The organism is Kocuria sp. CPCC 205261 (assembly GCF_040981025.1).
Classification (GTDB): domain Bacteria; phylum Actinomycetota; class Actinomycetes; order Actinomycetales; family Micrococcaceae; genus Kocuria; species Kocuria marina.
Genome location: NZ_JAVKPU010000011.1, coordinates 1 through 87,578, shown reverse-complemented (window position 1 = coordinate 87,578; position 87,578 = coordinate 1). Strand labels below are relative to the sequence as shown.

At 68.8% G+C, this 87,578-nt stretch carries 70 protein-coding genes, 3 tRNA genes, 5 pseudogenes and 1 riboswitch; of the genes and pseudogenes, 36 read left to right on the top strand and 42 right to left on the bottom strand.

All coding sequences use genetic code 11. The features are described from left to right. Positions 1 to 57 precede the first annotated feature (57 nt). Positions 58 to 864: pseudogene (locus tag RF646_RS11210) on the top strand (serine hydrolase). A 260-nt stretch (positions 865 to 1,124) separates the two neighbouring features. Then, positions 1,125 to 3,122, top strand: a complete 1,998-nt coding sequence (locus tag RF646_RS11205) for a M13 family metallopeptidase (RefSeq protein ID WP_368835996.1) — start codon at positions 1,125 to 1,127, stop codon at positions 3,120 to 3,122. Between the two features lie 60 nt (positions 3,123 to 3,182). Here RF646_RS11205 and RF646_RS11200 read toward each other — a convergent pair whose 3' ends face one another. Next, complete coding sequence (locus RF646_RS11200) at positions 3,183 to 3,626, bottom strand: DUF4190 domain-containing protein (RefSeq protein WP_085106815.1); 444 nt, start codon at positions 3,624 to 3,626, stop codon at positions 3,183 to 3,185. Positions 3,627 to 3,811: 185 nt separating this feature from the next. Here RF646_RS11200 and RF646_RS11195 point away from each other — a divergent pair, with 185 nt between their 5' ends. The 3 genes from RF646_RS11195 (at position 3,812) to RF646_RS11185 (ending at position 6,211) form a co-directional block, all read left to right on the top strand. Continuing rightward, the gene (locus RF646_RS11195) at positions 3,812 to 4,204 is read left to right on the top strand and encodes a YidH family protein (protein ID WP_064846485.1); all 393 of its coding nucleotides are present in this window, start codon (positions 3,812 to 3,814) and stop codon (positions 4,202 to 4,204) included. Continuing rightward, positions 4,201 to 4,542 (top strand): DUF202 domain-containing protein, encoded by a 342-nt coding sequence (locus RF646_RS11190; RefSeq protein ID WP_085106814.1) that lies wholly within the window; start codon positions 4,201 to 4,203, stop codon positions 4,540 to 4,542. Before RF646_RS11195 ends, RF646_RS11190 begins: the two co-directional genes overlap by 4 nt. 280 nt (positions 4,543 to 4,822) lie before the next feature. Continuing rightward, positions 4,823 to 6,211, top strand: coding sequence for an amino acid permease (locus RF646_RS11185; RefSeq protein WP_240919125.1), 1,389 nt, complete (start codon positions 4,823 to 4,825; stop codon positions 6,209 to 6,211). Between the two features lie 85 nt (positions 6,212 to 6,296). Here RF646_RS11185 and RF646_RS11180 read toward each other — a convergent pair whose 3' ends face one another. Continuing rightward, on the bottom strand, positions 6,297 to 7,586 hold the full coding sequence (locus tag RF646_RS11180; RefSeq protein WP_368835995.1) for an adenylosuccinate synthase: 1,290 nt from the start codon (positions 7,584 to 7,586) through the stop codon (positions 6,297 to 6,299). A 283-nt stretch (positions 7,587 to 7,869) separates the two neighbouring features. Between RF646_RS11180 and RF646_RS11175 the strand changes: the two genes are divergently transcribed. Further along, a complete protein-coding gene (locus RF646_RS11175; protein ID WP_368835994.1) occupies positions 7,870 to 11,730 on the top strand; it encodes a S8 family serine peptidase in 3,861 nt (1,286 codons plus the stop codon). A gap of 117 nt (positions 11,731 to 11,847) precedes the next feature. Here the strand turns inward: RF646_RS11175 and RF646_RS11170 are convergent, their stop codons facing one another. Next, positions 11,848 to 13,026 (bottom strand): polysaccharide pyruvyl transferase family protein, encoded by a 1,179-nt coding sequence (locus RF646_RS11170; protein WP_270255437.1) that lies wholly within the window; start codon positions 13,024 to 13,026, stop codon positions 11,848 to 11,850. A gap of 208 nt (positions 13,027 to 13,234) precedes the next feature. Between RF646_RS11170 and RF646_RS11165 the strand changes: the two genes are divergently transcribed. Further along, positions 13,235 to 14,728 carry an amino acid permease gene (locus RF646_RS11165; protein WP_368835993.1) on the top strand — a complete coding sequence of 498 codons (1,494 nt, stop codon included), beginning with the start codon at positions 13,235 to 13,237 and terminating at the stop codon, positions 14,726 to 14,728. Positions 14,729 to 14,822: 94 nt separating this feature from the next. On the opposite strand, the gene ald is transcribed toward RF646_RS11165, so the two are convergent. The 9 genes from ald to RF646_RS11120 form a co-directional block, all read right to left on the bottom strand. Then, positions 14,823 to 15,911 (bottom strand): alanine dehydrogenase, encoded by a 1,089-nt coding sequence (gene ald / locus RF646_RS11160; RefSeq protein ID WP_085106809.1) that lies wholly within the window; start codon positions 15,909 to 15,911, stop codon positions 14,823 to 14,825. 188 nt (positions 15,912 to 16,099) lie between these two features. Further along, complete coding sequence (locus RF646_RS11155; protein ID WP_064846478.1) at positions 16,100 to 16,522, bottom strand: DUF3151 domain-containing protein; 423 nt, start codon at positions 16,520 to 16,522, stop codon at positions 16,100 to 16,102. A 111-nt stretch (positions 16,523 to 16,633) separates the two neighbouring features. Then, positions 16,634 to 18,268: an AbgT family transporter gene (locus RF646_RS11150; RefSeq protein WP_368835992.1), complete on the bottom strand. Its 1,635-nt coding sequence runs from the start codon at positions 18,266 to 18,268 to the stop codon at positions 16,634 to 16,636. A 59-nt stretch (positions 18,269 to 18,327) separates the two neighbouring features. Beyond that, a complete protein-coding gene (locus tag RF646_RS11145) occupies positions 18,328 to 19,722 on the bottom strand; it encodes an amidohydrolase (protein WP_144931991.1) in 1,395 nt (464 codons plus the stop codon). A 120-nt stretch (positions 19,723 to 19,842) separates the two neighbouring features. Further along, positions 19,843 to 20,865: a class II fructose-bisphosphate aldolase gene (gene fbaA / locus RF646_RS11140; protein WP_131332176.1), complete on the bottom strand. Its 1,023-nt coding sequence runs from the start codon at positions 20,863 to 20,865 to the stop codon at positions 19,843 to 19,845. Positions 20,866 to 21,113: 248 nt separating this feature from the next. Further along, complete coding sequence (locus RF646_RS11135) at positions 21,114 to 22,487, bottom strand: lipase family protein (protein WP_260849378.1); 1,374 nt, start codon at positions 22,485 to 22,487, stop codon at positions 21,114 to 21,116. Positions 22,488 to 22,572: 85 nt separating this feature from the next. Continuing rightward, positions 22,573 to 23,268 (bottom strand): RNA methyltransferase, encoded by a 696-nt coding sequence (locus RF646_RS11130; RefSeq protein ID WP_035960874.1) that lies wholly within the window; start codon positions 23,266 to 23,268, stop codon positions 22,573 to 22,575. Then, a complete protein-coding gene (pyrE, locus tag RF646_RS11125) occupies positions 23,261 to 23,842 on the bottom strand; it encodes an orotate phosphoribosyltransferase (RefSeq protein WP_085106803.1) in 582 nt (193 codons plus the stop codon). Before pyrE ends, RF646_RS11130 begins: the two co-directional genes overlap by 8 nt. 30 nt (positions 23,843 to 23,872) lie before the next feature. After that, the gene (locus tag RF646_RS11120; protein WP_035960877.1) at positions 23,873 to 24,496 is read right to left on the bottom strand and encodes a thymidine kinase; all 624 of its coding nucleotides are present in this window, start codon (positions 24,494 to 24,496) and stop codon (positions 23,873 to 23,875) included. 132 nt (positions 24,497 to 24,628) lie between these two features. On the opposite strand from RF646_RS11120, the gene RF646_RS11115 reads away from it, so the two are divergent. The 3 genes from RF646_RS11115 to RF646_RS11105 all read left to right on the top strand — a co-directional run bounded on the left by RF646_RS11115 (position 24,629) and on the right by RF646_RS11105 (position 27,173). Continuing rightward, complete coding sequence (locus RF646_RS11115) at positions 24,629 to 24,982, top strand: hypothetical protein (protein WP_239317171.1); 354 nt, start codon at positions 24,629 to 24,631, stop codon at positions 24,980 to 24,982. Positions 24,983 to 25,083: 101 nt separating this feature from the next. After that, on the top strand, positions 25,084 to 26,106 hold the full coding sequence (locus tag RF646_RS11110) for a DMT family transporter (protein ID WP_085106802.1): 1,023 nt from the start codon (positions 25,084 to 25,086) through the stop codon (positions 26,104 to 26,106). A gap of 146 nt (positions 26,107 to 26,252) precedes the next feature. Beyond that, the gene (locus RF646_RS11105) at positions 26,253 to 27,173 is read left to right on the top strand and encodes an NADP-dependent oxidoreductase (RefSeq protein WP_169714071.1); all 921 of its coding nucleotides are present in this window, start codon (positions 26,253 to 26,255) and stop codon (positions 27,171 to 27,173) included. A gap of 196 nt (positions 27,174 to 27,369) precedes the next feature. Here RF646_RS11105 and RF646_RS11100 read toward each other — a convergent pair whose 3' ends face one another. Then, the gene (locus RF646_RS11100) at positions 27,370 to 28,128 is read right to left on the bottom strand and encodes an SDR family NAD(P)-dependent oxidoreductase (RefSeq protein ID WP_368835991.1); all 759 of its coding nucleotides are present in this window, start codon (positions 28,126 to 28,128) and stop codon (positions 27,370 to 27,372) included. Positions 28,129 to 28,406: 278 nt separating this feature from the next. Here RF646_RS11100 and RF646_RS11095 point away from each other — a divergent pair, with 278 nt between their 5' ends. After that, on the top strand, positions 28,407 to 30,320 hold the full coding sequence (locus RF646_RS11095; RefSeq protein WP_368835990.1) for an AMP-binding protein: 1,914 nt from the start codon (positions 28,407 to 28,409) through the stop codon (positions 30,318 to 30,320). A 79-nt stretch (positions 30,321 to 30,399) separates the two neighbouring features. Here RF646_RS11095 and RF646_RS11090 read toward each other — a convergent pair whose 3' ends face one another. Beyond that, positions 30,400 to 30,546 (bottom strand): hypothetical protein, encoded by a 147-nt coding sequence (locus tag RF646_RS11090; RefSeq protein ID WP_368835989.1) that lies wholly within the window; start codon positions 30,544 to 30,546, stop codon positions 30,400 to 30,402. A gap of 226 nt (positions 30,547 to 30,772) precedes the next feature. Here RF646_RS11090 and RF646_RS11085 point away from each other — a divergent pair, with 226 nt between their 5' ends. Further along, positions 30,773 to 31,852, top strand: a complete 1,080-nt coding sequence (locus RF646_RS11085; protein WP_312918093.1) for a permease — start codon at positions 30,773 to 30,775, stop codon at positions 31,850 to 31,852. A 147-nt stretch (positions 31,853 to 31,999) separates the two neighbouring features. On the opposite strand, the gene RF646_RS11080 is transcribed toward RF646_RS11085, so the two are convergent. Both RF646_RS11080 and RF646_RS11075 read right to left on the bottom strand, forming a co-directional pair. Continuing rightward, on the bottom strand, positions 32,000 to 32,632 hold the full coding sequence (locus tag RF646_RS11080; RefSeq protein ID WP_035960884.1) for a hypothetical protein: 633 nt from the start codon (positions 32,630 to 32,632) through the stop codon (positions 32,000 to 32,002). Positions 32,633 to 32,641: 9 nt separating this feature from the next. Then, positions 32,642 to 32,935, bottom strand: coding sequence for a putative quinol monooxygenase (locus RF646_RS11075; RefSeq protein ID WP_064846468.1), 294 nt, complete (start codon positions 32,933 to 32,935; stop codon positions 32,642 to 32,644). Between the two features lie 160 nt (positions 32,936 to 33,095). Between RF646_RS11075 and RF646_RS11070 the strand changes: the two genes are divergently transcribed. The 3 genes from RF646_RS11070 to RF646_RS11060 are packed head-to-tail and all read left to right on the top strand — an operon-like array spanning position 33,096 to position 34,159. Further along, the gene (locus RF646_RS11070) at positions 33,096 to 33,629 is read left to right on the top strand and encodes a hypothetical protein (RefSeq protein ID WP_368835988.1); all 534 of its coding nucleotides are present in this window, start codon (positions 33,096 to 33,098) and stop codon (positions 33,627 to 33,629) included. Further along, complete coding sequence (locus RF646_RS11065; RefSeq protein WP_368835987.1) at positions 33,620 to 33,844, top strand: hypothetical protein; 225 nt, start codon at positions 33,620 to 33,622, stop codon at positions 33,842 to 33,844. Before RF646_RS11070 ends, RF646_RS11065 begins: the two co-directional genes overlap by 10 nt. Before the next feature lie 51 nt (positions 33,845 to 33,895). Then, the gene (locus tag RF646_RS11060; RefSeq protein ID WP_368835986.1) at positions 33,896 to 34,159 is read left to right on the top strand and encodes a hypothetical protein; all 264 of its coding nucleotides are present in this window, start codon (positions 33,896 to 33,898) and stop codon (positions 34,157 to 34,159) included. A gap of 11 nt (positions 34,160 to 34,170) precedes the next feature. On the opposite strand, the gene RF646_RS11055 is transcribed toward RF646_RS11060, so the two are convergent. From RF646_RS11055 to RF646_RS11040, 4 genes are all read right to left on the bottom strand, one after another. Next, a complete protein-coding gene (locus RF646_RS11055; RefSeq protein ID WP_368835985.1) occupies positions 34,171 to 35,907 on the bottom strand; it encodes an ABC transporter permease in 1,737 nt (578 codons plus the stop codon). Further along, positions 35,904 to 36,674: a molybdate ABC transporter substrate-binding protein gene (modA, locus tag RF646_RS11050; protein WP_368835984.1), complete on the bottom strand. Its 771-nt coding sequence runs from the start codon at positions 36,672 to 36,674 to the stop codon at positions 35,904 to 35,906. The genes RF646_RS11055 and modA overlap by 4 nt, the downstream gene beginning before the upstream one ends. Before the next feature lie 20 nt (positions 36,675 to 36,694). Then, positions 36,695 to 37,096: a molybdopterin-binding protein gene (locus RF646_RS11045; protein ID WP_064846464.1), complete on the bottom strand. Its 402-nt coding sequence runs from the start codon at positions 37,094 to 37,096 to the stop codon at positions 36,695 to 36,697. A gap of 124 nt (positions 37,097 to 37,220) precedes the next feature. Then, on the bottom strand, positions 37,221 to 38,003 hold the full coding sequence (locus RF646_RS11040) for an enoyl-CoA hydratase (protein ID WP_098053563.1): 783 nt from the start codon (positions 38,001 to 38,003) through the stop codon (positions 37,221 to 37,223). Between the two features lie 143 nt (positions 38,004 to 38,146). Between RF646_RS11040 and nadE the strand changes: the two genes are divergently transcribed. The 3 genes and pseudogenes from nadE to RF646_RS11025 all read left to right on the top strand — a co-directional run bounded on the left by nadE (position 38,147) and on the right by RF646_RS11025 (position 41,422). Further along, complete coding sequence (gene nadE, locus RF646_RS11035) at positions 38,147 to 38,974, top strand: ammonia-dependent NAD(+) synthetase (protein ID WP_368835983.1); 828 nt, start codon at positions 38,147 to 38,149, stop codon at positions 38,972 to 38,974. A 129-nt stretch (positions 38,975 to 39,103) separates the two neighbouring features. Further along, positions 39,104 to 39,235, top strand: a riboswitch (TPP riboswitch). A 45-nt stretch (positions 39,236 to 39,280) separates the two neighbouring features. After that, complete coding sequence (locus RF646_RS11030; protein ID WP_368835982.1) at positions 39,281 to 40,045, top strand: 3-oxoacyl-ACP reductase; 765 nt, start codon at positions 39,281 to 39,283, stop codon at positions 40,043 to 40,045. A gap of 70 nt (positions 40,046 to 40,115) precedes the next feature. Beyond that, positions 40,116 to 41,422 (top strand): annotated as a pseudogene (locus RF646_RS11025) (LLM class flavin-dependent oxidoreductase). 108 nt (positions 41,423 to 41,530) lie between these two features. Here RF646_RS11025 and RF646_RS11020 read toward each other — a convergent pair. Beyond that, on the bottom strand, positions 41,531 to 42,790 hold the full coding sequence (locus tag RF646_RS11020; RefSeq protein ID WP_368835981.1) for a phosphatidylserine/phosphatidylglycerophosphate/cardiolipin synthase family protein: 1,260 nt from the start codon (positions 42,788 to 42,790) through the stop codon (positions 41,531 to 41,533). Between the two features lie 415 nt (positions 42,791 to 43,205). On the opposite strand from RF646_RS11020, the gene RF646_RS11015 reads away from it, so the two are divergent. From RF646_RS11015 to RF646_RS11005, 3 genes are all read left to right on the top strand, one after another. Then, positions 43,206 to 44,012 (top strand): exodeoxyribonuclease III, encoded by an 807-nt coding sequence (locus RF646_RS11015; RefSeq protein ID WP_064846570.1) that lies wholly within the window; start codon positions 43,206 to 43,208, stop codon positions 44,010 to 44,012. Between the two features lie 3 nt (positions 44,013 to 44,015). Continuing rightward, positions 44,016 to 44,930, top strand: a complete 915-nt coding sequence (locus RF646_RS11010; RefSeq protein ID WP_064846459.1) for a hypothetical protein — start codon at positions 44,016 to 44,018, stop codon at positions 44,928 to 44,930. 337 nt (positions 44,931 to 45,267) lie between these two features. Next, the gene (locus tag RF646_RS11005) at positions 45,268 to 46,914 is read left to right on the top strand and encodes a glycoside hydrolase family 13 protein (RefSeq protein WP_240919150.1); all 1,647 of its coding nucleotides are present in this window, start codon (positions 45,268 to 45,270) and stop codon (positions 46,912 to 46,914) included. An 81-nt stretch (positions 46,915 to 46,995) separates the two neighbouring features. Here the strand turns inward: RF646_RS11005 and RF646_RS11000 are convergent, their stop codons facing one another. The 5 genes from RF646_RS11000 to RF646_RS10980 all read right to left on the bottom strand — a co-directional run bounded on the left by RF646_RS11000 (position 46,996) and on the right by RF646_RS10980 (position 49,361). After that, the gene (locus RF646_RS11000) at positions 46,996 to 47,451 is read right to left on the bottom strand and encodes a hypothetical protein (protein WP_368835980.1); all 456 of its coding nucleotides are present in this window, start codon (positions 47,449 to 47,451) and stop codon (positions 46,996 to 46,998) included. Between the two features lie 363 nt (positions 47,452 to 47,814). Beyond that, a tRNA-Phe gene (locus tag RF646_RS10995) sits at positions 47,815 to 47,887 on the bottom strand. 75 nt (positions 47,888 to 47,962) lie between these two features. Beyond that, positions 47,963 to 48,036 (bottom strand) — tRNA-Asp (locus RF646_RS10990). An 89-nt stretch (positions 48,037 to 48,125) separates the two neighbouring features. After that, positions 48,126 to 48,198, bottom strand: a tRNA-Glu gene (locus RF646_RS10985). 215 nt (positions 48,199 to 48,413) lie between these two features. Next, complete coding sequence (locus RF646_RS10980; protein ID WP_368835979.1) at positions 48,414 to 49,361, bottom strand: universal stress protein; 948 nt, start codon at positions 49,359 to 49,361, stop codon at positions 48,414 to 48,416. Between the two features lie 262 nt (positions 49,362 to 49,623). Between RF646_RS10980 and RF646_RS10975 the strand changes: the two genes are divergently transcribed. Next, positions 49,624 to 50,958: a D-arabinono-1,4-lactone oxidase gene (locus RF646_RS10975; RefSeq protein ID WP_368835978.1), complete on the top strand. Its 1,335-nt coding sequence runs from the start codon at positions 49,624 to 49,626 to the stop codon at positions 50,956 to 50,958. Positions 50,959 to 51,151: 193 nt separating this feature from the next. Here the strand turns inward: RF646_RS10975 and RF646_RS10970 are convergent, their stop codons facing one another. Next, on the bottom strand, positions 51,152 to 52,567 hold the full coding sequence (locus tag RF646_RS10970) for an FAD-dependent oxidoreductase (protein WP_131332145.1): 1,416 nt from the start codon (positions 52,565 to 52,567) through the stop codon (positions 51,152 to 51,154). Between the two features lie 200 nt (positions 52,568 to 52,767). On the opposite strand from RF646_RS10970, the gene RF646_RS10965 reads away from it, so the two are divergent. Continuing rightward, complete coding sequence (locus tag RF646_RS10965; protein ID WP_186317157.1) at positions 52,768 to 54,228, top strand: NCS2 family permease; 1,461 nt, start codon at positions 52,768 to 52,770, stop codon at positions 54,226 to 54,228. A gap of 71 nt (positions 54,229 to 54,299) precedes the next feature. On the opposite strand, the gene RF646_RS10960 is transcribed toward RF646_RS10965, so the two are convergent. Further along, positions 54,300 to 55,232, bottom strand: coding sequence for a spermidine synthase (locus RF646_RS10960; protein ID WP_131332143.1), 933 nt, complete (start codon positions 55,230 to 55,232; stop codon positions 54,300 to 54,302). A gap of 81 nt (positions 55,233 to 55,313) precedes the next feature. Further along, a complete protein-coding gene (locus RF646_RS10955; RefSeq protein WP_085106771.1) occupies positions 55,314 to 55,667 on the bottom strand; it encodes a thiamine-binding protein in 354 nt (117 codons plus the stop codon). 195 nt (positions 55,668 to 55,862) lie between these two features. Between RF646_RS10955 and pta the strand changes: the two genes are divergently transcribed. Next, a complete protein-coding gene (pta, locus tag RF646_RS10950; RefSeq protein WP_368835977.1) occupies positions 55,863 to 57,956 on the top strand; it encodes a phosphate acetyltransferase in 2,094 nt (697 codons plus the stop codon). A gap of 118 nt (positions 57,957 to 58,074) precedes the next feature. Beyond that, a complete protein-coding gene (locus tag RF646_RS10945) occupies positions 58,075 to 59,307 on the top strand; it encodes an acetate/propionate family kinase (RefSeq protein ID WP_368835976.1) in 1,233 nt (410 codons plus the stop codon). A gap of 127 nt (positions 59,308 to 59,434) precedes the next feature. Here RF646_RS10945 and RF646_RS10940 read toward each other — a convergent pair whose 3' ends face one another. After that, on the bottom strand, positions 59,435 to 59,938 hold the full coding sequence (locus RF646_RS10940) for a phosphoribosyltransferase (RefSeq protein ID WP_064846448.1): 504 nt from the start codon (positions 59,936 to 59,938) through the stop codon (positions 59,435 to 59,437). A gap of 98 nt (positions 59,939 to 60,036) precedes the next feature. Between RF646_RS10940 and RF646_RS10935 the strand changes: the two genes are divergently transcribed. Then, positions 60,037 to 61,599, top strand: a complete 1,563-nt coding sequence (locus tag RF646_RS10935) for a nucleobase:cation symporter-2 family protein (protein ID WP_064846447.1) — start codon at positions 60,037 to 60,039, stop codon at positions 61,597 to 61,599. 170 nt (positions 61,600 to 61,769) lie between these two features. Here the strand turns inward: RF646_RS10935 and RF646_RS10930 are convergent, their stop codons facing one another. Next, positions 61,770 to 63,572, bottom strand: coding sequence for a P-loop domain-containing protein (locus RF646_RS10930; protein WP_368835975.1), 1,803 nt, complete (start codon positions 63,570 to 63,572; stop codon positions 61,770 to 61,772). Positions 63,573 to 63,703: 131 nt separating this feature from the next. Then, positions 63,704 to 64,942: an MFS transporter gene (locus RF646_RS10925; RefSeq protein ID WP_368835974.1), complete on the bottom strand. Its 1,239-nt coding sequence runs from the start codon at positions 64,940 to 64,942 to the stop codon at positions 63,704 to 63,706. A gap of 75 nt (positions 64,943 to 65,017) precedes the next feature. On the opposite strand from RF646_RS10925, the gene RF646_RS10920 reads away from it, so the two are divergent. Beyond that, positions 65,018 to 66,070: a hypothetical protein gene (locus RF646_RS10920; RefSeq protein WP_368835973.1), complete on the top strand. Its 1,053-nt coding sequence runs from the start codon at positions 65,018 to 65,020 to the stop codon at positions 66,068 to 66,070. Between the two features lie 120 nt (positions 66,071 to 66,190). Here RF646_RS10920 and RF646_RS10915 read toward each other — a convergent pair whose 3' ends face one another. Continuing rightward, complete coding sequence (locus RF646_RS10915) at positions 66,191 to 66,415, bottom strand: hypothetical protein (protein WP_368835972.1); 225 nt, start codon at positions 66,413 to 66,415, stop codon at positions 66,191 to 66,193. Positions 66,416 to 66,809: 394 nt separating this feature from the next. Between RF646_RS10915 and RF646_RS10910 the strand changes: the two genes are divergently transcribed. Both RF646_RS10910 and RF646_RS10905 read left to right on the top strand, forming a co-directional pair. Further along, on the top strand, positions 66,810 to 69,473 hold the full coding sequence (locus RF646_RS10910; protein WP_368835971.1) for an excinuclease ABC subunit A: 2,664 nt from the start codon (positions 66,810 to 66,812) through the stop codon (positions 69,471 to 69,473). 244 nt (positions 69,474 to 69,717) lie between these two features. Beyond that, positions 69,718 to 71,040 carry a VWA domain-containing protein gene (locus RF646_RS10905; RefSeq protein ID WP_368835970.1) on the top strand — a complete coding sequence of 441 codons (1,323 nt, stop codon included), beginning with the start codon at positions 69,718 to 69,720 and terminating at the stop codon, positions 71,038 to 71,040. A gap of 226 nt (positions 71,041 to 71,266) precedes the next feature. Here the strand turns inward: RF646_RS10905 and RF646_RS10900 are convergent, their stop codons facing one another. The 3 genes from RF646_RS10900 to RF646_RS10890 all read right to left on the bottom strand — a co-directional run bounded on the left by RF646_RS10900 (position 71,267) and on the right by RF646_RS10890 (position 77,674). Next, the gene (locus RF646_RS10900) at positions 71,267 to 71,473 is read right to left on the bottom strand and encodes a hypothetical protein (protein WP_368835969.1); all 207 of its coding nucleotides are present in this window, start codon (positions 71,471 to 71,473) and stop codon (positions 71,267 to 71,269) included. 322 nt (positions 71,474 to 71,795) lie between these two features. After that, entirely contained in the window at positions 71,796 to 75,404 is a 3,609-nt protein-coding gene (locus tag RF646_RS10895) for a bifunctional proline dehydrogenase/L-glutamate gamma-semialdehyde dehydrogenase (protein ID WP_368835968.1), read from the bottom strand. 134 nt (positions 75,405 to 75,538) lie between these two features. Next, the gene (locus RF646_RS10890; protein WP_368835967.1) at positions 75,539 to 77,674 is read right to left on the bottom strand and encodes a glycoside hydrolase family 15 protein; all 2,136 of its coding nucleotides are present in this window, start codon (positions 77,672 to 77,674) and stop codon (positions 75,539 to 75,541) included. A 127-nt stretch (positions 77,675 to 77,801) separates the two neighbouring features. Between RF646_RS10890 and RF646_RS10885 the strand changes: the two genes are divergently transcribed. Beyond that, positions 77,802 to 78,344: a DUF805 domain-containing protein gene (locus RF646_RS10885; RefSeq protein WP_368835966.1), complete on the top strand. Its 543-nt coding sequence runs from the start codon at positions 77,802 to 77,804 to the stop codon at positions 78,342 to 78,344. Further along, the gene (locus RF646_RS10880; protein WP_064846439.1) at positions 78,341 to 78,712 is read left to right on the top strand and encodes a hypothetical protein; all 372 of its coding nucleotides are present in this window, start codon (positions 78,341 to 78,343) and stop codon (positions 78,710 to 78,712) included. The genes RF646_RS10885 and RF646_RS10880 overlap by 4 nt, the downstream gene beginning before the upstream one ends. Before the next feature lie 339 nt (positions 78,713 to 79,051). Here RF646_RS10880 and RF646_RS10875 read toward each other — a convergent pair. Continuing rightward, positions 79,052 to 79,231 (bottom strand): annotated as a pseudogene (locus RF646_RS10875) (WYL domain-containing protein); the annotation flags it as partial. 44 nt (positions 79,232 to 79,275) lie between these two features. Here RF646_RS10875 and RF646_RS10870 point away from each other — a divergent pair. The 3 genes and pseudogenes from RF646_RS10870 to RF646_RS10860 all read left to right on the top strand — a co-directional run bounded on the left by RF646_RS10870 (position 79,276) and on the right by RF646_RS10860 (position 81,087). Then, positions 79,276 to 80,514 (top strand): annotated as a pseudogene (locus tag RF646_RS10870) (IS3 family transposase). A gap of 19 nt (positions 80,515 to 80,533) precedes the next feature. Continuing rightward, positions 80,534 to 80,728, top strand: a pseudogene (locus tag RF646_RS10865) (integrase core domain-containing protein); the annotation flags it as partial. Positions 80,729 to 80,754: 26 nt separating this feature from the next. Then, complete coding sequence (locus RF646_RS10860; protein WP_368835965.1) at positions 80,755 to 81,087, top strand: hypothetical protein; 333 nt, start codon at positions 80,755 to 80,757, stop codon at positions 81,085 to 81,087. A 606-nt stretch (positions 81,088 to 81,693) separates the two neighbouring features. Here the strand turns inward: RF646_RS10860 and RF646_RS10855 are convergent. Next, on the bottom strand, positions 81,694 to 82,254 hold the full coding sequence (locus RF646_RS10855) for a GNAT family N-acetyltransferase (RefSeq protein ID WP_239319827.1): 561 nt from the start codon (positions 82,252 to 82,254) through the stop codon (positions 81,694 to 81,696). Positions 82,255 to 82,643: 389 nt separating this feature from the next. Here RF646_RS10855 and RF646_RS10850 point away from each other — a divergent pair, with 389 nt between their 5' ends. Then, entirely contained in the window at positions 82,644 to 82,889 is a 246-nt protein-coding gene (locus RF646_RS10850; RefSeq protein WP_368835964.1) for a transposase, read from the top strand. On the opposite strand, the gene RF646_RS10845 is transcribed toward RF646_RS10850, so the two are convergent. Further along, on the bottom strand, positions 82,811 to 83,347 hold the full coding sequence (locus tag RF646_RS10845; RefSeq protein WP_239319821.1) for a GNAT family N-acetyltransferase: 537 nt from the start codon (positions 83,345 to 83,347) through the stop codon (positions 82,811 to 82,813). The genes RF646_RS10850 and RF646_RS10845 overlap by 79 nt on opposite strands. 170 nt (positions 83,348 to 83,517) lie before the next feature. Then, positions 83,518 to 84,558: a tryptophan--tRNA ligase gene (gene trpS / locus RF646_RS10840; RefSeq protein ID WP_035961066.1), complete on the bottom strand. Its 1,041-nt coding sequence runs from the start codon at positions 84,556 to 84,558 to the stop codon at positions 83,518 to 83,520. 357 nt (positions 84,559 to 84,915) lie between these two features. Here trpS and RF646_RS10835 point away from each other — a divergent pair, with 357 nt between their 5' ends. Further along, the gene (locus tag RF646_RS10835; RefSeq protein ID WP_368835963.1) at positions 84,916 to 85,644 is read left to right on the top strand and encodes a phosphotransferase; all 729 of its coding nucleotides are present in this window, start codon (positions 84,916 to 84,918) and stop codon (positions 85,642 to 85,644) included. Positions 85,645 to 85,719: 75 nt separating this feature from the next. Here the strand turns inward: RF646_RS10835 and RF646_RS10830 are convergent, their stop codons facing one another. Both RF646_RS10830 and RF646_RS10825 read right to left on the bottom strand, forming a co-directional pair. Further along, positions 85,720 to 86,520 carry an alpha/beta fold hydrolase gene (locus RF646_RS10830; RefSeq protein ID WP_368835962.1) on the bottom strand — a complete coding sequence of 267 codons (801 nt, stop codon included), beginning with the start codon at positions 86,518 to 86,520 and terminating at the stop codon, positions 85,720 to 85,722. Positions 86,521 to 86,571: 51 nt separating this feature from the next. Further along, positions 86,572 to 87,459 carry an SDR family oxidoreductase gene (locus tag RF646_RS10825; RefSeq protein WP_368835961.1) on the bottom strand — a complete coding sequence of 296 codons (888 nt, stop codon included), beginning with the start codon at positions 87,457 to 87,459 and terminating at the stop codon, positions 86,572 to 86,574. Positions 87,460 to 87,578: the final 119 nt, after the last annotated feature.

Genomic DNA, 87,578 nt, shown 5'->3' with positions numbered 1-87,578 from the left:
TCGGGAGGCCTCGACCCCTATCCGGCGACCGACGCGCCGACCCCAACTACACCCTGGATCCTGAAGAGCCGTCAAACTGTCACCGGTCCGCTATCTCCCTTTAATTACCGGACTGGGGTCAGGTTTCCAACGGCTTCCCTGTACAAGCTCGTTGTCATGGCCGCCTTCTGTCAGGCTGCGGACGATGGCCTCATCGACCCGGCTGCACCGGTCGATCTGGTGCCTGAGACCCGCGTTCCCGGGCCCACGGGGTTGTCGATATGCCTGGACCCCGTATGCATGTCGTGGCGAGACCTGGTCGAATTGATGACGACCATCTCGGACAACACGGCTGGAAACGCGGTGCTATGCGCCGTGGGTCACGATCGTGTGGCACACACTCTGAGACGCCTCGGGTTGCTGCAAACCGATATCCGGCCCTACCTACTCGCAACCGATCTGCACACGGCCGAGGTTGGCCGTGACGCCGATAATCTGGATCCCTACCTTCTGCCCGATCCCCGGGAATACGACCCCCTGCTGGTATCGAGTACCACGGCCTCCGATCTCGTAGGTATCCTTTCGTTCATCTGGGAGGACCACGCAGCCACTCCCTCCCAGTGCTCGTTCATGCGGCATGTACTGGGATAACAAGCATGGGGACACCGTTTCGCTGAAGTCTTCACGTACCCGGGTGTCCAGAGCGCAGCCAAGACTGGGTCTTTGGCGGCGCTCAGCCATGAGGCTGGGGTCATTTCCCACCCCGACGAACCGCCTATCGCCGTCGCGGTCCTGACACAATCGGCCCGCAGGGAGCGGACCATTCCTCTGTCCAACACGGTGGTGGGGCAAATCGCTCGCCACTGCGTTCGTAGCTACCGCTAGGTCCTGTAGATACTCATGGACGGCGCCCATTTAGGTCATCATTGCGATACGGCGTACCGGGGGCTGCCAATCCGGCCGGTACATCTGAGTCCCCAAAAGGCCGGTGGTGGCGGGTTCGGATGGCATTTCCGGGCCTCAGATGTTCTGCGCATGACTGACCGTCCCGCCCCCGGGGTCACGACGCCGTACGGTTCCGCCCTGCGGGAACAGGCCGAGCCCCGGTGTGACCCGCCCCACCGCCGCTCAGTACCGTGGGGCTCATGACCACTTCCGTGTTTGACCTCGATGCCTTCGACCGCTCGGTCCGCCCGCAGGACGACCTCTTCCGCCACGTCAACGGTTCATGGCTGAAGGAGGCCCGGATCCCGGACGACAAGGCCAGCACCGGGGCGTTCATCGAACTGCGGGATCAGGCCGAGCAGGCGGTGCGCGAGATCATCACGGGCGCAAGCGCGGAGGGCGGCGCAGCGGCGTCGAACCCGGCGGAGCAGGGCGCCGAGACCAAGATCGCGCTGCTGTACGCGTCCTTCATGGACACGGACCGGATCGAGGAGCTGGCCACCGAGCCGCTGCGCGAGGACCTGGACGCCGTGGCCGTGATCGACTCCCCGCGTGCGCTGTCCAAGTGGTTCGGTACGGCCATGCGCCGGGGGATCGGGGCGGCGCTGGACATCGACCTGGACTCGGACCCCGGGGACCCGCAGCGCAACCTCGTGTTCGTGGGCCAGTCCGGGTTGGGGCTGCCGGACGAGGAGTACTACCGCGAGGAGCAGTACGCCGAGATCCGCGAGAAGTACGTGGCGCACGTGGCGAAGATGCTCGAACTGGCCGGATTCGAGGACGCCGCCGAACAGGCGCAGGCGGTCATGGAGCTGGAGACGCGCATCGCCGCGCAGCACTGGGACAAGGTCACGGTGCGGGACCTCACCAAGATGTACAACCCCATGGGGTTCGCGGAACTCACGGACCAGGTCTCCCGCCTGGACTGGGACGCCGTGCTCGAGGGCATGGGGCTCACCCCGGAGCACCTGAGCACCGTGATCAACGCCCAGCCCAGCTTCTTCACGGGCCTGGACGAACTACTCACCGACGACCTGCTGGACGCGTGGAAGTCCTGGGCCCGCTGGCACGTGGTCTCCGCCCGCGCCGCGTACCTGCCGCAGGCCTTCGTGGACCAGAACTTCTCGTTCTACGGGACCGTGCTCTCCGGGACGCCGCAGTTGCGCGAACGCTGGAAGCGCGGCGTCGGGCTGGTCAACGGCGCCCTGGGTGAGGCCGTGGGCGAACTGTACGTCGCCGAGAACTTCTCGCCATCCGCCAAGGCACGCATGGACGAGCTCGTGGCGAACCTCCTGGAGGCGTACCGCGACTCGATCGAGCGCCTGGACTGGATGACGGAAGACACCCGGGCCGAGGCGCTCAAGAAGCTCTCCGGATTCACCCCCAAGATCGGTTACCCGGAGAAGTGGAAGGACTACTCGGGCCTGCTGGTGCGCGGGGACGACCTGGTGGGCAACGTAGTGCGCACCGCCCAGTTCGCGGTGGACGAGCTCGCGCGCAAGGCCGGCAAGCCGGTGGAGAAGCACGAGTGGCTCATGACCCCGCAGACGGTCAACGCGTACTACCACCCGCTGCGCAACGAGATCGTGTTCCCCGCGGCCATCCTGCAGCCCCCCTTCTTCAACGAGGACGCGGACGACGCCGTGAATTACGGGGCCATCGGCTCGGTGATCGGTCACGAGATCGGTCACGGCTTCGACGACAAGGGTTCCACGTGCGACGGCGAGGGCAAGCTGCGCAACTGGTGGACGGACGAGGACCGCGCGGCGTTCGAGCAGCGCACGGCCCGTCTCGTGGGCCAGTACGCGGCGCTGTCCCCCGCGCAGTTCGCGGACGACGACGCCGCTCCGCACGTCAACGGCGAACTCACCCTGGGTGAGAACATCGGAGACCTGGGCGGCTTGTCCATTGCCTACAAGGCATGGAAGACCGCGCAGGAGAAGAAGGACCGTCCGGACAGCGAGAGCGTCGACGGGTACACCCCCGCGCAGCGGCTGTTCATCTCCTGGGCCTACGTGTGGCAGGAGAAGTCCCGGGACGAGGCGCTAAAAACACGCATCGCCACGGATCCGCATTCTCCCGCCGAGTTCCGTGCCGGCCAGACCCCGCGCAACGTGGACGCGTTCTACGAGGCGTTCGACGTCCAGGACTCGGACGGCATGTGGCTGCCGGAGGAGGAACGCGTGGCCATCTGGTAGCGCCCTCGAGCTACGTGGACAGGAGCCCCGCCGGTCGGACCGGCGGGGCTCCTGCGCGTCTCAGACGCTCGAGCGGGATTGCTGCATGAACTCGTTCATCGCGAATCCCCAGATCGCGAAGAAGAACACGAACCACAGCACCATCAGGATCAGCAGCACCACACCGACCCAGCCCAGGACTTTGCCCGCGGTCGCCCTGCCGCCGAGTTTCTCAGCCTTCGTGGCCTGCCACAGGGCGAACGGTGCGAGGATCGGCAGGACGGTGACTCCCAGGATGCCCAGCACGAGTGACGTCTCCGAGCTGGAGCTCGCCTGCTGTTGCCGCTGGGCGTCCTCCGGTCCGGCGGGGACGTAGTGCCACTGTCCTGCGGGCTGCGCGTAGGGGCGGTGGGTATCGGCCGACACGGACAGGGGCCGCGTGTCGCGGTGGTACTCGGTCCCCGAGTACCGGGTTCCTTCCTCGTGGGGCGAGGTGCCACTGCCCGGGTGGTTGCTCGTGCTCATGACCTGTTCTCCCTACGCCAGTGGTCTGCGAGTGCGACCATCTTCTCGTGCGCGGCACGAGCGGACAAGGGTGCGCCCCCCCCCCGCCCACGACGCCGCTTCCGGCCCCCGAGCGCATACCATCACCTCAGGATCCTGCTTCTGCACCGAGAGGCGCGTACGGAGAGCCCAGACGAAGGAGAACCGTGAGCCACCCCGAAGACCCGGCCGAGCGGCGTCGTGGATCGATCAGCCACCGTGTCCTGCGCGGCGGGACGGAACCGGACCCCCGCTTCACGCTGGCAAACGAACGCACGTTCCTCGCCTGGATCCGCACGTCCCTGGCCTTCTTGGCCGGGGGCATCGCCATCGAGGCGTTCACCGGGGACATCTTCGACATCGCGGTGCGCAAGTTCCTGGCCCTGGTCCTGCTGGTGCTGGGTATGTTCCTCAGTGCCGGAGCCGCACTGCGGTGGCTGCGCGTGGAACGTTCCATGCGGCACAAGGCTCCCCTGCCCCTGCCGCTGATCGTCCCGCTCGTGGCGGTAGGGGGCGCGATCGCCTCCGGGGTGCTCGTGGTCGTGGTGCTGACCCGATGAGTTCCATCACCCCGCCGGGCGTGCGCACGCACGAAGATCCGGGACTGCAACCCGAGCGCACCGTGCTGTCCTGGGGCCGGACCATGCTGGCACTGTGCACCGCCGCAGCGATCTACCTGAAGTGGCTCCCGGCCCACGGCGCGTTCGTGCTCTCGTTGTTCACCGTGGCGTTGTGCCTCTCCGGAGGGATCTATGCCACACAACGCATGCGTTATCGGCGAGAATCCGTGGGAATCGCCGGGGAGCGGATCACGCCGGACCTGGTGGCCGTGGTCGTGACCTCCGGGACGTGTCTGGTGCTGGGCGTCCTGGGAATCATCACGGTGATCGTCTTCTGAGAATTTGTGGCCACTTCGGTGGACCCTTGCGTGGGGATCCCCACGTGTGCTGCGATGCCGCGCATAATGTCCCTCAGCCGCCGCGATCCGCTGCGGCGCCGGACCATCACAACTACGGGAGAACCCTGTGTCTTCATCTTCGTCCGGTGGGGGAAACATCTCGACGGCGGCCACGCCGCCCGATCCACACGCATCCCACCGCCCCGATCCACGGCCCACCGGCCAGGACGTCGCGCCCGACGGCTCGCTGCGCCGCACCCTCAAGTCGCGTCACCTGACCATGATCGCGATGGGCGGTGCGATCGGCACCGGTCTGTTCGTGGCCTCCGGCAACTCCATCAACACCGCGGGTCCCGGCGGGGCGCTCGTCGCCTACGCTGCGATCGGGTTCATGGTGTTCCTGCTCATGCAGTCCCTGGGCGAGATGGCCACGCACCTGCCCGTGGCGGGCTCGTTCGAGGAGTACTCCACCCGCTACATCAGCCGCTCCTTCGGCTTCGCGATCGGGTGGAACTACTGGTACAACTGGGCGATCACCGTGGCCGCGGAACTCGTGGCGGCCGCGCTGGTGATGCGCTACTGGTTCCCGGACGTCCCCGCGTGGATCTGGTCCGCACTGTTCCTGGTGATCCTCTTCTCCCTCAACGCCCTCAGCGCTCGCGCGTACGGCGAGAGTGAGTTCTGGTTCTCCCTGGTCAAGGTGATCACCGTGGTGATCTTCCTGGTCCTGGGTGTCCTGATGATCCTGGGCATCCTGGGCGGCCCGTCCCCCGGGTTCCACAACTGGACCGCCGGCGAGGCGCCCTTCGTCAACGGCTTCACCGGCATCATGGCCATCTTCATGGTCGCGGGGTTCTCCTTCCAGGGCACCGAGCTCGTGGGGGTCGCGGCCGGCGAGGCCGACAACCCCCGCGAGACCGTTCCCAAGGCCATCCGCACGGTCTTCCTGCGCATCCTGCTCTTCTACATCGGCGCGATCGCCGTGATCGGTTTCCTGATCCCCTACACCGATCCCCACCTGCTCGCGAGCGATGTGGAGGACGTCTCCATCTCCCCGTTCACCCTGGTGTTCGAGCACGCCGGTGTCTTGGCCGCGGCGAGCGTGATGAACGCCGTGATCCTCACCGCCATCCTCTCCGCGGGCAACTCGGGCCTGTATGCCTCCACCCGTATGCTCTACGCGCTCGCGAAGAGCGGGAAGGCTCCCCGGTTCCTGGCCCGGGTCAACCGCCGCGGTGTCCCGATGCTCGCACTGCTGGCCACCACGCTGATCGGCATGTTCTGCTTCCTGACCACCCTGATCGGTGAAGGTCAGGCGTACGTGTGGCTCATCAACGCCTCCGGCCTGGCCGGTTTCATCGTGTGGATGGGGATCGCGTGGAGCCACTACCGGTTCCGCAGGGCCTACGTCCTGCAGGGCGGGGATCCCAAGAACCTCACCTACCGTGCCCGGTTCTTCCCCATCGGCCCCGTGGTCGCGCTCATCATGTGTGCCGTGGTGATCCTGGGTCAGGGCTACAGCCTGATCACGTCCGGGGAGGTCAACGCCCTGGGCCTGCTGTCCTCGTACCTGGGCCTGCCCGTGTTCCTGGCCCTGTGGCTCGGGCACAAGGTCGTGACCAAGGACAAGCCCGTGGACCTGCTCACCGCAGACGTCTCGCAGCACTGATCCGACCGTGCCCCACGGATGACATGACGACGCCGCTCCAAGGCTTGGAGCGGCGTCGTCGTGTCCGCGGGTGGGAATCGGGGCGTCAGTCCGCGATCAGGTCCCGCATCACGATGGTGTCGTCCCGGTCCGGGCCCACACCGATCGCGGAGATCCGGCACCCGGACATCTTCTCCAATGCCTCGACGTATGCGCGGGCGCTGGCGGGGAGGTCCCCCAGGGTGCGGGCCCCGGTGATGTCCTCGGTCCAGCCCGGGAAGTTCTCGTACACGGGCTGGGCGTGGTGGAAGTCGGACTGGGTCATGGGCATCTCGTCGAAGCGTTGACCGTCCACCTCGTAGGCCACGCACACCGGGATCTCACGCAGCCCGGTGAGCACGTCCAGCTTGGTGATAAACAAGTCCGTGAAGCCGTTGATCCGCGCGGCCTGGCGGGCCATGACGGCGTCGTACCAGCCGGTGCGGCGCGGCCGGCCCGTGTTGACGCCGAACTCGCCGCCGGTCTTGCGCAGCTGCTCGCCCATCTCGTCGAAGAGCTCGGTGGGGAACGGACCGGCGCCCACGCGCGTGGTGTACGCCTTCTGGATGCCGATCACCCGGGTGATGCGCGTGGGGCCCACACCCGAGCCCACGGACGCGCCGCCCGCGGTGGGGTTCGACGACGTCACGAACGGGTAGGTGCCGTGGTCCACGTCCAGGAACGTGGCCTGGCCGCCCTCCATGAGCACCACTTCGTCGCGGTCCAGGGCCTCGTTGAGCACTCGCGTGGAGTCCACGATCATGGGCGCGAGGCGCTCGGCGAAGCCCAGGAAGTACTCCGCGATCTCATCCACCTCGAACGCGCGGCGGTTGTAGAGCTTGACGAGCAGCTCGTTCTTCTGGCGTAGCGCGCCCTCGATCTTCTGCCGCAGGATGGACTCGTCCAGCACGTCCTGCACGCGGATGCCCAGGCGGCCCACCTTGTCCATGTACGTGGGACCGATCCCGCGGCCCGTGGTACCGATCGCGCGCTTGCCCAGGAACCGCTCGGTGACCTGGTCCAGCGTCTGGTGGTACGGGGCCACGAGGTGCGCGTTGGCGGAGATCCGCAGGTGGGACGTGTCCGCGCCGCGGGCCTCGAGGCCGTCGATCTCCTCGAACAGGGCCTGGGGGTTGATCACCACGCCGTTGCCGATCACAGAGGTGGCGTTGGGGCTGAGGATGCCCGCGGGAAGGAGCTTGAGCTCGAACTTCTCACCGCCCACCACCACGGTGTGCCCGGCGTTATTGCCGCCGTTGGGCTTGACCACGTAGTCCACCCGGCCACCCAGGAGATCCGTGGCCTTGCCCTTGCCCTCATCGCCCCACTGGGCTCCGACGATCACGATTGCTGGCATAGCTGGCTACTCCTGCCCGGGCTTGCACCCATTCGGCACGACAACGGTTGAGGAGTACGCGCGGGGCACGTACCAACCAATTCTAACGGTGACGCCCACCACCGCCGCTCTCGTCCGCCCACCCCGGTCACGGCGCGAATTCGGCGTCCGACACGCCACGGACATCGCGACTGGTGAGAGCACAGAATATTTTGATGAAACCTTTACTTTTCGGTAGGGCGCACGCAGGCTTGGGTCATTGCGATGCACCTCACGACATCCCCCGAATGTCAAAGGACGAGACATGAACCACGAGACAAGGGCTGGTCGTGGCAGAGCCGCCAAGGCCTGCCTCACGACCGCCCTGGGCCTGGCACTGGCCCTGGGCACGGCGCTGCCGGCGAGCGCCGTCGACATCACCCCGGCGCCCAAGACGGACGACCACAACACCCAGAACCCCGACCGGCTGATCGGCTCGGACCTCAAGGATGCCGAGGGCCAGGTGGCGGTCTTCGTGCAGCTGCAGGGACCGAGTGCCTTCGAGGCCACGCAACCCGAGGGCGTGCGCTCCGGGAGCCAGGACCCGGTCCAGGCCGCCGCGCGGGTGCGGGCCATCCGTCAGTCGGTGGAGAGCATGGGTTCCACCCTGGCCTCCGCCTCCGGGTCCGACCTGCTGTACACCACATCCAACGCCCTGCGCGGAGTCGCCCTCAAGGGAGATGCCGCGCAGTTGCGTGAGCTGAGCAAGCGCTCCGACGTGGTCAAGATCTCCAAGATCGTCCCCGCCTACCGCAACAACGCGGGTTCCGTGCTGGACACCAACACCCTCAACGCCTGGACCCAAACCGGCCAGACCGGTAAGGGCGTCAAGGTCGCCATCATCGACTCGGGCATCGACTACACCCACGCCGACTTCGGTGGTCCGGGCACCGTCGACGCCTACAAGAAGGCCAAGGCCTCGAACGACCTGCCGGGCAAGGACTCGGGTCTGTACGACTCCAAGAAGTTCCTCGGCGGGTACGACCTCGCGGGCGACGCCTACGACGCCCAGATTCCCACCAGCGTCCCGAAGCCGGACAACAACCCGCTGGACTGCGAGGCCGGCGGCCACGGAACGCATGTGGCGGGCACCACCGCGGGCTACGGCGTGGGCGCGGACGGCAAGACCTACAAGGGCGATTTCACCAAGCTGACGCAGGAGCAGATCGGCAAGATGCGGATCGGCCCGGGCACCGCGCCCGAGGCGCAACTGATCGGGCTGCGCGTCTTCGGCTGTGAGGGTTCCACCAACCTGGTCCTCGACGCCCTGGACCGTTCCCTGGACCCCAACATGGACGGGGACTTCTCGGACAAGGCGGACATCATCAACATGTCCCTCGGGTCCGACTTCGGCCCGGCCGACGACCCCCAGAACGACTTGATCGACGCGCTGTCCCGCCAGGGCATCCTCTCGGTCATCGCCGCGGGCAACGCCGGGGACGCCCACGAGATCTCCGGCTCCCCGGGCAGCGCGCGTTCCGCATTGACTGTGGCCAACTCCCAGGGCAGCACCGCCGCGCAGGACAAGGCCGAGGGCCTCTCGCCTGACAGCGCCAAGGGTGAACTGACCGGCTCCTACAGCGGGAGCTTCAACTACAGCGATGCCAAGCCCGAACAGCTCCAGGGCGACGTCGTGGTCGGCCCGCAGGACAACCGTTTCGGCTGCACTCCCTTCTCGCAGAACTTCGGCGGCAAGTGGGTCATGCTCGACTGGGAGGACAAGGCCGGCTTCCCGTGCGGCTCCAAGGTCCGCTTCGACAACGTCCAGGCCGCCGGCGGCAAGGGCGTGGTCCTGGAGTCCGACTACTCGGTGGATCCCACGAGCATCGCGGGCAACGCCGGCGTCCCGGGTCTGTTGATGAGCAAGGAATCCGTCGCCAAGATCAAGCCGGCCGCCCAGGCCGGCGGGGCCCGGGTCAAGCTAGCCCCGGAGTGGATCGGTGCCGCCAGGGCTCAGACCGGCCAGAAGGACCAGGTCAACGATTCGACCTCCCGCGGTCAGCACGGCAGCAACGGGGTCATCAAGCCCGACGTCGCCGCACCCGGCACCAACATCGGTTCCGCCGGTGTGGCCGCGGGCAACGGCGTGTCGGTCAAGACCGGCACCTCCATGGCCACCCCGCACGTGGCCGGGATCGCCGCCCTGGTGCAGCAGAAGCACCAGAACTACAACCCCCAGATGATCAAGGCCGCCATCATGAACTCGGCCGTGCACGACGTGCACGCCGCGAACGGGGCCACCTCCGCGGTGGACCGCGTGGGTTCGGGTCGTGTGGACGCACTGCGCGCCGTGAACCAGGATGTGCTGGTCTACGACAAGGCCAATCCGGCCCTGATCTCCTCGACCTTCGGGGTCACCGAGATCAAGAACGGCAAGGAGACCTTCTCCCGTGAGCTGGTCGTGGACAACACCAGCGGCGCGGCGCACACGTACCAGGTGCGCTTCGACGCTTCCACCGACGTCCCGGGCGTGAGCTTCTCCACGCCGGGCTCGGTCAGTGTGGCCAAGGGCGGCAAGGCCACCGTCAAGGTGACCGCCACCGTGGATCGCGCGCAGCTGGCCAAGACCCACGACCCCTCCGAGGCCGTGACCCAGCTGGGCTTCGCCCGTCAGTTCCTGGCCTCCGAATCCGGCCGCCTGGTCCTGACGGAGAACGGCCAGGACCTGCGCGTCCCCATGTCGATCGCCCCGAAGCCAGCGGCCGACATGCGGGTGGACAACGCCACGCTGGACCGGTGGGACAAGAACGGCACGAGCGCCGTCGCCCTCGCCGGCACCGGCCTGGACCAGGGCGGCTGGCAGTCGGCCCTGGGGGCCTTCGAGCTGGGTGCCAAGTCGGGCCGCCTGGATTCCACCAAGCTGGCCGGCGGCAACTCCCAGTTCGCCGATCTGCAGTACGTGGGCGCTTCCTCGAACCTCCCGCAGCTGAAGGCCGAGAAGAAGGACGTGGGTAAGGACGGCATGATCAACTTCGGTGTCTCCAGCTGGGGCAACGCGAGCACGATCAAGCCGGACGTCTCCACGGAGATCGCGATAGACACCACCGGCAACGGTCGCCCCGACTACATCGCGGCCCTGGGTCGGACGGATGGTCTGGACTACCCGGTGGTGAACCTGTACGGCTACGTCAACGGTGAGCTCACGGTGATCGACAGCCAGCCGCTGAACGGTTCCTGGGGTGACGTGGACACCAACACGTTCGACACCAACGCCATGGTGATGCCGGTCAGCGCCGCGAAGCTGGGTATCGATCCCACCAAGACCGACACCAAGCTGACCTACCAGGTGACCACTTTTTCCGGGAGCATCGACGGCCCCGTGGACCGCACGGGCGTGATCGAGTACAGCCCGGTCACCCCGAAGATCTCCTTCCGCGGGGAACAGGTCAACACGTCGCTGTTCACCGATCTGCCCGGTAAGAAGCTGACCGCGCACCGCGGTTCGGAGAGCGCCAAGGGCGAGGCCCTGTTCCTGCACCTGCACAACGCCGCCGGGGACCTCTCCGGTATCCGCGCGGGTCAGGACGGCGCCAAGGCCGAGGTCAAGACCTTCCAGTCCGCGGCGAAGGCCCCCGAGACCCAGAACCCGATGTTCAAGGACGTTCCCAAGAACCACGTGTTCTACTCGGAGATCTCCTGGCTGGCCAACAAGGGCATCACCCGCGGTTGGCCGGACGGGACCTTCCGTCCTACTCAGGCCGTGAACCGTGACCAGATGGCCGCGTTCCTCTACCGGATGGCCGGTTCGCCGCAGTACACGCCTCCCACCAAGTCCCCCTTCAAGGACGTGCCCACCAGCCACGTCTTCTACAAGGAGATCGCGTGGATGAGCGAACAGGGCATCACCAAGGGGTGGCCGGACGGGACCTTCCGCCCGTACCAGCAGATCAACCGCGACCAGATGGCCGCGTTCTTCTACCGGATGGCGGGATCCCCGGCGTACACCGCTCCTAAGGCCTCCCCCTTCAAGGACGTGCCCACCAACCACGTCTTCTACAAGGAGATCGCCTGGATGAACGGGCAGAACATCGCCCGTGGTTGGTCGGACGGGACCTTCCGCCCCTACGAGCCCGTGCGGCGCGATCAGATGGCGGCGTTCCTCTTCCGCTACGACCAGCAGAAGTAGTCGCTCCCAGCGGGGTTCACCACATCGGTTGATCCTCCGCAACGGCGAGGGCCCCGTGGCACCCACAGTGTGGGTGCCACGGGGCCCTCGCCATGTACCAGTTTTGCGCCGTCTGCCCTACCGGCCGTAGAGCTGCTTCGCCTCGTCCCGCTTGGCGTGCACCGCCTCGGCGAAGCCCGCGGGCGCCGTCAGTTCTTCCAGGGCCACGGGCTCCGGGGTCTGCCCGGCATGGATCAGCGACCAGTTGGAGCCGACGTCGATCACGGACTGGTGCTTGACGTCGTAGTACCCGGGTTTGCCGCTGAGCGCGACACCCCTGGCCCCGTGCAGCGCCGCGACCAGATGGTGGTGGAAACGGGTGGTCAGCCACACCTGGTGCGGCCCGAACGTGAAATCCCCGTCCCACGCGGCCTGGAACGGGATGAACCCGTCCGGGGCCACGACATCCCGCAGCCGGTCGAAGCCCTCATGGTCGTCCCCCGGGATGGCCTCGAGGTAGCGCACGGATCCCCGGGGTAGATCCCACCGCTGCAGCTGTGCTCGGGCGAAGTCCAGCATCCGCTCGAAGGATCCCTCCGCCAGGGTGTCCGACTGCACGCACACCACCACCTCGCTCGGCGCACCCCCGCCCTCGGCGCGGGCGGCCGACCCGTCCCCCTTGTGCCCGGCCAGGAGCCCGAGGGCCCGTGCGTGGCGGGCGTCCTCCGCGAGGAGGAAGGCGTCGTCGAACCCCATGGGCACCCCGGCGGCCTGTGCGCTGGGGCGGTCCCGCACGCTGAGGTGGTCCAGGTCCGTGAGCGGGTCCCCGGCGAAGGGCATCAGCCCCTGGCCCGTGGCCACGATTCGTGCCCCCGAGATCTCCCGGACCGCCCGCATCGCCTCGACGATGTGCAGGTTCGCGGCCCAGTCCCGGTGCAGCACCCCGCCGCCCAGCAGGTGCACGGTGCCCGCTTCCCGCAGGGCGAGCAATCCCGCGTCGTACTTCGGGGACCCCAGATCCTCGATCAGGCTGCGCATCGAGCGCCCCGAGCCGTGTTCCACGTCGTGCAGCGCACGGAAGACCGTGTTGACCACGTGCAGTCGTGGATGGATGCCGCGCAGCAGGGCGGTGACGGTCCCCGGTTCGCGGACGTCCAGCCATACGTCCGTGGTGGGCGCGACCTTGGCCATGTAGTTGACCCAGGTGGCCGCAATCAGCTCGTCCCCGAAATTCGGGTAGCCCGCCCACGAGATCAGGTAGATCGGGGGCTTGCGAGCGGGAGGGACCTGTCGGTGGTCCTTCAGAAGATTGCGCATGGATGCAGGGTACCCACAGGCGGAACCCAGGATTCGGGGGTTGCAGGGTGCCCCCATCGGCGGGGCCATCGTCGGCTCGACGAATCACCGCGCCGAAGACATCGGCCACAACAGCGCCCGGGCAACCGTCCATCCGGTCCCGCCTGCCGTGCGCAGGATGACGGACGGCCACCACCGGCGCCCGTGCGGACGGGTAATGTTTTCTCCCATGACTGCACCCCGCCCACCCCATGACGGTTCCACTGGCGCACGCGGTTCGGCCAGTGTGATCCACGGGGGATCCCGCGAGCACTCGCCGCACGCGCCGTCGCAACCGCCACAGGGAAGTTACTTCAAGCCGCGCCACCTGGTGATGATGGCGCTCGGTTCGGCCATCGGCACCGGCCTGTTCGTGGGGACGGGCGCGGCGATCCAAACCGCCGGGCCCGCCGTATTGATTTCCTACCTCGTGGCGTGTCTGCTGCTCGTGCTCGTGATGCGCGCGCTGGGCGAGATGGCCGCCGCGGATCCGTCCTCCGGCGCGTTCTCGACCTACGCGGGCAAGGCCATGGGCCCCACGATCGGTCGCGCCCTCGGGTGGTTGTGGTGGGCCCAGATAGTGGTGGTCGTGGCCGCGGAGGCCACCGCCGCCGCGCAGCTCGTGACCGAGATGTGGCCCTCGCTGCCCCAGTGGTTGTGGGCGTTGATTTTCATGGCCGTGTTCACGGTCATCAACCTGGTGCGCGTGGGGACGCTGGGTGAGACGGAGTTCTGGTTCGCGCTGCTCAAGGTCGCCGCGGTCGTGGCGTTCCTGGTCGTGGGTGTGCTGTTGCTGATCGGTGTGCTGCCCGCTCCGAGCCCGGGGCTGTCCAACCTCACGGAGCACGGCGGGTTCATGCCCAACGGCATCACGGGGGTTGCGGCCGCACTGCTGGTGGTCGTCTTCGCGTTCGGCGGCACCGAGCTCGTGACTATCGCCGCCGCCGAGACGGAGGACCCGCAGACCAACGTGGCCCGCGCGATCCGCACCATCCTGATCCGCATCCTGATCTTCTACGTGGGTTCCGTGACCGTCATGGTGCTGGTGCTGCCGTGGAACAATGAGGGCCTCTCCTCCAGCCCGTTCGTCGCGGTCCTCACGGAGGTGGGGATCCCCGGTGCGAACGTCCTGATGAACATCGTCATCATCCTGGCGCTGCTGTCCGCGCTCAACGCGAACGTGTATGGCAGTTCGCGCATGCTCTACTCCCTCGCGCGCCGGGGATCCGCACCGCGTGGGCTCGCGGCCACCTCCTCGCGCGGGGTTCCCCGCCTCGCCGTCACGATCTCGGTGCTCTTCGGCTTCATCGCCGTGGTGCTCAACTACCTGTGGCCCGAGACGGTGCTCAACGTCATGCTCAACGTGATCGGCTCCACGTGCCTGGTGGTCTGGGCCCTGGCGCTGATCTCCCAGATCATCCTGCGCAAGCGCGCCGACCGCGCCGGGGTGTCCTCGCCGCTGAAGATGTGGGCCTTCCCGTGGCTGTCCTACTTCGCCCTGGCCCTGTTGGCCGCGATCGTCATCCTGGGCCTCCTGGACACCGCCGTGCGGTTCCAGCTCATCGCCACGTTCATCCTGGTGTGCCTGATCGCGCTCGCGTGCAAGATCTTCACGAGTTCACGCGTCCGCCCCGAGGAAACCTCCTCCACCGGCGAGGCCGACGACGTCGTACCCCGGCTCTGACCCCGCTCCACGCCGGCAACGGCGTGACCGAGCGCAGATCCCGAGTCGCTCGGACGACGGCGCGCCCCGGCTCCAGGGCGCGCCGTCGGCGTCCTCAGCTCGCCGCGGGCAGATCGGGGAAGGCCGCCGCCACGCCCGGTGAGTGCAGTTGCCCGGCACGGGTCGAGAGCCCGGCGGCCAGAGCGGCGTCGTTCTCCAGGGCGGAGTCCACACCGCGCGCCAACGCCATGACGTACGGGGACGTCGCGTGCGTGAGCGACTGGGTGGCCGTGACGGGCACGGCACCGGGCAGGTTCGCCACGCAGTAATGACGAATACCGTCCACGGCATAGACCGGGTCGTCGTACGTGGTGGGCCGGGTGGTCTCGAAGCACCCGCCCTGGTCCACGGCCACGTCCACGAGCAGCGCATGGGGCTTCACGATCGACAGGTGCTCCCGGCGCACGAGCTTGGGGGCGGAGGCGCCCGGGACCAGGACGGAACCCACGACCACGTCCGCGCGCGGCAGTTCCTCATCCAGGCGGTGGGTGTCGCTCATCAGGACCCGGGCGTGGGGGAACAGCGCGTCCAGTTGTCGCAAGCGATCGCCGTTGGCCTCGAGGATCGTGACGTCCGCGCCGGCCCCCACCGCTGCGCGGGCCGCGTGTTCACCCACGGTGCCACCGCCGATCACCAGCACGGTGGCCGGAACAACGCCGGGCACCCGACCCAGGAGGATCCCGGGGCCGCCCGCGTGGTGCTGGAGGTGGTGTGCGGCGTTGGCGATCGCCAGACGGCCCGCGATCTCGGACATCGGGCGCAACAGGGGCAGCGTGCGTCCCACCCGAACGGTCTCATAGGCGATCCCCGTGGTGCCCCTGTCCAGCAGTGCTTCCGTCAGCGAACGGCTCGCGGCCAGGTGGAGGTACGTGAACAGCGTGAGGTCCGGGCGCAGGAAGTCGTACTCGGAGGCGATCGGCTCCTTGACCTTCACCAGCAGCTCGGCCTGCGCCCATGCGTCCTCCTGGGACGTGATCCGCGCTCCCGCCGCGCGGTAGGACTCGTCCGAGAAACCCGCGCCCTCCCCCGCGTGCTCCGCGACGAACACCTCGTGGCCTTCGGCAACCAGTGCGGTGACCATGGTGGGGGTGAGGCCCACGCGGGCCTCCTCCGGTTTGATCTCACGGGGTACGGAGATTCTCATGACGGCGCGCTCCTCTCATGGGGCACGCGTACCCGAGGAGGTGTGCTCGGGTCTGACGATGGGCCCCGGCTGTCCTTCCATTGTGCCCCGCGTCACCCGCACCCGCACAGGGGGCCGGGGCGAATATGACCAGGTCGCCCGGTCCGTTCAGGACCGGGCGACCGGTTCATCGTCGCAGCCGGACGGGGTCAGCGGCGAGCGATCTGCTCCGCCGCCTCCGGGTCCGAATCGTGGAGGAACTTCTCGATCCGGGCGGCCTCATCCATCTCGCCGATCTGCGCGGCGGCCTGGCCCAACGCTGCCAGCGCCCGCAGGAACCCGCGGTTGGGTTCGTGGGAGTACGGCACCGCGCCGTGCCCCTTCCATCCATGGCCGCGCAGCGAGTCCAACCCGCGGTGGTAGCCCACCCGGGCGTAGGCGTACCCCTCCAGAGTGCGGCCGTCCGCGAGCGCCTCCTCCGCGAGCATCGCCCACGGCAACTGCTCCTTGGGGAAGGCCGCCGCGAGGTCCTCGGCCACGTCACCCGCGTCGAGGCGGGCCGTCAGCTCGGGGTTCTCGTCCAGATAGGTGGGAGCCGGTTCGTCCAGCAGATTCTTGCCGAGCAGTGCCACGGTGGGTTCCTTTCCACGCCGAGTTCAAGGGTTCGTAGCCACTCTACGCAGCGCGCACGACGCCGCTCCACGCCGTTCGCGCACGACGTCACCGAGCGCCGTCGAAGCGGCTCAGTGCGTGATCATGATGCCCACTCCCGGGCCCAACGGCAGTCCGAGGAAGTAGAAGATCATGAGAATGAGAACCCACACCACCCAGAAGGGGACTACGAACGGAATCATCCTGGCCATCACCGTCCCCAGCCCGGCAGAGGGTTCGTACTTACGGAGCATGGCGAGCAGCACGACCATGTAGGGGTTGAGAGGGGTCATCACCTGCGTCGCCGAGTCACCCACGCGGAACGCCGCCTGGATGAAGGCGGGCTCGAATCCCAGAATGCCGAACATCGGCACGAAGACTGCGGCCATCAGAGTCCACATGGAGGATCCCGAAATGATGAACAGGTTCAGGATCGAACACAGAATGATGAACCCGATGATCACGGGGAAGCCGGTGACACCTGCGTTTTCCAGACCCGATGCGCCGGTGACCGCGATCCAGGAACCGATCCCGGACCAGTTGAACAGCGCGATGAACTGCCCCAGGATGAACGCCAGGACCAGGAAGGACGTCATGTCCTTGAGGGCTGCTCCCATCATCACCGGGACGTCCTTGAATCCCCGAACGGTTCCCGCAATCCGGCCGTAGACGTAACCGCTCACGGAGAAGAACACGAAGATGATGAAGACGATGGACGCCAGCAGCGGTGATTTGGGGAGGAAGTTCCCGTCTTCGTTGCGCCATGGTGAACTCGGCAAGAGTGTGAAGACGGTCAGTGCGACACCGATCAGCACGAACGTCACACATGCCCACAGAAGTGCCTTTTTCTCCCTGGGGGACAATTCGGCCTCGACCTGGGGTTCCCGGGATTCCGCAACGGTTTGCTCGTCCCCCACGACGCGCATGGCGCGGGTGTCGGTCATGAGCTGACCCGTCTCCGGGTTGACCTCGTCCTTGGACACCCCTGCTCGCATGACTCGCGGTTCCACCACCTTGTCGATGACGAACCCCGCCACGCAGGAGAGTACGACCGCCGCGACGATGTTGAAGTAGTAGTTGGACAGCGGGTTGGCCTCGGTGGCGTGATTCGCGAGCGCGGGCACGGTAGGGATCACGGCGTTGGTAATGCCCGCGAACAGGGCATCGAGCGACGTCGGGAAGATATTGGTGGAGTAACCAGCACCGGCCGACGCGAAGCCGCCGAGCAGACCTGCCACCGGGTGACGGCCGGCTGCTTTGAACGCGAGGGCGGCCAGGGGCGGAATCACCACGAACGCGGAATCGGCCATGATCGACCCCACCACGCCCACGAAACCCACGGTGTACGGCAGCAACCAGCGCGGGGCTCCACCGATCGTGAATCGGATGGCTGCGGCCAAGAACCCGGACTTCTCCGCGATCCCGATCGCCAGCAGAATGGTGGCCACGGTGACCAACGGCGGGAACCCGATGTAGTTCTCACCCAGGGTCGTGGTGAACCACGCGAGACCTTCCCCGGTGAACAGACCCTTGATCGCCAGGGGTTCATCCTTCCCCGGTACGTGTACGACCACGTTGCCCCAGGCCATGGCGGTGGACACGACCGCCGTGATGAGGAACAGGATGGTGAACAGGGCGAAGGGCTCGGGCAGCTTGTTGCCCACCCGCTCGATACCGGTGAGGAGTCTGTCTCCCACATTCGATCTCTTGGTCGCGGTGGCGGTCATGTGTACTCCATCGAGGTCAGTGGTCGAAAAATGTCGATGCGTGGCCCGCCGGCTCCGGTTCAGTCGAAATAGCTCTCCACGGCAATGCCGCCCCCGCCGGCGTGGAAGTCATCACGGACGTGTTGAGCCAGTGCATCATCGACCAGATAGTCGAGAGCCACCGCTGCCAGTCCGTAGGCGCCGTCGACACCCGCAGCTTCTGCCTGCGGGGTAGCTGCAGCAGCCGCGAAATCCCGGGTGTGCAGGCCCATGTCCTGGTCCGTGATGCTGATCAACGGGTGAATACCGGGAATCCGGTAGCTGACGTTGCCGAAGTCCGTGGACGCGGCCAGCACCTCGGACACCGTGCCCGCCGGGTAAGGATCGCGCCCGCGGCGTCGCTGAGCGAGGACCCACCGATCGGAGAGGGGCGAATTGCCCAGCACGGGAAGGGTGGCGGGGGACGAATCCCAATCGATCTCGACATCCACCCCGGCCATCAGCGCGGCACCCTGGAGAACCTCGGTCACCCGTTGGGACAAGGCCTTTAGGGTCGCAGGGCGCTGGGAACGGACGTACAGCTGCAGGGTGGCTGCCTCGGTGATGATGTTGGGGCGTTCTCCGCCCTCGGGTAGTACGGCATGGATCCGATCGGTGGGCGGGGTCTGCTGTCTCAGCAGGCCCAGCCCCTGGTAGGCGAGCACCGCGGCGTCGAGAGCGTTGCGTCCCATGAACGGGTGCGACGACGCGTGAGCTGCCGCACCGCGATAGTGCACCGTGCACTGACGGCGACCGAGCCACACCTGGTCCACGAGATCCGCGATGTAGGAGTGCACCATGACCGCGGCGTCGATACCCTCCAGTGCACCTGCTCTGGCCATGATCTCTTTGCCACCTTCACCCTCCTCTGCGGGCGTTCCCAGGTAAACCACGCGGCCGGAAAACGCGGAGGGTGTGCCCCGGATGAGCTCGACGAGTGCCACGAACGCACCCAGGCCGGTCACGGCGATCACATTGTGTCCGCAGCCGTGGCCGATACCGGGCAGGGCGTCGTACTCCGACATGATCGCGATGGTGCGGTGACACGCCGGGTCGAAGTCCTCGGAGGTCACCTCAGCGCGAATGGCGGTGTCCAGACCGAAAGCGGGGTTCTCCGCGGGAATGTCATGGTCCGCCAGATGATCGACGATCAGCTTGACCGCACGATGTTCCTGGAATGCCGTTTCGGGGTTCTCATGCAGTTCGTGCAGTACGTGACCGAGGGCCGTGGTCTGGCCCTCGATCGAGGATTCGAGACGCTCATGCAGCTCATCCGCTGCGCCGTCGTGGCCGGCCAAGTGATGTTTCAGCTCGTTCTTACGACGTTCCGTATCCTGCTCGAGCTGTTCGAGGTAGGCCCGGGAGGGCTCGGAATTGATCGTCAGGTGGTGGCGGTCGCGGTCTGGGCTTTCTTCCGGCGAGTGGCTCGTTCCCATACTTGGGGAGCGTAACAAGTGATTCGCATCACCCCGGTGAGCGACCCTGTAGTGTTGCGGCCCGAGACACGACGGTGCCCCGCACCACGGGGTACGGGGCACCGGAGGAGCACGGGGAACCTACTTGATGGAGGTACCCGCGGAACCGAGGTTCTGGCACGCCTCCACCACGCGGGCGGCCATGCCGGTCTCGGCCTCGGCGCCCCACACGCGGGGATCGTACTTCTTCTTGTTGCCGACCTCGCCGTCGACCTTGAGGACGCCGTCGTAATTGCTGAACATGAACCCGGCCACGGGGCGCGTGAACGCGTACTGGGTGTCGGTGTCCACGTTCATCTTGATCACGCCGTAGGACACCGCGTCCGCGATCTCCTGCGCGGTGGAACCGGAGCCGCCGTGGAACACGAGGTCGAACGGGCGGTCCTTGCCGATCTTGGCACCCACCTCGTCCTGGATCTGCTTGAGCAGTTCGGGGCGCAGGCGCACGTTGCCGGGCTTGTACACGCCGTGCACGTTGCCGAAGGTCAGCGCCGTGATGTAACGGCCCTTCTCTCCGGCGCCCAGGGCCTCGATGGTCTTCAGGCCGTCCTCGACGGTCGTGTAGAGCGTGTCGTTGATCTCGCCGACGACGCCGTCCTCCTCGCCGCCCACGGCCCCGATCTCCACCTCGAGGATGATCTTGGCCTTGTGGGTGCGCTCCAGCAGTTCCTGGGCGATCTTGAGGTTCTCGTCCAGATCGATCGCGGAACCGTCCCACATGTGCGACTGGAAGATGGGGTCCTCACCGCGGGCCACGGCCTTCTCCGACTCGGCCAGCAGCGGCAGCACGAAGCCCTCGAGCTTGTCCTGGGGGCAGTGGTCGGTGTGCAGCGCGATGTTGACGTCGTAGTTCTTGGCGACCTCGCGGGCGAACGCCGCCATGGCCAGCGAACCCGTGACCATGTCCTTCACGGAGGAGCCGGACCAGTACGCCGCACCACCGGTGGACGCCTGGATGATGCCGTCCGAACCCGCCTCGGCGAAACCGCGGATCGCGGCGTTGAGGGTCTGGGAGGAGGTCACGTTGATGGCCGGGTAGGCGAAGCCCTTCTCCTTGGCCCGGTCGATCATCTCGGAGTAAACGTCAGGGGTTGCGATGGGCATGAAACACTCCTTCTACTGGGTTCCCGATGCACGGCTGGACCGTGGCCTGAGGCCTGTTTCCAGTCTAGGCGACGGGTCTGCTCGTGACCCGGGACGGCACCGCAAAATTGTGGCCCGCCACGGGATGAACCGTGGCGGGCCGATCGTCTCAGAGCCGCGCCGTGGTCACGCCGCCGCGACCACGTGCGGACCCACGGGTGACCTCCTCGGTGGGTGCGCGGCGCCCGGGGGTCGTTGCCCCGTGGCGCTCACAGCCGCCAGCATGAGCTGGTCTGCGGGATGCCATTGAACCGTGCGTCCAGGTAGGCGAGCATCGAGGGAACGCCTTCCAGGGAGGCCCCCACATGGGTGGGCGTAGCGAGCGTCTGCATGGAGACGTTCACCCCGGAGGCGCACCATTTCTGGGCGAGCCGTCGGCCCGACTGGTAGGGCACGACATCGTCCGCCACGGTGTGGGCGATGCGCACCGGGACACGAGGGTGGCGGCCCGCGGCACCGATGGTCTGCTCGTCCAGGTACGCCTTCAGAGCGGGGTCCCCGAGCAGCTGGGAGAAGGAGCGCCCGTCAGCCGTGAGCTTCTCGGAGGGCACCAGGGCATCGGCGAGGACGGTGCCCACCAGGCAGCTGTCCTGGGCCTTGTCATAGCGTCTCTGCCCTTCCGCATTGAGTCTGTCCCGAACCGCCACCCCGGAGTCCTCGGCCGCCCCCATCACGTAGAAGGACAGGCCGGAGAAGAGAGAGGAGTCGATGTGCTGACCCGTGAGTGTGAGGTCCGCGGGCGGCGCACCCACCCAGGCACTCTTGAGCTGCACCTCCGGGGCGTACTCAGGGGCGCTCTCCGCGGCTGCAGCCGTGGCACCGCCGCCCTGCGAGTATCCCACGGCGGCCACGGGGGTCTTAGCGTCCACTCCCTCCATGCCGAGCTGCTGCGCACCGCGCACGGCATCGAGCACGGCGTGAGCCTGGTCCACACGGTTCATGTAGGTGTGGGCGCCGTCAGTGCCCAGACCGATGTAGTCCGGGGCCACCACGTTGTAGCCGGCATTGATCAGGCCGGCCAGGCTGAGACCTTCGGAGTTCGTGCCCATGGCCATTTGACGGGACGGTGCGCACGAGTCGCCCATACCCTGGGTACCCGAGGACAGCACCACGAGCGGCCGTGGGCCGGGCTTGCGCCACGCAGCCTTGGACTGCAGCACGGTGCCCGTGGTGGCCACGGCCTGGTTCTTGCTGTTGGTGGTCCTGTACATGATGCGCGTGGCGGACGCATTGGGCTTGATGAGCTTGACGGGGTCCAGGTAGAACGTGGACGGCTCCGAACGCACCACGCCCCCGTTGGCGGCAGGCAGCTGCGCCGGGGTGCTGTAGAAGTCCGTGTCCGTGGAGCTGCGGAGCTTCTTCAGCGCATCCTCGCGAGCAAGATCATCGCGGGTCAGACCCTGCTCCTGGAGCTTCTGGTCCTGCTCGCTGCGCGGCAGCTCGGAGAAACCGCCATCCGGTGCGGAGCCTGCTGCGCTCTGCGCATTCGCGGGCTGCAGTCCAGCAAGCAGCAGCCCAACGCCCAGGGCGAGGGCACCCGCAGAACGCCGCAAGGACGATGGCCGAGTGGTTGAGGCAGCCATGAGCATGCGAACCTTTCATCATGTGATTCAACTCACATGACCATACGGTAACTTCTGCCCCCTGGCTGTGGTCGGCCGGCCTTTTTCACGCTCCCGCGCCCTTCGTGACGTCGGACGAGGGCGCAGGACGCTGCTCGAACACGTGGCGGCGGATCCATGCATGCATGGTCACGGCGGCGGCCGCTCCGGCGTTGATGGAGCGGGTGGAGCCGAACTGCTCGATGGCCAGCACCGCGTCCGCCTCCGCGACGAGCTCCTCGGAGACCCCCGGGCCCTCCTGACCGAACACCAGGACGCAGCGTTCGGGCAGCTCGAACGTCTCGAGCAGCTGGGAACCGGGGACGTTGTCGATCGCGAGCACCGCGAGTCCCTCGCCGCGTGCCCAGGCCGTGAACTCCGCGACACTCGCGTGGTGGCGCACGTGCTGGTAGCGGTCCGTGACCATGGCTCCGCGGCGGTTCCAGCGGCGTCGTCCGATGATGTGCACCTCACGAGCCAGGAACGCGTTGGCGGTGCGCACCACGGAGCCAATGTTGAAGTCGTGCTCCCAGTTCTCCACCGCCACGTGGAAGGCGTGGCGCCTGGAGTCCAGGTCCGCGATGATCGCGTCCATGCGCCAGTAGCGGTACTGGTCCGCAACGTTGCGGCGGTCGCCCTCGCGCAGCAGCTCGGGGTCCCAGCGCTCGCCGGCGGGCCACTCGCCCTGCCAGGGGCCCACGCCGACGACGCGGGGCGCAGCGTCGTCGTCCTGCCGAGACCCGGACGCGTCCGGCTCAGTCAAGCCCGAGCTCGTCCTTGGAGTAGGCGTACAGGCACGGGACGCCCGCGGTCTCCTCGATGCGCTCCTTGGCGCCGGTGCGGCGGTCCACGATCACGGCAACGGCCACGACGTTCGCGCCCGCCTTCTGCAGCGCCTCCACCGCGGTTAGCGCGGAACCACCCGTGGTGGAGGTGTCCTCCACGACCACCACGTTGCGGCCCACCACGCTGGGGCCCTCCACCTGACGCCCCATGCCGTAGGACTTCTGAGCCTTGCGCACCACAAAGGTGTCGACGGCGCGGCCCTGGTCCCCGGCCGTGCGCATGATCGCGTTGCCCACCGGGTCCGCGCCCATGGTGAGCCCACCGGCGGCGTCGAACGCGATCCCGGCCTCGTCCAGCAGACCGAGCATGACCTGACCCACGTACCGGGAGGCCTCGTGGTGCAGGGTCACGCGGCGTAGGTCCACGTAGTAGTCCGCTTCGATGCCGCTGGCCAGCGTAACCTTGCCCCGCACCACGGCGAGGTCCTTGATCAGTTCGCGCAGGCGCTCACGGGCGGTGGCCAGGTCCACGGGAGAGAAGTCGGTGCTCATACGGGCAGTTTACGTGTCGGGGCTAACCCCTCAGCCCAGCCTGCCGCCGGATTCTCGCAGGTAGCACGCCGCGCACAGGGACTCGTAGGTGACGGCCACGCCGTCGATGGCCACCTGGTCCCCCTCGAACACGAAGTCGTCGCCCACCTTCCGCGTGTTGAACAGGGCCTTGCGTCCGCAGCGGCAGATGGTCTTGAGCTCCTCCAAGGTGTGGGCGAGCTCCATGAGCCGCTCGGAGCCGGGGAAGGAACGGGTACGGAAGTCGGTGCGGATGCCGTAGGCCATCACGGGCACGTCCAGCAGCACGGCGATCCGTAGCAGGTCGTCCACCTGCCCGGTCTCCAGGAACTGCGCCTCGTCCACCAGCAGGCACGCCACGGGCTGGGCGTCCACGTGCTCGAGCAGGGCCTCCGGGTCATCGCCGGTGGAGTGGCGCTTGAATAGGCCCATGGCGCTCTCGCCGGGCTGGATCAGGAAGTCCACCGTGCGGGTGACACCCAGCCGGGAGAGGATTTGGTCCTCGCCCTTGGTGTCCACGTGGGGTTTGGCGAGCAGCACGCGCTGCCCGCGCTCCTCGTAGTTGTAGGCGGCCTGGAGCAGCGCCGTGGATTTCCCGGAGTTCATCGCGCCGTAGCGGAAGTAGAGCTTGGCCACGGTCGGTCAGTCTATCGCCGCCCGCAGCCACGCCTTCGACGGGCGCGACCAGCGCTGCACGCGGCCGTCCTCGGGGGTCGCCTCGACCGCGTACTCGATCTCACCCGAGGCCGGGCCTGCGGCAGGTGGGCCGTGTACTCGCCGTTCAGTGCGGTCTCCCGCATGGGCGTGCGGGTGGTCTCCGCGTCGTCCGCCCGGCGGCTCAGCAGCGTCACCGCCTTCACCGGGGTGCCGCCGCAGCCTTCCGCGCGGACGCGCACCCGGGAGAACGCGCAGCTGGCCACCGTGCTCGCGGAGGAGCGCGTGCGGCTCGAGGGGCAGGCACGCGAGCTGCTGCGGCTCAGCGGGTGCACCACCGTTCCCGCGGAGCTGGTGATCTCCCTGGGGGAGGGCGTCATGTTCAAGCTGCACGTGGAGAACCGCACGGGGATCGCCCGGGAGACCGTGGCGGCCATGGCGGAGCTGCTGAGGTACCGGCGGGACTGAACCGCCCCGGACGCTGCCCGCCGCCCGGCGGGCGTGGCGCGGCGACACAATCCGCGCTCCGATTCGGCCGCGCGTCCCCGCGTGCGCTCCAATGGACGGTGATGTCCACCCTCAGCGTGTCCCTGATCCTCCTGGCCGCCGTGGTGCACGCGGTCTGGAACATCCTCGCCAAGGGCATCCGCGGCAACGGGACCCTGTTCGTGTGGTGGTACGGGCTCGTCTCCTCGGTGGTGCTGATCCCCGTGAGCCTGCTGGAACCCGGGGCGTGGCAGTCCTGGGGGTGGCCCCTCGTGGGCGCCGCCGTGGTCTCCGGGCTGCTGCACACCGTCTACGGCACCGCCCTGCAGACCGGCTACGACCGCGCACCTCTGGGCGTGGTCTACGCGGTGGCCCGCGGCACCGGGCCCATGATCACCATGATCGTGGCGGTCCTGTTCCTGGGTGAGCAGCTCTCCCTCACGGCCGCCGCCGGGGCGATCGCCGTGCTCGTGGGCGTGGCCGTGGTCGCCACGTTCGGTACGCCCACTTCCACCCGGGACGACGACGCCGCCCCGCCGAGTTCGTCCGACGCGTCGGATCCCGGCGCGGTCATCGCGCGCGACGCCGCCCCGCTGGACTCCTCCGCGTACGGAACGTCGACCCCGGAAGGGGCGGACGGGCACTCACCGGGGGGCGACGCCGCTGCCACACCCACCCGCGAGTCCGCCCTGACCGGCGTGCTGTGGGGTGCCGCGGTGGGCGCGTGCATCGCCGGGTACACCCTGTGGGACAACCACTCCATGGCCACCCTGGACCTGCCGCCCGTGCTGTACTTCGCGCTGACCTCGGTGGTCCTGGTGCTCACCCTGACGCCCAAGGCGTGGCGGCAGCGCCAGGACATGGTGCGCTCGTGGGCCGTGGACCGGAACCGGATCGTCGCGGTGGGCCTGCTGTCCCCGCTCGCGTACATCCTGGTGCTCTTCGCCATGCAGTCCACCCCGGTGGCGCTCGTGGCTCCCCTGCGGGAGTCGAGCATCGTGGTGGGCTCGCTGCTCGCGTGGTGGATCTACAAGGAGAACCGCCTGGTGCCGCGGCTCATCGGCTGCGCCGCCGTGCTCACGGGCATTGCGCTGATCTCCGCCTGAGGCTGCTCCCCCACTCGCCCGGGTACCCCCGGGGAGACTGGAAGACCAAGGCCACCGGGCGGCGTCGTCCGGCAGCGCGCACGAAAAACTTGCTGCGGCATGGAATAAGGTCCCCGCCCGGGGCTGTTGAGACAGACATGACCACAATGAAGGCGCAGACATATCAGCAGTACGGCGACACCTCCGTACTGGAGCTCACCGACCAGCCCATGCCCAAGGTGGGCCCCGGCGAGGTCCTGGTGAAGGTGAAGGCCGCGGGCATCAACCCGGTGGACTGGAAGGTTATGTCCGGCGGGCTGGATCCCATGATGACCGTCCAGTTCCCGGCGGTCCCCGGCTGGGACGTCGCGGGCGTCGTCGTGGGCAAGGGCTTCGACACCCCCAGCGTCTCCGAGGGCGATGAAGTGATCGCCTACGCCCGCAAGGACTGGATCCACGGCGGTACGTTTGCCCAGTACGTCTCCGTCCCCGTGCGCGCACTCGCCCCCAAGCCGAAGAGTCTTTCCTGGGAACAGGCCGGAGGACTGCCGCTCGCGGGACTCACCGCGTACCAGGTGCTCACCCGACTGGGTCTCGCGGAGGGCAAGACCGTGCTGATCCACGCGGCCTCCGGTGGTGTGGGGAGCATGGGCGTGCAGATCGCCAAGGCGTTCGGCGCGCGGGTGATCGGCACCGCATCGACCAAGAACCACGACTACGTGCGTGAGCTCGGCGCGGAGCCCGTGGAGTACGGGGACGGTCTCGTGGAGCGCGTCAAGGAGCTTGCCCCGAACGGTGTGGACATCGTCGTGGACTTCGTGGGCGGCGTGGTGGAGGACTCCGTCGCCGTGCTCGCGGACGGCGGCCAGCACGCCTCCATCGCGGACCCCGAGGTGGAGGAGCACGGCGGGAGCTACATGTGGGTCTCTCCGGACGCAGAGCAGCTCACCGAGCTCGGTCGCCTGGCCGACGACGGCAAGCTCACCGTCCGAGTGGACCGCACCTTCCCGCTCGCGCAGCTGCCGGACGCATTCACCGCCAGCCAGGAGGGCCACGCCGTGGGCAAGATCGTGCTCACGGTCGACTGATCTGCGGAACGCCCCGGGGGCGTCTCGACCTCAGCGGGGCGACTCCCGGGGCCTTTCGCGCAGGCCGGGGCCACGGAGCTCTGACCACATCACGACGATGCCTCGTCACGGGTGGACCGTGACGAGGCATCGTCATGTGCGGTGTCGTCGCCCGTGGCTGCGTGGCCGGGACGGGACAGGCGCGCGCCAGCGAGGATCAGCGCGGCGCCATGCGAAGGGCGCCGTCCATGCGGATGGTCTCCCCGTTGAGGTAGTCGTGCTCCACGATCATCCCCGCGAGCTGGGCGTACTCGTCCGGGCGGGCCAGGCGGCGCGGGAAGGGGACGGACTCCGCCAGGGCGCTGCGGAAATCCTCGCTCACCCGACCGAGCATGGGGGTGTCCACGATCCCGGGGGCGATCGTCATCACGCGCACCCCGCGGGAGGAGAGGTCACGCGCCGCGGCGATCGTCATCGAATGCACACCGCCCTTGGACGCGGCGTACGCGGCCTGGCCGATCTGTCCCTCGAAGGCAGCCACGGAGGCGGTGTTGATGATGACGCCGCGTTGACCGGCCTCGTCCACGGGGTCCTGCGCGGTCATGACCTCCGCGGCGAGCGCGAGGACCGTGAACGTGCCCACCAGGTTGATCCGCACCACGCGCTCGAACAACGCGATGTCGTGTACGCCGTTCTTGCCCACCACGCGCGCGGAGGTCCCGATGCCCGCGCAGTTGACCACGGTGCGCAGCGGCGCCACGTCCGCGGCGGTGGCCACGGCGGCCCGCACCTGCTCCTCGTCGGTGACGTCCGCGGACACGTACTGCACGCCATCGACCGGCGCGGCGGCGTGCACGACCTGCGGCAGATCCAGGCCGATCACGCGCGCCCCACGCGCCACGAGTTCCGCGGCCGTGGCCGCCCCCAGCCCGGAGGCCGCACCCGTGACGACCGCCGTCGAGTCCCTGATGTCCATGTCCGCTCCGTTCCCCGCCTCGTGGGCGGTCCAGCACGCTGTTGATGACGCCGTTCGTCGCTTTCTCCGCCCGATCGTACGGCTCCGGTGCGCGCAGGTCGACGGGCCCCATGAGCCGGTAAGCCCCGGTCAGCGCGCGACCAGCGACGACGCCCCGGTGTGGTGCAGTAAATTTGAGGAACCAGCCACCCCCGGTTCGAGGCGCGAGCACCACCGGCGCGCCGGGCCGCCCTCCCGTGGACGGGCCGGGGATCCGCACACGTCGCAGCGAGGATCCCATGAGCGAGACCACCGCCTCAGAACACTCCGTCACGCAGCGGTTGCGCGCCGCACGGGACCAGCTGCTGCGCCTACGCACCGACCTGGACGCCGCACACCGCGAGTTCGAGTGGCCCCGGTTCGAGTATTTCAACTTCGCCCTGGACTGGTTCGATGTCCTGGGCAACGGCGAGGAAGCGGACCGCGAGGCCCTCGTGATCGTGGAGGAGGACGGCACCGAGACCCGCCGCACGTACGCGCAGCTGTCCCGGCGCTCGTCGCAGCTGGCCACGTGGTTGCGCTCGCGGGGCGTGCGCCGCGGTGACCGGGTCATCCTCATGCTCGGCAACCAGGTGGAGTTGTGGGAGACCATGCTTGCGTGCACCAAGCTGGGCGCACCCATGATCCCCACGACCGTGATGCTCGGGCCCGCCGATCTGCAGGACCGCGTGGAGCGCGGCCGGGCGGCCTGGGTGGTCACGTCCCACACGAACGCCCTGAAGTTCGAGGACGTCCCCGGGGACTTCACGATCATCGAGGTTCCCGATCAGCCCGATCACCGTCCCCGTTCCGCGCCGTCGGTCTTCGCGTCCTCCGCTGGGCACGACGACGCCGCGTCATCGCCCGCTGCTGCCGGCGACGACGCGGCGGGAGCGCCGGAGGCCGGGACTGCGGCGTCGTCGGGCGAGGGTGAAGAACCGAGCCCGCGGAAGATCGGGGAGCACCCCGTGATCGACTACCGGGACTCCTTCGCGGGTCCCGAGGAGTTCGAGGTGACCGAGCCCTCGCCCGCGGATGACCCGCTGCTGTTGTACTTCACCTCCGGGACCACGTCCCTGCCGAAACTCGTGGAGCACACCAACGTCACGTACCCCGTGGGGCATTTGTCCACGATGTACTGGATCGGGCTGGAACCCGGGGACGTGCACCTGAACGTGGCGTCGCCGGGGTGGGGCAAGCACGCGTGGTCCAACTTCTACGCACCGTTCATCGCGGGTGCCACCGTGTTCCTCTACAACTACTCGCGCTTCGACGCCGTGGCACTCATGGACCAGATGGACCGCGAGGGCGTGACGTCCTTCTGCGCACCGCCCACCGTGTGGCGCATGCTCATCCAGTCGGACCTGACCCATCTGAAGAACCCGCCGCGCAAGACGGTGTCCGCGGGTGAACCACTGAATCCGGAGATCATCGCGCGGGTCAAGGCCGCGTGGGGCACCGAGATCCGTGACGGGTACGGTCAGACCGAGTCCTCACTGCAGATCGCCAACACCCCCGGGATGCCCGTGAAACCCGGGGCCATGGGCCGTGCGCTACCCGGGTACGAGACCGTGCTGATCGACACCACGACCGGTGAGGTGAGCGAGACCGAGGGCGAACTGTGCTTGCGTCTGGACCCGCGTCCCGTGAGCCTGACACCCGGCTACCACGGGGACGCCGCGAAGACCGATGAGGCGTTCCGGGACGGCGTCTACCACACCGGGGACGTGGTCTCGCGGGACGAGAACGGGGTCTTCACCTACGTGGGCCGCGCGGACGACGTCTTCAAAGCTTCCGACTACCGGCTCTCTCCCTTCGAGCTGGAATCCGTGGTGATCGAGCACCCCGCGGTCGTGGAGGTGGCAGTGGTGCCTTCGCCGGATCCCATCCGCCTGGCCGTTCCCAAGGCGTACGTGGTGCTCGCCGCGGGTCACGAGCCCACCGCCGAGACCGCGGAGAGCATCCTGCATCACTGCCGCGTGAACCTCGCGCCGTACAAGCGAATCCGGCGCCTCGAGTTCTTCGACCTGCCCAAGACCATCTCCGGCAAGATCCGCCGGGTGGAACTGCGCACCCGGGAAGCCCAGCTGCACCCGGGCGGCCCGGAGGGCGGGACCACCGGGGAGCACACCGAGTTCTCGGACTCTGACTTCCCCTCGCTGCGCGGGAAGTAGGGGTCCGGGCAGTTCACCCACCTCGCGCGGCACCCGACATACCGCGCGGCAGGATAGCGCCGCAGCGGCGTCGGCGTCCTTACGTGGCGATCCGCGCTATCGCAGCGAACGCCACCCTCCTGGACACGTGCAGGGTATCTCCGTCCAGCACACCGCAGGAATAGGCGTTGTTGTCCGCGACGTGGGCGGGCAGTGCGGCGGGCACGATTCCCTGACCACGGGTCACGGGAACTCCTGGAGGTGACGACTGTTGATCCACCAGCCAGCCTTCCAAAGCGCTGTGACGGGTGCAACAGAGGGGTCCAGCGCGTCACTCCCACGTCACGGCGTGATGTCGGGGTCGCGCGTTCCCGGGCCTGTGCTCCGGAACTCCGGCGCGGACGTAAGCTTGCCGGGCGTCGTCGTCCCCGGATGACGGCGCTCTGGAACCTCCTTGCTGCGAAAGGGCCGCCGTGAGCATCACCGTCACTCCCGTGGAGACCACCGACCGTTCACGCGCCCGCGTCCTGGGGTGGGTGGGACTGGGCATCACCCTGGCGATCCTCGTGGGCGGGCTGTTGTGGGCCAAGTGGCTCCCCTACGAGGCCAAGACCCAGACGCTCGCCGAAACCGGGGTGTGGAACGGTGCGGCGATCTTCGGCTCCGCGGGCGAACCGGGGTCCGCACCGTCGTTGCGGGGTGCGATCGACTTCACCGTGGTCTACCTGAAGGCCGTATGGAAGGCCGCTCTCGTTGCCCTGCTCGTGGCCGCGGCCCTCGAATCCCTGGTCCCCCGGCGCTGGTTGCTGCGGGTCCTCAGCCGCAAGACCTCGTGGGGTCAGGGGATCTCCGGGGCGCTGCTGGCACTGCCCAGCATGATGTGCACGTGCTGCACCGCGCCGGTGGCCATCGGACTGCGCCGCAGCGGTGCGCCCGCGGGGGCCACCATGGCGTACTGGCTCGCAAACCCCCTGCTCAACCCGGCGGTGCTGGTGTTCCTGGCGCTGACCATGTCCTGGCCCTTCGTGACCACGCGCGTAGCCGTGGGCATCCTGGTGGTGTTGATCGCCGCAGTGCTCGTGAGCCGCACGTTCTCGACCGTCACGGTGCAGACCCCCGAGGCCCTCCCCGCCGATCCGCAGCACTGGGGTGAGCTGGTCACCCGGTTCGGGCGAGCACTGGGCCGGTACCTGGTGGTGATCGTCCCGGAGTACGTGATCCTGGTGCTGCTGGTGGGGTTGTTCGCCGGATGGCTCTCGGACTTCGCGGGTCTCGCGGACCACGCCGGGCTCTTCTCGCTGCTCATCGTGGGCCTGATCGGGGCGGCCCTGGTGATCCCGACCGGCGGCGAGATCCCGGTGATCGTGGGGCTCACCGCGGCGGGCGCAAGCTACGGGGTGGCCGGGGTCCTGCTCATCACCCTGCCGGCCCTGAGCATCCCCTCGATCATCATGGTCGCCCGGCATTTCGGGACCAAACAGACGCTGCTGGTCACCGGGTGGGTCGTGATCGGCGGGTTGGTGGCCGCAGCGCTGCTCACCGCGCTGGTCTGAGCCGGCGGGTCAGGGCCGGTTGGCCCGGGCAACAAACCAGGTACTCGAGTCGCCCGCATAGCGGTCGACGCCGCGGCCGCCCGTACATGGGCCGACGGCACGATGACCCCTAGCACGGCGACGGCACCGGGCCGCGCGGCGTCGTCGTCAACCGGCGATCAGTGCGTAGATCCCGCCCAGGACGACGATCCCGAAACCGAAGCCCGCGAACAACTGGGCCCACGTATGGGCGCGCAGGACGCGGCGGCTCACGCACACCGCCACCGCGACGGGCAGGAACAGCAGACCCCACGGCCCCACCGCGACGGGCAGGATCACCGCAGTGCCGCCCATCATCATCCCGTGCACGGAGATTTTCCAGAACGGGCTCACGAGCGCGACCACCGCGCTCGCCGCGAGCGTGGCCATGAGCAGTCCGGTGATCTCCACGGGTCCGTGGAACGCGAGGTTGACCGCCAGGAACACGGCCACCAGCGCGAAGGTCCCCAGCATCACGGGTCGGCGGTGCTCCTTGACGCTCACGTGGTGGTCGGTGAGCACACCCCGGCGCGCCAGCACCGTGACCGTGGCGAGTGAGACCCCGCAGACCGCCAGCGCCGCCGCCACGCCCCACAGCAGTGCCCCGAGGCTCCTGTGCACGGTCCACGGCAGGACCACCAGCAGCGCGGCCAGCACGAGCGGCGCCTGGAAGACCTCGCTGAGGACAAGGGCCCACGCGGGCCCTCGTTCAGCCGGGGCAGGATCCGGGCGCGGCGGCGTTGTCCCCTCGTAGTTGGTCACGTGTGGCGGTCAGAAGTCGAGCGTCTCGTAGGTCTTGTGCGCACGCTCCGCCAGGGCGGGGATCGCCTGGCGTGTTCCCCACTGGTCGAAGTGCTCGGAGCTCACATGGGCCGTGAACGCATCCTCGTCCGTGTACACCTCGAAGATGCGGAACACGGCAGGCTCCTCCGGGCTCTGGTACGCCTGGTAGTAGAGGTTCCCGGGCTCCTGGCGAGCGGCCGGGGAGAGGTGGGAGAGCGCGTCACGCACGGTGTCCTCCTCTCCGGGCTTCGCAGTCCAGGTGGCGCTGCAGACGAAGGCCATGGGTTGTCCTCTCTCGATGTTGACGCCGGACGGTCACCGGCCCGACTCATGCTACCGACCCGAGCTGGCGCGGTTCTGCCGGGAGGCATGCGCTGCCGCGCACCGTGGCCCGGCAAGATGTCCCCACCACGCGCTGTCCGTCCACCCGAGAGCACCGGCCATGGCAGAACCACCCATCGTTCGCATGTTCAACGAGTACACCTTCAGCTGGCCGTTCTGGGGAGAGGACGGTCTCCCGGACCAGGAGGACTTCCCCCTCCTGCTGAAACTCACCAGGGACGTCCTGGTCTGGACTCGGAACTTCGACCACGAGAGGGGCTGGCCAACGGCAGAGCAGCGGGAGGCCAGCCGCCATGAGGGCGAACGACTCGCAGGGAGGGTGCAGGATTCGGTGGGCCCAGGGGTCACCATCGACCTGGACATGTGGGAGGCACATGTCCACAAACCACGCCTGCCTCGGTTGCTGCGGAGGCTCACCGGTCTCACGCCGGCCAGCTCGGGTGAGGCGCTCGTGCTGGGCCGCCGCTGCGCGAAGCTGCCGAACCCCAGCCGACACGTGGGCGTGATGCTCGACGCCGCTGCGCAGCACCCCGGACGCACCGGCCGCGAGGTGCCGCAGCTCTCCGCCACCATCACGGATGCGGGCAGGGCGCGGGTGGGCGAGATGCTGGACCTCGACGCCGTGTGTCCCTGACCCTGCCGCGCGTCGAGCTGCGCAAGCAGGTGGACACCCGCGCCGGGCGCGGTCTGCTGATCGCCATCGGCGTGCTGACCGCTCTGGCCCTGGGCTTGTTCATGTGGGTCGCACGCAACGACGGCGCACCCTTGTCGGCGGCCCCGGCCGTGACCACGACCCCCCCGAGTCTGCTGCTGCCCGTGCTCGGGATCATCACGGCATGCAATGAGTAGAGCCAGCGCACCACGCTCATCACCTTCACGCAGGAACCCCGCAGGCTGCGCGTGGTCCTCGCCAAACTGCTCTCGGCGGCGGCGCTGGGCACCATCGCGGTGGCTCTCGCCTGGGTTATGGCCCTCGTGGCCTTCCTGATCCTCGCCGCGCTGACCGGCCAGTCCCTGAATCCCGATCCGGACTGGGGACAGCTCGCGGGCGGGTGGCTCACCCAGCTGATCGCCGTGCTCCAGGGCGTGGCGTTCGGTCTCGCCCTGCTGTCCGTCCCGTTGGTGATCGGGATCTGGCGTGTGCTCACGCGCGAGGTGAAGTAGGCGCGCCGCGCTCAGTCGGCGGTCGTGCGCGGTGCCGGATCCCGGTTGCCGGCCCGCTCCAGCCGCACCACATGGTCCGCGAGCTCGGCCACGTCCTGCGGGTCGTGCGTCACGATCATTGCGGTGCGCCCGGCGAGCACCCGCTGGAGCACCTTCCTCATCCGAGGCCGCGCGGTCACGTCCAGGGCGCTCAGGGGCTCGTCCAGCAGGATCACGCGCGGCTCTGCGGCCAGCACCCGCGCGATCGCCACGCGCTGGGCCTGCCCGCCGGACAGCTCGTCCGGCATGCGCTGGGCGAACGCCCGCGCGTCCACCTCGCGCAGCCACGCCAGGGCACGACGCCGCGCCATCGCCTTCCCCGCGCCACTCGCCCGGGGGCCGAAGGCCACGTTGTCGAGCACGTTGAGATGGGGGAACAGCAACGGTTCCTGGGCCATCAGGGCCACACCCCTGCGATGCGCCGGGACCCACATGTCCTGGGCCGTCCCACCGGCGCGCAGCACGGATTCGTCCCCCACCCGGATCTCACCGTGGTCGGGGGCCAGCAGGCCCGCGATCACGTCGAACACGGTGGACTTCCCCGCGCCATTGGGCCCGATCAGGGCCGCGGTGGTTCCCGGCCCCACTGTGAAATCGGCGGCCACACGGCGGCGGTCGTGTTCAACACGGACCATCAGTCCGGGCGCCTCCCCCGCTACGCGGGGCGTGCTCACCCCTAGGCCCGACGCGCCCCCGGGTGCAACCGCGGATGCGGCTGCGGTCCTGACCACGGCGCCATTCCGCCCGGCCCCGGCGTCCGCCGTCCCAGACCCGGCCGCGGGTCGGTCACCGACCGCATGGGCAGTGCGGCTGTCCTTCGAGGACTGCGTCGAGCCGCCGGAGCGGGGCTGTGATCCCTCCGGATTGGGACCCCACTGCGGACCCGGCGCGAACCACCGGGTGAGGTTGGCGCGAAAGCCGGCGCCGCGGCGTCGTCGGGAGGGAGCACTGACCCCCACGACGAGCAGAGCAACGAGCACGAGCAGCAGGGAGAGGGCCACGGCGGCGTCGGGATCGGTCTCGCGCTGCAGGTAGATCTCGAGCGGGAGCGTGCGGGTCACGCCCTGCAGGCTGCCCGCGAACGTGAGGGTGGCGCCGAACTCGCCGAGGCAGCGCGCGAAGGACAGCGCGGTCCCGGAGAGCACCGCGGGCAGCACCAGGGGCAGCGTGACCCGGAACAGGGTGCGCGTGGGGGATGCACCAAGGCCCGCCGCGACCCGTTCGTAGCGAACGCCCGCGGTGCGCAGCGTGCCCTCCAGGGAGACCACCAGGAACGGCAGGGCCACGAACGTCTGGGCGAGCACGACGGCCGCGGTGGTGAACGCGATGTCCACGCCCGCCGAGGACAGGGGGCCGCCCAGGAAACCCATGCGTCCAAAGGTGTACAGCAGCGCGATACCGCCCACCACGGGTGGCAGCACGAGCGGCAGCAGCACCAGCGAGCGCAGGAGCGTGAGGCCGCGCACGGTGGAACGGGCCAGGACCAGGGCAAGCGGGCCCCCCAGCACCAGGCACAGCGCCGTGGACGCGACCGCGGTGCGAAGGCTCAACCACAGCGCGGCGAGCGAGGACTCGCTCGTGAGCAACTCCCCCAGGTGCACCCAGTCGATGCGCAGCACCATGCCGAGCAAGGGCAACAGGATGACCAGCGCCCCCGCCACCGCCGGGACCAGGACCCACCGGGGGGTCGTGACGAACCCGCGCGTCACGGTGCGCCGAAGCCCGCGTCCTCCAGGACCTTCCGGCCCTCGTCACCCTGGACGAGGTCCACGAACTGCCGGGCGAGCTCCGGCTCCGCGGAATCCTTGAGGGCGACCACGGGGTAGTTGTTGACCGCCTGATCCGTGCGCGGGATCTCGACGGTCGTGACCCTGTCCTTCGCGGACTTGGCATCCGTGACGTACACGATCCCCGCGTCCGCCTGCCCGGAGGTCACCTTGCCGAGCACGTCCGTGACCGCGTTCTCCTGGCTCACGGGGTGGAGCGCGACACCGTTGGCCTTCTCGATCTCCTGCGTGGCTGCACCGCACGGTACCTCCGGGGCACACGTGACCAGCTTGACGTCCCGGTCCACCACGTCCCGGAAGGAGGTGATGTCCGCGGGGTTGTCCTTGGGTACCGCGAGGGTGAGCACATTGGTCGCGAACACGCTCGGCTCCCCCGCGGCCAGGCCCGCGTCCGTGAGCTTCTTCATGTTCTTCTGATCGGCGGAGGCGAAGACGTCCGCGGGGGCGCCCTCGGTCAGCTGTTGCACGAGCCCGGACGAGCCTCCGTAGTTCATGCTGACCTTCACCCCCGGGTGCGCCGCCTCGAACGTGCGCGCGAGCTCGTCGAAGGAATGGGTCAGCGAGGCCGCCGCGGACACCCGCAGGGTCGTCTCCTGATCGGACGACGACGCCGCGTCCCCTCCCCCGTCCGACGCTCCCGCACATCCGGAGAGCGCCACCGCGCTCACCGCGCAAGCCAGGGCGCGCATGCGTGTCGCCGCGCGCCCCATCACTTGCGCCCCTCGGTCTCGACGATGACCGCGGTGGACTTCACCACGGCCGTGGCCACGGACCCCGGTTCCAGCCCCAGGTCACGCACCGCTTCCGTGCTCATGAGCGAGACGATCCGGTGCGGGCCGCACTGCAGCTCCACCTGGGACATCACGGGATCGGAGGTCACGGCGGTCACGAGTCCCACGAGGCGGTTGCGCGCCGAACTGTTCACCCCGGCGGGATCCTGAGGGCTCACGGCGTTGTCGCGCGCGTATGCCGCGAGTTCGGCGCCGTCCACCACGGCGTACCCCGCGGAATCCTTGTGCCCGGTGAGCGTGCCCTGCTCGATCCACCGCCGGACGGTGTCATCGCTGACGCCCACGAAGGTCGCGGCCTGGGAGATACGGAGGTGGGTCATGGGAGGAGTTTATCCGCATCTGCGGAACCACGGCCGTGTTTGAACCGCACTTGCGTAGTGTTGACCTGACACGCGACGACGCCGCGCGGACCGGGCCGCGCGGCGTCGTCGTCCCCTACAGGGCTCATTCGTGGGAGAACCGCGCCTTACGCTTCTCCGCGAACGCGGACATGCCCTCCTTCTGGTCCGCGGTGGAGAACAGCCCGTGGAAGACCCGCCGCTCGTGCTGGACGCCGGCCCACAACCCGGACTCGTACGCGGCATTGACGGTCTCGACCGCGTGCTGGGCCGCGGGCTTGGACATCTCCGCGATCTTTCCGGCGACCTCCAGGGCGGTGTCCATGAGCTCGTCCGCTGCGACCACGCGGGAGACCAGACCGGAACGCTCGGCTTCCTCGGCGCGCATCTGCCGTCCGGTGAGGATCATGTCCATGGCCTTGGCCTTGCCCACGGCGCGGGTGAGGCGCTGGGTGCCGCCCATCCCGGGGATCACACCCAGGGCGATCTCGGGCTGACCGAACACTGCAGTGTCCGCGGCGAGGATCAGATCGCACATCATCGCGAGCTCGCACCCACCGCCGAGCGCGTAACCGGCCACCGCGGCGATCTTGGGGGTGCGCAGCCGGGCGAAAGCGTCCCACCCCGCGAAGAAGTCCTCGTGGTACATATCGGACGCGGACTTGCCGGACATCTCCTTGATGTCAGCACCGGCCGCGAAGGCCTTCTCCGAACCTGCGAGGATCAGCGCGCCGATCCCCGAGTCACGGTCCAGCTCGGTCGCGGCGGCCACCACGTCCCGCATGGTCTGTTCGTTCAGCGCGTTCAGTGCCTTGGGACGGTTCAGGGTGATGACACCCACGCGTCCCTCGCGGCGGACTTCAATGGTCTCGTAGGAGTTCTCGTTCATGTGATCAGCATCTCATAGGTCCTCCGGGGGGCGGGTCCGAGCGTGGGGGCCCAGCGCCGGCCTCCGTCCTCCGTCCTCCGGGCCACGGGACGGGCCGGCGGTAGGCCCCTGTCCCCGCGGGAACCGGCCACTAGCATGGACGCATGCGTGAATTGCAAGCACAGATCATTGCCGAGCTCGGCGTCTCTCCGCAGATCGATCCGGAGCGGGAGGCCCAACGCCGCGTCGACTTCCTGAGCGACTACCTCAAGGCCACGCACACCGCGGGGTTCGTCCTGGGGATCAGCGGCGGCGTGGACTCCACCCTGGCCGGGCGCCTGGCCCAGCTCGCGGTCGAGAAACTGCGCGAGGACGAGATCAAGGCCGAGTTCGTGGCCATGCGACTGCCTCACGGGATCCAGCACGACGAGGCCGACGCCCAGGCGGCGCTCGAATTCATTCAACCGGACCGGGTCATCACGTACGACGTCGCGCCGGCCGTCCGCGGTTTCGAGTCCGCCTACGGTGCCGCGACCGGTGAGCAGCTCACCGATTTCACCCGTGGTAACACCAAGGCCCGCGTGCGTATGACGGCGCAGTACGCGGTGGGCGGGGACCACAACCTGCTGGTGATCGGCACGGATCACGCGGCGGAATCGGTCACCGGGTTCTTCACCAAGTTCGGCGACGGCGGCGCGGACGTCCTGCCCCTGGGCGGGCTGAACAAACGGCAGAACCGCCAGGTGCTCGCGTACCTGGGAGCCTCCGAGCAACTCGTGGGCAAGGTCCCCACCGCGGACCTCCTGGACGAGAACCCCGGGCGCACGGACGAGGACGAGCTGGGCCTGCGCTACGACGACATCGATGACTTCCTCGAGGGCAAGGACGTCCCCGAGGAGGTGGCCCGCAAGATCGAAAGCACGTTCCTGCGCACCCGCCACAAGCGCACGGTCCCGGTGACCCCGGCGGACGAGTGGTGGCGGGAGGGCTGATCCTCCCCGCCCGCGCGATACCCAAGGGGACGACCCTGGCCTGACTGCGCTGGACAACCGCATTGGCCATGCCCGCCGACGGCCTGCGCCGTGCGCGACCCCGGTCCGGACCCCTGTGCTTAGACTGGGCCCAGTGACACGGGGTGCCGCTGCACGTTCCCACGACCCACCGGGCCGGGGAGCCCTGGAGGCAATGGCTGAGATGACACCCGTCGAACCTGTCCAGTTAGTACTGGCGAAGGGATGTCACGGTGGCACCGCACGGGTGGCGCACCGCGTTCTTCGCCGTGAGCCACAGGAGTGAGCATGCGGATCGACACCACCATCGTCCTGATCACCGGAGGAGCCCGGGGTCTGGGTGAACACCTCAGCCGAGCCTTCGCCCGCGAAGGCGCCCGGGTGGTCGTGAACTACCACGCGAGCGAGGACCGCGCCCGCTCACTGGTGCGCGAACTCGGTGAGGACAAGGTCATTGCCGTTCGGGCGGACGTGACCGATGCCGGGCAGGTGCAGGAGATGGTGGCACTCGCCCAGGACCATTTCGGCGCGCCCATCACGGTGGCCGTGAACAACGCGCTGGTGGACTTCAGCTTCAACGGGGACGCCCGCCCCTCGCTCGAAAACCTCGCCGCCGAGGATCTTTCCCAGCAGTTCACCGGCGCGGTCGTGGGCGGACTCAACGTGATCCAGGCGGTCGTCCCGGGGATGCGCCGGTCCGGACACGGGCGCATCATCAACATCGGCACCAATCTCTTCCAGAACCCCGTGGTCCCCTACCACGACTACACCGCAGCCAAGGCCGCCCTGCTCTCCCTCACACGTACGGCGGCCAAGGACCTGGGGGCCCTGGGCATCACCGTGAACATGATCTCCGGTGGCCTGCTACGCACCACGGACGCGAGTGCCGCTACCCCGGCCGAAGTCTTCGACGCCATTGCCGCCGGTACGCCCCTGGGTCGGGTCACCACCCCGGAGGAGTTCGCGGACACCGCCCTCTTCTTCGCCTCCGACTGGTCCCGCGGCGTCACCGGGCAGAACCTCGTGGTCGACGGTGGACTGGTGATGGACTGACATGGCCGCCCCGCACGACACCGCGCGGACCCCGTCCGCCGCCCCTGCGGCGTCCACCCGTCCCGCCCAGGTGAACCAGCCGCCCGGGACACCCGCCCGGACGCTGCGCCTCAACGCCTTCCTCTACGGGGCCGGCCACCACCAGGCCGCGTGGCGCGCGCCGGGCTCCCCGGTGCACCGCCTCACGGACATCGCCTACTACGAGGAGCTCGCGCGGACTGCCGAACGCGGTCTGTTCGACGCGGTGTTCTTCGCGGACGGGCACAGCGTGGGTGACGTCTCCGGCGGGCCCCGCTGGAGCCTGGAACCCCTGACAGCGCTGTCCGCGATGGCGCGGGCCACCGAGCGCGTCGGCCTGGTTGCACGGTGTCCACCACGTTCTTCACCCCGTTCCACGCGGCCAGGATGCTCGCGTCCTTGGACCACATCTCGGGCGGGCGAGCGGGGTGGAACGTGGTGACCTCCATGTGGGATGCGGAAGCCCGCAACCACGGCTACCGGGCCATGCCGCCCAAGGACGAGCGCTACGAACGCGCCCGCGAGTTCGTGGAGGTGGCCCGCGCCCTGTGGGCCAGCTGGGACGAGGACGCCGTCACCGCGGACCCCGAGGGCCAGTGGGCGGACCCCTCCAAGCTGCACCGCCTGGACCACGAGGGCCGCCACTTCCTGGTGGACGGACCCCTCACGGTCCCGCGCTCCCCGCAGGGGGAACCGGTCCTCTTCCAAGCGGGTGCCTCCGGGCCCGGCAAGGCACTCGCGGCCGACTTTGCAGAGGGGATCTACGCCGTGGCCTACGATCTGCCCGCCGCGCAGGAGTACTACGCGGCGGTGAAGGCCGAAGTGGCCCGCGCCGGGCGTGATCCCGGTTCCGTGATCGTGATGCCCGGTCTGGTCACGTACGTGGGCCGCACGCACGAAGAGGCCCTCGAGAAGCAGGCCCGCGTGGACCGTTTGCTCCCTGTGGAGCAGTCGCTCGCACAGCTCTCCACGTTCGTGGAGCAGGACTGCGCGCAGTGGGACCTAGATGCGCCCGTGCCCACGCTGCCGCCCCTGGAGGAGTTCACCGGTCCGCAGGGCCGCTACAGCACCATCCTGCGGATCATCGAGGCCGAGCGCCCCACGGTCCGCCAGTTGCTCGGCCGCCTCGCCGCCGGCGGGGGTCACTGCACGATGGTGGGCACCCCGGAGTCCATCGCGGATCGCATGCAGGAATGGTTCGACAACGCCGGCGCGGACGGCTTCAACCTCATGCCGCCCGTCCAGCCGGACTCCCTGGACGACTTCGTGGACCTCGTGGTCCCCGAACTCCAGCGCCGCGGCCTGTTCCGCACCGCGTACACCGCCACCACGCTGAGGGGTCACCTCACGCGGGGTTGAGGCCCCGCTGCGCAACCCCGCCACAGGACGACGACGCCGCCCCGCACGGTGGGCGGGGCGGCATCGTCGGTGGCGTCAGCGGCGTCGTCGCCGATCGGAAAGGTCCGGTCAGAGGAACGGGCGCAGCGGTACCAGGATCGTCTCGGCGACCCGTGCCATGGGGTGGCGATCGCGCCATTGGGGCGAGGACAGCTCCTCACAGTGCTCGCTGTCGGCGAGGAAGACCTTCTCCATCTCGGCCGCGAAATCCGGGTCCACGATCTCCACGTTGGTCTCGTAGTTGAACGAGAGGGAGAGCCGGTCGATGTTGGCGGTGCCCACGGTGGACCACTCGCCGTCGATCGTGGCGGTCTTGGCGTGGATCATGCAGGCGGCGTACAGCAAGATGGTGACCCCACCCTCCAACAACTGGCCGTAGAACCCGCGGGACACCCAGTCCGCCAGGATGTGGTTGGAGTCCTTGGGGACCATGATCCGCACATCCACCCCGCGAACGGCCGCGTCCAGGAGGCAGTCCAGGATCTGCTGGTCGGGGATGAAGTAGGGCGTGTTCACCCAGATGTGGTGCTGCGCCCTGTTGATCGCGTTCATGTACATCTCGCGGATGGGGTACACGAGCTGGATGGGCAGGTTCGCGGAGACCCGCACCTCCGGGTCCCAATTCTTGGGCGCCACCCAGTCGATGGCGTGTTCCGGGTCCCGGTCCTCGTTCCACACGCTCGCGATGGAGCTGCGTAACCCCCATACCGCAGGCCCGATCTCCCGGATATGCGTGTCCCGCCACTGCCGGGAATAGAGAGAACCGAAGTTGTAGCCCCCCACGAAACCGATGTTGTCGTCCACCACCAGGATCTTGGAATGGCTGAAGCCCGAGAACCGCAGGGGCCCCTTCCAGAACGGGCGGCGCACCACCGGCATCCGGTACACATGAACCCGGTCCGAGAAGTCGTAAAAGGAGGACGGGATCACGAGGTTCGCGAACCCGTCGTAGATGATGAACACCTCCACGCCCCGATCCGCAGCCCGGTTGAACGCGTCCAGGAAGCGCTGACCCGTCTCGTCGTTCTTCCAGATGAACGTCTCCATGTGAATGGAGTGCTGGGCGTTGTCGATGGCATCGAGCATGTCCTCGTACACCGACTCACCCGACGTGTAGATGGTGATGTCCGAGTCCTGCACGTGCGCATTGAACGTCCCGGGGTGCGGGGCGTCACGCTGCTGACGCCCGTGACGCTTCCACCAGTCGAGCCCGGCGAGCGAGGCGATCACCACGGCCTGCGCCCCCAGCAGGGCACCAGCACCCGCACCGGCCGCTTTCAGGAGGATACGGCGTTCTCTGATCTCGGCTAGCGCCCGCCTTGCGTCCATGACCTCACACTACTGCGGCGTCACATGGCGCGTCCCGGATCATGACCGGACCAGCCCTGGGAATTCACACCGCCCGTCCCGCGGCCAGGGGCACTGAGGTGTTACGCGGCGGGAATCCGCCGAATGGCAATCCACCCCGTCCCATAAGCCCTCGTGGAAGGACGACCTCGTGGGCGACGCCGCCACACAGAACCCGGGCGCCGCCGCATCCGTGGCCCCGGACGTCACCACGAGCGAGGCCAGCCAGGCCGCGAACGAGGCGCAGGACCAGGCCGGCGAAGCCGTGGAGTCCACTGCCCCGCAGGCCTGCGACAACACCTTCGGAACCGATCCGCTCGGTCCCTCGTACGAGAACCCGGTCCGTCGTCCGCCCGCGGTTTCCCAGCGTGGGCCGCGGCTCGCTACGGTGGACCCCATGAGAATCGCCACGTGGAACGTGAACTCCATCCGCGCCCGCGCCGACCGCATCGAGGCGTGGCTCGACCGCTCGGACGTGGATGTCCTGGCCATCCAGGAGACCAAGGCCAAGGACGAGAACTTCCCATGGGAGCTGTTCGAGTTCGCGGGCTACGAAGTGGCGCATTTCGGCGTGAATCAGTGGAACGGCGTCGCCATCGCGTCCCGCGTGGGGCTCAAGGACGTGGAGCGCACGTTCCCCGGTCAGCCCACGTTCGGCAAACCCGGCCAGGAACCCGCCCAGGAGGCGCGCGCGATCGCCGCCACGTGCGACGGCGTGCGGATCTGGTCCCTCTACGTGCCCAACGGTCGCGGCCTGGAGGACCCCCACATGCCGTACAAGCTCGAGTGGCTGCGCGTCCTGGAGGGCCACGCCGAACAGTGGCTGCAGGAGGACCCGCAGGCCCAGATCGCACTTGTGGGTGACTGGAACGTGGCCCCGCGTGACGAGGACGTGTGGGACATCCAGCTCTTCCGCGACGGCGGGTACACCCATGTGAGCGAACCCGAGCGCGCGGCCTTCAACGCGTTCATCGAGGACGCCGGGTTCCAGGACGTGGTCCGCGAGCGCCACCCCGGGCCGGGCGTGTACACGTACTGGGACTACACGCAGCTGCGCTTCCCCAAGAAGGAAGGCATGCGCATCGACTTCCAGCTGTGCTCCCCCGCGCTCGCGGCCCGTGTACAGGACGCGTGGATCGATCGCGAGGAGCGCAAGGGCAAGGGCGCGTCCGACCACGCCCCGGTCGTCATCGAGATCGACTGAGCCATGCCCCTGATCAACGTGGGCAGCGCCTACCGCAGCATCACGGGCCCGCCCATGCGCTTCGCGCTGCGGATCTACGTGCCCCAGCAGGATCTCGACGCCGCCTACGCACCCGGCATCCCCCGCGCCCTGGACCCCTTTACCGCGGGCGTGCACGAACTTTCGGAGCAACTGGCCCGACTGTCCGACACCTCCCAGCCGTTGCTCCCGCCCGCACGCGAGCCGCTGTGGACCATGCCGTTCTCCACCGCACCCGCCGGTTCACGGCGCCTGCCCGGACCCACCGGCGACTTCCCGGTCTTCCACCCCACGCAACGGCTGCGTCGATCCCTTCGCCTGTTCACGGCCGCGGAGAACGACGACAGCGCCCAGTTGCTGCCGCTACTCGTTCCGGAGAAGCAGGTCAGCGACGCTGCGAAGGCCACGTCCCGCGAGACGTTCGACCCCGTGTACACCCGTGAGTCCGCGTACGTGGTCCCGCTCGCGTGGTTCGCGGCCTTCGCCCCAGAGGACCACGTGACCTCCTACCACTCCGGGCACGAGGTGCACCGACTCATCGCCCCCGCGGACACCGCCGCGCGCCGGGTGATCCAGGCCGCCCAGACCGTGGAGGACGCCGCTCAGCAAGCCTCGGGGGGCGCTGACGAGCACGACCTCCCGGACGAGGCGCGCCAGGCTGCGGCGTTCGCGCAGGACCTCACCCGCCTGGGGCGGTGGCTGGGCGCGTTCAGCGCTGCCTCCGTGGTGAGCCTGGACTACGGGTCCATCGCGGATCGGCTCCAACCGGACGAGAGCCCCCGGGACATGGCGGACGCCGTGGAACTGCTGCGCGAAGGGGATCTGGCGGCGGCCACCGCGGCGCTGCGCCGGATCTTCATGCGCTGGGCACCGCTGGCCCACTTGCAGCAGGCGAACTGAGGCGCGGAGGGGCGGCGGGCCGTCGTCCGACGCATCCGCGCCAACCCATCCCTGCGCTTTTACTCAGCTAAAGCAGCTCAGCGTCCGAAAATCTGCTTTAGCTGAGTAAAAGCGGGGGGACGTTCGGCGATGGTGGCGCGGTGGCTGCGAGGCCCCGTGGGAGATGGGTAGCCTGGATCCCGTGACTTCCGACCCCTCAACGCACTCCGACCACCGCACCACGGCTCCCTCCGCCCGGTCCGACCAGACCGCCTCGGTCTCCACTGCCAGCGCCAGCGACACCAGTGCCCGTACCGCGACCGGCACCGAATGGTGGCGCGACGCCGTCATCTACCAGGTGTATCCCCGCTCCTTCAAGGACTCCAACGGGGACGGCATGGGGGACCTGGGCGGGGTCACCCAGAAGCTGCCATACCTCAAGCACCTGGGCGTGGACGCGGTGTGGCTCTCCCCGTTCTACCTCTCCCCGCAGCACGACGCCGGGTACGACGTCGCGGACTACCGCACCGTGGATCCGCGCTTCGGTTCGCTCGAGGACTTCGACCGGATGCGGGAGGAAGCGCACCGGTTGGGCCTGAAGATCATCGTGGACCTGGTACCCAATCACACGTCCGAGGACCACGAGTGGTTCCGGGCCGCCCTGACCTCCGAGCCGGGCTCCCCGGAGCGGGACCGCTACATGTTCCGCGAGGGCAGGGGCGAGAACGGCGAGGAGCCGCCCAACAATTGGAAGTCCTTGTTCGGGGGCCGGGCGTGGACCCGGGTGCCGGACGGGCAGTGGTATCTGCACCTGTTCGATTCTTCCCAACCAGACCTCAACTGGGAGAACCCGGAGGTGTGGGAGGAGTTCCGGGCGATCCTGCGGTTCTGGCTGGACCGCGGGGCGGACGGTTTCCGGGTGGACGTGGCCCACGGCATGATCAAGGCCCCGGGCCTGCCGGACTGGGACGAGCAGGTCCACATGGTCGAGGGCACGGATGCCCAGGGCGCCCAGGACGAGCCCGACGGCCCCAGCAAGACCATGGACACCGGCCCCTACTTCGACCAGGACGGGGTGCACGAGATCTACCGGGACTGGCACACGGTGCTTCAGGAGTACCCCGGCGATCGCATGCTCGTGGTGGAGGCATGGGTGGGCCCCGCCGAGCGCCTGGCTCGCTATGTGCGCCCGGATGAGGCGCAGCAGGCCTTCAACTTCGACTTCCTGGTGGCCGGGTGGCATCGCGACCGCATGCGGGACACCATCGAGATCTCCCTGCGCGCCAATGCGGCCGTGGGCGCGCCGTCCACGTGGGTGCTCTCCAATCACGACACGGTCCGCCACGCCTCGCGCTACGGGTTGAGCTCCCGCACGGCCTACCCCAACGGGATCGGCGCGCAGGACGAGCAACCGCACGCCGGTCAGGGGCTGCGCCGGGCGCGCGCCGCCGCCCTCGTGGAGCTCTCCCTCCCGGGTTCCGCGTACATCTACCAGGGCGACGAGCTCGGTCTGCCGGAGCACACCGAGTTGCCGGATGCCGCGCGGCAGGACCCTACCTTCCATCGCACCGCGGGTTCGGAGCTGGGGCGCGACGGCGCTCGCGTCCCCCTGCCGTGGGCTCCCGTGGGTGACGGGCTGGGTTTCGGTCCGGATCCGTGGTTGCCGCAGCCCGAGTCCTTCGCTGGGATCACGGTGGACCACCAACTGGGTGACCCGCAGTCCACGCTCAACCTGTACCGCCGGGCTCTGGAACTCCGGCACGACCTGGAACTGGGCACGGCCGAGTTCGCGTGGCATCCCCTGAGCGAGGGTGACCAGGATGTCCTCGCCTACACCATGTCGTGCGGGACCGGCGAGACCGTGCTGGTGGCCGCGAACCTCGGGGAGAGCGAGATCGGTTTCGACGAGCTCTCCCGCGGTGAGCTGCTTCTGGCGAGTGGCCAGAACGCCGTGGTCAACGACCGGTTGAGCGTGGACAGCGCGGTCTGGCTGCGCCTGACGTGATCCCCGCGCCGAGGCTGACCCCCGTCTAAAGGGCGAAGCCCGGGGCGAAGGGCAAAACGGATCTCGGAACGGACCTCGGGATCAGTGGCGCGGTGTGCTCGCGCAATTAGCCCGCAACCACGACTCGGCCGGCTCCAACGCCCGGTGGATCCGCACGGCCTCCGAGGGCTGGAGGGTGGCGCCGGCGTCGTCGAGGATGTCCCGGACGTCCTCGAACGCCGGACGCACCTCGGCGGGGAGCTTCCCACGGAGCCGGCTGACGGACTCAAGGGCCTGTTCCAGGGTGTCCTCGTTCGCGTCCTCGTCCTCGCTGCGATCGGTGAGGGGCAGCAGCTCCAGCCCGCTGTAGACCTCGGCCACGTCGAAGCACGTCTGGGTGTCCGCGGGGCTCGCGGACGGCGCGCGGGACGCGGCGCTCGCGGACGGCGTGATGGGTGAGAGTTCGATCGTGGTGGTCTGGCCCTGCCGCGCGTCACACGCCGTGAGGAGCACGATGAGACCGGCCCCCGCCAGCAGTGCGCGCACTTGGTGATTCACAGCTGATCCTTCCGATCCGGCGTCGGGTCCCGCTGCGACGACGACGCCTCTTACGGCCGTCCGCGCCGTCGGAACCCGCTGCGCTCGCTGGCCCAGGGCTGCCGGACCGACGCAGCGGAACCGCGCAGTCCTTCCGCAGCGTCCGCGAACGGCCCTCTCCACGCTAGGGTCCCAACCTCGGCGCACCCTGGAGGTCGGGTGCACGCCACCACCACGCCACCAACCCGCAGCAGTGCTGGTCGAAGATACCGCCCGGCCCATGCCGAGCTACTTCGAGGGACCCGCCCGGCGAACGTCGGGCCGCTCCGAGAAGCGGGAAGACATGAAGAAACCCCCGCGTGTAGAAGCCACGCGGGGGTTCAGTGGCTCCGACCGGCGTCGATCCGGTGACCTTACGATTTTCAGTCGTACGCTCTACCAACTGAGCTACAGAGCCAGGCACGTTCCCGGAGGCAACATCCGGTGATATGCCGCAACGGCGCGAAAAGTTTCCTTTTCATCGCCGCCTGAGCGACCCTGACGGGACTTGAACCCGCGACCTCCGCCGTGACAGGGCGGCGCGCTAACCAACTGCGCTACAGGGCCTTGATTGTTTCCAACGAGTGAATATCCTACCAGGACGAACGACTCACTGTGCAAATCGCTCACCCCGCGGTACCTCGCACGGGAAAACGTACCCCCAACGGGATTCGAACCCGTGCCGCCGCCGTGAAAGGGCGGTGTCCTAGGCCGCTAGACGATGGGGGCCAGAACGCCGTCCGAGCATCACCAGCGGCAATATCGGACGATGGACCGTGAGTAGCTTAGAGGCAAACGGCTCGGTTGCACAAACCCGCGCGGTGTCCCGCCGGGCCCGCGCACGCCGCGGAACGGCGGGGATGGCACCCCGGGGGGCGGCACCCCGATGGGGCACATCGCGTTCGACACCAGGCGTCGGCACCGAGCAGCGGCGCCGCCTCGATTCAGATCGCGACGTCCGGTCTGTCCGAGAGTCGCGGGTCCCGGATGCACGGCACAATCATGGCCGGCCCGGCACTGTTGTGCAGCACCCCCTGGGACGTGGAGCCCAACAGCATGCCCGCGAATCCGCCGCGACCGCGGGTCCCCGTGACCACCAGTTGGTTCTGGGCCGAACGTTCCACAAGGACGTGGATGGGGGATCCGTCCACGAGCTCGCCGGTGATGTCCAGGTTCGGGAAGTGCCCGCGCAGCCACCGCACGCCGGCGTCGATCGCGGCCTGGATCTCCCCGCGCAGGTTGTCGAAGTCCACGGGCGAGGGCAGCCACGCGGAGGATCCGGAGTCCGACGGCGCGGCGCACACCACGGTCAGCGGCACCCCGAGCTGTTCGGCCTCCTCCGCGGCCCACAGCATCGCGGAACTCGCCTGTTGGGAACCATCCGAGCCCACGGTCACACCGTCCACGAACGCCTGACGGCGGCTCACGTTCTCGTGCAGTTGGTACTCCCTGCCCCACTGAAGGGGGATGATGCCCACGGGGCAGTGCGCGTGGGCGGGCACCGCGGTGGACACCGAACCCAGCAGGCGGCCGATCAACCCGCCCCGACCGCGGGAACCCAGGACCAGCAACTGGGCGTCCTCGCTCAGTTCGAGCAACACACCGGAGGGGTCCCCGGCCTGGACGGTGGACCGGACGTCCACGTCCAACTCGGCCACGCGGCGTCGTGCCTCGCCCACGAGGTCCTCCACGGCGCGGTTCATGGCGGCGTCGTCGAACGCGGCGTAGCCGACGTCGAAGGTGGAGCCCCCGATCATCGGCACCGAGTAGGCGGTCACGACGTGCAGCGGCGCCCCGCGGCGGTGGGCCTCCCGGGCGGCCCAGTGCAGGGCGGCCAAGCTCTGCTCGGAGCCGTCCACGCCCACCACGATCTCGGCAGTACGTGTGTCCATGATGATCCTCCTGCGCCCTCGGTTCCTGGCCCCAGCCTAGTCACGCGGGGAGCGGATCGGGCGGGGTCGGTGACATGATGGTGTGGTTCGGAACCGACGCCCCGCTCGCGCGCCACGGCACGCACGGGGACGGGGGGACACTTGACGGATCGATCCCGGGGGCCGCACGGCCTGCGGCACCGGCCCGTCCAGCACAGGGGTCCACGAGACCCCGGAACGGAGACGAACCGTGAGCACACGCGGATCAGCACACCCGCCCGCCATGACGGCGCAGGTGAAGAGCGCCGCATGGCATTCCTGGGGTGGCAATCTCCGGAGCAGACCCGGCGCCACCGTGCGCCCCGAGGACTCGGACCAGGTGCTGCGTGTGCTCGAGGAAGCCGCGACCGCGGGGCTGAGCGTTCGGCCCTCCGGTTCCGGCCACAGTTGGTCCCCGCTGGTGCCCACGGACGGGGTCCGCCTGGACACCTCCCTGCTCACAGGACTCGCGAGCGTGGACGAGGACCGCCAGCAGGTCACGGTCTTCGCGGGCACCACGGTGCACCAGCTCAACCTGATCCTGGAGGAGCACGGACTGGCCCTGGCCAACCTGTCGGACTGCGCCCACATGACCGTGGCGGGCGCGATCGCCACGGGGACCCACGGCACGGGGCTCGGACAGCCCTCCCTGGGGGACCAGGTGATCGGGATCAGCCTCGCCACGCCCTCCGGGGACGTGATCAAGTGCTCCGAGACCCACCGCCCAGATCTGCTGCGCGCCGCTCGCGTGCACCTGGGCGTGCTGGGCGTGGTCCTCACGGTCACGCTGCGCTGCGTGAGCGCGTTCCGCCTGCACTGCGCCGAGTTCCGCGAACCCGTCGCGGGTCTCGTGGACTCACTGCAGGAACGGATGTCCGGCGCGGACCACTTCGAGTTCTCGTGGATGCCCGGCACGTCCGTGGCCCACACGCGCGTCATGAGCCGTCTGCACCGGCTCTCCACGACCTACACGCGCCCCGCCTCCCCGATCTCCCGCGCACTGCGCCGCACGGACGATGCCGTTCTGCGCACCTCACTGTCCGCAGGACTGGGGCGCGTGGGCACCATGATGCCCCGCACCGTGGGCGGGTTGAACAAGATCGGGTCCATGGCCGTGAGTTCCCGGCGCTACACGGACATCTCCTACCGAGCCTTCACCGCCTCACGACCGGTGCACTACGTGGCCAGCGAGTACGCCCTGCCCCTCGAGGCCACCGTCCCCGCGTTCCGGGAGCTGAAGGCACTCGTGGATCGCGATGGGTACAAACTCACCTTCCCCGTGATCGTGCGCTGCTCCCCGCCGGAGCAGGGCTACCTCTCTCCCGCGGCCGGTCGGTACACGGGGTGGATCAACCTGCGCCAGTACGGCAAACGCCCCCACAAGACGTTCTTCCGCGCGGCGGAGGAGATCTTCGTGGCCCACGGCGGGCGCCCCCACTGGGCCACCCTGCACACCCGTACCGCCGCGGACCTCACGCCGAGCTATCCCCACTGGGACGAGTTCCTCGCGCTGCGTGCAGAGCTCGACCCGGACGGTGTGCTGCTGGGTGAACACACCCGGGAGGTGCTGGGGGTCTGAGCCCTCGGGCCGCCCCACTCGCGCGGTGCCGGGGGTCCAGGTCCGGCCGGCGCGGCGTCGTGAACCCGACCCGTGCGGCATGGCGACGGCGGCACCGGCCCGTGCGACGTCGTCGACCCGGCCCCGGGAACGGCAGCGGCCCGCACCCGGTGTCATGAACCCGGGTGCGGGCCGCTGGAGCGCGGGCGCGTGACTACTTGGCGACACCCTCGCGCGAGACCGAGATCATCTCGTCCCGCTCCACGACCTTGACGCGCTCGCGGGGGTTGCCCTCGGCGTCGTGGGAGGACTGGCCCAAGCTCTGTTCGTACTCGTCCAGCACGAGCCAGCCGTCCCACGTGGTGTACTGAACGCCCTTGTCCTCGAGCAGTTCCACCACGGCCTCGGGCTGCGGGTGATCCGGATCCGCGAGGGACGCGCGGTCCTCCATGATGTGGTTCACGGTCTCGAGGGCGTCGGACTTGGTGGCCCCGATCAGGCCCACGGGGCCGCGCTTGATCCAGCCCGTGGCGTACACGCCGGGAACCGGGGAACCGTCCGCCTCGATCACGCGGCCCTCCTCGTTGAGGATCACCCCGCGTTCGGGATCGAACGGCAGCTCGGGCAGGGGCGAGCCCAGGTACCCGATCGCGTGGTAGACGGCCTGCACGGGGAACTCGGTGTACTCGCCCGTGCCGGTCACGGAGGCGTCCCCGTTGAGCCGGGTGCGTTCCATGCGGATCGCGCGGACCTTGCCGTTCTCGTCCCCGAGGATCTCGTCCGGGGTCTGCAGGAAGTGCAGGTGCAGGCGACGGGACGCCGTCTTGGGGGAATCGTCCTCGCGCCACTTCTGCAGCGTCTTCATCATGACCTTGATCTGGTTGTTCTCGGTCATGGCCTTCTCGGAGGCCTCGTCGAACTGGAAGTCGTCGTCGTAGACCACGATGTCCACGTCACGGGACTTCGCGAGTTCACGTAGCTCGAGCGGCGTGAACTTGATCTGGGCGGGACCGCGGCGGCCGAAGATGTGTACGTCCGTGACGGGGGACTTGCGCAGCCCCTGGTACACGTTGCCCGGGATCTCGGTCACGAGCATGTCCTCGGCGTGCTTGGACAGCACGCGAGCCACGTCCAGGGCCACGTTGCCGTTGCCGATCACCGCGATCTCCTTGGCCTCGAGCGGCCACGTGCGCGGGTAGTCGGGGTGGCCGTCGTACCACGCCACGAAACGGGCGGCGCCGTAGGAGCCGTCCAGGTCCGCGCCGGGGATCTGCAGCGGCGCGTCGTTGACCGCACCCGTGGCGAAGATCACGGCGTCGTAGTGGGTCAGGAACTCCCCGAGGGTGATGTCCTTGCCGTACTCCACGTTGCCGAAGAACCGGATGTCACCGCGGTCCAGGATGGAACGCAGCGCCGTGATGATGCCCTTGATCCGGGGGTGGTCCGGGGCCACGCCGTAGCGGATGAGCCCGAACGGGGTGGGGTAACGGTCGAACAGATCCACGCTGACCTCGAGCTCACCCTCACGGACCGCCTCGGTCTTGGTGAGCATGTCCGCGGCGTAGATGCCGGCCGGGCCTGCGCCGATCACGGCCACGCGCAGCGGACGTTGGGTGTTGGAAGTTGCCACGGAATTCCTTTCGACGCGCACGCGTGTCTCACGTGCTTGCGGGGACTGCCTCCACGGTAGTGACATCAACTCATTAGTGCCTAAACACGGGCGGACGAACGAGCATCTGCGGAGGGTGCGAGCGGCGTCGACGTAGTATTTCTACACAAACACCCCCGCCGTTGTCGGTGCTCCCTGCCCAGCCGTCCGTGAGGATCCCCATGTCGTCAAGCACTCCGCCAGCCACCCGGACCGAACCGCGAGGCGGACTGGACCGCTACTTCTCGATCACCCGTCGCGGCTCCACCGTGGGCCGTGAGATCCGCGGTGGCGTGGCCACGTTCATCGCCATGAGCTACATCGTGGTGCTCAATCCTCTCGTGCTGGGCTACGGCGAGGACGGCGCGGGCAACATCCTGGGCGGTGAACGTGTCGCCGCGATGACCGCACTCGTGGCCGGCGTGCTGACCATCCTCATGGGGCTGTGGGCCAAGTCCCCGTTCGGCATGGCCACGGGTCTGGGCGTCAACGCGTTCCTGGCCGTGACGATCGCCACGAACCCGGGGCTCACATGGCCCGAGGTCATGGGTCTGGTCATCTGGGCCGGTGTGATCATGGTGATCCTGGTGCTCACCGGGTTCCGCACCGCCGTGTTCAACGCCGTGCCGGACTCCCTCAAGACCGCGATCGTGGTGGGGATCGGGCTGTTCATCGCACTGCTCGGTTTCGTCAACGCCGGCTTCGTGCGGCGGATCCCGGACGCCGCCCACACCACGGTTCCCGTGCAACTGGGCAACGGCGGTCAGCTGTTCGGCTGGCCCACGCTCACGTTCGTGGTGGGGTTGTTGCTGACCGTGGCGTTCGTGGTGCGCAACGTCAAGGGCGGGATCCTGATCTCCGTGGTGCTCACTACCATCCTGGCGCACGTGTTGGAAGCGGTCTCCCCCGCGGGGTCCGCGACCGAGAACCCTCACGGCTGGTCGCTGGTGGTACCCGCCAACCCCGAGGGTCTGTTCGCCCTACCGGACCTGTCCCTGATCGGTGCGGCCGCGCCCATCGACGCGTTCCGTCAGCTCGGGGTCATCGCGTGCGCCCTGTTGATCTTCACGATCCTGCTCTCCATCTTCTTCGATGCGATGGGCACCATGGTGGGCCTGTCCCAACAAGCGGGTCTCGTGGACGCGAACGGACGGATCGAACGCGTGGACCGCGTGCTGCTCGTCGACGCGCTGGGCGCGGTGGCCGGCGGTACCGGTTCCGTGTCCTCGAACCAGATCTTCGTGGAGTCCTCCACGGGTATCGCCGAGGGCGCCCGCACCGGTCTTGCCAACGTGGTCACCGGCGTGCTGTTCCTCGCGGCCATGTTCCTCACCCCGCTCGTGAACGTGGTGCCCTTCGAGGCCGTGGCCCCGGCCATGGTGGTCGTGGGCTTCCTGATGGCCCGCAACGTGGTGCACATCGACTGGAGCGACTGGGGTGTCTCCGTCCCCGCGTTCCTGGCCTTCGCCGTCATGCCGTTCACCTACTCGATCGCCAACGGCATCGGCGCGGGCTTCGTCTCCTACGTCTTCATCCGCCTGGTGCAGGGCCGCGCCAAGGACGTCCACCCACTCATGTACGTGGTGGCGCTCGCCTTCGTGCTGTTCTTCGGCATCGGCGTCGTAGAGGGTTGGACCCGCTGACACCGCCCTTCTCCTGACGACGACGCCACTCGCGCCATTCCGCGCTCAGCCCCCGCGGGTGCCGTGACGGGTCACGCCTCGGAACCGTTGCCGGGTGGGGGCATCGGGACCGGATCCGCGGGCTTGTCGTGCCACGGCTGGGCATCCCCCGCGAACTCCCGGCACCACGCGGTGTCCTTGTACTGCGCGGGCAGGGAACCGCCCAGTAGCTCCTTGGCGAGCGCGGCGGCGTCGGCGGAACCGGCCGCGGGCAGGGCGGCGCGGGAGGCCGCGAGCACCACGTTGCCGTAGCGGCGGCCCTTGAGCATCGCGGGATCCGCGACGGCGGCCACGTGCTCGAAGACCTCGAGCAACGCGGCGATCTCCGCGCGTGTGCCCTTGAGGTTGCGAGTGTCCCCCACGTTCAGCACGTAGATCCCGTCCGGGGAGAGCACCCGGTCCACCTGCCGGGTGAACTCCACCGTGCGCAGGTGTCCCGGGGTCTGCTCCCCCGCGAAGACGTCCCGCAGCACGACGTCGCGCGAGTCCTCCGTGAGTGTCTCCGTGACCTCCCGGGCCTCGCCCGCGCGGATCCGCAGCAGCGGTGCGCGGGGCAGATCGAGCCATTCGCGCACGAGGCGCGTGAGAGCGGCGTCGAACTCCACGACCACCTGGCGTGCCTGCGGATAGCGCCACGCGAGGTAGCGGGCCATGGAACACGCGCCGCCGCCCAGGTGCAGGACCCGCAGCGAGGTGGGATTCAGGTGCGTGTTCACATGCTCCTCGACCACGGTGGAGAACCAGCGCATGTACTCGAACTCGAGCTGGTCCGGGCGGTCCGGGACGATGTGCGAGGACGGCACCCCGTTCACGCGCAGCAACCACGCCCCCGGGACGTAAGGATCCCGCTGCAATTCCACGGTCCCGGTGTCCGTGGTCCAGGTGCGCTCCACGAGCCCCGGAGCATCCGACGACGACGCCGCGCCACCCGCTTCCGTGCCCTTCTTCCGGTTCTTCCTGCTCACCTGTGTGACGTCACCCGCGTGCTCGCCCGCTCGTGCTCACCCGCGCGGTCGCCGCTGGACACGCACAGGGTGGGGAGGCTGCTAGTTGTCACCGGTCGTGATCCCGCGCCGCTCCTGGGACCTACCGAGCTCGTGGGTGTGCAGGGCGGACTCGAGGCGCTCCACCTTGCCCGCGAGCTCACCGGTGTGCCCCGGGCGGATGTCCGCCTTGAGCACGAGGGACACACGCGGGCCGTAATCGGCCACCGCAGCCGTGGCTTCCTTGACCACGGCCATGCACTCGTCCCACTCACCCTCGATGGTGGTGAACATGGAATCTGTGCGGTTGGGCAGCCCGGACTCGCGCACCACGTGCACCGCCGCGGCCACCGCGTCGTGGACGGAGGCGTCCGGGTTGTCCCCGCCGCTGGGGGAAACTGAGAAGGCAACCAACATGGATCCAGTCTCGCACCGGTGTCGGGCGAGCGCGACCCCCGCCACAATGTGTTCCCTCGGCGTCGGCCCCGAGGCCCGCACACCGCCTGTTCATGCGATTTTCGTACGAAACCTGCCCGGTGGGACGACTCGTGGTCGGAGGCGGGTTCCCTAGACTGGGACGTATAGCCGGTCGACCGTGAGGGAGCACGTTCCATGACGCAGGGCATCTACATTTCCGCCATGACACCGCGGAGCGGCAAGACGCTGGTGGCACTGGGCCTCGCGGACACCATGTTCAAGCGCACGGACGCCCTGGGTTTCTTCCGTCCGGTCTTCGACGGCGCGGCACCGGAAGACGACTCCGTCCTGCAGCTCATGAAGCGCACCTTCGACCTCCCGGACTCTCGGTGCCGGGGCGCGGTGTCTCTGGAGCGCTGCCGCGAGATCCTCGCCTCCGGTGAGCACGACGACCTCGACTCCGCCGCCATGGCCGTGTACTCCGAGATGGCGCTGGAGTGCGATGTGATCGTCGTGGACGGCACCGACCTGCTGGCCCACAACGCGGTCACCGCTGAGTTCGACCTCAACGCCCGCCTGGCCAACAACATGGGCTGCTCCGTGGCCGCGGTGATCGGAGCCCACGAGTCCGGACGTGTGAAGGACGTGCTCAACGCGATCGACGTGACCCGTACCGAGCTGCGCCAGGCCGGGTGCGACATCTACGCCGTGATCGTCAACCGAGCGGACCCGGAGCAGGCGGAGCAGATCCGCCGGGAGGCCAAGCCCGGCAACCACAACCTCCCCGCGTACGTGATCCCGGAGATCCCCGCGATCTCGAACCCCACCGTCGCCGAGCTCGTGGACGCCCAGGGCTACGGCACGGACTTCAACTCCGCGTCCCTGGACCGCGACATCAAGGCCGTGAAGGTGGCCGCGATGACCGCCGGGAACTTCCTGGACCAGATCGCGGACGGGGACCTGGTGATCACCCCCGGGGACCGGACGGACGTGGTCTCGGCGACCCTGGCGTCGTCGTTGGCGCCCACGCTGCCGGTGCCCGCCGGGATGCTGCTGACCGGAGGCTTCCGGCCCGCCGGCGCGGTGGGCTCGCTGCTGGGCGCGGCTCCATTCCCCGTGCTGACCACCGAGCAGGACACCTTCACCACCGCGCAGGCCGTGGCCGGCACGCGCGGCACCCTGGCCGGCGCGCACTCCCGCAAGATCGCCGCCGCGCGCGGCGCGTGGGCGGAGCACGTGGACAGCGACGAGCTCTCGGGGCGGCTCACCCTGCCGCGGCCCGTGCGGCGCACCCCCCTGCGGTTCCTGCACGAGCTCGTGGAGTCCGCACGGGCGGACCGCAAGCGGATCGTGCTGCCCGAGGGAGACGACCCCCGCATCCTGCGCGCCGCGGAGCTCATCCACCGGCGCAACTTCTGCGACCTCACCGTGCTGGGCGATCCCGAGAGCGTCCGGGCGCTCGCACAGTCGGAGGGCATCGAGCTCGACTTCGACGCCGACGGCCTGGACCTCGTGGACTTCCAGCACGACGCCGCACTGCGTGAGAAATACGCCGACGAGTACGTGAAACTGCGCTCCCACAAGGGTGTGAGCAAGGAACAGGCCCTCGAACGGATGACCGACGGTTCCTACTTCGGGACCATGATGGTGCAGATGGGGGACGTGGACGGCATGGTCTCCGGAGCGGCCCACACGACCGCCAACACCATCCGCCCCGCCCTGGAATTTGTGAAGACCCGCGAGGGCGTACACATCGTCTCCTCCGTGTTCTTCATGTTGCTCGCGGACCGCGTGCTGGTCTACGGCGACTGCGCCGTGAACCCCAACCCGGACGAGCAGGCCCTCGCGGACATCGCCCTCGCCTCCGCCCAGACCGCCCGGGAGTTCGGAGTGGAGCCGCGGGTGGCCATGCTCTCCTATTCCACCGGCGGGTCCGGTTCCGGGGAGGACGTGGAGCGCGTACGCGCCGCGACCGACCTGGTGCGCGAGGCCCACCCCGATTTCGAGGTCGAGGGGCCCATCCAGTACGACGCCGCCGTGGATGCCTCGATCGCCAAGTCCAAGCTGCCGGGCTCGCACGTCGCGGGGCAGGCCACCGTGTTCGTGTTCCCGGACCTGAACACCGGCAACAACACCTACAAGGCCGTGCAGCAGTCCGCGGGCGCGGTGGCCGTGGGCCCCGTGCTGCAGGGGCTGCGCAAGCCCGTGAACGACCTCTCCCGCGGCTGCACCGTGGACGACATCGTCAACACGGTGGCCATCACCGCGATCCAAGCACAAACGCTGTGACGACACGGCGGCCCCGCGCGCGGGGCCGCCGTGCCCGCGTTGGTGACGCAGCGGCGTCGTCAACCCCGAACTCCGCCACTGGCAACCGCGGCCCGCGCGCCGCCGAAGGGAAACCACCATGCTCGTACTGGTCGTCAACTGCGGCTCGTCCTCCATCAAGTACCAGGTGCGGGAGGTCGAACCGGCGGACGGGGAACCGCAGGCCTACACTTCCTCCATGCCCGCGATCGACGAGAACGTCCCCCTCGCCACGGCCACGGCGGGAATGGCCGGCGGCGAGGTGATCACCAAGGGGCTGATCGAGAACATCGGCACGTCGGAGATCCAGGACCACACCCAGGCCCTGGAAATCCTCGCCCAGCGTCTGGACGAAGAGCTCGGCGGGCGCACCATCGACGCCGCGGGCCACCGCGTGGTGCACGGCGGCGAGCGCTTCTCCGCCCCCGTGCTGGTGAACAACGAGATCATCCGGGCGATCGAGCGACTGGCCCCGCTGGCACCGCTGCACAACCCCGCGCATGCCCTGGGACTGCGGGCCATCCAGAAGACCTATCCGGGGATGCCCCAGGTGTGCGTGTTCGACACCGCCTTCCACCGCACGATGCCCGAGAAGGCCTGGCGCTACGCCGTCCCCGAGCAGTGGTACGAGCTACACGGGATGCGCCGCTACGGTTTCCACGGCACCTCGCACGACTACGTGACCGGCAAGGCTTGCGAGTTCCTGGGCATCCCGCGGGAACAGTTCAACACCGTGGTGGCCCACCTGGGCAACGGCGCCTCGGCCACCGCCATCCGCGAGGGCCGCTCCTACGACACCTCCATGGGCTACACCCCCCTGGCCGGACTGGTCATGGGCACCCGTAGCGGGGACCTGGACCCCTCCGTGGTCACCGCCATGCTGGAGCGCAACCCCGGGATGAGCGCCCAGGACATGAACCGAATCCTCAACAACGAGTCGGGTCTGCAGGGCGTCTGCGGGGACTCGGACATGCGGGCCGTGGCGCAGCGGGCCGGCTCCGGGGACCGGCGGGCGCAGCTCGCACTGGACATGGCCGCCTACCGCCTGGCGAAGTACATCGGCGGCTACCACGTGGCAGTCGGTGGAGCCCACGCGCTGATCTTCACCGCGGGCATCGGCGAGAACTCCCCCAAGTTCCGCGCCATGGTGTGCGACCAGTTGGGCGCGCTCGGGATCACCCTGGACCCCACGCTCAACGAAGCCCCCCGGGGGGACGTGGCCCGCATCAGTGCGGAGACCTCCGCAATCGAGGTCCTCGTGGTGACCACGGACGAGGAGCGGGCCATTGCGGAGGCCACGGCCGGGCTGGTGTGGGAGCGGGTCAAGAAGTAGCACCTCACGCACCAGCACCCCCACGCCCCCCGCAATCGCGTGCTTTAACGGAGCAGGTGCCGTCTGCTGCTCGGTAGACGGCACCTGCTGAGCTTTTGCAGCGCGCGGGGCGGCGCCGACGGGCGGATCAGCCCTGCTTGGTCACCGGCTCCTGCGCGGACCACGGGAAGACAATCCACTCGTCCGTGGACTTCCAGGAGAAGTCCGGACGGACCTCCGAGCGGGGCTTCTCGTAGACCACGGCGGAGCGGCACTCGGCGCCATAGCCGCGCAGCAGCTCCAGCACAAGGGAAAGGGTGCGTCCGGAGTCCACGACGTCGTCCACGACCAGGACCTTCTTGTCGCTGATGGAGTCCGTGTCCAGCATGGGGGCGAGCAGCACCGGGTCCGGAAGGGTCTCGTGGACGTCCGTGTAGAACTCGACGTTCACGGCGTCAGAGAGCTTCACGCCCATGGCGTAGGACAGCGCCCCGGCGGGCAGCAGACCACCGCGCGCCACCGCGATGATGATGTCCGGGACGAATTCCGAGTCCACGATCTGCTGGGCGAGTTCCCGGGTGGCGGTCCCGAACCCCTCCCAGGTCAGGATTTCCTTGTTGTCCAGTTCGGTGGAGTCCGCGTGAAAGGCCATTCCCGTAGGGTAGTCGGTTTTGCGCGGCGGGCACTGCACGCGCCGCGCCCGCCTACACTTTCCGTGTCCCCTCACGACTGCCCCGATCGAGGATCCTCATGCCCAGCAGCGCATCACCCGCCCTTTCCCACGAGCGGGGGTCCCGCCCCGAGGACGAACGGCTGGGCGCCGGGCGCACCGTGGCGTACGCCGTGCAGCACATCCTCACCATGTACGGCGGTCTGATCGCCGTGCCGCTCGTGGTGGCCAGTGCCGCCGGGTACGACGCCGCCACCACCGCCCTGCTCGTGGCCGCCGCCCTGTTCGTGGGCGGGTTCGCCACGTTCCTGCAGGCGTGGGGGCTGCCGCGGATCGGTTCCCAGCTGCCGCTCGTGCAGGGGGTCTCCTTCACCGGGATCGCCACGATGCTGTCCGTGCTGGCCACGGGGGGCGGCATCCAGTCGGTGATGGGCTCCATCATGGTGGCCTCCGCCTTCGGGTTCCTGGTGGCCCCCTTCTTTGCCCGCGTGCTGCGCTTCTTTCCGCCCGTGGTCACGGGGTCCATCATCACGACCATTGGCATCACCCTGGTGCCCGTGGCGGCGTCGTGGTCCATGGGCGGGGACGAGAAGGCACCCGGCTACGGCTCGCTGGGCAACATCGCCCTGGCGGGGGTCACGCTGCTTGCCGTGCTGCTGCTGTCCAAGTTCGGCGGAGCGGTGCTGTCACGGCTGGCCATCCTGGTGGCGATCGTGGTGGGCACCGTGGTGGCGTGGGCCACCGGCATGGCGGACTTTTCGCACGTGGGGCAGGGGCCGTGGGTTGCGCTGCCCTCCCCGTTCCACTTCGGTGCACCCACGTTCCATATGGCGGCGATCGTGGCCATGGGCATTGTGATCCTGGTGAACATGGCGGAGACCACCGCTGACATCCTGGCCCTGTCCGAGATCACGGGCTCGCGCATCAACTCGGCACGCATCGCGGACGGGCTGCGCGCGGACATGCTGTCCTCCGCCGTGGCGCCGGTGTTCAACTCCTTCACGCAGACGGCGTTCGTGCAGAACGTGGGCCTGGTGGCGATCACCAAGGTCAAGAGCCGCTACGTGGTGGCCCTGGGTGGCGTGTTCATGGTGCTGCTGGGCATGCTGCCCGTGCTCGGCCAGGTCATCGCCGCCATCCCCCTGCCGGTGATGGGCGGTGCGGGCTTCGTGCTCTTCGGCACCGTGATGTCCTCGGGCATCCGCACGCTGGCCCGCGTGGACTACCGCGGCGGCATGAACCTGATCATCGTGGCCGTCTCCCTGTCCTTCGGCATGGTCCCGATCGTGGTCCCCACCTTCTACGACGCGTTCCCCGACTGGGTGGGCATCATCTTCTCTTCCGGTATCTCGTCCGCCGCCGTGGCCGCGCTGCTCCTGAACTTCTTCTTCAACGAGATGGGCCGCAGCCGGCGCACCACCGAGGCCATGGGCATGAACACCGTGGGGCTGCGGGTGCTCTCCCCGCGCGAGGCCGGCGCGCTGCAGGACGGCGACCAGTTCGTGGACGGCCGCCTGCTGGACGCCCAGGGGCAGGAGATTCCGTTCGCGTCCTCCCAGGAGCAATACGAGTCGGTGCGCGAACGCATCAACGCGGGCGAGCTGACTTCGCTGGAGGACATTCGCCGCGCGGTGGATAACTAACCCCGGACGACGTCGCTCCCCACCTGCGCGTCTCTCCTCCCTTTCTCCTCCGCGAGTCTCGGCCTGTGCACCGCCGGTGCTCCACCGCCGCGGATTTCTGCCCCTCCTCTGCTCCGAGGGAGCAGCCGTACGAGGGGACGCACACCGCTGCCGGGGTCACGCGCTGCCCCTCATCGGCGCACCCGGTGGTAGGCCGCCACCACGTCCTGTGCACGGGGCAGCGCCAGATGTCCCGGGTGGCCCCTGTGGCGGGCCAGGGCGTCCAGTCCGTCCCGCACCACCCGCTCCAGGGCCGCGTCCACCAGCTCGGTCAGAAGAGTGCGGCCGTCGGCCGTGCGCTCGACCTCCTCCAGAAGCCGCGCAATCGCTTCCGTCTGCGAAGGGTCCACGAGCTGGCTCAGAGCGGAGAGGTCCACGTCCTCGCGGCCCCACTGGATGGTGTCGAGACCGCGAGCGCGAGCGGGTTTGTCCCTGCCGCCCTGCTGGGTGGCGCCATGGCGCGGACCGGACCGGGAGGCATCGTGCCCCGCGGCACCGGGTCCGGACGGGGTGGTACCGCGTTCGGCCGGGACCGTGCCGGACGCTTCCGAGGCGCCGCCAGGAACGTGCGGGCGGATCTCCCCGAAGGATGTCGCAGGACGCATGTCCTCGGGGCGTGGGAAGTCCCGCACCACCTGCCGGGCGCGCTCGGTGACATCCACGGCGCGGTAGGCGTCCATGGCCACCACCAGGTCCGCGACGTCCAGGAACGCCCCGGAGCCACCCGTGACCAGGATCGAAGACACCCCACGCTCCGCGTAGAGGGCCCCCGCGCGGTCCACGAACGGTGTGATGGGCTCGCGTTCGCCCGGAACCATGGCCCGCATCCGCTCGTCCCGCACCATGAGGTTGGTGGCGCACGTGTCCTCGTCCAGCAGGAGCACCGCCGCCTGCGCCTCGACGGCCTCCACAGTGGCGGCCGCCTGGGACGTGGAGCCGGAGGCGTTGGACGTGCTGAAGTCGCGGGTGTCCGCGCCGGTGGGCAGGTTGTTGATGAACGGCGAGACGTCCGTGTTGCTCACGGCCCGGCCGTCCTCCGCGCGCACGGACATGGCGCTCGGCAGGGTGACCACGCGTTCGCGGCCGTCGCCAGGCACGTGGCTATAGACCCCGCGCTCCAGGGCCTGCAGCAGCGTGGACTTGCCGTGGTAGCCGCCACCCACGACCACCGTGACGCCCTCGGGGATCCCCATGCCGCTCACGGTCGACCCGTCTTCGAGCTCGAGCTCCACGCGCAGCTCCGGAGGCGTCTCGAACGGGACGGCGCCCCGGGCCAGCGGTTCGTCCCGGTGCCCGGAGGCGCGCGGCAGCACGGCGCTGTCCGCGACGAACGCCACGAGTCCACGCTGCGGCAGCTGCTCCCGCAGGTGCTGGGCGTCCAGGTGGGAGGTCACGTGGGCCTGCAGGGCGCGGGCGTCCAGGTTCTCGTACCGCAGCGCGCGCTCGACGACGCCCGGCAGCACCTCGGTGAGCAGCCGGTGCGCGGCATGGCCCTTGATGCGGCGGCCCGCGGCGGGCAGGGCGATCTCGCAGCGCACCTCCACGTGCGCATCCGCGGCCGCGGGGTGCGGCACCAGGACGGACGAGCGCTCGAGGATCTCCTGGCCAGTGCTCTGGATGGAGATCCCGCCCGAGTCCTTGCCACCGCGCGGGCCCAGCTCACGGGCGGCACGGGAGAACTGCCGGGTGAGGAAGTCCCCGGCCGCCACGCGTCGGTCCTTCGAGGCGATCAGCCCACTCGGGATCCCCGTGCTGCGCAGGGGCAGCCGCACGCGCGCGAGGGACGGCGGGGCGTACGGGTCCGACTGCACGCGGTCCAGGACGAGCTCCACCTCCCCGAGCCGCCACAAACCCTTGAGCTGCTTGTACGCGCTGTAACTGCTGCCATCCAGGCGGCGGAGGGTCTGCGAGAGGTCCGTGCGAGGTGTGCTCATGGGTCCATCGCACCACATGTGCGGGGGCCGGGGCACGCGGCAGGGCCGCCTCCCCGTGTGGTTCCCCACAAGCAACGGGCCGGGGGGACCAGGCCCAAGCGAGCGCTGCGCGCCCCGGGCCCGTTCACATCTCAGGCTCTGCGTGCCTGCACCCGCCCGAGCACCAGCGCCGCCACAAAGCACAGCACGTATGCCCCGGCGACGGCGGCCCATCCGGCGGTGAACGCTTCCGTGAGGTCCACGAGCTGGCCCACCACCACGGGCCCCAGCGCGAAGCCCAGGTACATCCCGGTGGCCACCAGTCCGGACGCCACACCGATCCGTTCCCCGGACACGGCGGCGACGATTCCCGAGTTGATCACCACGTTCGCGGCCAGCGGCAGCGCGGCGTGGAAGGCGACGCCCAGCCACATGAGCCAGTGCTGCTGCGTCGTCTCCGCGAGCACGAGCAGCCCGAGCCCCACGATCCCGCCCAGGCTCATGACCTGGATCAGCGGTGCGGGTCTGCCGAGCCTGCCGGTCACCCGGCCCCACCCGATCCGGCTTCCGATCCCGATCACCCCCATCGTGCCCAGCAGCAACCCGGCCACCGTGACGGTGTACCCCATGGCCCGCACCGCGAACAGGGGCGCGTACACATTCACGCCCTGCGTGCCCACCGCGTTGAGGAAGGACGTCAGCGTCAGCAGCCACACCGCGGGCGGCAGCGCCCCCGACGACGCCGCGGCGGAGGGCGCGACGGGAGAGGGAGCGGGCGGCGTCGTCGGGGTGTTCTCTCGGGCGCGGCGCTGCAGCCGGGTGACCACGGTCCACCCCGTGACGAGCAGGGGAACGCACAGCAGCGCGCCGAACAGTGCGGCACCCCGCCACCCGAACGCCGCGCCCGCCACCGGGAACGTGAGGCCCGCGACCAGCAGACCCACCTGCACCCCGGACTGCTTCCACCCCATCCACGCGGAGCGCTGGGCCAGCGGCACGCGCTGCGCGACGATGCGGTTGGTCACCGGGTTGGAGAAGGACTGCGCAAGACCCGCAATCAGGGCCGCGACCATCAGCATGGCGTAGGACTGCCACGTGGCGCTGAGCAGGAACGCCACCAGCACACCCCCGAAGATCAGGGTGAGCTGCACGCGGGTGTCAATGCGGTCCGCGAGCACTCCCAGCAGCGGCGCCGCGAGACCCGCTACCACGAACACCGCCGTGATGATGAACCCATACTGCCCCTCGGTGATCCCATAGCTCTCCACGATGGTGGCGCTCAGCGCACCCACCCCGTAGTTGAACACCGGCCCGGCTGCCATCGCGGCCATGAGCACCGCCAGCAGGATTCCGGGGGCCGTGCGCGTCGGCGCGGATGGGGTGCGGGTCACAGTCGATCACCCTAGCCCCGCACCGCGCCCTCGACCTCCCGTAGGCTTTCCCCACGACTGAGAAAGGCGGACGTCATGAGTGACTCACTGGATCCGGAGCTCGCCCGGGCCCTGCAGGAACCGGCGCGGCTGGTGCGCGCGGACCCTGCACTGCTGGACACGGTCCGCCAGGCGGGTTCCCCTGCCCAGGCGGAACTGATGCGCCGCGTTTCAGACGTGCGCACCGTGGAGGACCGGTACGCGGCGGCCGCCATGCTCGCCGCCCTCTTCGGCCACCGCGGCCCGCTGGACCAGGCCGCCCACGGCTACGGCAGCACCCCGCCGTCCGAACTGCTGGACCTCGCCGATGTCCCGGCGCTGCGGCCCGCCCTGCGGGATGCGCTGTCCTCCCCCGTCCGCACGGGCCTCCTGGAGTGGGCCACCACCGCAAACCCTTCTCACCCGCCCCTCGAACTCGCCATGGCGGCCCGGGATCTCGGGCTGTCCGACGCTGCAGTGCTGCGTTCCGTCGCGGATCGCGCGGACCAGGTCGCCCACGACGCGGCACCCGCGCAGCGGGGGCCACTGGCCCGTTTCTCGGAGGTGCTGCGCGCGGCGGCGGACAACCCCCGGGACGGCGGAGCGGCGGCGTCGCCCGCGCCCGGTTCGATGCCGACGCCGCAGGGTCCCGTCGGCTCGCAGGGCCCCGCGGTCACGACCACCGGCATCCCGGCCTCCGAGATGCTGGGCGAGGACGAGCTGGACGAGCCCTCCCGGCCCGGACATCGCTACCCGGGCGAGGGCGTGCCCGTGCGCGACTCGATCGCGGGCCCCGGCGCCAACGCACCGCGGCAGACCTGGGAGCCGGGCAGCCTCTCAGGACGTCCCACCGGCGGCGAGTCCCAGGACGAGAACGACGCCGCCCACCCGGCCGGCCCCTCGGACTCGCCCGACCGCCACGGACCGCCGGTGCCCCCGCGCGAACCGTCCACCAACGAGCTGTACTACGGCGTGGGCAGCGACCGGTACGCGGACCGGGACCCGGACAGCGAGCAGACCCGGGCCGAGGACCGCCACGTGGCCCGCAACTGGGCCATCGTGTTCGCAGTGATCGTGGCGGTCATCGTGGTGCTGGTGCTGCTGTTCTGACCGCGGTAGGACCGCCGACCCCCGCCGAGCCGGTTGGTTGGCCAGATCCGCCAGGCTCTGCCTGTTGCGCCACCCGAACGAGTCCAGCTGCCCGTCGGTGAGCGGCTCGGTCATCAGCGCCTAGTCGTAGACCGGGACGGTCTTGAGCCTGTCGCGCTCGAGCAGGGACGGGAACACGTTGGTGGCCAGCACGGCGCGAGGCGCCCCCACGAGCCCGGCGTCGGTGCGGGCCACCACGCCGTCACCCGAGGTGTCCCGCTCGGTCACGCGGCTGTATTCGTGGATCTCGCCACCCAGCTCCGCGACCACCCGGGCCAGTGTGGCGGGGTGGCCTATGGCACACACCCGCTTCCTTCACCGCCCGGCGAGGTATGTGGGGAGTGGACCTGCCCACGCACCGCGCGCTCATCCAGGAAGACGCTGGAACCGTCCTCAGCATGGGGCTTGTTCAGCCACTGCACCCGGTGAGGCTCCACGGCCGGGTTGAGAATACCCGTGCGCTCGAAGTCCACGTCCATCCCATAGTGCTCAATCGGGGCGAGCGCAGCCCCGGTCCGGGTCGCTCTGCGGGGCGTTCGAGCAGTACTCGACCGCGCCCCGTGGCGATGGGCGGTCATGCGGCGCCCGCGGGGATGTCGACGGTGTTGAGGACGCTGTATGGCTGGTTGTCCCCCATGCCGGACACCGCCGAAGGGCAGGCCCGCTCCGCCTGACGGAACCCCCGGGTAGCGTGGACCAGGTGACTACTGAACAGAACGGCACCGCATCCTGGCAGCACGGCGTGGTGGTGCGCGGCGCGCGCCAGAACAACCTCCGGGACGTCTCCCTGGACCTGCCCCGGGACTCCATCGTGGTGTTCACGGGGGTGTCCGGTTCGGGGAAGTCGTCCCTCGCGTTCGGCACGCTGTTCGCGGAGTCGCAGCGACGCTACCTGGAGTCCGTGGCGCCGTACGCGCGCCGGCTGATCGACCAGGCGGGTGTCCCGGACGTGGACGTGCTTGAGGGGCTGCCGCCCGCCGTCGCCCTCCAGCAGCAGCGCGGCGGGGGCGGAGCGCGCTCGGACGTGGCCACCGTGACCACGCTGTCGAGCCTGGTCCGGATGCTGTACTCTCGCGCCGGTTGGTACCCGCCGGAACAGGCCATGCTCTACGCGGAGGACTTCTCCGCGAACACTGTGCAGGGCGCGTGCCCCACGTGCCACGGGATCGGGCGGGTCTACGAGGTCACCGAGGACACCATGGTCCCGGACCCGTCGCTGACCATCCGTGAGCGCGCCGTCGCCTCCTGGCCCGTGGCGTGGGCGGGGCAGAACCAGCGGGACATCCTGGTCTCCCTGGGCTACGACGTGGACACCCCTTGGAAGGACCTGCCGAAGAAGGACCGGGACTGGATTCTCTACACCGAGGACCGCCCCACTGTGGGCGTGTACCGCGGGCTCACCCCGAATCAGACGCGCAAGGCCCAGGAGGAGGGCGTGGAGCCCACGTACCAGGGCACGTTCATCGGGGCGCGGCGCTACGTGCTGGACACCTTCGCCAACGCGAAGAGCCCGAGCACCAAGAAGCGCGCGGCCCAGTACCTCACGAGCGAGCTGTGCCCGGAGTGCCACGGCAAGAAGATCAAGCACGAGTCCCTGTCCGTGACGTTCGAGGGCCTGGACATCGCCGAGTTCTCGCACCTGCCGCTCGCGCGCCTGGCGGAGATCGCGCGCTCCGTGACTGCCGAGGACTGGACCCCCGGCGAGGCGCAGCACCTGGAGGACCACGTGCTCGACGCCAAGACCCGCGCCGCCTCCACCGCCTCGCGGGTCGCGGAGGGCGGTGCCTCGCACGACGCCGCCCCGGACGTCCGGCGCACCCCGAACCTCTCCGTGGAGAAGCGGGCAGCCGCGCAGCGCCTCGCCGCGGACCTCGTGGCGCGGCTGCAGCCCATGATCGACCTGGGCCTGGGATACCTCTCCCTGGACCGCACCACGCCCACGCTCTCCGGAGGTGAGCGGCAGCGGCTGCGGCTGGCCACCCAGCTCTCGTCCCAGCTCTTCGGCGTGGTCTACGTGTTGGACGAGCCCTCCGCAGGTCTGCACCCCCGGGACCTGGACGCGCTCATCGGGATCCTGCACGGACTCAAGGACCGCGGCAACAGTCTGTTCGTGGTGGAGCACTCCCTGACCGTGATCCACGAGGCGGACTGGCTCGTGGACATCGGCCCGGATGCCGGCGAGCGCGGCGGCCGCGTGCTCTACAGCGGTAAGCCGGGCGGTCTCGCCGACGTGCCCGAGTCCGCGACGCGACGCTACCTCTTCGCCGAGCACGCGCCGTCGGCCGTGGCGCGCGAGCCCCGCACGCCCCAGGGGTGGCTGGAGCTCGAGGGCGTCACCCGCAACAACCTGCGCGGCCTGGACGTGAGCTTCCCCGCCGGGTGCCTCACCGCCGTCACCGGCATCTCCGGCTCGGGCAAGTCCAGCCTGGTCAGTCAGGCGCTGCCGGTGCTGGTGCGCGAGCGGCTGGGCCACGGCGGCCCGGAGGACACGGAGATCACCGGGGACCCGGAGTCGGACCTGCTGACGGCCGACGACGCCGCGGACGACGTGCGCGGGCACGTGGTCTCCCTGCCGGAGGGCGTGCGGCGCGTCGTCGTGATCGACCAGAAGCCCATCGGGCGCACTCCGCGCTCCAACGTGGCCACCTACACCGGCCTGTTCGACGCCGTCCGCAAGCTCTACGCGGCAACCGACGAGGCGAAACGGCGCGGCTACAAGGCCGGACGGTTCTCGTTCAACGTGGCCGGCGGGCGCTGCCCCACGTGCGAGGGCGAGGGCAGCGTGATGGTGGAGCTGCTGTTCCTGCCGAGCATCTACGCACCCTGCCCGGACTGCCACGGGACCCGCTACAAGGCCGAGACCCTGGAGGTGCTGTGGCGGGAGCGCTCCGTGGCGGATGTGCTGGCCATGAGCGTGGACGAGGCGCATACGTTCTTCGAGGGCGAGGACGCCGTCCACCACACCCTGGGCGTGCTGCGGGACGTGGGACTCGGCTACCTGCGGCTGGGCCAGCCCGCCACCGAGCTCTCCGGCGGTGAGGCGCAGCGGGTCAAGCTCGCCTCCGAGCTGCAGCGGGCCTCGCGCGGGGACACTCTCTACGTGCTGGACGAGCCCACCGCCGGACTGCACCCCGCGGACAGCGACCGGCTCATGAACCACCTGCAGGGGCTGGCAGACGCGGGCAACACGGTGGTCATGGCCGAGCTGGACATGCGCATGGTTGCCCAGGCCGATCACGTGATCGACATGGGCCCGGGTGCCGGCTCGGACGGCGGGCGGGTGGTTGTCGCGGGCACTCCCGCCGACGTCGCGGCGCACCCGGACAGCGCCACTGCACCGTACCTGCGGGCTGTGCTGGGCTGACCCGGCGGTCGGGCCGGGTGGTCTGCACGGGCAGGGGGATGGCCCAGCCCCAGCGGCGGCGCCAAACGGCGTCATGCCGCCGCGGCGTCGTCGAAACCTCGTAATGTTGTCCCCGGGGAAGACGTCGTGTGTGCCACCTCACCACGGCGTGGGGACGCACCGCGGCCGCATCACTGCGGGCAGCGGGCTGGCTGTGCACCACCGCCCGCGGGGGCCGTGACGCACGAGATGGGGGAACACCGAGATGACCGATCCTGGAACGCACCGGCACCGCGGAGCGCACCGCGCCGAACGCCGCGGGCCGAGCGGAACGCTGCTGACCTGGCTGGCCCTGGGCCTGGTGGCCGTCCTGCTGCTGCTCGCCGCCGTCTTCCTGATCCCGCGCGGGGACGACGCCGCGAGCGAGAAACCCTCGGACGCGGCCTCGAGCGCCGCGTCCGGTGACGCGAGTACGGCGGGTGGGGAGCCCGTCGTCGTCGCCCGCGCCAAGACCAGCGCGACCACCTGGTCCGCCGTGCTGCAGGACAGCAACGTGGAGCTGGGGCGCCCCCAGGAGGACGCCGGCACGCGCGAGCTGGTCTCCCGTGCGCTGGGCGAGGCCGAGAACGGACGCGCGGATAAGGCCGCCACGGACGAGGCCCTGAAATTCCGTGCGCGCACGGAGGGCGACGCCGCGCCCGTGCGCAGTGCCGACGAGCGACTCGAGCAGCTCGTCAAGCACTCCACCGCGGCGACCACCGCCAGCCCGAGCCCACTGAGCCCCGCCCTGGCCGCGGGCGCGGCCTCCGGCGCCCCGCCGCGCAGCGAGACCGTGGTTTCTCGCGCGGAGTGGGACGCCTACCACTCCCGTAACGCGGACACGGAGCTCGTGGCGAGCACCCCCGGCGACGACGCCCCCACCGCGGACGACGCCGCCCTGCAGCAGGCGCTCGCCCAGTGGCAGCACCTGGCGGAACCGTTCCACGCACTCGTGGCAATCGACGCCTCCGGGTCCATGGGCGAGAAGGTGGACCAGGACGGCTCCACCCGCATGGATCTGACGAAGGCCGCCGCCGCGACCGCCGTGGGGCTGTTCCCCGAGCACGACGCCCTCGGCCTGTGGACCTTCCAGCGGCACCTGGACGGGGACAAGGACTACCGCTCCCTCACCCCGGTACGCGAGCTCTCCGCGTCGGTGGACGGCGGCACCCAGCGGGACCAGCTCTCCCGGGACGTGGAGTCCCTGACCTACGCCCCGGACGGCTACACCGGCCTGTACGACACCACCCTGGCCGCCTACCGCGAGGTGCTCCACGAAGACGCCCCCGGGCATCTGCGCACGGTGATCGTCCTGACCGACGGCATGAACCACGACCCCGGCTCCATCTCCCTCGACAACCTGCTCACCATGCTCAAGGACGAGCAGGACCCGGACAACCCCGTGCGCATCATCACCGTGGGCATCTCGAAGGACGCGGACGAGGACGTCCTGAAGCAGATCGCGGAGGCCACGGGCGGCTCCTCGCACGTCGCCCGCACCCCGGAGGATATCCAGGACGTGTTCGTCAAGGCGCTCACGAGCGAGTGACCCGGTCCTCCGGCAAGCGCCAATCCCCATAGGACGAACAGGGAATCCCACAGGAGGGCATGGCCGAGAACCACGGAGTCGGCCCAGGTCGAGTGCCCGAGAACCACCGAGCCCCATGCACCCGCCGTGCCGGCTCCACCCCGCAGGAGCACCGCGGCGGCCCCGAGCCACGAGACCAACCGGATCCACGCATGCATGGGGGCAGTGCGGTGATCCACCCATGGAATCACTGCTGCGGCAATCTGGCGCCCGCAATAGCGTCGAGCATCATGTGAAACTGCGGCCCTCCTTCACGCTGCATCTCCACGGGGAGCTGCCCCACGGTCACCAGCAACCAGTTGCCGCCCAGAGCCCAGTAGAGACTCGCGGCTCCATGGATCAGACCAGCCCCCATGGCGATGGCGAAGAATGCAGAGGCAGACCTGGAATACATGCTGGTGACCCTAAAGCCGGTAGATGATCGGCAAACAAAGTCACCACGCATTCCCGTGTCCGCCCCCCTGGCGCGGTCTCATCGGGTGGGCCCTCCTGCTGGTGGCGGTGCTTGTGATGGTGACCGGTGGGCGGAGGTGGCGGCAGCAGAAGGAGAACACCAGGGGGCGGTGAATCTGAGGCGCGAAATGCCCCGGGGCCGGGAACCGCACCGTGGGCCGGGGAGCGGCGCACCGGGACCGCCCCTCACGGCACGAGCCGCACCCCCGTGGATCGGGAGCGCGACTCGTGGTCGGTCAGGCGTCAGGGGCGACGCCACCGGGTCACCGCACCAGCTCGTCCACCACCCGCTGCATGGACTGGCTATGGTTGCCGAAGCGGTGCATGGTGATGGACACGGCCTGCTCGGCCAGCATGTACATCATCTCCACGCGCCCGGCGCCCACCACGTCCTCGGTGATCAGGGCGATGTCCGGGTGCTCGGCGCGCACCGCGTAGAGGTCCTTGAGGTCCTCCTCGGAGCCGTCCCACGGGGAGATCACGCGGACGCGGGCGCCGTGGCGGACGTCGAGGGCGTCGTCGTCCAGGGCGCGCAGGTCCGAGAGCTGACCCAGCGGGCCCAGGGAACCGGTGCCCAGGGCGTGCGCGAACTCGGCGTCGGACGCCGGGTTCAGCACCGTGGCGAACAGCCCGTTCACGGCTGCGGGCAGCGAGTCCGCGGCGCTGAGGACCACCTGCGAACCCGAGCGCACGGCCGCGAGGCCCACGCGCAGGACGTCCGTGAGGGACGCACCCTCCTGGGCGCGCACCACCACGGTGCGGGGGCGGTAGCGGAACAGGTTCGCCTCGCTGCGCAGGGCAGTGGGGTCCTTGACCTGGCCGAACTCGCGCTGCCACTCGGACTGGTCCGACTGCGCGGCGCGGCGCAACCACACGAGGTCCTCGTCCGAGATCAACGGGGTCACGGCGTCCAGCGCGCGGTGCACGCGCGGAGCGAGGACCCACGCGCCGGCCGCGCCGCGGTCCGTGCTGGAGTCCGAGAACCCGGCGCGCTTCCAGCGGCCCAGCGACGCCAGGTAGTTGGGACCACCGGCCTTGGCACCGAGGCCCACGGAGGAGCGCTTCCAGCCACCGAACGGCTGACGCTGCACGATCGCACCCGTGATTCCCCGGTTCACGTAGAGGTTGCCGGCCTGCACGGAGTCCACCCAGCGCAGGATCTCGTCCGCGTCCAGCGAGTGGATGCCCGCGGTGAGCCCGTAGTCCGTGGCGTTCTGCAGCTCCACGGCCTGTTCCAGGCTGTCCGCGGACATGAGCCCCAGGACGGGACCGAAGCACTCCGTGAGGTGGAAGAAGGACCCGGGCTTCACACCGGTGCGGATCCCGGGACGCCACAGCCGCCCGGAGTCGTCCAGCTGCTTCGGCTCGATGAGCCACTCTTCACCCGGCTCCAGCTGGGTGAGGGCGCGGCGGAGCTTGTCCGAGGGCTGCTCCACGGTGGGGCCCACCGAGGCCTGCAGGTTCACGGGCCAGTCCACCACCATGGAGGAGGCGGCGTCCACGAGCTGGCGGCGGAACCGCTCGGACGTGGCCACCGAACCCACCAGGATGCCGAGCGATGCCGCGGAGCACTTCTGCCCCGCGTGACCGAACGCGCTGGACACCAGGTCCCACACCGCCTGGTCACGGTCCGCGCTGGGCGTGATCACGAGCGCGTTCTTCCCGGAGGTCTCGGCCGTGAGGGGCCGCGCGGGATCCCACGACGCGAACAACTGCGCCGTCTCGTACGCGCCCGTGAGCACCACGCGCTCCACGTCCGGGTGGGAGATCAGCTGCTGACCGGCCTCCCCCTCCACGGGGGCCACGAGCTGCAGCACGTCCCGGGGCACACCGGCCTCCCACAGTGCTTCACACAAGGCGGTGGAGCAGCGCCGCGATTCGGGCGAGGGCTTGTGGATCACGGCCGAGCCCGTGGCCAGGGGCGCCACCGTAGTGCCCGTAGGGATAGCCAGCGGGAAGTTCCACGGCGGGGTCACCACGGTCACGGCGTGCGGCACGAAGTCCCCGCCGTCCACGGCGGCCAGCTCGAGCGCGCGCCGTGCGTAGTAGCGGCAGAAGTCCACCGCCTCGGAGACCTCCGGATCGCTCTGCCCCAACACCTTGCCCGTCTCCGCGCCGGCCACGGCCATGAGGTGACCGCGGCGCGCGGCCAGGATGTCCCCGGCGCGGTTGAGGATCTCGGCGCGCTCGCGAGCGGGCGTGGCGGCCCACCGCTGCCCCGCGGCCTTGGCGGTGGCGACGACGTCGTTCACGGCCTCGACCGCATCCCCCGAGTTCTCCTGGACGTCCCGCAGCAGCTCGGGGACCGCCAGCGATGCGTACCACTGTGGGTCCCCGATGCGTTCGGCGATCTCCTCCGCCCACTTCTGGTTGGCGGGGACGGAGACGTCCGTGTCCGGTTCGTTGCGGAACGGCTCGTCCAGGGGGATTGTGGGGGTCTCCCCCGTGGTTTCCGCGCGGCGGTCCTGCACGCGCCGCGGATCGAGCGCCCGGGGATCGTCCTCGAGGTCAGCGAGCGCCGCCCGGAACCGGGTCTCCTCGCGTTGGAAGACCCAGTTGTCCGGACCCAGGTCGAAGATCCCGGACATGAAGTTCTCGTTCGCGGAGTTCTCCTCGAGCCGCCGCACCAGGTAGGACACGGCGACGTCGAACTCCGCGGGCTTCACGGCCGGCACGTACAGCAGCAGCTGGCCCACGTCCGTGGACACGGCCTCGCTCTGGGAGGTGGCCATGCCCTGGAGCATCTCGAACTCGATGCGGTCGGTGACGCCGCGCTCCGCCGCGAGCAGGTGGGCGAACGCGATGTCGAAGAGGTTGTGCCCCGCGACCCCCAGGCGCATACCGCGCATGCGCTCGGGGTGGAACAGCCAGGTGAGCACGCGCTTGTAGTTGGTGTCCGTGGCCTGCTTGGACTCCATGGTGGCCAGCGGCCAGCCGTGCATTTCCGCGTCCACGTTCTCCATGGCGAGGTTCGCGCCCTTGACCAGGCGGACCTTAATCTGTGCGCCGCCGTCCGCGACGCGCTGCCCGGACCACTCGGAGAGCCGCTGGATGGCGCCGAGGGCGTCTGGAAGATAGGCCTGGATGACGATGCCGGCCTCGAGGTTCTTCAGCTGGGGCTTGTTCAGCAGCCGCTGGAACACCTCGATGGTCAGTTCGAGGTCCGAGTAGACCTCCATGTCCAGGTTGATGAACATCTTGCCGGTGCCCTTGGTGGCCGCGGTCTCGTACAGCGGCAGCAACCGCTCGACCACGCGCTCGGCGGTGCGGTCGAAGCCCCAGTGGGACAGTTGCGGTACCACGGAGGAGACCTTGAGGGAGACGTAGTCCACGTCCTCGCGGCGCAGCAGGCCCTCGGCGTCCGCGAGGTGCTTCTTGGCCTCGTCCTCGCCGAGCACTTCCTCGCCCAGCAGGTTGATGTTGAGCCGGTGCCCGTGCAACCGCAGGGCCTTGACGGACTTGCCGAACGGGCCGGGGCGGGCGTCCACGACCATGTGTCCCACCATTTGCCGCAACCGGGTGCGTGCCGCGGGGACCACCACGGAGGGCAGCACGCCGGACAGCGCCGTGCCCGCCTGGATCTGGGCCCGGTCCGTGGCGGGCATGGACTGCGGGGTCAACGTCGCGATGTCCTGCAGGGCCTTGGCCGCAGCCTTGGTGTCCTCGGTGCGGACGACGCGATCCACGAATCCCACCGTGAACTCCAACCCGTTGGGGTCCTGGAGCACGGCGGCCAGACGGTCCTCTGCGGGGTTCTTCTGTGTGTTCTTCCGCTGGTTCTCCTGCGCCCTGAGCAGCCACGTGCGCACGAGGTCCACGGCGGGATCGGCGAGGGCGTGAGGATCGGTTCCGGTATTGACGGTGCGTGCCATTGCAACGCCTCCAAAGTCTCGGCCCGGGAAGGGTGCCGAGGCACTCCCTCGGCCACCAGCCGAGTCTCACCGGGCCCGGCGTGGCTGGTCTTCACACGCTATCGTGATCCCCGCCACGGCGAAGAATCGCCGGCCTACGACCGATCGAGCTCCGTCTGCAGGATGTCCAGCACCCGGATGAGGTTCAGGTGGGCCTCCACCTGCGGGAAGTTGCCGGTGGCCCGGCGCTGGGACGGCGAATAGGTGGAGGGCAACAGACCCAGCTCGTTGGCGGTGCCGAGCACGAGATCCGTGAGCCGCGTGGCGTCCCCCGTGTGACCGCACAGCGCCAGCTGCTCGGCCAACTGCAGGGTCGCGGACACGGACGGCACCGACTGCCCCGCGAAACCGTCCTGACCGATCGAGGACGCGAACGCCTCGGCGTCGTCCAGGTCGGTGAGCTGCGGGAGGTTGCGGTAGCGGTGCAGCAGCCCCGACCGGTCCGTGAGCTCCTTGCGGATGCGCGCCACGGTGCCGAGCATGCGTTCGTCGTCGTAGGCCACGAAACCCACCGTGGGCAGCTGCAACAGGGAGGCGTCCACGTCCGTGGAGCCGTAGTACTGCACGAACGAACCCACCTGGGGGTCGTAGCCGTTGGTCCAGATCTCGTGCGCGAGCTGGTCCCGGTGTTCCTCCCACGTCTCCACGTCCCCGGGCAGCCCGTGGATCCGCACGGCGTCCACGCCGGCCTGCAGCGCGGCCCACATCATCACGCGCGAGTGCGTGTAGTACTGGGGTTCGCCGCGCATCTCCCAGACGCCCTGGTCCTTCTCCTCGTAGTTGGCCACGACGGCGCGCAGCAACGCCTGCTGCAACGGCCAGGACAGGTGGTCCTCCTGCACGCCGCGCCGACGCAGCATCTCGAACACCCGCAGCACGTGACCGGCCACGTCCGCCTGGTAGTGGTTGCCGGATGCGTTGCCCTCGCGCACCGGGCGCGATCGCTCGTAACCCGGCAGGTCCACGAGGCGTTCGCGGATCTGCCCGGAGCCGTCCAGCGTGTAGATGTTGGAGGGGTTGTCCACGTCCCCGGCCACGGCGCGCAGCAGCCAGTTGCGCAGTTGCGCGGCCTCCCGGTCGTGGCCGTGGTCCAGCATGATCTCCAGCGCGGAGGCCGCGTCCCGGGGCCACGCGTGGCGGTGGTCCCAGTTGCGTTCCCCGCCCAGCACCTCCGGCACGGACGTGGTGTCCGCGGCGATCAGTCCGCCCGTGGCCTGGTGCATGAGCCCGCGCACCACGAGCAGGCTGCGGCGGATGATGTCCTCGGGGGCGTCCTGGGTGCTCGTGAAGTGCACCGTCTCCTGGGCGTCGGCGTCCGCCGGGCGGTCCCCGTGACGCCCCACGTCCCGGCCGGACGCGGGCTCGCCCGCGTCTCTCCTTTCCGCCGACGACGCCGCCCACGCGCCGTCGTCCCCGTCCTCCGGGAGCTCCGGGTCCGCTGTGGGGTCCGTGAGCGGATCGTACGGTTCGTACAGATCCGTCCACTCCTGCCACAGGTTCAGCGTGGCCGTGAGGGTCTCGTTGACGTCCACCGCTTCCGGCGGGACGCCGTGGGACGGGAACCACGTGAGCGTGAAGTCCCTGGTCTGGCCCGCGGCCACCGTGAAGGAGCCCGCATGGCGCCGCTTGCGGCGGTCCGGGTCCGCCTCCGGCAGCGGGTCACCGTGGAACACCACGGAATCGGGGCCGGCCATGCCCACGAGCACGGACTCCGCGACCGCGCCCTCCTCCGATTCCCCCTCGAGCACGTCGAAGCGGCTCAGCCACGGGACCGACGAGCCGTAGTTGAAGCGCAGCCGCAGGTCCTGGAACATCTCGACCTCGCCCGTGAGGCCCTCCACCCGGCGGATCAGTTCCGTGCGGGAGTTCAGGGGCATGAAATCGGTGACCCGCACCACGCCGGTGTCCGTGGTCCACACGGTGTGCAGCACGAACGTGTTCTCCGCGTAGAACCGCTCCACCGCGGTGACGCCGGGCAGGGAGAGGTCCACCGCGGCGTCGTCGTCCACGGCGCAGTACGGCGCCAGCAACCAGCGGCCGTGGTCTGGGGTGCCCAGCAGCGCCGCGAACAGCGCGGGCGAATCGAAGCTCGGGACGCACCACCAGTCCACCGAGCCATGACGGGAGACCAACGGCCCACTGCGCATGTTGGAGAGCAGGGCGTAGTCCTCGATCTTGGAAGCCATGGGCCCAGAATCCCACAAACGCCCTGGCGGCTCACGCCGGAGCATGGGCGCCCGTGTCGAGGAACGGACCCCTGCCCTCAGGGGAAGTCTGGCCGGATGGCCACTGGGTTCGGTGACGTTCCGCCACTAACGTGGTTTGTTCGTTGTCCGCGTTCCCGACAGGAAGAACCCCATGACGTGCCCGGCCCAGCCGCTCCCCCGCTCAACGCAGCCCGGTGAGTCCGTCGGCCCCCTGCGCGCCATTGGTAACTTCCTGCGCAAGGGGACCACGTTCTCCGGGCGTGCGTCGCGATCCGAATACTGGTGGATCGCCTTGTATTCGTTCCTCTTCTCGGTGGCCTACAGCTTCGCGCAGGACCGGGGGTACCTGGACTGGCCGGACGTGGACGGTGGAGCCAGCGTCGCGCTGATGCTACTCGCCCTGGTCACGCTGCTCGTCTCCGTCCTCCTGTTCATCTTCGCCATCGCACTGTCCGTCCGACGACTGCATGACATCAACGCCTCCGGACTGTGGTTCATGCTCTTCCTCATCCCGGGGCTGGGCACGCTCGCGCTGCTCATCCTGGCCGCCCTACCACCCAACCCGCGAGGAGTCCGCTTCGACAACCAGACGATTCCCAACGGGACACCCGCAGCGGCCCACGACCGGGGCAACGTCACGTATGAGCGGCCCATCGCACGTGAACTTCGCCCTGACAAGGAGGACAACCAGTGATTGCCGTTCTTCTCATGATCCTCGGGTGCGCGTCGTTCTTCTACGCGACCCACATGATCGTCAACGCCAACCCGCACGCAAAAATCCCGACCTGGATAGGCCTCCCACCCAACAACCCGGGCCGCGCGTTTGCGTTCCGCATGGCGGGGATACTGTTACTGATTTCCGGGGCCGTGTTCTCCGACGGCCTGGCCTGGTACTGGATCGCGATATTCGTCCTGATCCTGATGGCCCCCTCTGTCGTATACATGGCCCTGCACAACCGCAGGGCCACCCGGCCGGAACCCTCTGACCCCGCGAATTCCTCATCTGAGCAAGACGACGCGCTGAGCAATACCAGTCAGTCCGAATCGGGACACTTCCGTTAGCCCTCTTTCATGGCCCATCTATAGGTACCTGGTTCGCTGCATTGGGCGGGGTGATGCAACACAGATCCCGGAACGCACGAGGTCAAGCCAGGCACGGCTTGTACACATCGCCTGTCAGCGTGACCCCAGGAAGGCATATTTTGAACGTTCGTCGCCGCACAAACCCCGTCTTGCTGAGCCTTCTGCTGTGGGGCGCTTCTGTGGCCGCCTGGGCCGCAGCGCTCACAGCAGAGCGTCTCATTTACAACGACGCCGTTTCATGCAAGCTGCTAAGGGCAGATTCGATTTACGGGCGGCCGGGATGGAGTTGGGCACCCCTAGGTGTACTGACCGGAGAGGTTAGTTGACCTGGGCTGGGTGGCGTCCGAAATCGGTGGTGAGCCAGTCCTCGATGGACGTGTGGGGAAAGTCCGGCAGGTCGAAGTCGCGAGTTGCTGGCCGTGGGCTTGCGTCGTGGATGTGGTCGAGGCGGAACAAGCGCCAGTCGTCGCGCTTCGTGTCGAAGGCAACTAGATTGAATCGGCCTGACTTTCGTTCCGTTCTTCAAGCAAGGATGGAAGACGATGAACAGGAAGTATTCACCGGAGATGCGTGAGCGTGCGTTGCGGATGCTCGCGGAGTCGCGGCCAGAGCACCCGACGATGATGAGCGCGGTCCGTCACGTAGCCGGACTGCTCGGTATGAGCCCGGAGACGCTGCGGCTGTGGCAACGCCGGTACGAGGTCGATGCCGGGGTGAAGCCCGGGCTGACGACGGATGCGGCGGCGGAGATCAAGCGGCTGCAGAAGGAGAACGCCGAGCTCCGCAAGGCGAACGAGATCCTCAAGGCCGCGAGCGTGTTTTTCGCGAAGGAGCTCGACCGCCCCTGACCGAAATGATCCGGTTCATCAATGAACATCGGGATCGTTTCGGGGTCGAGCTCATCTGCTGGGTCCTGCGCCCGGCGGTCCAGGGGTTCCTCACCTCGCGCGGTTATCGCGCCGCGGTCGGCCGTGCCCCGTCGGCTCGGCATCTGAAGGACGAGTTGCTGGTGCCGGAGATCGCGCGGCTTCATGCGGAGAACTACGGCGTCTATGGACGCCGGAAGATGCACGCCCTGATGCGTCGGCAGGGATGGGACATCGGCCGTGACCAGACCGAGCGCCTCATGCGCCTTGCCGGGGTGCGTGGCGTGACGAAGTCGAAGCGGGTGTTCACGACGCGCTCCGACAAGACGACCGTGCTCCCGAACGATCTGGTGAACAGACGCTTCACCGCTCCCGCACCACGGCGGCTTTGGGTCTGCGACGTCACCTACGTCGCGACGTGGTCCGGATTCGCCTACGTTGCGTTCGTCACCGACGTCTACTCGAGACGCATCGTCGGTTGGAACGTCGCATCGACGCTGCGGTCGGAGATCTTGCCGATGCAGGCCCTCGACATGGCGGCCTGGGGTGCCGGCGGCGATCTCACCGGGCTGACACATCACTCCAACCACGGGTCGAACTACATGGCGATGGTCTACACCGACCGGATCGTCGAACTCGGTGCTGTCCCATCGACGGGAACCGTCGGCGACTCATTTGATAACGCCCCGGGCGGAAGCCATCAACAACCTCTACAAGACCGAGCTGATCCGCCAGCAAGGGCCCTGGCGCACGGTCGAACGGGTCGAGCTGGCGACGCTCGAGTGGGTGTGGTGGTGGAACAATCAGCGCCTCCATGGCGAGCTCGACATGCGCACCCCCACCGAGGTCGAGAACGCGTACTACGCTGACCTCGAATCAGCCAATCCAGCAACTGCCGGACAAGGCTCCCGATAGGAACGAAAGTCAGGCCGATTCAGGGAAGGTCGAGCGTTTCCATCGCACCATGGCCGACGGGTGGGCCTACGCCCGCTGCTACACATCCGAAGCCGAAAGACGCGGCGAACTCGACGGATGGCTGCACTACTACAACCACCACCGACCCCACACAGCCTCCGGGAACAAGCCGCCCTTCTCACGATTGACCAACGTCACCGGTCAGTACACCTAGCTGCGGCCGCCATGATGAACCACGGCATGAACCGCGACAACTTCCACGAGCTTGCGCGCTGGGCTGAGCACGCGGCCGCGCACAGTTACACCGAGCGCGGCGTGCTGGTCACCGGAGACAGCCGCCTCCACGCCGAGACGATCCGCCCGCCACGGCCGACACCGGACCCCCTGGACCGACAGACCGAGCGCCCGCCGTTCCCGCCGTGGCAGATCAACGCCCGCACGTGGCGCGGACCGGGGGAGGCACCGGCCCCGCCCGGCGCGATCAGTGAGGCCCTGGACGTCATTAAAGCGGCCACCGGCCTACCTGTGGCCCATGTCCTTGCCTGGGAGGTCTGCACCGGCTGGGCGGGGTAGCCCCAGCCCCGTGCCCGAGTGCGCTTGTAGAGTCGTGCCACCAGCGACGAGGAAGGAAATGCACATGAATTGGCTCGAGGACGTAATCCAACACGTCAACGTTTGCAACGAAGAATCACCGGGGAGCAGAGTTCTGCGCGTGACGACCGATGCCAACGTGCCAGGCATCAACACACCCGACCACGACCGCACCCAGGTACTTCTAGCGGAGCTGTATTACACCCCGATTGGCTAGTGGGGCGAGCATACGAGCCCATGCCCAGCGGCTCGTGGGCACCGATTCAGCTAGGCACCCATCAAATCGCTATCAACCAGGCGCACGTTGTCTCTGTAGGGGTTTTGACGCCCCCCAAGAACGCCAGATAGCTCCGCATCTCTCGACAGCCCCCGGTGTCAGGATTTACCTCCGGGGGCTTTGTCATGTCTGGGCCGTGGTCAGGTATGGCGGGTAGTGGTGCATAACCCATCCCCGCGCGCTGATTCTGCACCCCCTGCTTATGCACTAGGTTTTGCTACATGCTGGACGGCCAGCGCACGGCTAGAAGCCGAGCGCGGGGGAGTGGTGCAAAAACGACCGTTTGAGCTACACGCGTAGCGTCCACACGCTCACCACGATCGCCCCTTCAAGTCCACCTCGCCGGTCGGCCACTCAGCAGCATTGCCATGCACCGGCAGGATGAAGAGGGGGTGTCCTGCTGGCGAGGCGATCGCGCGCCCCTCTCGGCTGATCCACCGTTCTGGCGCTCTGATGCGCTGCCAGCCAGATGAGGCGTAGAACGGCACGACAGACTCGGCGCAGCCGAGGAAGCCGAACTCTATGTCGGGGTCAGCGAGCATCGACTGGCGAGCGGCTTCCATAAGCTGCTGGCCGAGGTGGTGACCACGCCCAGCAGCTGAAACTAAGACTCCACCAACACCAGCGATGGTCACTTCCTGCCTATTGACCGTGATGACGCGCTTGGCCCATCCCACGTGGCCAACGACGGCGCCCATAGCGGTGGCGATCAGATGGACGTCGTGCGGTGCGTAACCGTAAGGCTGCTCAGGATCCCACTCGCCGTGCGTGGTGAGGTACTCCTTATCGAAAAGCGCCCGGAGTTGATCAATCCGGTGCGCGGTGAGCTGTTCATGCGGCTCGACGAGGATTTGGGTGGCTGATGATCTCATAGTTCACAGAGTGCCCGATGCCCTGGAACGTCCGCACCCAAGATTGTTCGCCCGCCAGCCAGCACGCTCGGCGTGTAGCTCAAACGAACGTTTCGCCCACGTGCGTCAAATGGTGCTGCTGACCGACGACGAGCCAACACAGCGGGACTTCTATGAACGTGCCGGCTTCACCGAAGCCAGTGCCTTCCAACCAGGACCGTTGCGGGCATTCGTGCGCCTTCAGCGCTGAGTCCTGCCTAGCCGTCCGCGAGCCACGGACTACCGCAAGGAACACTGGCCGAGGTCGAACCTTCCCGGTTTACCACCATCATGTGCGGCTGAGGTACGCCGACATGATTCACAGGACAGGCCCTAGGCCATGTCGCTAAACGTCTTCGGGTGCAGCGTGGATGAGTCTTGACCGTGTATCGCGTGATGTGATCTCGGACGAGGCGCGGGCCGTGATCGGCCCGTTGTTCCCAAAGGTGAAGTCGACAGGTCGGCCGCCGGTAGATCGGCGCACGGTCGTCGAAGCGACGGCGTGGCGGTTCCGGACCGGCGCGCCGTGGCGCATTGCTCATTTCATAGTCAACACCACGGGATTCGTTGCAGGCGCGGGGTCGCTCGCCAGCCTTGCGTGCGTCTCAACGTCGTAGCGGGCATTGCCGTAACGGAGCTTCTCCCGCTCGATCCCTTCAGCCCGAAACCCCGCCGCGGTCGCCACTCGACATGAGGCGGGGTTGTTCACCCGGTGCCCGAGCTCGAGTCGATACAGCCCGTTCTCGAAGACCCAGTCGCTCACGGCGATAAGCGCACCGGTCGCGTATCCCTTCCCGCGTGCTTCGGCTGCGAGCCAGTAGAACATCCACGCGGTCCCGTGCCGAAACTCGATCGCGGACGCTCCGACACTGCCGATCGCAACACCGTCCTCGACCACAGCCCAGTTCTTCACGTGCTCATCGAATCGCAAGGACTGATCGATGAACGCCTCAGCGGCTACCCGGGTCGAAAGATCGGCGCCGCCGAACTGAGTCACCAGATCGGAAGTGCTCTGAGACGCCTCGCTCAGCGCCGACGCATCGCCCCTGTTCCACGGACGAAGTAAGACACTCACGCCTCTAATCCTGCCTCAATGACCAGCTGGGAACTGCACTCAGCCTTTAGCAACACGCCCTAGGAGTCGGTAACCGGCCATATGTAAAGCGGAAGGGAGCTGAAGCGCGATCAGATTTCATCTGATCGCGCTTCAAGCCTGGTTTATGGCAATCACTCCGTGTCGGCGTTCTAGTAGACGGTTCCCATGGCCTTCCTGACCTCGTCTAGCGTGTTGTTGGCGATCTCGTTGGCGCGGTCGTTCCCTCGCTTCAATACCCGTAGGGCGACCTCGGGGTCCTGGGCTAGCTGTTGCCGCCGTTGCCGGTGGCCGGCGAGGAACTCGTTGACCGCCTCGGTGGTCACCTGTTTGAGGCGTCCGCTGCCGGCGTCACCGATCTGCTCGGCTAGCGCCTGCGGGGTGGTGTCCAAGCACAGGGCGGCCGTTGAAAGGAGGGCTGAGACCCCGGGGCGGGTGTCCGGGGCGAAGGTGATCCGACGCTCGGAGTCCGTGACGGTGCGGCGGATCACCGCTGCGGTCTCATCGGCGGTCATCGACAGGGCGATGGCGTTGCCGTAGCTCTTGGACATCTTCCGCCCGTCCAGCCCCGGCACTTCCGGGGTGGCGGTGAGCAGGGCCTCGGGAACGGGGAAGGCGTGCCCGTAGCGGTCGTTGAAGCGGCGGGCGATGACGCGGGTGATCTCCACATGGGGCAGGTTGTCCTTGCCCACCGGCACCAAATTGCCCTTGCAGAAGAGGATGTCCGCGGCCTGGTGCACTGGATAGGTCAACAGCAGCCCGCTCAGCGCCCGGCCGGAGGCGGCTGCTTCGGCCTTGACGGTGGGGTTGCGGTGCAGCTCGGCCTCGGTGACCAGGCTCAGGAACGGCAGAAGCAGCTGGTTCAGCGCCGGCACGGCAGAGTGGGCGAAGATCGTCGTCCGCTGCGGGTCCAGGCCCGCGGCCAGGTAGTCCAGCACCGCGCTGTGCACGTTCTCCTGCACGCGGGCGGTGGTGTCACGGTCGGTGATTACCTGGTAGTCAGCCAACACCAAGAAGATCTCCACCCCCGCCTGTTGCAGACGGAGGCGTTCGACGATGCTGCCGAAGTAATGGCCCAGGTGCAAGGCCCCAGTCGGGCGTTCCCCGGTGAGGACCCGGAATGCCTCCGGGGTCCGGCCGATGGCCCGGGTCAGTTCGGCCGAGCGCTGCTCGGCGGCGGCGAATGACTCCATGTGCGTACTCCTCGAAGGTCGGAAGCTGCACACAAGACCGCCGAAGTGGCACGGGCTGCTGTGCAACCCGTGAACATGCGTCAACCGGCTGCTATCGCAGCCACCACCACGCCAGACGGTTGAGCATCATGGCCCCCACTCTACCCATCCGGCAGCAGCCCCAGACTCTCCGCCGAGCCCACCCCGCACGGCCAGGGCACTCCCGGTACGGGCCAGAACTGCGCTGTCCTGGATAACAGGGCCGACATGCACGCTCCCCCGCCGTCTCCGCCTCCTGAAGTGCTTGAAGCGTTCGGGCTCACCGACAGAGTCCACCCTGTGCCCGGCGGACAGGGGCGAGCTTTTCGGGTCGGTGCAGTGGTGCTCAAACCGACGGAAGACCCGATCGAGGCACAGTGGGCGTCCGCGCTCATGGACGGTCTTGCCCAGGAGCCTGGCTTCGATGTGCCAGCGCCGTTGCGCGCCGGCACCGGCGCCTATGTCGCTCACGGATGGATGGCTACCGGACTGGTTGAAGGAACAACAGGGCCACAGGGCCGGTGGGAGCCACTGATCATCGCCGCCCGGGCGTTCCACAGAGCCCTGGCCCAAATGCCGCGTCCCGATTTCCTCGCCCGCCGCTCGAACCCCTGGGCGGTGGCCGACCGTGTCGCCTGGGCAGAGCAAACCATCGACGTCGCCCCCGAAGCGCGCACGGTCTACAACGGGCTTCTCGGCCTACGGCGCCCGGTAGAGATGCCGTCCCAGCTGGTTCATGGGGATCTGACCGGCAACGCGCTCTTCGCCGAGAACCACGACCCAGTGATTATCGACTTCTCCCCCTACTGGCGCCCGACAGGCTACGCCGAGGCCATCGTCGCCGCCGACGGTCTCCTCTACTACCCCGGCGACGTCCCCGCCGCCGTCATTGGCCGCCCCGAAGAACAGTGGATTCAAATGATGGTCCGCGCCCTGATCTTCCGACTCGTCGCATCCGCAGAGCTCGTCGGCATCGGTGGGCGGATCCCGGACGATGAACTCCAACGCTTCACCCGAGCGACAGCCACGGTAGAACGCCTGGCCGGCACCGCAACCACCCACCAGTAGAGGCAACCATCGGAGCGACCCGGTATTCGGCCACGCACGGACGCTGAGTACGACCCCGACGCGTTGGCGTCCCGGTCAGGACATGCCCCTCAGGGCCTCGCGCAATACGGTGATCCACTCTTCGAAGGCGTCCAGATGAGCATCATGGGTCCCACGGGGCAGATCGATCCGCCAAGTTCCTGGGCGGGCAGCGATGAGCGCGTCCTTCCGTGCGGGGGTGAACATCGAGTCCGCGGCGAAGACCACCGTGGTCGGGGCCGTCACCGCCTTCCACTCCTCCCAGCGCGGAACGTGCACGGCCTCGAGGACGGCTTGCATGACCGCCGCGTCGAACCGAGGACGAAACCCGTCGCCAGTGTGTTGAAGATCCGCCACCCAGGCCCGGGCCAAGGCACTGTCACCGAGAAATTCGGTGGCATCGGCCATTGATCCGAAGGGCGTGGGCCACGAGCGGAAGAATGCACCCAAAGCCCCTGCCTCCTCCAGGTCCCCGCCGTGCACGTCGGCTTCCAGCAGCACCAGACCGGCCACCCGCTGAGGGTGTGCAGCGGCGGTGAGCAACGCAGTGTGCGCTCCCATGGACTGACCCACCAGCACCACGGGATGACTCGAGGCGACCACATCGATCACCGCTGCGACGTCGTCGACGAAAGCCTGCCGGCCCATGTCCGACGGCACGCGGGTGCTGTGTCCGTGCCCACGCTGATCCACCAGCACACACCGGTACTCGGGCCACAGCGCTTCGGCCGAGGGAATGAACTCCTGCGCGCTGCCGGCCAGCCCGTGCAGGAACACCACCACCGGGGCGTTGCCGCCGGTGTCCAGATAACTGATCCGCGTCCCCGACTGTCCCACCGTCTCCCGCGAGAACTTCATAGCCTTGATCCTCCATCAGGAACCGGTGCAAGACAGGGCATGGCCATGGGCTCAGGTCAGGCTCATGCCTCCGTCGGTGGTGATGACCTGACCGGCGACCCACACTTCCTGGTCGGTGGCCAGCCACCCGATCAGCCGCGCGGGATCTCTCGGGTGCCCCCAGCGGCCGAAGGGGGTGGCCTGTCGCCATGCCTCGATCTCTTCCAGGGAGCGGTCGGTGGTTCCGGGGTCGAGGTAGCCGGTGTTGACCGGGCCGGGGTTGATGGTGTTCAACACGATTCCGAGCTCGAGCAGTTCCGCAGCCACCGTGGGTGTTACCTCTGCCAGAGCGGCCTTGCTGGTGGCGTAGGCGACCTCACCGCGCATCGGCCCCTCGCCCTGGCCCGAGGTCATCCAGAACACCCGGCCGGCCGTCCGTTCATCGACCGGCCCGGCCCTTTCGATGCGGTCGCCGGGCCGCGCTGAGGCGGATCGAGCAGTCGTGGCGGCGTGGCGGTGGGCGAAGTGCCGGGTCAGCAGCAGGGTGGAGCGGGTGTTGGTGTCCCAGAAGGCGTCCAGGGTCTCGGCGGTCATGTCCAGGATGGACCCGTCGCCGCCGCTGCGGGCGTGGTTGCAGACGAGGATGTCCAGGCGCCCGGTCAGGGCGTGGGCCTGCTCGACGAGGTTTTCAGCGGTGTCCGGGTCCCTCAAGTCCGCGGAGACGTCGCCGGCGAGGGCACCATCGTGCAGAGCGGCCCGGATGCCGGCGCGTACCGCATCGAGGTCGTCATCGCCCCAGGGCTGGTCCGCGTCATGGGGGCTGTAGTGGTGGAAGAACACACTGGCCCCCAGGGAGGCGAGCTCAACGGCCACCGCGTAACCGATGCCGCGGCGGCGGGAAACCCCGGTGACCAGAGCGGTTCTGCCCCGCAGCGGGCGTGTGGAAGAAGCGTGAGCCATGGTGGTGCTCCTGACGTACTCGAGGATTCGTCGTTCACAGGGCAGGCGCTCACACCGTCTTCATGGTGGGGAACCTATCAGTGACCACCGCTGCGGGCGGTGCGTCACCCAGGTGAGTG

Bases quoted from the DNA above. Each gene is read 5' to 3' on its own strand.
- RF646_RS11205 (WP_368835996.1), top strand. From the start codon at position 1,125: ATGACCACTTCCGTGTTTGACCTCGATGCCTTCGACCGCTCGGTCCGC.
- RF646_RS11200 (WP_085106815.1), bottom strand. From the start codon at position 3,626: ATGAGCACGAGCAACCACCCGGGCAGTGGCACCTCGCCCCACGAGGAA.
- RF646_RS11190 (WP_085106814.1), top strand. From the start codon at position 4,201: ATGAGTTCCATCACCCCGCCGGGCGTGCGCACGCACGAAGATCCGGGA.
- RF646_RS11185 (WP_240919125.1), top strand. From the start codon at position 4,823: ATGATCGCGATGGGCGGTGCGATCGGCACCGGTCTGTTCGTGGCCTCC.
- RF646_RS11180 (WP_368835995.1), bottom strand. From the start codon at position 7,586: ATGCCAGCAATCGTGATCGTCGGAGCCCAGTGGGGCGATGAGGGCAAG.
- RF646_RS11175 (WP_368835994.1), top strand. From the start codon at position 7,870: ATGAACCACGAGACAAGGGCTGGTCGTGGCAGAGCCGCCAAGGCCTGC.
- RF646_RS11170 (WP_270255437.1), bottom strand. From the start codon at position 13,026: ATGCGCAATCTTCTGAAGGACCACCGACAGGTCCCTCCCGCTCGCAAG.
- RF646_RS11165 (WP_368835993.1), top strand. From the start codon at position 13,235: ATGACTGCACCCCGCCCACCCCATGACGGTTCCACTGGCGCACGCGGT.
- ald (WP_085106809.1), bottom strand. From the start codon at position 15,911: ATGAGAATCTCCGTACCCCGTGAGATCAAACCGGAGGAGGCCCGCGTG.
- RF646_RS11150 (WP_368835992.1), bottom strand. From the start codon at position 18,268: ATGACCGCCACCGCGACCAAGAGATCGAATGTGGGAGACAGACTCCTC.
- RF646_RS11145 (WP_144931991.1), bottom strand. From the start codon at position 19,722: ATGGGAACGAGCCACTCGCCGGAAGAAAGCCCAGACCGCGACCGCCAC.
- fbaA (WP_131332176.1), bottom strand. From the start codon at position 20,865: ATGCCCATCGCAACCCCTGACGTTTACTCCGAGATGATCGACCGGGCC.
- RF646_RS11135 (WP_260849378.1), bottom strand. From the start codon at position 22,487: ATGGCTGCCTCAACCACTCGGCCATCGTCCTTGCGGCGTTCTGCGGGT.
- pyrE (WP_085106803.1), bottom strand. From the start codon at position 23,842: ATGAGCACCGACTTCTCTCCCGTGGACCTGGCCACCGCCCGTGAGCGC.
- RF646_RS11110 (WP_085106802.1), top strand. From the start codon at position 25,084: ATGTCCACCCTCAGCGTGTCCCTGATCCTCCTGGCCGCCGTGGTGCAC.
- RF646_RS11105 (WP_169714071.1), top strand. From the start codon at position 26,253: ATGAAGGCGCAGACATATCAGCAGTACGGCGACACCTCCGTACTGGAG.
- RF646_RS11100 (WP_368835991.1), bottom strand. From the start codon at position 28,128: ATGGACATCAGGGACTCGACGGCGGTCGTCACGGGTGCGGCCTCCGGG.
- RF646_RS11095 (WP_368835990.1), top strand. From the start codon at position 28,407: ATGAGCGAGACCACCGCCTCAGAACACTCCGTCACGCAGCGGTTGCGC.
- RF646_RS11075 (WP_064846468.1), bottom strand. From the start codon at position 32,935: ATGGCCTTCGTCTGCAGCGCCACCTGGACTGCGAAGCCCGGAGAGGAG.
- RF646_RS11070 (WP_368835988.1), top strand. From the start codon at position 33,096: ATGGCAGAACCACCCATCGTTCGCATGTTCAACGAGTACACCTTCAGC.
- modA (WP_368835984.1), bottom strand. From the start codon at position 36,674: ATGCGCGCCCTGGCTTGCGCGGTGAGCGCGGTGGCGCTCTCCGGATGT.
- RF646_RS11045 (WP_064846464.1), bottom strand. From the start codon at position 37,096: ATGACCCACCTCCGTATCTCCCAGGCCGCGACCTTCGTGGGCGTCAGC.
- RF646_RS11040 (WP_098053563.1), bottom strand. From the start codon at position 38,003: ATGAACGAGAACTCCTACGAGACCATTGAAGTCCGCCGCGAGGGACGC.
- nadE (WP_368835983.1), top strand. From the start codon at position 38,147: ATGCGTGAATTGCAAGCACAGATCATTGCCGAGCTCGGCGTCTCTCCG.
- RF646_RS11030 (WP_368835982.1), top strand. From the start codon at position 39,281: ATGCGGATCGACACCACCATCGTCCTGATCACCGGAGGAGCCCGGGGT.
- RF646_RS11020 (WP_368835981.1), bottom strand. From the start codon at position 42,790: ATGGACGCAAGGCGGGCGCTAGCCGAGATCAGAGAACGCCGTATCCTC.
- RF646_RS11015 (WP_064846570.1), top strand. From the start codon at position 43,206: ATGAGAATCGCCACGTGGAACGTGAACTCCATCCGCGCCCGCGCCGAC.
- RF646_RS11010 (WP_064846459.1), top strand. From the start codon at position 44,016: ATGCCCCTGATCAACGTGGGCAGCGCCTACCGCAGCATCACGGGCCCG.
- RF646_RS10980 (WP_368835979.1), bottom strand. From the start codon at position 49,361: ATGGACACACGTACTGCCGAGATCGTGGTGGGCGTGGACGGCTCCGAG.
- RF646_RS10975 (WP_368835978.1), top strand. From the start codon at position 49,624: ATGACGGCGCAGGTGAAGAGCGCCGCATGGCATTCCTGGGGTGGCAAT.
- RF646_RS10965 (WP_186317157.1), top strand. From the start codon at position 52,768: ATGTCGTCAAGCACTCCGCCAGCCACCCGGACCGAACCGCGAGGCGGA.
- RF646_RS10955 (WP_085106771.1), bottom strand. From the start codon at position 55,667: ATGTTGGTTGCCTTCTCAGTTTCCCCCAGCGGCGGGGACAACCCGGAC.
- pta (WP_368835977.1), top strand. From the start codon at position 55,863: ATGACGCAGGGCATCTACATTTCCGCCATGACACCGCGGAGCGGCAAG.
- RF646_RS10945 (WP_368835976.1), top strand. From the start codon at position 58,075: ATGCTCGTACTGGTCGTCAACTGCGGCTCGTCCTCCATCAAGTACCAG.
- RF646_RS10940 (WP_064846448.1), bottom strand. From the start codon at position 59,938: ATGGCCTTTCACGCGGACTCCACCGAACTGGACAACAAGGAAATCCTG.
- RF646_RS10935 (WP_064846447.1), top strand. From the start codon at position 60,037: ATGCCCAGCAGCGCATCACCCGCCCTTTCCCACGAGCGGGGGTCCCGC.
- RF646_RS10930 (WP_368835975.1), bottom strand. From the start codon at position 63,572: ATGAGCACACCTCGCACGGACCTCTCGCAGACCCTCCGCCGCCTGGAT.
- RF646_RS10920 (WP_368835973.1), top strand. From the start codon at position 65,018: ATGAGTGACTCACTGGATCCGGAGCTCGCCCGGGCCCTGCAGGAACCG.
- RF646_RS10905 (WP_368835970.1), top strand. From the start codon at position 69,718: ATGACCGATCCTGGAACGCACCGGCACCGCGGAGCGCACCGCGCCGAA.
- RF646_RS10900 (WP_368835969.1), bottom strand. From the start codon at position 71,473: ATGTATTCCAGGTCTGCCTCTGCATTCTTCGCCATCGCCATGGGGGCT.
- RF646_RS10895 (WP_368835968.1), bottom strand. From the start codon at position 75,404: ATGGCACGCACCGTCAATACCGGAACCGATCCTCACGCCCTCGCCGAT.
- RF646_RS10890 (WP_368835967.1), bottom strand. From the start codon at position 77,674: ATGCTCCGGCGTGAGCCGCCAGGGCGTTTGTGGGATTCTGGGCCCATG.
- RF646_RS10885 (WP_368835966.1), top strand. From the start codon at position 77,802: ATGACGTGCCCGGCCCAGCCGCTCCCCCGCTCAACGCAGCCCGGTGAG.
- RF646_RS10860 (WP_368835965.1), top strand. From the start codon at position 80,755: ATGAACCGCGACAACTTCCACGAGCTTGCGCGCTGGGCTGAGCACGCG.
- RF646_RS10855 (WP_239319827.1), bottom strand. From the start codon at position 82,254: ATGAGATCATCAGCCACCCAAATCCTCGTCGAGCCGCATGAACAGCTC.
- RF646_RS10850 (WP_368835964.1), top strand. From the start codon at position 82,644: ATGAGTCTTGACCGTGTATCGCGTGATGTGATCTCGGACGAGGCGCGG.
- trpS (WP_035961066.1), bottom strand. From the start codon at position 84,558: ATGGAGTCATTCGCCGCCGCCGAGCAGCGCTCGGCCGAACTGACCCGG.
- RF646_RS10830 (WP_368835962.1), bottom strand. From the start codon at position 86,520: ATGAAGTTCTCGCGGGAGACGGTGGGACAGTCGGGGACGCGGATCAGT.
- RF646_RS10825 (WP_368835961.1), bottom strand. From the start codon at position 87,459: ATGGCTCACGCTTCTTCCACACGCCCGCTGCGGGGCAGAACCGCTCTG.